This is a genomic window from Pleomorphomonas sp. JP5 (assembly GCF_023721815.1).
Taxonomy (GTDB): domain Bacteria; phylum Pseudomonadota; class Alphaproteobacteria; order Rhizobiales; family Pleomorphomonadaceae; genus Pleomorphomonas.
The window spans coordinates 223,930-334,163 of the sequence record NZ_JAMDLI010000007.1 but is presented as its reverse complement, the minus strand read 5'-3'; the positions used below and the strand labels follow the sequence as shown (position 1 = coordinate 334,163).

Genomic DNA, 110,234 nt, shown 5'->3' with positions numbered 1-110,234 from the left:
GTGAGTCGATCCACGATTACCCCCTTCTGGTGTCGAATGTATGCGCGTTACGCACATTTATCGCCGATTTGCGATCAATTAAAGCTTCACGTGACGGGGCACATGGAGAACCGGAATGAAAATTGGAATTATCGGCGCGGGCTTTGTCGGGCGCGCCATCGGCAAGCTGGCGGTCCAGGCGGGCCACCAGGTGATGCTCAGCAACTCACGGGGGGCAGAGACCCTGTTCAGCTTGCCCCACGCGGTGGGCGGCGAGGTCGGCACAGTGGCCGAGGCCGTGGCGTTCGGCGACATCGTCGTGGTCGCCATTCCGTTTTCGGCCTATCGGTCGGTTCCGGTCGAGCCGCTTGCCGGCAAGATCGTGATCGACACCAACAACTACTATCCCGAGCGGGACGGACGGTTTTCCGAGCTCGACGCGCGGGCGACGACGACCAGCGAACTGCTGGCCGATCACCTGCCTCGGTCGAGGATCGTCAAGGCGTTCAACGCCATCACCATGAAGGATCTCGAAAGCGACGGCCGGCCGGCGGGGGCGCCCGACCGGCGCGCCCTGCCGCTGGTGGGCGATGACATGGAGGCGAAATCGGTCGTCATCGGGCTCTACGAGGCGTTCGGCTTCGATGCGCTGGATGTCGGACAGCTTTCCGAGGGATGGCGGTTCGAGCGGGGAACGCCGGCCTATTGCGTGCCGTTCGGCAAGACGGATCTGGCGAAGACCCTCGCGGCCACCAGGCGCGATGGCTCGATCGCGGCATAAGGCAAGGCCATCAATAGAAAAAGGCCCCGGAAGCCGAAGCTGCCGGGGCCTTTTCATTCGATCCGAAGAGGGATCAGAACTTGTAGCCGATACCGACCTTGACGGCGTTGCCGTCGAGATCGCCCTTGACGCCGCCGTTGTAGTCGCGGCTGTTGGTGCCGGTGTAGAGATACTCGGCGCGGGCCGTGACGTTGGTGGTCAGAGCGGCTTCGATACCGGCGCCGACCTGATAGCCGACGTGGGTCCGGGTCTGGTCGCCGGTGCCGGTCTTCATCTCGCCCTGGCCGACCAGGCCGCCGACGGCGCCGTAGACCAGGATGTTGTCGAAGGCGTAGCCGGCGCGGCCGCGGATGGCGCCCGTCCAGGTGGCCAGCGGATCGGCGCCACCGTAGGCGACTTCACCTTCACCGCCGACGACGATGTTGTTCGGCATCTGGTAGTTATAGCCGGCGAACACGCCACCAACGGCGGCGTCATGGTCCTTGCCGACGCCCGAGGCCTGATTGGCCCAGCTGTAGCCGGCGTTGGCGCCGACATAGGCGCCGGTCCAGTCGAAGGTGCTGCTGGCCACCGGGGCGGCATAGGGGGCCTGGGGGATCGGCTCATTGAGATCGGCGGCGAAAGCCGGAGCCGACAGAAGAAGAGCCGAACCGGCGACGGCGCCAAGAAGCAGCTTGCTCATTACATTCACTCCTTACATCCGGTGCGGTGATACTGGGAGGAAGTCCCGCACGCTTTCCATCTGGCCGTAAGCAATCTCTGCCCGGCTGTTCGATGAGGTGAAGATGATGACCAATTGAGGCGATGTCCATGCGAGATTTTGACAAAATCAGGGCAAGATGACGGCGCATTTTGGCTGATGTATTGGTGCAACAGTATGGTTACTGATCTGAAGCGGCGCATAAATCGAAATTTAATACAAATGAATATTATCACGTTTTCGCGATTGGCGGTCACATTCGATTAACCATAAATGCGGCCGCTCTGAAGGGAGGCGGGCGCGACGGTGAGATTGGACGTTCGGCGATTCGGAGCCTTCATGCCCCTTGCCCGCCCTGCCTTGGCTTTTCTGACGAGCCGATTTGTGGCAGACCGGAAGCAGTTGGGTCGCCGGTCCCGCGCATGAGGTCGGGGCCGGACGGGGAGATCATCATGCCATTTTCGGAAATCGGTTCGCTCGTGCTCGTCGGTGCCGGCAAGATGGGCGGCGCCATGCTGCATGGCTGGCTCAAGAAGGGGATAAACCCCAAGTCGGTGTCGATCGTCGATCCGCACATCGGTTCCGAAGCCTTCTCGATGCTGATCGAGTATTCTGTCACCCATTACAAGGACGCCGCCGACATCTCCGAGCCGGCCGATGTGGTGATGCTCGCGGTCAAGCCGCAGCAGATGGGCGAAGCGCTGCCGGCGCTGAAGCGCGTGGTGGGACCATCGACGCTGGTGGTCTCCATCGCAGCCGGAACGACGCTCGCCAATCTCTCCGCGGCGCTCGGCGACGGACCGATCATCCGCGTCATGCCGAATACGCCGGCCCAGGTGGGGCAGGGCATGTCGGTGGCCGTTGGCAATGGCGCCGTCACCGAGACACACCGGCGCATCGTGACCAGTTTGCTCAACGCCGTCGGCAAGTCGGCCTGGATTACCGACGAGTCGCTGATCGATGCCGTGACCGGCCTGTCGGGCAGCGGGCCCGCCTATGTCTTCCTGCTGGTCGAGGCGATGGCCGCTGCCGGCGAGAAAGCCGGGCTCCCACCCGATCTCGCCATGCAGCTTGCCCGCCAGACCGTCGTCGGCGCTGGCGCACTGCTCGGCGGGGTGCCGACCGACGCCGCGACGCTTCGGAAGAACGTCACCTCGCCCGGCGGCACCACCGCCGCCGGACTGGCCGTGCTGATGGGCGAAGAGGGCTGGCAGCGGCTGGTCGACGCGGCGATCGCCGCCGCCGCCCACCGCTCGCGCGAACTGGCGGGCTGAACGGTGAGCGACACCATCGGCTACGACGACTTCCTGAAAGTCGACATCCGTGTCGGCCGCATCATTGCGGCCGAGGTGTTCAAGGAGGCGCGGCGGCCGGCCTACAAGCTGCGCATCGACTTCGGTCCGGAGATCGGCGAGCGGCGGTCATCGGCGCAGATCACCGAGAACTACAAGGTCGAGGATCTCGTGGGACGGCTGGTGCTGGGCGTCGTCAACTTCCCACCCAAGCAGATCGGCCCGATGCGCTCGGAAGTGCTGACGCTCGGCGTGCCCGACGCCAATGGTCATGTGGTGCTGGTGACGCCGGACAAGGACGCGGTGGTCGGCGGGCGTCTCTACTAAAGAATGTGTGGACATTCCGCTTCGGAGGTCTATCCCGCACGGGTCTTGAATCAATTCAAAATCTTTGCGAGACCCACCATGGATATTCCACGGATATTCAACATCACCGAAAGCGCCCATCGCATCCATAACCCGATGACCCCGGACAAGCTCGCCGCGCTTGGCGCGGCGTTGCGTCTGGAGCCGGGCGCGCGGGTCCTCGACCTTGGCTGCGGCTCGGGCGAGATGCTGTGCACCTGGGCGCGCGATCATGGCGTCGTCGGCACAGGCGTCGATCTGAGTGCTCTTTTCACCGAGCAGGCGAAGCGCCGCGCCGTGGAACTCGGCGTCGCCGACAAGGTCGCGTTCGTCCATGGCGACGCGGCCGGTCATGTCTCCGACGAGAAGGTCGATGTGGCGGCCTGCGTCGGCGCCACCTGGATTGCCGGTGGCGTCGGCGGCTGCATCGACCTGTTGTCGCGGAGCCTGCGTCCCGGTGGGATCATCCTGATTGGCGAGCCCTACTGGCGGACGCTGCCGGCGACGGACGAGGGCGCCAAGGGCTGTCTTGCCCACGCAATCTCCGACTTCCTCTTGCTGCCGGATCTCCTCGCCTCCTTCGGCGCGCTCGGCTGCGACGTCGTCGAAATGGTTCTGGCCGATCAGGACGGTTGGGACCGCTACGAGGCGGCCAAATGGCTGACCATGCGCCGCTGGCTCGAGGCCAACCCGGACGACGAACTGGCGGGCGAGGTGCGCGCCATGCTCACCTCGGAACCCCGGCGCTACGCCGCCTACACGCGCGAGTACGTGGGGTGGGGCGTGTTCGCCCTGATGAAGCGCTGACGGGAGGCTCGCGGCCCCTCGTGATCTCTCAGCCGGCCATGGAGAGGCGCCGCCGGGATGGATCGGGGATCGGAACGGCGGCGATCAGCCGGCGGGTGTAATCCTGTCCGGGATGTTCGAACACGGCGCGGCGCGGGCCGTATTCGACGATCCGGCCGCCGTTCATCACCGCGACGTCGTGCGACATGCGCTCGATGACCGCCATGTCGTGCGAGATGAACAGATAGGCCAGCCCTTCGGTTTCCTGCAGCTCCAGCATCAGATCGAGCACCTTGGCCCGGACCGACACGTCGAGAGCCGCGACGCTCTCGTCGGCGACGATCAGCTTCGGTTTCAGCGACAGCGCACGGGCGATGCAGATGCGCTGGCGCTGGCCGCCGGAGAACTCGTGCGGGTAGCGGCTCGCTACATCCGGGGGCAGACCGACGCGCCGCAACAGCTCAGCGACACGGTCGGCGCGGTCGGACCGGTCGCCGATGCCGTGGATCGCCATGGGCTCGGCGATAGCGGCGCCAACGGTCATGCGGCTGTCGAGCGAGGCGTAGGGGTCCTGAAAGATCATCTGGGCGAGGCGACGGACCGGCCGCATCGCCTTGACTGAGAAATCCATCAACTCTTCGCCGCCAATGGCGACATAGCCTTCGTAAGGGATCAGGCCAAGCACGGCCTTGCCGGTGGTCGACTTGCCCGAGCCGCTCTCGCCGACGAGGCCGAGCGTTCGTCCGGCGCGCAGCTCGAAGGAGACGCCGTCGACCGCGAGCTGGCCCGGCTTGCGACCGAACAGGCTGGCGCGGGCGCCATAGGTGACCTTGAGATTCTGGACGGCAAGGACCGGCTCCAGCGACTTTTCGGGCCGCGGCGCCGCCTTGGCTTCCGCCGTCACAACCGGCGGGCCATCGGTGCCGGTGCGGGCGCCGATGCGCGGGACGGCGGCGATCAGCTCCCGCGTGTAGGTCTGGGCCGGTCGCTCGAAAATGTCCACCGCCGAGCCGACTTCGACGAGGCGCCCGTCCTTCATCACGGCGACGCGGTCGGCCATTTCGGCGACGACGCCCATGTCGTGGGTGATGAGCACGGTGGACGTGCCGAACTCGCCCTTCAGCTCGCGCATCAGCTTCAGGATCTGGGCCTGAACCGTGACGTCGAGGGCGGTGGTCGGTTCGTCGGCAATCAGCACCTTGGGCCGGCAGGACAGCGCCATGGCGATCATCACTCGCTGGCGCATGCCGCCGGAGAGTTCGTGCGGATACTGGCCGAGGCGCCGTGCCGGTTCGGTGATCTGCACCGCTTCCAGCATGCGTAGCGCCTGGGCGCGGGCCGAGGCTTCGTTGCCGCCCTGATGGATCAGGATGGGCTCGACGAGCTGCTTGCCGATGGTCATCACCGGGTTGAGCGATGTCATCGGCTCCTGGAAGATCATGGCGACGTCGCGACCGCGCACCTCCCGCATGGCCCGCTCGTTGAGGCCGGTGAGGTCGCGGTCCTCAAGCTTGATCGAGCCGGAGACGATGCGCAGCGAGGCGCGGGGCAGAAGCCGCATGACGGACAGCGACGTGACCGACTTGCCGGAGCCGCTTTCGCCGGCAAGGCAGAGCGTCTCTCCCGCCGCCAGATCGAAGCTCACGGCGTCGAGCACGCGCTTTGCGCCGCGATCGGTCAGCGCGTCGACGGTCAGCCCGTCGACGCTGAGCACCGGTGCTGCCCTGAAGTCTCCGCTCATATCCGTCACGACAGCACGATCCTCGGGAAATAGAAGCTCACCACCACGTTGGGCATGTCGACGATCTCGGAAATGCGGAGGTCGCCAGCGACCGAGCAGAGCATGTAGGCGTCGGCCGGTTCGTAGCCGTGCTCGGCGGAGAGAAGGTCGATCATCCGGCTGAGCGCTTCGCGCGATGCCGTCATGAGATCGGGACCGATCCCGGTCGTCACCTCGTAGCCGGCAGCGTCGAGGTGGCGCGTGACCGGCCCCGGCGTCGTAAAGCGGGGGCTTTCGAGCTTCTGCCCCTTCAGAACGCTCAGCGTCAGCGTGACGTTCATGGCGCTTTCGATGGCCGTGCCGCAAACCTCGCCGTCACCCTGGGCGGCGTGCGTGTCGCCGACCGAGAACAAGGCGCCTTCGACCTCGACCGGCATGTAGAGCGTCACGCCCGAGGAGAGATCGCGGATGTCGAGATTGCCGCCAACGCGGCGCGGCGGTACGACCGAGTGGACGCCCGGCTCGGCTGGTGCGACGCCGATGGTGCCGGCGAACGGCTTGAGCGGAACGCTGCCGCCGGGACCGAACAACGAAGGTGCCATCGTGCGGGGCTCGTATGTCCAGACGTGCAACGCCGGATCGGTGAACTGGTCGGCGAGCAGGCCGAAGCCGGGAATCACCGCCGTCCAGCCGATGCCCGAGGGCACGAACTCGCGGATCTCGACCTTCAGCACGTCGCCGGGTTCGGCGCCTTCCACGTAGACCGGACCGGTGACTGGGTTGACCTTGGCGAAATCGAGATTGACCACATCGGCTACCGTCGAGCCCGTGCCGAGCTGACCGCCGGAGCTGTCGAGACACTCGAAATGGATGGTCGAGCCGGATTTCGCCACGGCGGCAGGCGCGAAGTCGCGGCTCCAGCCATAATGATGATCGCGGCGATGGATGGTGTAGTCGCAGGCAACGCACATGGCGATTTCTCCCTGTCGCCAGTTGGCGGGGGGAAGGCAAGCCTCCCCCCGCGCTGGCGCGGACTTGCGGTCAAGTCCTTGTTATTGCTTCACATAGATGGCGTCGTAGTTGATGACCCGCGTCGGGTCGATGTAGATGTTGCCCGGTCCGCCCATGCGCTTGGACTTGGCTACGACGCGGCGCTCGTTGAACACCGGGATCCACGGCGCGTCGGCCATCAGGTCGGTGAACACCGTTCCCCAGAGCTTGGCGCGCTCGTCCTTCTTGGCCGGATCGGACATCGAGTCGGCCGCGATGGCGCGGGCGTCGAGATCCTTGTTGCAGTACCAGGACCAGTTCCAGCCGCCCTGAACGGCGCCGGCGCAGCCCAGGATCGGACCGTAGAAGTTCGAGGGATCGGGGAAGTCGGCGATCCAGGCCATGCCGCCCGACCAGATCATCGGCGCCTCGCCCTCGGTTCCACCGGCGGCGATGACGTTGGCGTTGGCCAGCGCCTTGATCTCGGCCTTGACGCCGATGGCGGCGAAGTCCTGCTGCAGCGCCTGGGCGATGCGCGGATTGGGATCGGTCGAGGAGGCGTAAAGCGCCGTGGTGAAGCCGTCCGGATAGCCGGCTTCGGCGAGCAGCGCCTTGGCCTTCTCGATGTCGTAGGCGTAGCCCTTGAAGTCCTTGTCGTAGCCGGGCATCAGCGGCGGCAGCGGCTGGTTGGCCGGCGTGGCGCGGCCGTTGACGATGCGGGTGATGCGCTCCTTGTTGACGGCCATGTTGAGGGCCTGGCGCACCTTGACGTCGTCAAGCGGCTTGACGCGGGTGTTGATGGCGACATAGCCGGTCTGCAGTTGCTCGCCATCGACGATGATGTCGGCGGCATCCGGGCCGTTCTTGATCTCAAGGAACTTGGCCGGCGGGATGCCGTCGCCGGCGATGTCAACTTCGCCCTGCTGCAGGCGCAGAAGAGCCACCAGCGGCTCCTGGCCGACCTCGACGGTGAAGCCGTCGATCTTCGGCGTGTCGGCGACGTAGAAGTTCGGGTTCTTTTCGAACACCAGCCTCTGGCCGATCACCCAGTCCTTCAGGACGAAGGCGCCCGAACCAACTGGCTTCTTGCCGAAATCCTGCCCTTCCGCCTCGACGACTTCCTTCGGCACGATCGAGGAGAAGTTGATGGCGAGAACGTGCAGGAAGGTGGCGTCGGGCCGGCTGAGCTTGAACACCACCGTGTAGTCGTCGGGCGTTTCGATGCCGGATAGACTCTGGGCCTTGCCGCCCGACAGGTCGTCGAAGCCGGAAATGGCGCCAAAGAAGCCGGCGCCAGGCCCCTGCGTCTTGGGATTGACGGCGCGCTCGATGGAGTACTTTACGTCGGAGGCCACCACTTCGCGGCCATTGGAGAACTTCACGCCCTTGCGGAGCTTGAAGGTGTAGGTCTGGCCGTCCGGCGTGATCTCGAAGCTCTCGGCCAGCGACGGCACCAGATCGGCCGTGCCGGGGGTGTATTCCATCAGGCGGGAAAACAGGCTCTTGATCATCGACCAGTTCTGCCAGTCGTAGCCGATGGCCGGGTCGAGCGTGGCGATATCGTCCTTGTAGGTGACGACGATGGTGGCGCCCTTGACGGGCGTCTCGTCGGCCAGCGCGACGAGTGGCGTCAGCGCCATCAGTCCTGCGATCGCGGTTCTATGCAGCCAATGTGTCATGCGGGTTCCCCTTTGTTTCAAGGTCTGTTGTTGTCGTTGGCCGGGTTGGAGGCCCGGCGTCATCGGGGCCCACCGGGCCCGGATTCTTTTCTCGCCGGCCTTACCGGGCCCGAATTCTGGGGTCGATCAGTGGCGCGACGAGGTCGGCGATCAGGTTGCCGGTCACGATGGCCAGCGAGGAAATGAGCGTGACGCCCATGATGATGGGAATGTCGACCTGCTGGATCGCCTGCCAGGCGAGCTGGCCGATGCCGGGCCAGCCGTAGACGGCCTCGACCACCACCACGCCGCCCATGAACTGGCCGATGTCGATGCCGATCATGGCAACGATCGGCAGCAGCGCGTTGGGCACGGCGTGGCGCAGGATCACCGTGCGCTCGGCGACGCCCTTGGCCCGGGCCGTCCGGATGTAGTCCTGCGTGAGGACGTCGATCATCGCCGAGCGAACCATGCGGGCATACCAGCCGGCCCCCAGCACGCCGAGGGTCAGCGCCGGCAGCACGACGTGGCTGAAGGTGCCGAAGCCGGACATCGGGAACCATTGCAGCGTCGCCGCGAAGACGTAGAGCAGCAGCAGGGCAACGACGAACTGCGGGGCCGACACGCCGACGAAGGATACGGTCATCACCAGCCGGTCGACAAAGCCGCCGCGATTGAGAGCCGCTATGGTTCCGAGCGTCAGGCCGATCGCCACCTCGACCAGGATGCCCGTGACCATGAGGATCAACGTCGCCGGCAGACGGGCGAGGATCAGCGTCATCACCTCGGTCTTCTGAGTGTAGGAGCGGCCGAAATCGCCCTGCACGAGGTTGCCGAGATAGTGGACGAACTGCAGGAGAAGCGGTTGGTCGAGGCCGAGCTCGTGACGGATGTTGGCGACGGTCTGGGCGGTGGCCGAGCGGCCGGCAAGCTGCACCGCCGGGTCCGCCGGCAAGGCGTAGAGCAGCACGAAGGTGATGGCGGCGACACCGAACAGGATCATCAGCGCGCCGCCGAGCCGGCGCAGGATCAACTCGATCATCTCACATCCTCCCGCGCTGGGTCGGGTCGAGGATGTCGCGCAAGGCGTCGCCGACCAGATTGAAGGAGAGCGCCGTCAGCAGGATGGCGATGCCCGGGAAGATCACCAGCCAGGGCGCCGCCGTGAAGAAGCTCTGGCTTTCGAAGATGATGTTGCCCCAGGACGGTTCCGGCGGCTGCACGCCGACGCCGAGGAAGGACAGAGTCGCTTCCAGCAGCACCGTGGTGGCGATGCCGAGCGTGCCCCAGACGATGGCGGTCGGCATGAGGTGCGGCAGGATATGCTTGAAGACGATGCGGCCGTGGCCGGCGCCCAGCGATCGTTGGGCGAGGATGAAGTCGCGCTCCACCAGCCCGCGCGTTTCGGTGTAGACGATGCGCGCCACCTGCACCCAGTTGACCATGGCAATCACCATGGCGACGATCCAGAGGCTCGGGTGGAACAGCGCCGCCAGAACGATGGCGAGCAGCAGGGCGGGAAACGCCATCATCAGATCGGTGAAGCGCATCAGCGCATTGCCCGCCGGGCCTCGCAGATAGCCAGCCAGCATGCCGACGCCGAGGCCGATGGTCACGGCGGTGCCGTTGGCGACGACGCCAATGATCAGCGAGGTGCGGGCACCGAACAGCAGGCGGGTCAGGAGATCGCGGCCGAGCGTGTCGGTGCCGAGAAGAAAGACTGCATCGGGTCCGATCGGCGCGCCTTCGAGGGTCAGGCCGTCGAACAGTTGCTCGTCGGGTGCGTAAGGTGAGATCAGCGGCGCTGCCAGGGCGCCGATCACCACCAGGAGCACGACGATCAGGCCGAAGACCGCTGTGGGCCGGCGCAGGAACTCACGGGCGATGCGCATCAGCCGGCCTCCGACAGGGGAATGACGCCGGCCAGCATCTCGGCGGCGGTCTGTTCTATGGTGATGCGACGTTTCATGGCCGCACGGCGGAGAGCCGCGTAGGCCGCTTCTTCATCGCAGTGGACCGCCATCTCGATGGACCTGACGGCGGCATGCACCAGGGGCCGCATGCGCAGCCGCTCCTCGAGCCGTTCCATGCGGGCGGCCGCCTCGACAGCGCGGGCATGGGCGGCGACGGCCAGCACCAGCGCCGGATAGACCGCGGCGGGCACCACCGGCTTTGGCAGGATGGAAAGCGCGCCTTCGGAGATCGCCCAGGCCACGCGGCCCGGCGCTTCCGATTGCAGCAAGGCGACCATCGGGACCGGCGCCGGCTCTCCCGACCAGGGCAACAGCCCCGACCAGCCCTGATCGGCATCCACCAGCACGATGTCGGCCGGCGTCGCCTCGAGGTCCAGCGGCGTCCATTGGACATGCGCCTCGAGACCCAGCAGGCCGAGCTGCCGGACAAGACGCCCGATCCCTTCGTCGAGGCGGTGGAGAATGGCGACCTTGAGGCCGACGAGGTCGGGGATCACCGTCATGAGACCACCCTCAAGCTGGAGCGGCTGCCTTCGCGCGGCGCCGTCATGTAGGGGTCGGCCGCCATGGCGGGGCGGCTGGCGATGATATCGAAGTTGCCATCGTCGCGGATGCGACCGAGGTGGAAGGGCAGGGCCGCGTGGTTGGTTCGCGGATCGATGCGCATCGGGCCGTGCGGCGTTTCGAACAGGCGGGTATGGACCGCCTCGCGCACGGCCGACGGCTCATCGGTTCCGACGGACCGAACCGCGTCCATCAGCATGTGAGCGGCGACATAGGCGCCTTCGACGAAGGACGAGAGCCGGCGCTCCGCGCCGAACGCCGTGGTGGCACGGGCGCGAAAGCGCTCGTTCTCCGGCGTTGCCAGGGTGCCGAAATAGCTGGCGGCCGACAGGTGGCCGGTGGAAAGGCCAAGGCCGATCTCGCCGATCTCGGCCTCGGTGAGATCGCAACTCACCACCGGCCGCACCTCTGGGCGGAAGGCGGGATCGGCATCGCCGAGCGCCTTGTAGGCTCTCAGGAAGGCATGGCTCGAGGGGCCGATCATGTTGTTGAGGATGAAGTCGGGGCGACGGCTCCGGATGTCGGCGATCAACCTGTCGACATCGGTTTCCTCGATGGGAAGATAACGCTCGCCGACCACTTCGCCACCGGCATCCCTGAGCAGGTCGCGGGCGATGCGGTTCATCTCCCAGCCCCAGACATAGTTGGCGCCGATGAGATAGACCCGCCGCCCCTGTCTCGGCAGCAGATGCTCGAACAGCGGCATCAGGTGCTGGTTGGGGCAGGCGCCGGTGTAGATGACGCTCTCGTTGGCCTCGAAGCCCTCGTAGGGGCAGATGTACCAGAGCAGGCCGTCATGCTTTTCGATGAGCGGGATGACTTCCTTGCGGGCGAGCGAGGTGATGGTTCCGATGATGAGACGGCATCCGTCGCGCAGCATGGCGCGCGCCTGCTCCAGATAGGCGCGCGGCTCACCCTCCGGATCGGTGTAGACGGGCTCGAACGATATCCCCTTGCCGGCCATCTCGCTGGCCTCGGCAAAGGCAAGCGCCGCTCCATCGCGACAATCGCGCCCTATGGAGCCGTAGGGTCCGGTGCAGGAGAACAAGATTCCGATCTTGATCGTGCCGTCCATCGCAAACCTCAACGCAACGACCAATGCGAAAAACCCCATGACACGCTCCGGCTCGCTCGAACGAACGCCGAAAGGTCATGGGGCCATGCTGCCCGTTGCTCTGGAAGAGCTCATGTCATGGGGGGCGATACATCGCCGCCCATCAATTAGGCATGAATGCTATCTGAGCTTCTTTGTCGCTGTCAAGGCTGGAAAGAGCGGCAGTGGCGCTCCTCTCTACGCACGCTGCCTCTTTCGGGTGCAGGATGGAGAGTGCCCAGAATCTCAGCCTCCCTCGTTCATTTCCTCCACCTGGGCGTAGAGCCACTCGACGAAGCGGGTTACTTCGGGCTTCGGGCGGATACGGTCGCGGCGGACGAGGTAGAGGTTGTCGACGCCGCCGGTGACGATGTTGAACGGCGCCACCAGGCGGCCGAGGGCGATGTCGTCGCCGATCATCGAGAGGTCGCCGATGGCAAAGCCGCGCCCGGCCTCGGCGGCGCGCAGCGCGGTGTCCATGGTGTCGAAGATTTCGCCATGTTCGACGTCGAGCGCCTCGTCGCCGAAGGCTCGGGCCACCCAGCGCTTCCAGTCGGCAAAGCCCGAACCGTGCAGGATCTGGCCTCGGCGGATCCGCTCGGGCGGGTCGAGATGGGCGACGGTCTGGTAGTAGGCCGGAGAGCACACCGGCGTCAGTCGCTCCATCAGGAAGGGCACCAGTTCCTCGGGCTGCCACTGGCGCGACTCGTAGAGGATGCCGACGTCGTTCTCGACGTCGCTCGGGTCCATGTTCTCCCACAGCACCGACACGCGGACCGAGAGATCGGGGTTGGCGGTCTCGAAACTCCTGAGGCGCGGCAGCAGCCAGCGGGCGCCGAAGGTGGGCGGCGTGCGGACGCGGACGACTCCGGGGCGGGCGCGGATCTGCTCGACGCCGCGCCGTATCGCCTCGAAGGCGGTGCCGAGCGACAGCGCCAGTTGCTCGCCCTCCGGCGACAGGCGCACGCCGCGATGGATGCGGCGGAACAGTTCGACGCGCAAGTCGTCCTCCAATGCGCGGATCTGCCGACTGACGGCGCTCTCGGTGACGTTGAGCTCCTCGGCGGCGCGGTTGAACGCACCGAGGCGGGCGACGCTTTCGAAGGCCTTGAGGGCGTTGAGGCTGGGCAGACGGCTGACGGCCATGTTCGGCACTCCCCGAAGTCGGTTCCGGTTGATTTTCATGCACGTTGAGGCGCCGCCGGAACCTGCGGAGACCTCCTATCGACCAAGGTATCAACGCGGTATCGCCATCCTGCAAATCCCTTAGGGAACACCCGAAAAAGAGCTGATTTGTCAGAAATATGGCGGATATACACGCAGTTATACGTAGCGATCGTCCTTTCGCGCCTACCGGGAACGCGAGCTTGGAAAGAATTTGTTTACGGATGAGTTTTTGGAACGTCAAGCGGGCAAAAAAGGCGTTTGAAGGGGCGATGGGGGATCGGCATATAGAGGCCAGACGAAGCTCACGGAGTTTTATCATGATTTTCTCGATGTCCCTCCGCCAGTGGGCCGGCAACACCTTCAATCCGGGGCAGATCTACCGGCAGTGGCGCAAGCGCAGCCAGCTCAGGCACGACCTGCAGCGGCTTGTCGAGGACCCGTATCTGCTCGACGATGTCGGCTTCTGCCGCGAGACCGCCGAGCGCGAACTCGACCGCGCCGTCTGGGAGCCCGTGGACAACCTGCGCATGCCGCCGCATCGGCGCGCGGCCTGACCGTCCCAACATCGAAAGAGAACGAAAACGCCCCGGTGCCAGCCGCGCCGGGGCGTTTTGCATGAAGGGCGGTGTTGGGGAAGGGAGCTATGCCGGTTCTGCCGGTCTTCCCGCGAAAGAAGCGCCAGCGAAAGCGCGAGCCGGTCTTGCCGGAATTGCTTGAAAGCAAAGAGATAGAGCACGTTGGCGAAGCAGAGTCCGCCGGACGTAGTCTAGATCATTCGCCGACCAAATTGGAACATTTGGTCGTCCAGCGAATGCTGCAGATTCATTTGCTGGAGCAGTCGCTTTTCGATCAGGTTGATTCAACCTGGTCGGCGAAGGCTCTAGAACGCCACCTTCAATCCCAGTCTCCCGGACGCCGCCATCGACTCGTCGCTGTACAGGGATCCGTCGACGCCGCCGTAGATGGCCGTCCGGTCCGAGATCATGGCGTCGAAGCCGATGCCGAGGGTCGCGCCGAGCACGTTCTTGTCACCTGAGCTGGAGACGGAGAACTCGTTGCCCTCCAGGCTGGCGCGAAGCGTTTCCGATCCCAGATACTGGGTGTCGCTGACCGAGGCCGTCGCGGTTATCGACGCCGGCAGGCCGGAAGGCATGGTCGTCTTGTGCTTGAGTTCGACCTGCAGGCGACCGTCGATGGAATGCGATTGGCGTGACCCGTAGCTGAGGTTCTGAGACGAGCCGCTCTCGTCATAGCCCTCGTAGAAGGCGCCGGTGTATCGGGTCTTGAAGCTGGGCGTCATCTCCCAGCCCGGCGCGAGCTGATAGGCGCGGCTCACCGCCACTTCCGGCGAGACATACCACCCCGTGAAGTCGCCGGACGCCGTTTGCAGGCCGTTGTTGACGCTTCGGGCGGCCGTGTTCTCGATGCCGCCGCCTGTGATCGAAGCATTCCACTGGAGGCCGCCAAGCTCGACGGCGCCATAGAGGCCGAAGAAGCCGGTGTTGCCCCTTGTCATCGACGCGCTGTCGCCGGCAACGGTGCGTACGGTGCCGGCGCCAGCGAAGAAGCCCAGGCGATAGTTTTCGAACAGGTGGTCGACGCCGGAGAGCACGCCGAAGTGCGAGGTGTGGCTGGAGAAATCGCCGTCGCTCGACGGCTGGTAGCGCAGGCCGCCGAAGGCGCGCGTCCAGAACAGGTTGCCGTAGTCATCCACGGCGGCGTTGTCGCCGAGCATGCGCACCGCCCGGGCTTCCTGGGTCTCGCGCTTCTCCTCGCCGTATTGCAGGGCGGAGATGGTCGTTCCACCCACGCTGACCTGGTCGGGCCGGGCGACGTCGAGCGACAGGATGCTGCCGATGACGTCCGATACCGACGACGTGTACTGGCTCGCTTCCCGGCTGGCGGCGGGAACGGACACGACGTTGATGTAGCCCGATGCCGAGCTGGCGTTGTCGAGGATGACGGTCTGGCTGGAGTTGTTCAGCACGATGACGTTTTGCGTGTCATCATAACTGGCCGCATGGATGCGATAGCTGCCGGCGCCGAAGCCGGTCGTGTTGCCGATCTTGTTGTTATAGTCGACGATGCTGGTGAAAGTCGCCGTCGGCGAGATGTTGAGCGTGTTGTTGTCGGCATCGAAGAGCACAGAGGCCGTTCCGCCCGAGATGGTGCCGGAGGTGCTGACGACATTGCCTGCGGTCGCCAGCCGGATGCCATAGGTCGCGCCGCTGATGGTGCCGCTGTTGACCAGCCGGCCGCCCGACATCGTGACTTCCGTAGAGGAACCGGACAGGGAGCCGGTGACGTTGAGCGTGCCGCCGTTCACGTCGGTGCCGCCCGTGTAGGTGCTGACGCCCGACAGGGTGAGGTTTCCGGCGTCGAGCTGAACCCTGCCCGCGCCGCTGATGGCGGCCGAGACGGCATAGCTCGGATCGGTGAAGTTGAACTCCAGAAGGCCGGTGCCGGCCCCGAACTCGATGCTGTTGGTGTCGAGCGCGCCGGCGGCGGCGGCTGGATCTCCCGCCGCAGCGCCGACGTTCAGCGTGCCGATCGAACCTGAGAGCGCGGCGATCTTGATGATGCCGGTCTTGATCTTGCCGCCGTTGGAGACGGTTGCGGTGCCCGTGCCTTGGGAGCCGACGACGAACCGATCGGTGGCGGTGAAGGAGGAGCCGGCGCCGGTGACGATGACCGTGCCTTCCGAGCTGCCTTCATTGCCGGCATAGAAGCGGTTGCCGATGACGGTGCCGCCGTTGGACACGGTGATCGTACCCTTGGCCGTTTGCGTCCGTCCGGCGTTGATGTCGCCCGAGTATAGCTGACCGTCAACCACTTTGCTGGTCCAGGTCGAGCCGGCGCCGGTCACGGTCATCTCGCCGACCGAGCTGCCGATATCGCCGACAATGCCCTGGTAGTCGGTGACCGTCGCGCCATCGGAGATCGTCATCGTGCCGGTCGACCCGGTGTTTTGACTGACAAACAGAGCGCCGGCCATGGTCCAGGACGAGCCACTGCCGGTGACGGTGGCCGTGCCATCCGAGCCGTTGCTCGTGCCCACGAAGCCGTCGCCGCTGGTCACGCTGCCGCCGCCTGATACGGTCAGGGTGCCGTCGCCGTCGTTGCCGACGTAGAGCGAACCAGCATCTTTCAGACTGGCGCCGCTGGAAACGGTCACTTCGCCGCTCGAGTTGGCGTTGTGGCCGACGATCATCCAGGCCGTCTCTATCCGGGCGGCGTCGGACACTGTGACGGTGCCGGTCCCGTTCAAGCCGACCGAGAGCGTGCCGTTGATCTTCCATGTCGAGCCGGAGCCGCCGACGGTGGCCGTTCCACTGTCTGTCGAGTTGAGGCCGAGCTGTGCGCTGGAGCTGGTCACCGAACCGCTGGACGAGACGGCGAGCGTACCGTTGCCAGCCGCCCCGACGGGATCGCTGGTGTCGCCGCCGACGGAAAGCGCGCCGGTATTCCAGGACGAGCCGGAGCCGCTGACCGTCGCCTTGCTGGTGGAGTGGCGCCCGATGACGGCCGCCGCGCTGGTCACGGCGCCGCCGGATAGAACCTTCAACTCGGAAGCGCCGGAAATGCCGACGAAGAGCGTGCCGGTGCCGGTCCAGGTGGAACCTACGCCTGTCACGGTCGCCGAACTGCCGGCGGTATTCGTTGTCTGACCGATGATGCCGTCGACGCTCGTCACATCGCCACCAGCCGAAATGGTCAATGTACCGACGCCGCCACTGCCGACGGTCAGCCGCCCGGTGTTTGTCCAGGAGGACGACGCGCCGGTGATCGTCGCGGTTCCCGTCGAGCCTGTGCCGTTGGCGATGGCGCCGTTGACGTTCTGAACTGTGCCGGACGTAACGTTCAAGATGCCTTCGGCGGCGGGTTCGGAGCTGCCGCCGACGCCGGCAAAGCCGACGTAGAGGTCTCCGGTCGAAGTGAAGGTGCCCCCTCCTGCGAGATCGAGACGGCCAAGGCTGCCATAGCCGGAACCGAGATAGGTGGTGCCGGCATGCACCGACGCCTGGTCGGCGATCGAAAGGGTGCCCGTTCCCTCATTGCCGAGGTAGAGGTCGCCGGTGTTCGTCCAGCTCGCGCCGCTCCCGGATAGCGAGGCGGTGCCGGTCGAACCGCTGTTCCAGCCAAAGCTTGCCCCTGTCGTCGTCAGGGTGCTCTGGATGGTCAGACCACCGGTGGCGTGGATGCCAAGCAGCATATTGCCGGCCTCGGCGGCCGATCCACCGACAACGACGCCGCTCCGGTCTATTTGCACTTCCCTGCTTGCCGAGGGGATTGCGCCGAGATCGTTCTGCCAGTTCGCCGAGTTGAACCAGTCGTTGTCGGTGCTGCCCGTCCAGCTCAACATCGCGTCGGCGGCCGCCGTGCCGAGGGCCAGGGAGGACATGGCGGTCGTCAGCAAGGCGAAGGACGTAACCCGCCGCAAGCCGGATACTCTTGGGCTTTGGATCGCGAAAACACCTGCCAAATGCCCAGCCATGACGAACTCGCGCTTCAAACTGACAAAATTTATAAGATTTTAATCAACTATAAGGGGCGCATGCGCTTGGCAATCCACTTTTGGAAGCGGCGGATCGTCTTCCCGTGCTCATGTGTCCGGCTTGCCACCGGCGTTATGCCGGCAGGCGGATCGTTGCCTTGAGGCCGCCGTGCGGGCTCTGGCCGAGCTCGATGTCGCCGCCGTGGCTTCGGGCGACGTCGCGGGCGATGGCAAGACCCAGGCCGGTGCCGGGGACGTCCTGGTTGCGGGCCGCATCGAGCCGGTAGAAGGGGCGGAACACCGCCTCCATCTCGTTCTCGGGGATGCCGGGGCCGTCGTCCTCGATGGAGATCGACAGCCACCCCTCGCGTCGCTCGCCGCTCACCCACACCGCCGTTCGGCCGTAGCGGACGGCGTTGCCGACGAGGTTGGCGATCAGGCGGCGGAAAGCGGTGGGGCGCAGCGTCAGAAGGCCGTCGCCGCTGAAGGCGAAGTGGACCTCTCGCCCGGCCGGTTCGGCCATCTGGCGCAGGCAGTCGGAAATCGTCTCCTCGACGTCGAGCGGCTGCGGCGTTTCGTCGGCGTCGCCCTTGGCGAAATCGACGTAGGCTGCCAGCATCGCTTCCATCTCGGCGACGTCGGAGCGGAGGTCGGCGGTTTCCTCGCCCTCGGGCAGCAAAGCGAGGCCGAGGCGGAAGCGGGTGAGGATTGTCTTGAGGTCGTGCCCGACGCCGGCCAGCATGGTGGTGCGCTGCTCGATCTGGCGTTCGATGCGCCGGCGCATGCCGATGAAGGCGTGGGCGGCCTGCCGCACTTCTCTGGCGCCGGTCGGCGCGAAGCCTTCCACCGGACGGCCGCGCCCGAAGGCCTCGGCGGCGGCGGCCAGTCGCTCGATCGGCTTGATCTGGTTGCGCAGGAAGATCAGCGACACCAGCACCAGGAACAACGCGGTGCTGACCATCCACACCAGGAAGAAGTGCCAGTTGGCCGCATAGGCGAGGCTGCGCGGGAACTCCACGCGCAATACGCCGGCATGCACGATCATCCGCACCTCGATGCGGTTGTCGTCGGACAGGTCCCGGATCGAGAAGGGGGTGGCCATGGGGCGCCTCTGGAGAGCCTCGGCCAGCATGGTGTGGACGATGTCGGCCGAGGCCCGGCGCGTCCGGCCGATCTCGCTGGGCGGGAGAACCTCGGCCGTCAGTCCCATGGCTTTCCCGGTCGTGGCGACGGTGTCGATCCTGACCTCATCGGGGATGGCGGTATTGTCGGCGATGTTGGCAAGGCCGAGGATGGAGGAGGCCACGGCGTCCGACAGGCGCTGGGTGACCAGCATCCAGTGACGGTCCATGAACACGCCGGTCAGCACGGCGAGCAGGATCAGCATGGGCACGACGACGATCAGCAGCGACCGGCCGAGCAAGCCCTTGGGCAACGCCCTGTTGATGGCGTGGCCGACGCCGGTCCAGGCCCGCCGCAGCACCGTGGGGCTGTTGCGGGAGATGAAGTTGCGGACGTGGCGGATGGCGTCGTCCAGCCGGTCTAGGCCGGCGGCGACGCGACCACGGGGCTCGGCCGGTTCTGGCGTTTGCGACATCTCGCTCACTCGAAGCGCAGGCGGTAGCCGACGCCGCGCACGGTCTGCAGGAACACGGGGTTGCCGGGGTCGATCTCGATCTTGCGACGCAGGCGATTGATCTGCACGTCGATGGTCCGTTCGCCCACTTCTCCGGCCTCGCCGCTCAGCGCTTCGCGCGACAGCGTGCCGTCGGGGCTGGCGGCGAACTGGCCGAGCAGCTGGCGCTCGCGGTCGGTGAGACGCACCGGCTTCTCGCCGTCGCAGAGTTCCTCGCGCTTGGCGTTGAAGACGAACCGGCCGAAGCGGATCTCCTCGCGCGTCAAGGGCGCCTCGGGCAACGGCCGGCGTTTCAGGATGTTGTTGAGACGCAACAGGAGCTCGCGCGGCTCGAAGGGTTTGGTGAGATAGTCGTCGGCACCGGCTTCGAGGCCGCGAATGCGGTCGACGCCATCGGATTTCGCGGTGAGCAGCAGGATCGGGACGTCCTGCTCGGCCCTCAGCGACTGGGTGAGGCTGAGCCCATCCTCGCCCGGCATCATCACGTCGACCACCAGGATGTCGAACTCGATGGCCGAGATCTTGCGCCGCGCCTCGGCGGCGTCGGCGGCGGCGGTGACGCGATAACCCTGGCTGCCGAGATACTTGGCGAGCAACTGACGGATGCGGCTGTCGTCATCGACGACGAGAACGTGGCTGGCGCCATCGGCGGGGGCGATGGAGACCATCGGTTAGCCTTCCTGTCCGGCGGGCGCGCCGGGGGCGCGGGCATCGATCATGTTGCTCAGGAAGTCGCGGATGATGGGGCGGGCCTCCTGCGGCAGCGTGGCAAGCGCCCTGACAATGCGGGCGTGCTGGCGGGCGGAGAGGTCGTTGGCCAGCCGCTCGCCCTTGTCGGAGGCATAGAGCAGACGCTCGCGCCGGTCGACGGGGCCGGGGCGCTGCTCGATGTAGCCGTCGTCGACGAGCTGCTTCAGTACGCGGCCAAGGCTCTGTTTGGTGATCTGCAGGATCTCCAGGAGGTCGGAGACGCGCAGGCCGGGGTTGCGCATCACGAAATAGACCACGCGGTGATGGGCGCGGCCATAGCCGATCGATTCCAGGATGTGGTCGGCCTCGCCGACGAAGTCGCGATAGGCAAAGAACAAAAGCTCGATCAGCTCGAGGTCGAGATTCCCGCCGCCGCTGTCGCCTGGGCATTCCGCTTCGGGCTTTTCGGACGGACGAATGGCGTCGGAGGGAAAATTTATGGCAGCCATGTTGACATACTTCGATTCATTTGTTACTAGAATACCCGTCACGACGAAACGATCGTTCGCACGATGCGGTCGCAAGGGACATCCGGCACACAAGGGATCCACTGATCCGCGAGCATAGCCGCTTGTCGACGCCGAGGCAAAACGTGTCCCGTGCAAGAGGTCGCCCGCCTGTCGGGCAAAAGACAAAAGAAAAGGTCTGGGAGTTCAAGATGGCCAGTGTCCCCTTTGACAGCCGCGACGGTGTGATCTGGTACGACGGCAAGTTCGTCGACTGGAAGGACGCCAAGGTGCACATTCTGACCCACGCGCTTCACTATGGCAGCGCCGTCTTCGAGGGCGAGCGCGCCTATGGCGGCGAGGTCTACAAGCTCCGGGAGCACAGCCAGCGCCTGATCGAGTCGGCCGAGATCCTCGGCTTCAAGCTGCCGTACTCCCTTGAGGAGATCGAGGCGGCGACCAATGAGGCGCTTGCCCGTTCGGGTCTCGTCGACGCCTACGTCCGGCCGATCGCCTGGCGCGGCTCGGAAGCCATGGGCGTCGCCGCTCCCAACAATACAATCCACATGGCGATCGCCGTCTGGGAGTGGCCGAGCTACTTCAGCCCGGCCGAGAAGCTGAAGGGCATTCGCCTGACCTGGGCGCCTTATCGCCGTCCGGACCCGATGACCATCCCGTGCAAGTCGAAGGCGGCCGGTCTCTACATGATCTGCACCATCTCCAAGCACGCGGCGGAGGCCGAGGGCTATACCGACGCGCTGATGCTCGACTATCGCGGCTATGTGGCGGAATCGACTGGCGCCAACATCGTCTTCGTCCGCGACGGCGAACTCTACACGCCGGATCCGGACTGCTTCCTCGACAGCATCACCCGCCAGTCGGTGGAGGCGATCGCCGCCCGCCACGGCATCAAGGTCAACCGCAGGCACATCCTGCCGGAAGAGCTGTCGACCTTCACCGAGGCCTTCCTGGTCGGCACGGCCGCCGAGGTGACGCCGATCTCCGAGATCGGCGAGTATCGCTTCAAGCCGGGCAAGATCAGCGAACTGCTGATGCACGCCTATCTCGACGAAGTGCAGCCCAAGAAGGCCGCCGCCGAGTAATCGAGCCGCTTCGGACGACAACGACCCCGCTGCGCCTATGCGCGGCGGGGTTTTTCATGCGCGGTCAGCGATACCAGGTCGGCCCGGTCACGAACCGCTGGATGGTGAAGATGGCGAGCCCCAGCGCAATGGTGGCCGCCAGCCAGAAGGGCGCGCCCATGCCCTGGAAATAGAACAGAAACGGCAGGACGACGGCCAGCGGGATCAGAAGGCCGAGAACAAACAGGAACCCGAAGCCCCGGGATCTCCGGTTGAAATAGAGGTAGCCCTTCTCGGCGCCGCAGGCAGGGCAGACGGCGTCTTTCTTGGAGATGGGGCTCAGGCAGTATGGGCAATGCGCCATGTCATGATCTACCTTAAGTCTAGAGCATGTTTTCACGCAACTCCGGACGCAAAGCTGGTTCCCGCTTTTGCTGGAGTTGCTAGAGAGATACAATAAATAATACTGGGTCGACTTATCTGTACTCGCGATCGCATGACCGATCCCGGTCATGCCCGAGCCGGTCAATGCCGTCTCTCCGATAGGCTGTCTCCGAACTGGCCCGCGGCCCCCGAGACGGAGCGATAAAAACTCCCCGAGCCCGATCGGCTTGCGGGCGACGCTGGCCTTAAACTGCTCCTCGATGACTTTCGCTTCCTGCTCGCCGAGACATATGGAGCCAGCTAGCCGAACCCGATGAACAAGAGAGGACATATGGCCTGGATGTCTCGATCTACCGGGGCAAGCTTTCTGGGCAGTACGCCTCCGCGCCTATCCTTTATTTTCGGGTGCACGACGTCATCAGTATAGTTTCATGAAATAAAGACGATGCAAGCGAATTCTGGATATTGAGCTCACTCGATCGGGTAATGCGCCTGGGCGTCACATTCCGATGGCTCGATTGGCCCTGTATTGCGCCGCCAAGTGGGTGCTCTTTCATGCCGCATGGAGAGGTTTGGCCGATCTGGGGCTAAACTTGACGGTCGAAGTCTGGAATTGCTGAAGGGCATGCTTGGCGACGCCGCCGGGCGCTGGAGTTCGCCATTGGAACGGGCTGGGCGCCCTGCCGTCGCATGAGCGGGGCGACGAACGGCGGGCGAGCTTGCGGCGACCGCTCACCGCTACATCTGGCCGTCGAAGATGGACCCGATGGCGGGGCTGGCCGGCTTTGGGCTGGAAGGGCGGTTGGCGGACTGGCGGGAACGTCGTTCCCCGCCCAGTCCGGCTCGCATGTTTCCGTCTACCGGCTTGCCGCGGTGTGACGTCACGGACGGTCAGGTCCTGGCAGCCGCCCGCCGCTTGAGAACGTCGACGCAGGCGGCCGACAGCTCGCTCATGTGGTCGGCGAAGCACTGGCGCAGTCCGCCGTTACCGGGCGAAACGTCGCCGCACAGGCGTTGGTAGTCGGCGGAGCAAGCCTTGCGCATGTCCGAGCGCGAGGGCGCGTCGCCGGCCGAGGCCACCACCGTGGAGGCGAGCAGGCAGGCAAGGGCCAGGGAAAAGGTGCTAGAATGCATTCCTGCCTCCCTCACCAGCACCGACGGCCGGCGGCGACCACAGTCCGCCGGGGGCCGTCGTAGACCACGCCGCCAACCCTGCAGCGGGGCTCGCGGACCACCGGCACGACCACCGGCGCGACGGGGTAGGGCGCCACGACGACGGGAGGCGGAGCATAATAGTAGGGTGGGGGAGCGATCACGACGGGCGCTGGCGCCACGCGGACGGGCGGGGTGACGATCACCATGCCGCCGGCCGAGGCGGGCAGGATGCCCGAAAGCAGGGCGGGTGCAACGAGGGCGGCGAGGGGCGGACGGAAAGAGAATGGCATGGTCAGCATCTCCGGGGTGGTCAGGCTTGACCTTGCTGCTACGCCGGGACGACCGTTTTCCCTCGTCGCTCGTTGTCTTCCGTTCTGTGGGGGCGGTTCAGCGCTTGCGAAACCGCTCCACCATCTTCTGGCGCTGGGCCTGGGGCAGGGCAGCGATCATCTCCACGAAGGTGTCGACATAGACGTCGCCCATCCGGCTGCGATAGGTGCGGGCCTCGGCGATGGCGGCCTTGACGGCGTCGGTGTCGACGACGTCGGCCTCGATCAGTCCGGCCGCCCGCTCGAGCGCGCTTCGATAACCGGCCCGCTCCGCTTCCAGCTCCGGGCGGTTCGCTTCCAGTCGCTCGCTCAAGAACTGGTCTGCCCCGCCTGGCAGGCGTGAGCTCAGCGCTTCCAGCATCTGCGGCGGTATCGGATCGGACAGGAGCGCCAGCGGCCGGATGCGGTAGAGCGTGTAGCCATAGCCGACGAGGGCGGCATTGAGCGCCACCGACAGCAGGAGGGAGACGGCGAGAATGATGCGCAGGCGCATGGCTCAACCTCCTAGCCCGGGGAGGGCGAGGTCCCCGGCCTCGATCAGGAAGGAAATCGGATCGAGCGTCGGCGGGGCCAGGGGACCATAGAGCGCCAGCACCATGCCGAAGGCGGCGGAGGCGGCGAGCCCGCCCGCACCGGCCGCCACCCAGGCGAGGAGGCGGCCGGGGGAGAGACGCGGCCGGGCCGTGACCCGGTCGAGCGTGCCGGCGATCGCCCGTCCGACCCGGTCGGGCGTCGGGGCGTCGACGTCGGCGGCCGCGAGGTCGGCTTCGAGATCCGCGAGGTCTGCGAGCAGGGCGACGGCCCATGGTTCGGCGGTCAACGACATCGCTTTGGCGCGCAATCCGGCGGGCCAGCGGGCGAGATCGGCACCATAGATCATCGCCGTTGCGCGGAATTCTTCCTTGCCCATCATGGAGTTCTTCCCTTCGTGCTTGCCGAGATCCAGGCCCTTAGCGCTGTTCGCCCCCGTCCGAGCAGCGACTCGAAGCTCTTCTCGCTGACATTCATCGCCGCCGCACCCTCGCGACCGGAGAGGCCTTCGAGGTGAAACAGCGTCAGCGCCGCCCGCTGGCGCTCGGGCAGGGCGGCAAGGCCCGAGCCGAGCAGCGCGACGCGCTGGCGGCGGGCGAGCGCTTCCTCTCCGTCCGGCGCCGTGTCCGCCACCTCAAGGGCGTCCTCGAGCGGCGCATGTCCCGGCCGCCGCGTCCGGTCGAGCGCCAGGTTCACGACGATGCGGTAGAGCCAGGTGGTGAACTGGGCCTTGTCCTCATCGAACCGCGACGCATGCTTCCATACCCTGACGAAGGCCTCCTGCGCCACGTCGTCGGCAGCCGCCGCGTCGCGCAGCACCCGCTCTGCAAGCCGGATGGCGCGCGCCATGTGGCGATCCATCAGAAGGCGCAGCGCCCGCTGATCGCCAGCCGATATCTTCTTGAGGAGGCTTTCGTCGCTGTCGGCGTGCATGGTGCCCGGTGTTGCTCGTTCCGGTGCTGCTACGGGGCGGATGACGATTCCCCTCGCCGAAAACGAGGGAAAGGCAGCGTCCGTTCGTAGCAGGGGGACACACGGCTCAAGGTTTCCAATGATAACAGCCCCCAGACCCGAGAGCACGGCCCGCTCGCTCGTCAGACACATCCGCCCCGTTCCCCTCGTCCTGCTGCTGCTCGCGGCGGCGGTCGTGGTCGCCTATGCCTCCTCCCGCGCCATGCCGTTGAAGCTCTGCGGCGCCATGGTGATCGAGGGCGAGTTCCGCGAAACCGTCGGCGGCGTCGGCACGCTGACGGCGGAAGGGCGGGCCACGCTCGCCGCGCCGGTGCAGGCGGTTCTGATGTCCGTCGAGGTAACGGCGGGCGCCACGGTCCGGCGCGGCGTCACCCTGGCCAGTTTCGACGCACGGGCTGCCGAGGCCGACCTGCGGGCCGCCCAGGCCAGGGCCGACGCGGCGTCGCGGTCGCTGGAGAGCGCCGAGGTCGCCCTTGCCAAGGCACGCGCCACGGCGGAAGAGGCCGCCACCCGTCTTCGGCGGATCGAAGCGCTGGCGCGCTCGGGCCATGCCACCGAGGCCGACCGCGACAGCGCGGCGACGACGGCCGAAACCGCCAGCCTCGACGTCAAGGTGGCCGAGGCCGCCCAGGCAACGGCTACTGCCGATCGGGCGGCGGCGCGCGCCAGTGCCGACGAACTTGCGGCGCGGCTCGCCGACTACACGCTGAAGGCACCCTTTTCGGGCATCGTCACCAACGTGCCGGCCTCTGCCCATGCCTTGATGTCGCCGGGAAGCCCCGTTGTCGAGATGGTCGATCCCGCGACGCTCTCCGCCGACATTCGCCTCGACGAAGCGTCCATGGCGAAGGTGGCGGCCGGGGCGCCGGTCAGCCTTCGCATTGCCGCCACCGGGCAGACGGTGAGCGGATGGGTCGCGGCAGTCGACCGTTCGCTGGATCCGGAGACGCGGGAGGGCCGGGTGAGGGTGCGGCTCGACGCGCCGCCGGCCGGTTGGGCGATCGGTCAGCGGGTGACGGCGTCGATCACCGTCGGAACCGTGCCGGATGCCGTCGTGGCGCCACTGGTGGCGTTGGGCTGGGAGGGACGAGCGCCCTATGTGCTGGCCGCCGAAGCGGGGCGGGCGCGGCGCCTTTCCGTCGACGTGCTCTCCTATGGCGAAGACAGCGTCCGCCTCGACGGCGTCGCGCCGGGAACGCATGTGCTGCCGCCCGGCAGCGTCTGGCCGGGGCGGCGGGTGGAGATCGTCCCGTGAACCTTGCCATCCGCGATATCGGCCGTTCGGCGGTGCGTTTCCTCCTGACTGCTTTCGGCATCGGTCTTCTCACCTCGGGCAGTCTGGTCATGCAGGGCATCTATCGCGGCATCGTCACCGACGCGACCAAGCTGGTGCGGACGGTGGATGCCGACATCTGGGTGGTTGAGGCGGCTACGACCGGTCCCTTCGCCGAAACGTCGCGCGTTCCCCGCTCGCTGGTCGACCGGGTCGCCGCCGTGCCGGGTGTTCGGGCGGCCCGTGCCTTCGCTCTCGCCTCGGAAACGGTGACCGCCGACGGTCGGCGGCAGACCGCTTCGCTTCTGTCGCTCGATCTGACGGATGATGGCGGCTGGCTGCCGCTCATGTCTGGCCGGCTGCTGCGATCGGCCGGCGAGATCGTCGTTGACGCTTCTCTGGGCGTTGCCATCGGCGGCGCCGTCACGGTCGGTGGCGAGACGCTGACCGTCGTCGGGCTGATGGAGGGTATGGTCGAACCGAGCGGCGACCCCATGGTCGCGGTCGCTGCCGCCGACTTCCGGCGCGTCCAGGGCTACCGACCGCCGGAGGCGGTGGAGCTGGCCCGCGCCAGTAGCGATGTGACGCCCGGAGACGGGGCGGCGCTGTCGGCCGTTACCGCGTCTCTCCAGCCGGGGCGGTCGTCGTTCGCGGTGCTCGACCGTATCAGGACGTGGCCGGACGTGGCGGCGCTGACGCGAGACGACCAGCTGGGGTTGGTGATCAACGGCCGGCTGGAGCGGCTTCGCAAGCAGATCCTGCTGTTCACCGGCTTGCTGTCGGTCATCACTGCCGCCGTCGTCACCGTCACCATCTATGCGATGACGGTGGAGAAGCAGCACACCATTGCGCTGCTGAAGCTGATGGGCGCCCGCGACAGAGTCGTTCTCCGACTGATCCTCGACCAGACCGGCCTGCTCGCGGTTTCCGGCATCGCGCTCGGCTTCTGGATCGAGGCGACCGTGGCGCCGCTCTTCCCGCGCCGGATCGTAGTGGATAGCGGCGCGGCCCTGCAGGTGTCGGCTATCGTCGTCGTCACCTGTCTGATCGGCTCGATCGCCGGCATCTGGCGGGCCTCGCGCATCGACGCCCGCGAGGCGCTGTCGTGACCGCCGTGCTGGACATCGACCGCGTCAGCCGCGTCTTCCACAATGGCGGCGAGCGCATTGCCGTGCTCGACGGGGCGTCGCTCGCCGTCGATGCCGGGGAGATGGTGGCGCTGAAGGGACCGAGCGGCTCGGGCAAGAGCACGCTGCTGCTGATCGCCGGGGCGCTCGACCGGCCGGACGATGGCGCCGTCACCGTGGCCGGCACGCGCATCTTTCCCGACCGGCACGCCGAGCCGGCGCTCAGGGCATTGCGCCGCCGGGCCATCGGCTTCGTGTTCCAGAAGGCCAATCTCGTTCCCTTCCTCACCGCCGCCGAGAATGTCGAGCTGGCCCGCTTCATCGACGCCGCGCCGCGTGGCGAGGCGAAGGCACGGGCGCGCGATCTGCTGGCGACACTGGGCCTTGGCGAACGGTTCGACAGCCTGCCGTCGCGCCTGTCGGGGGGCGAGCAGCAGCGGGTGGCGGTGGCGCGGGCGCTTGCCAACCAGCCGGCGCTGATCCTCGCCGACGAACCGACGGCGGCGCTCGACGGCGCGCGCGGCCGGCAGGTGCTCGAACTCCTGAAGGGAGCGACGAAAAGCGGCGTTGGCGTGCTGGTGGTGACCCACGACGACCGGGCGCTGGACCTGTTCGACCGGGTGGTGTCGATCGCCGACGGCAAGATCGTCGCGGGCACCGAGCGATACGGCGGCTGACCGGTCTTGCATCGCGGGAGCGCCTGACCCAAACAGAGCAGAAGGCGGCCTGTGAGGTCGCTCCGCTGAAGCTGTTCGGAGGAGGGGATATGCAGGCGCTTGAAGGGGGACGCACCGGGCAGATTTGGCGCGACGGCGACAGCGTGACACGACCGGCTGGCCCGTGGACGCCGACGGTGCATCGCTTCCTCGCCCACATCCGGGCGGCCGGCTTTGACGGGGCGCCTCGTCCCATCGCCATCACCGAGGCGGGGCAGGAGGTGGTGAGCTTCGTCGAGGGGCGCGTCTCCGAGGACCTTGGCGATCCGATCACCGGCTCCGAGACAATGCTGCGGTCGGCGGGCGAGCTTCTCGCGAGGTTTCATGCGGCCTCGCGCGGCTTTCTGGAAAGCGACCGCCAGCCGCAGGTCTGGATGCTGGAGCCGAGAGCGCCGCGCGACATCGTCTGCCACGGCGATTTCGCGCCCTACAATGTCGCTGGCGAGAACGGCGTCGCCGTCGGTCTCATCGACTTCGACACCATCCATCCGGCGCCGGCCCTCTGGGACCTCGCCTATGCGGTCTATCGCTGGGCGCCGCTGTTCTCGCCCGGCCACCAGGGCGGGGTGTTCGATCAGGAGGCGCAGCTGTCGCGGGCGCGGATCTTCTGCGACGCCTATGGCGCGACGGCGGAGGAAAGGCGGCGTCTGCCGGGCATGATCGCCGAGCGTCTGCGGACGCTGGTCGCCTTCATGCGCGGACGGGCCGAAGCCGGCGACGAGACCTTCGTCGAGGATGTGGAAGCCGGTGAAGCCGCGCTCTACCTCGCCGACATCGACCATGTAGAGCGGCTAGGAGAGCGGCTCACCCAAGCCTTTCTCGGCTGAGGGCGGAATTCTACTTATAGAAAATCTGAAGGCGACTTTCAGAAGTTGCGATTAGGTCAGGGCGGCTGTCGGGCCTATATTGAGGGCGTCAAAGAGAAAAGAGAAAGAGGCCGGAAACCTCCGGTCAGGAAAGAAGGAAAACCCAAATGTTCGCCACCCTCAAGCGTGCTGCCAAGGCCCTCCGCGTTCCCAGCCAGGCCGAGCTCGACCTCGCCTACCTGAACGAAGCCGGCGACCGCTACGACCTCGAAGCCCGCGAGCGCAATCTCAGCCGCCGCGCGCCGAACCGGGGCCTGGGTCTCTGAGGCCAGGACGGCAACAAGCCGACACTGCGATACGACGTCGAGCGCTCGATACCTGACCGGTTCGGGCGCTTTGTCGTATTTGTCTCTTGCTCCGGCCCATGAAAAAGCCGCGCCGTCCCTGGGGGCGACGCGGCCTGTCATTGTCGGCTCGGTCGGATCAGATCGAACGGGCGACCTCGTAGGCGTCCCAGATCGCATACATGATGTTGGACACCTGGCGGGCGTCGCCGAAGCTGTAGACCTCGGGAACGAGGTTGCGGACCTTGTCGTAGAGGCTGCGCTCGGAGCGGTAGCCGATGGCGACGATGGCGCTGTCGGCAGCGACGGTGGTCTCCTTGTCGCCGCTCTTCACCTTGAAGCCGCCCTCGACCGGCTCGGCCACGTAGCTCGACGTCATGATGTCGATCTTCTTGTAGATCAGGAGATCGTGCAGCATGTCGTGGTTGGCGTGGCAGAGCGGGCCGGCCAGCGCCAGGATCTTCGGCGCCAGCTCGACGATGGTCACCTTCTTGCCCTGGTCGTGCAGCCACAGCGCCGTCTCGCAGCCGACGAGGCCGGCGCCGATGACGATGGTGCTGTCGCCGGCCGGCTTGACGCCGTTGAGCACGTCCTCGGCGGTGTAGACGTTGTCGGCATCGCCGATGTTGAGCCGCTTGGGCTGCGAGCCGGTGGCGACGATCAGTACGTCGGGCTTGGCAAGGCGCACCGTCTCCTCGGTCACTTCCTTGTTGAAGATCACGGGGACCTTGAGTTCGCGCAGCTCGCGCTCGTACCAGCGGATCAGGTCGTGATCGTCTTCCTTGAAGTCGGGCACGCCGCCGGGGATGACGACGCCACCGAGACGGTCGGACTTCTCGTAGAGGGTGACGACATGGCCGCGCAGCATGGCGACGCGGGCCGCCTCCATGCCGGCGATGCCGCCGCCGACGATCATCACCGACTTCTTCTCGAGCGCGGCCGTCAGGCCGTATTCCGCTTCTCGGCCGCAGGCCGGATTCACGGCGCAGGAGATCTGCGAGTATTTGGCAAGGCGGCCCATGCAGCCTTCCTGGCAGGAAAGGCAGGGGCGGATGCGATCGATCTTCTCGGCGCGCACCTTGTTGGGCAGTTGCGGGTCGGCGAGCAGCGGGCGGGCGAGGCCGACGAAGTCGGTCTTGCCGGAGACGATGGAGTCCGCGGCGAGGTCCGGGTTGTCCATGCGGCCGGCGGTGATCACCGGCACCTTCAGCACCTCTTTCAGGATCTTGTTGTAGGGCAGGTAAAGGCCCTTTTCCTGGTACATGGGCGGGTGGCTCCAGTACCAGCTGTCATAGGAGCCGACGTCGCCGTTGAAGGCGTCGTATCCGGCCGCTTCCAAGAGCTTGGCCGCCTCGATGCCCTCGGGAATGTCGCGGCCCATCTCGACGAACTCTTCGCCCGGCAGGCCGCCGCTCTTCCAGTCCTTGATGAAGCTCTTGATCGAGTAGCGCAGGGAGACCGGATAGTCCTTGCCGCAGCGTTCCTTGATCGCCTGAACGATCTCGACGGCGAAGCGCAGGCGGTTCTCCAGGCTGCCGCCGTATTCGTCCGTGCGCTGGTTGAACATGGAGATGGCGAACTGGTCGAGGAGGTAGCCCTCGTGGACCGCGTGGATCTCGATGCCGTCGAAGCCGGCGCGCTGGGCGACTTCGGCGCTGTCGGCGAACTTGCGGACGTAGGTCTTGATTTCCTCGATGGTCAGTTCGCGGCAGGTCACGCCGTCGATCCAGCGATGCGGGATCGGCGACGGGGCGACGGCGGTGCGACCGACGATCGACGGCATCGATACGCGGCCGAAGCCGGCGGAGAGCTGCAGGAAGATGCGGGCGTCATAGGCGTGCACCCGCTCGGTCATGATCTTGCCGGTCTTGACGAAGTTGAGCGGGTTCAGCGTCGGGCAGGGCATCGAGGGCAGGGCACACTTCTCGATGTCGTTTTCGACCATGGTGACGCCGGTCATCAGCAAGCCGGCGCCGCCCTTGGCGCGTTCGACGTAATACTCGACGCCGCGATAGTTGTAGGTGCCGTCGGCATCGCACAATCCGCCCGGACCCATCGGCTCCATGACGTAGCGGTTCTTGATTTCGAGGCTGCCGATCTTCATCGGCTCGAACAGGATCTCGTGGTTCTCTTTCATGGGACTGTTCGCGGCTCGCGTCCGCGCCTTCGGTTGCTGGCTCATGCCGCTGCCCGGCCGGGCAGGTTGGCGTCACCCTAGAACCGGCGTTGCCATCCCTACAAAGACTTGATAGGCCTGCGCTCCATACTCAGGAGATATATACGCAATGGAGCTGAGGCACCTTCGCTACTTCGTAGCCGTGGCCGACGAGGGCAGCGTCAGCGCCGCCGCCCGGACGCGGCTGCACACGGCCCAGCCATCGCTCAGCCGCCAACTCAAGGATCTTGAACGGGAATTGGGCGTCGAGCTGTTCGACCGGCGGGTACGGGGCGTGGTCCTGACGCGGCCCGGGCGGTTGTTTCTCGGTCATGTACGGCAGGTTTTGAAGCAGCTCGACGACGCCGTCGACGTCGTTCGCAATGCGCCGATGATGATCCGCGTCGGTATTATTCCGGGGCTCGAAACCTTCGTTCTTCCCCAGTTTCGGCGACTGGCGCGGGAGATCGCCGGCGAGGTCGACATCGAGGTGACGAGCGCTCCGTCGACCGCACTCATTCAGGATCTGAAGGACGGCAACCTCGACCTTGCCTTCGCCCGCCCGTCGGTCGCCGACGTCGATCTGCATTTCGAGCCGATCGATCACCACCGCATCAGCGTCTTTCTTCAGACCGGTCATCCTCTGGCGCAGCGGGAGGCGCTGACCTTTTCCGATCTGGTCGGCCACACCTACATCGCCGTCAATCAGCGCGTCGCACCGTTCCTGCGCGGAGAGATCGACATTTGGGGCCAGTTGCGCGGCCTTGCGCTGTCCCCGACCCATGTTGCAGGCGACATCGCCTCGACCTTCTCGCTGATCATGGCCACAGACGGCTTCTCTCTGATGCCCGATTATGCCGAGCGGCTGATGCCGGCGACCCTGTCGATGCGGCCTCTGGTCGACGGCCCGGAACCCTTGATGCTGGCCATCGCCTACCGGCCGCTGCTGGCCTCGCCGGTGCAGTCGCTGGTCGCCACCGTGGCGAACGCCTGGCCGCGCGATCGAAGCCGGTGAGACGGTGACCATAGAGAATTTGAAAGTAGCTTTCAGAACTTGCGATTAGGCCGCGACGGCTGGCGGGCCTATATTGAGGGCGTCAAAGAGAGAAGAGAAAAGAGGCCGGAAACCTCCGGTCTAGGAAAGGAAAAATCGAAATGTTCGCCACCCTCAAGCGCGCTGCCAAGGCCCTCCACCTTCCCACCCAGATCGAGCGCGACATGGCCTACCTCAACGAGGCCGGCGACCGGTATGACCTGGAGGCCCGCGAGCGGAACCTCAACAACCGCGCCCGCCGCGGTTTCGGCCTCTGAGGACAGGACGGCAGCAAGCCGGCAAGCCCCGATATGACGTCGAGCGCTCGATACCTGACGGTACGGGCGCTTTGTCGTATCCGCTCCTATCTCATCTCACCGCAGCCCCAAATGAAAAACGGCTCCCCTCGCGGGAAGCCGTTTTTGCTGTGTCTCTGGCCGATGGTCAGTTCGCGAAGACCACGGTGCTCTTGAACTGCGGGTTGTTGTCACGGGCGGCCGGGTCGAAGGTCGTCACGACGCTGTAGCCCTGCGAACCATGGGTGCCGACGACGGCGCCGGACTTCAGGCTCTGCTCGGCGGCAGCGTAACGGGCGGCATCGGCCTTGGCAGCGGCGGCGTTGGCCGAGTTGCCGATGACGACGGCGCGCTCGAACTGCGGATCGTTGTCACGGGCGGCCGGGTTGAAGCTGGTGACGACGCCGTAGCCTTCCGAACCGTGGGTGCCGATGACGGCGCCGGACTTCAGGCTCTGCTCGGCGGCGGCATAACGGGCGGCGTCGGCCTTGGCAGCGGCGGCGTTGACGCCATCGGTGTGGACGACGGAGACGAACTGCGGGTCGTTGTCACGGGCGGCCGGGTCGAACTGGACGAGCGAGGCGGCGCTGGCGATCGAGGGAACGAGGACGGCAGCGAGGGCGAGGGAAGCGATCAGGGAGGTCTTCATTTTCAAAACTCCAAATTCTCAAAAGGACATATGCGTCCAAGTCGTTTCATGGTCTGGCAGCGGGGGAGGTCACTGGAGGTCTGTGCTCGCTGCCGATGACCGAGATTTAGGGCGCCTTCGATCACACGGAAACGGGCGGTCGATGACAGTTGCGGGGCGCCGATTTGATAATGGATCGCAAAAGCGTGTAGGCGCGCGTGAACGCCGCCTCCGGACGGGATCCGCCGCCACGGAAAGGGCATCGCGCCGCCTGACGTCATGTTGTGCGTGATCGAAGGGGAGTTCCGCGGACCGGTCTCGCCGGTCCCTCTCATACCCGTTCCGCTTGATCTGGCCTCATCGGGCTCAAGCGGGTTTCGCCTAGAAGGTCGAAACCTGACGGAAGCGGTATCACTGCGCGGGAGGCGATTGGGCCGGAGCCGGTTCCGTGGGTTTGGTCGCGGCGAGCTCGGCGTCGATGCCCGAGATCAGGGCGACGATGTTGGTCATGTTGCGCCCGAGGTCGTAATAGCCGATCTGGCTGCGCGAATAGACGTAGAGGAACGAACCACCGCCACGGGCCGGCGCTACCATAACCGACAGCGTCGAGGGCATGCGCAGCAGCGGAGAGTAGACGATCACGCGGAAGCGGGTGTTGACCGGATTGGCGCCCACGGCGCGTACCTTGCCAGGCAGGCGCCTGACCGCTTTTTCCGCCACCGCGAACAGGGCGGCCGGCGGAAGGTTGTAGCGACGCGTCTCGATGTCGGGGATGCCCTTCTTGCAGTCGTCGGCCGGGCAGGCGAGCGTGTCGTTGAGCTTGCCGGTGCGCGAGGGCACCGAAAAATCATAGGGTCCGAGATCGGCCGCACCGAACACCGCGTCCCAGCTGGCTTCCCGGCCGTAGGTGTAGAAGGCAAGCACCAGGAGCAGGAATGCGCCGAAAAGAGCTGCGAGCACCAAACCGAGGAAACGCAAAGGGGACATTGGATACCGGGTTCACGAGTGCGAGCGATCCCAGCTTTTAACCCGATTGAACAGTGCGCGCCAGAGGTCGGCCGAAACCGCGAGCCAACCGGCGAGAACGGCCATGACGACGATCATGGCAAGGCTGTTCGACCGGTCGGGCGCCGGCGTCGGCGTGATGGCGTAGCTCATGTCGCGCGGCAGCGCCTTGACGAAGGGGACGGGGTTGCCGACCGGATGGATGGCGCCGGTCTTCGCGTCCAGCGTGGCGACGGCGGGCACGGTCTCGGCTGCCCGTACCGGACTGAGGCTGGCGAACAGCAGCGTCACCGCCAGGATGAGGGAGGCGGCGACGGCCACAACGATGGAGGCGCCCGCTCCAACGGAAAGCTCATGGTGTCCGATGTTCGCATTGAACGGGGTGTCGTCGATCCTGTCGGTCATCTCTGTCGTCCTTGCCGCTTTGTCGCTTCGCCACCAGCCGGGCCTTCGGTCGGTGTCTTCCGATGGGCAATAGATGCCTTGCGAATGGGTCGCGCCGATGCCGGGATTGAGGTGGGTGACGGGAGATGTCGTGGCAATTTCGTGGCGGGGTTAACACTTGAACGGTGGAGCATTGGTGGAGAAGGTTGGCGGATTACGAATCCGGCTTTCTTTCAATGGCTTGCATGGTGAATACTCCGCCCTCTGGTTAATGACTCGTAAATGGGAAACGCCGCTTTTTAGGCTTGCTCGCGGGGGCTTGGGACGCTGACGCCGCCTGTTCGAGAGCGTCGGGGACCGGGGGAGAGATTGCATTCTGCGACAGGATAGTTGTATCATGCAACTATATTGCCGGAGGCCTCATGAACGTCGATCCAGCCGTCATCGAAGATATCCGCGCCCTGTCGCGCGCCCTGGTCCGCGACTGGGGATTCATGGGCGGCGCGTTCGCGGGCACCGACCTGTCGCCGTCGGCCGTTCATGCGCTGATCGAGATCGAGACGGGCGGCCTCACCGCGCGCGAGCTTGGCGGCCGCTTGCGCCTGGAGAAGTCCAGCGTCAGCCGCATGCTGTGCAAGCTGGTCGCCTCGGGTGACGTGAGTGAGGCGCCAGATGCGGCCGACGGTCGGGTCAAGGTCCTGTCATTGACTGCCGAAGGGCGCGGGCGGGTGGCGGCCATCCATGCCTTTGCCCGCCGGCAGGTCGCCGGGGCCCTGGAGCGTCTCGGGGCAGGCGAGGATCGCATCGTCCTCGACGGGCTACGGCTCTACAGCAAGGCGCTGGAAGGGCGGAGCGATGCCAGCGGTAATGCGTCCGCGATCGAGATCGTCGCTGGCTATCATCCGGGGCTCGTCGCTCGCGTCACCGACATGCACATGCGCTACTACGCCCGGGAGCACGGGCTGGGGCGGCCATTCGAGGCGCTGGTGGCGGGCGGGCTCGCCGACTTCTGCCCCCGTCTGGACAATCCGCGCAACGGGGTCTGGACGGCGCGGCGGGACGGAACGATCGTCGGCTCGGTGGCGGTCGACGGCGAGGACATGGGCGAGGACGTCGCTCATCTGCGCTGGTTCATCGTCGCCGACGGCCTGCGCGGCGGCGGGGCGGGAAAGCGGCTGCTGGACGCGGCGCTGGCCTTTGTCGACGGGCACGGCTTTGCCGAGACGCACCTGACGACCTTCGCCGGCCTCGATGCCGCCCGCCATCTCTACGAGTCGCGCGGTTTCGTGCTCGCCGAGGAGGCGGTGGGTGTGCAATGGGGAAAGACGCTGCTCGAACAGCGCTTCGTCAGGCGCCGGGCGTAAAGGGACCGGAGCCGAAGATCCGATCCCCATGCTGCCTCCGCGTTTCCCCAAGCTCCTTGGCGATGACGGTCTTGATCAGCGTCGCCGGATCGCGACGATGGCCGGCAGCGCGCCGCCGATCGCGCCGATCGCCAGGCCGAGAAGGGCGGCCGTCATCATCACGTCGCCGGTGACGGCGAGCTGGAACATCATGCGCGTGTTGTTGGCGCCGACGGTGCTCGCCTGCCAACCGTTGAAGAGGGCCCAGGACGCGGCGACGCCGATGGCCGCTCCGGCCAGCGACAGCAGCACCGCCTCGATCCAGGTCGAGGCGAAGGCGGCCAGGCGGCCGAACCCAAGCGTCCGGACGATGGCTATCTCGGCGGTGCGGTCGGCGACCGAGCTCATCATCGTGTTGAGCGCTCCGGCGCCGGCGCCCACCGCCATCAACAGCGCAAGCGGCCAGCCGAACAGGCGGATGAGGTCGGCGGTGCGCCCGGACTGACCGGCATAGAGATCGGCTTCCGACGTGATGACAAGTGGCGTCTCCGTGATGTCGGACAGAGCGTCTCTCAGTGTTGCGATGGCGGCCGGGCTGTCGAGCCTCACCCGCAGCGTCTGTACCTCTCCCTGCCGGTCGAAGCCGGCGCGGACGGCGTCGAGGTCGGCCCAGAGCTCGGATTCGAAGGCGCTGCCGCCAGCGGAGAAGTGTCCGCTCACTGTCCAATCCACCGCGCCAAGACGGATCTTGTCGCCGACGCCGAAGGCGGGAAAGTCGCGCGCCAGACGGTCGCCGACGAGGAGTTCGCGGCTGCCCTTTGCAAACGGCCGACCGGCCGAAAGCGTGACCCCGTCGCGCAGCGAGAGTCCGGCGAGGTCCATGCCACGCAAGGCCATGGTCTGGCCGAGGCTTTCTCCCGGCTGGCGAACGTCGACCGGCACCACGAGTTCCCGCGAGGCGATCAGCTCGCTGGCCGCATCGCGACGGACGCCGAGGTCGCTTCGCCTCGCCAGGATGGAACGGACGACATTCGGTGGCAGGTCGGAGCCGACTTCCTGATACGTGCCGCCGCCGAGAATGACGGTCACGGTGGGGGAGCCCGCGCCCCTCAGTGCCTGCTCGAAGCCCTTGGCCATGGACAGGAAGCCGGCGAGCACCATGACGACGAGCGCGATGGACAGGCTCATCGACAGGGAAATGGCTTGGCGCCGTGGCAGACTGAGCAGGTTGGCGCGGGTCATGACGAGTGTTTGGCGGATGGCGGAGGCCATGGGTTCACCTCGTTCTGAAGGCTGCGGTGACGGGGATGCGCATGGCGTTGGCCGCCGGCAGCGCGCCTGTGGCAAGACCAAGGCCCAGGATCAGGGCAAGCGCCTTGGCGAGCACGACGGCGGAGAGGATCAGGCCGAGCGCCGGACCGGCGATCCCTGCGCCGAGCTTTGCCAGCGCCAGACCGAGGACGCCGCCGGCAAGGAAGATCAGCAGCGTTTCGCCGAGAACGAGCGAGAGGATGCGCCAGCGCGAGAAGCCGAGCGTCTTCAACAAGCCAATCTCGAAGGTGCGCTCGCGGATGGCGAAGACCATGGTGTTGACGACGATCAGCAACAGCGTCGTGAAACTGGCGCCGACCACCAGATCGATGATCAGGCCGACATCGGCATACTGGCGGAGAAAGGCTTCAAGAAACTGCTTTTCCGACTGCGTACGCGTCGGCGAGGCGGAGTTGGCGAAGGCAGCGTCGATGCGGGCGGCCAGCGCTCCGGTCGAGACGCCGTCGCCGGGGCGCAGGATGAAGGCGTCCACCGTGTCCTTGTCCCGCGCCCTCGCGGCGTTGAGGTAATCGTAGCGGCCGATCATGAAGTAGGTATCGGTGCTGGCGTTTTCGCCCTCGAAGATGCCTGCGATCTCGAAACGCCAGTTTCGGTCGCCGTCCTGTCGGGCAGTCTGGAAGGCGGTGAGGGCGACCTGCTGGCCCACGGTCCAGCCTTGCGCGTCGGCCAACGCCCGGCCGACCAGGATGCGATCGCGCGCCGCGCCGAGCGCGCCGACGAGATCGGCCGACAGGCCAAGCTCCCGGCCGTTGATGGCGAGAAGGGCGTCCGGGTCGGTGGCGGTCAGGTTGACCACGTTCTTCTCGGTGCCGACGAAGCCGCGCAGGCGCGCCGTGTAGGTGACCGCCGCGACGCCGGGCGTGCTCGTGATGCGGGGCAGCAGCGCCAGCGGCAGCGGGTGGCTTCGGCCGGCGCTGCTCATGACGCCGAGGATGTCGTCGCTGCTTCCGGCCGAGCCTTGCGCGCCGGCAAGAAAGCTCGCCGTCAGTCCGTAGATCAGGAAAGCCACACTGACGCAGACCGTCAGCAGCAGGGTTCGAAGCGGCTTGCGCCAGATGTTTTTCCAGGTGAAGCGAAAGAAGGTCATCAGGCGGCGCTCCGTTCCTCGGCGAACTCACCCTTGTCGAGATGCAGGACGCGATTGGCGTGGCGGGCGGCCTGCGGGTCGTGCGTCACCATGACGATGGTCTTGCAGAGCTCCCGGTTGAGGAAGCCGAGCATGGCGAGGATGTCGTCGGCCGACTTGCGATCGAGGTCGCCGGTGGGCTCGTCGCAGAGCAGCAGGCCGGGGTCGGCGACGATGGCGCGGGCGATGCCGACCCGCTGCTGCTGGCCGCCGGACATCCTGGTCGGGTACTGCTTTTCGCGCCCCGCCAGCCCGACGAGGTCGAGCACCTTTTCCGTCCGCAGGCGGCGCTCTTTGCCAGATAGCGGCTTGAGCAGCAGTGGCAGCTCGACGTTTTCCGCCGCGGTCAGCATCGGCAGCAGGTTATAGAACTGGAAGACCATGCCCATGTTGTGGGCGCGCCATGCGGTTCGCGACGCTTCCCCCATCCGGTCCAGCCGGTTGCCGCCGATCATCAGCTGTCCGGCATCGGGGCTTTCGATGCCGGCGAGCATGTTGAGCAGGGTCGACTTGCCGGATCCGGACGGGCCCATGATGGCGACGAACGCACCGCCGGCTATGGCGAGATCGAGATCGGCGAAGATCGACACCGTCTCGGTGCCGATCCGGTAGCCCTTCCGGATGCCCTTCAGGTCGATGTAGGGGGCAGGGTCGTGTCTGTCGGTCATCGGTCGTTTGCTCCTCGTTGCGGGTCGGTGGTGGCGAGGCGGATGCGCGCGGCCATGCCGGGGCGCATGTCCTTGGGCGGCGCCTTGGGCCGGAGGCGCAAGCCGACCGTGCCCTTTTCGGTGGAGACGGTTGGAAAGACGCGCGTGACCTCGACGGCGAAGGGGCGGTCGGGAAAGCCGTCGAGCACCGCTTCGCCCTGGAGGCCGGGGCGAAGGAGCGCCATGCTCGCTTCGGCGACGTCGGCCTCGATCACCATGCTGTCGGTGTCGACGATGGTCGCAAGGCTCAACCTCTCCAGCGTGCTGTCGGTGCGGGCCAGCACGGTGTTGCCGATGTGGGCGGCGAGCCGGGTGACGACGCCGGCAATGGGCGCCCGCACCGTCAGGGCGTCGATCCGCTCCCGGGCGATGGCGACGGCGAGCGTCGCCTTGTCGACATCCCGCTCGGCTCGCGCCACGTCGTTGTCGGCCCGCGCCGAGGTGGTTCGGGCGTCCTCGACATCCTGGCGGGAGAGGACGCTGGCCAGCGCTTCCTTCCGCGCCAGCGTGGCGCGCGCCTGATCGGCGGTGATGCGCCTTGCCTCGAGCGCCAGCCGGGCCGACGCCTGATCGATCTTGGCCTCATCGAGGGAAAACCGGGCGCCGGCGTCTTCGAGGACCACCAGCGGCTGGCCGGCCGCGACGCGGTCGCCGATCTCGACGGCCACCTGGGTGATCCGTCCTTCGTATTTGGCGAAGACGGTCGTGGAGCGTGGGGCGATCAGGTAGCCGGAACCGGTCACCTCGCGGATGGGCGCGGACAAGGCGCTGGTCGTCTCCACCTTGTCGGCCGGGTCGGCTTGCGTTGCCGGAGCCTGTTGCTGCGCCCCGGCGCGGGCAAGCGCGTCGCTGTCGCGGCCCCAATGGGACGAGGCCTGCGGCCAGAGGAGAAGGGCGAGGCTGGCGACGACGACGAGGGCCCCGCCAGCCATCAGGACAGGTCGCAACTGGTGGCGGGCGGGCGCTGCGGGCGTCTCAAGGGAGAGCGACCTCAGCGTTTCCGCGAGTTTGCGGTCGTGTTCGGTGAGCGTGTTCATGCCGCCAGCATGAACGGCCGGACCGCGTTTTCGACCTAGAACGCCTTTCAGGACGGACTGAAACGCGTTTTAGTCCCTCGCGCCGATCGGTGGGAAAGCTGGTCTCTGGGGATCAGGCCGACTTTGCCGTCTTGGCCCGCCAGGCCTGCGGCGTCGTGTCGGTGACGCGGCGGAACTCCCGGTTGAAGTTGGACTTCGTCAGGAAGCCCACGTCGAGCATGATCGCCGTCACCGGCTTGTCGGTGTCGCTCAGCAGGGCGCAGGCCTCGGCGATCCGGTAGTCGTTGACATACTGCGACACGTTCTTGCCCGTCGCCCGGTTGATCGCATTGGAAATCTGGCGAACCGGAATGCCGGCCTTGCGCGCCAGCCGGTCGAGGTTGAGGTCGGGGTCGCGGTAGACGCGCTTGTCCTCCATCAGCTCCCTGATGCGGGCGATGGTCTCGGTGTCCGGTTCGGCCGGTGGCGGCGTCGGGGTTGGCTCGGCGGTATCGGTCGGGGTTCGGCTGCGGCTCGCCGCCGCTCCGGCGATGGCGATGATGATCAGCGCCACGACGTTGCCGACGCTGACCAGTTGCGGCGTATGCCGCCCGCCGCCTACCGCCAGATCGACGATGACGATGATGTCGATGGTCGACGACAGCAGCAGGGCCGCCGCTGCGAAGACGATGGCGCGATAGGCGGGAACAGCGCCTTCGAAGGGGGCGATGCGCAGGGCGTCGGTTCCCGGCCGCATCAGAAGCAGGATGGTGGTGGCATAGCCGATGAAGATCAGGATCAGCGCCCCGTCGATGGCGTCCCTCCGGACGACCAGCAGGGCCGCGATCGCCACGGCGGGCAGGGCGTGAAGGCCGATGCGTTGCCAGGGGCGAAAGCGGCTGCGGCGGACCAGTTGCGCCACGCCACAGTAGGCCAGCGGCGGAACGCAGGCGGCGATGATCGGGGTGCCGTACATCACCTCCTGCACGCCATAGCCCCAACGCAGGCCGAGCAGCGTCGATTGCACGGCGCTCGCCAGGACGAGGATCAGAAAAGGCAGGTTGGCAGGTTCGCCGTCGTTGCGTCGCACCACGGTGACCAGCAGGACCACGAGCAGAATGGCGACGACGAATGGGAGCGGGATGAAGACCATGCCTGCGTCAAAGACCAGAGAGAAATCTTGCGGCGGACGGCGACCGTAACAGAGATCGTCGTCGGGTGCGACGGGCGCGTCTCCACCCCGCCGGCACTGTCCGGATGCGAAAACGGCCCGGCGATGCCGGGCCGCTCATTGAGGTCTCAGACCACCGTCCGAGGCTTACGACAGCGAGGCGGCGAAGCGCTGGATGCGGGCGCAGGCTTCCTCGAGGTCCTTGGTGGACGTGGCGTAGGAGATGCGGAAGTTGGGGCCGAGGCCGAAGGCCGAACCCTGCACCACGGCGACGCCTTCCTGCTCCAGCAGCTCGGTGACGAAGTCGTCGTCGGAGGCGATCGCCTTGCCGGCCGCCGTCTTCTTGCCGATCAGGCCGGCGCAGGACGGGTAGACGTAGAAGGCGCCTTCCGGCGTCGGGCAGTGGATGCCCTTGGCCTGGTTCAGCATGGACACCACGAGGTCGCGGCGCTCCTTGAACACCTTGTTGTTCTCGGCGATGAAGTGCTGCGGGCCGGTGAGGGCCTCGAGCGCCGCATACTGCGAGATCGACGAGGGGTTGGAGGTCGACTGCGACTGGATCTTGGCGATGGCCTTGATCAGCTCGGCCGGGCCGCCGGCATAGCCGATACGCCAGCCGGTCATGCAATAGGCCTTGGAGACGCCGTTGACGGTGAGCGTGCGCTCCATCAGCGCCGGCTCGATCTGGGCCGGCGTCGTGAACACGAAGTCGTCGTAGACGAGGTGCTCGTACATGTCGTCGGTCATGATCCAGACCTGCGGATGACGGACGAGCACGTCGGTCAGCGCCTTCAGCTCCTCGCGGGTGTAGGCGGCGCCCGACGGGTTGGACGGCGAGTTGAAGATGAACCACTTCGTCTTCGGGGTGATCGCCTTCTCAAGCGCCTCGGCGGTCAGCTTGAAGTTGGTCTCGATGGTCGCCTCGACGAAGGTCGGGGTGCCGCCGGCGAGCAGCACCATGTCCGGATAGCTCACCCAGTAGGGGGCGGGGATCAGCACTTCGTCGCCGGGGTTCAGCGTCGCCATCAGCGCGTTGTAGAGCACCTGCTTGCCGCCGGTGCCGACGGTGATCTCGGCCGGCTTGTAGATCAGGCCGTTCTCGCGCTTGAACTTGTCGACGATGGCCGTCTTCAGCTCTGGAATGCCGTCGACCGCCGTGTATTTCGTCTTGCCGTCGCGGATCGCCTTGATGGCAGCTTCCTTGATGTTGTCCGGGGTGTCGAAGTCCGGCTCACCGGCACCGAGACCGATGACGTCACGGCCGGCAGCCTTGAGCTCACGCGCCTTGTTGGTCACGGCGATGGTGGCGGAGGGCTTCACGCGGGCAAGCGACTGGGCAAGGAAAGACATTTAAAGGCGTCTCCGAACGTTGAGGAGGTCAATCGTATCGGTTTAAATACGACCCCCTTGATCTATTGCGGTGCGCGCGGTTGCGCAAGGTCAAACCGTGCGAACGCGGGCATTTCCGGTTCTCTGAGCGGAGCCAATGGGCTTTGGCGGGAGGGGGACGGGCGGCGCAAAAAAAAAGCCGGGCGTGAGCCCGGCTATTAAGTTTTGGAATGCGGATCGCAGGGACGATGCCGCACCTTCCAGAGGGGAACAGCTGAAGATTCGCTTTCGCCGGGAGGATGGCGAGGGAACCAACACATCAGCTGAGGTCTATATGCACCCGCCACCGGTGCAAAACAAGGAGGCAAACTGCAAATCTGCTATGCAATATCCCGGTTATTTTGCCCAAACCGTAACATCCTCGTGAAGTCTTTACGGTTTGTTGGTGTTTTCCATTAAGGGGAAACGCGAGTCCTGTTCGGAGCGCACAACGATACGTTGGATCTGTTGGCGGCTAATACCGAGGTATTAGGCCATCGTGCCGGAAAAGAGGGGCCGGCCTCGGAAAATCCGATTGCCAGAGTCGGGAAGGATGGCGGGCTGGAGTATGCAGCAAGCCAGGGCTCGCCGGACGGGCTCTAGTAGGACCAGCGCTGGGCCTTCGACACCAGGAAGTCGCGGAAGGCGTGGACGCGCGCGGAGTTCCTGAGTTCGTCGGGATAGACGAAGTAGGTGTCGTAGGAGAGGAGATCGACCTCGGGGATCAGCTGCTGAAGACCCGAATCCTCCTCGACCAGATAGTCGGGAAGAAGCGCGATGCCGACGCCGCGCTGCACCGAATGCTTGATGGCGACGAGATTGTTGACCCTGAGGGCCGGCAGACGCGGATTGTCGTAGGGCCGGCCAACGCTTTCGAGCCAGTTCATGTCGCGCAAGTAATTGGGCGCGGCGACCCCGAAGGTGATGATCCGGTGCTCGTCGATGTCCTCGATCGTCTTCGGGCTGCCGAAGCGCTTGATGTAGGCGGGCGATGCGAACAGGTGGAAGTGCACCGTGAACAGCTTGCGCTGGATGAGATCGGGCTGCGTCGGCTGGCGCAGACGAATGGCGACGTCGGCCTGCCGCATGGCGAGATCGAGTTCGTCGTCGTTGAGGATGAGCTGCAGCTGGACGTCGGGGTAGAGGTCGACGAACTCGTCGACGCGCGAGGTTAGCCAGGTTGAGCCGATGCCGACGGTGGTGGTGACGCGCAGCGAGCCGGAGGGGCGCTCCCGGCTGTCGGTCAGCCGGCCCTGCACGTCTTCCAGCTTCAGGAGCACGTCATGGGCGGCGCGATAGAGCAGTTCGCCCTGTTCGGTGAGGATGAGGCCGCGCGCGTGGCGGTGGAACAGCGGTACGGCGAGATCCTGCTCGAGGGCGCTGACCTGACGGCTGACGGCGGACTGGCTCATGTTCAGCGTGTCGCCGGCGTGGGTGAAGCTCCCGGCATGGGCGGCGGCATGGAATATTCTGAGCTTGTCCCAATCCATCGCTACCCCCTTTACCGCCCCCTTGATGGCGCTGGCCGCCCTCGGCCATCGCTTGCTCGTGTCGGGCAGGGGCCGGTCTAGCGGGCCGGCCTTGCCGCGTCCTTGTTCTAGAGCAACGCGCGTTCTGGCGAGCGCAAATCGTTGCTCCAGTTCCTACTTCTCGCATTGCTCTTGCGGAAAACCGGTTCCCACTTTTCCGCACAATGCTCTGGAGCATGTCCGGCGAACCCTGGTTCGCCCACATGCTCTATCTTTTTGTTTTCGCGCAACTCCGGACGCAAAACCGGTTCCCACTTTTGCTGGAGTTGCTCTAGCACATCCGCCTGCCCGAAAAGTTTGGCGACTTTTCGAACGGGCTCGTCATTTTTCCTATGGCACCCATTTATCCGAAAAGTATGAAAACTTTTCGAGCTTGGTTTCTACCTTGGCGCATCCGCGTTCTGGCGCAAGCCCTGAATTGCGTCGCCCTGCCAGTTGGTTACGCAACCTTGGTATCAGTTTCGAGGGCGCCGACATAGCGTTCGGCCTCCAATGCCGCCATGCAGCCCATGCCGGCCGCCGTCACCGCCTGGCGGAAATGCTCGTCGGTGACGTCGCCGGCCGCGAAGACGCCGGGCACCGAGGTGGCCGTCGAATCGGGCGCCGTCCAGATATAGCCCGACGACTTCATCCGAACCTGACCGGTGAACAGCGAGGTGGCCGGCGCGTGGCCGATGGCGACGAACACGCCGTCGGCGGCGATGTCGCGCGTGTCGCCCGTCGCCACGTTCTTCAGGCGGACGCCGGTGACGGATGGCGGAAAGCCCTCCTTGCCCAGCACCTCGTCGACGACGCTGTTCCAGATCACTTCGATCTTCGGGTGGTTGAACAGGCGGTTCTGCATCACCCGCTCGGCGCGGAAGGCGTCGCGGCGATGCACCACCGTGACCTTCTCGGCGTGGTGTGTGAGATAGAGCGCTTCCTCGACTGCGGTGTTGCCGCCGCCGATCACCACCACCTGCTTGCCGCGATAGAAGAAGCCGTCGCAGGTGGCGCAGGCCGACACGCCGAAGCCCTGGTACTTCTGCTCCGACGGCAGGCCGAGCCAGCGCGCCTGGGCGCCGGTGGCGATGATCAGCGCGTCGGCCGAGTAGGTGTCGCCGGAATCGCAGGTGAGGGTGAACGGACGCTTGGAAAGGTCGACCGTGGTGACGATGTCGGAGACGAGGCGGGTGCCCATGTGCTCGGCCTGGGCGCGCATCTGCTCCATCAGCCACGGGCCCTGGATCGCCTCGGCGAAGCCCGGATAGTTCTCGACGTCGGTGGTGATGGTGAGCTGGCCGCCCTGCTGCAGGCCGGCGATCAGGATCGGCTCGAGCATGGCGCGGGCGGCGTAGATGGCGGCGGTGTAGCCGGCCGGGCCGGAGCCGATGATCAGGACCTTGGTATGGGTGTGCGTCATGCTCGTCTCGTTTCGTTCGCCATCCCCGCGAGGGCGCTGGCAGGGCGCCACTGGCGGCGTCCGGAGTGGACCGAATGTTAGGTGTCCGGCCCCCGCGTTTCAAGGCGGCGGGACGTCGGCGGGCTCCGGCGCTGCGCGTCGTCCCCTGCCGAATGGCCGGTGGATGCAGGCATCGCCCTTATAATATGTGTTCGTGCCGCCGAAAGATGCTTTCGTCGCGGTGATCGGAACGGTATGTTCCGCGCCGAAGCGAGAGGCATGGCCGGAGGGACTCACCGGCCGGCAAACGCCCGTTTCTGGCGGCTCTCCGGAGGATGCGACATGAAGGCCCGTCTCGACGCCATCGACTGGAAAATCCTGCGCGAGTTGCAGGCCGACGGGCGCATGACCAACGTCGAGCTGGCGAGCCGCGTCGGCATTTCGGCGCCGCCGTGCCTGCGTCGCGTGCGGGCGCTCGAAGAGGCGGGTGTCATCCAGGGTTACCGCGCGTTGATCGACGAGAAGACGCTGGGCTTCGACGTGACGCTGTTCGCCTTCATCTCGCTCACCTCGCAGTCGGAAGCGGAGATCCTCGGCTTCGAAGCGCGGGTGAAGAACTGGCCGCTGGTGCGCGAGAGCTGGATGCAGTCGGGCGAGATCGACTTCATCCTGAAATGCGTCGCCCCCGACCTCAAGACCTGTCAGAACTTCGTGATCGAGCAACTGACGGCGACGCCCAACGTCGGCCAGGTGCGCACCAGCCTGACGCTGAGGCAAATCAAGAACGAGCCGGTGGTGGTGTGATATCGGCGGCGTGAAGCAAGGTTTTCGGCCAAGCGGATCGGGGTGGGCGCTGTTGACAGCTGCCGACGGGCGTAGCATGTCCCTGTCGTCTTTCATCGGGCAGGCGCTTGATCGCTAGCGCTGCCATTGGCCGCCGACCGGTCGGATGTGGAGTGCACGCGTGAGTTTCCTCAAGGACAGGTTTGCCGGTTTCATCGGGCCGGAGCAAAAGCTCGGGCCGCTGGTGCGCCTGTTCCGCGCCAACTTCCGGCCCTATGCGCGGCGCTATGCCTTCGCGCTCTCGATGATGGTGATCGCGGCGCTGGCCACGGCGGGCAGCGCCTATATCATCAAGGACATCATCAACAAGATCTTCATCGACAAGGATGGTGCGCTGGTGTTCGTCATCGCCGGCGCCATCGTCTTCATCTATCTGGTCAAGGGCTTTGCCACCTACTTCTCGTCGGTGACGCTGACCAAGATCGGCAACAGCATGGTGGCCCGGCTGCAGCGGCAGCTTTACGATGCGGTGCTGCGGCAGGACATCGTCTTCTTTCAGCGGCATGCGCTCGGCGACATCATGGTGCGCATTTCCCAGAACGCGTCGGCGGCGCGCGCGGCGATCGACCTGATCGTGCTCAGCCTTGGCCGCGACCTGTTCACGCTGGTTTCGCTCGTCGCCGTCATGGTGGTGCAGAACCCGATCATGTCGGGGCTGTCGCTGCTGATCGCCCCGCCCGCCATTTACGGCATCACCCATCTGCTCAAGAAGGTCCGTACGGCGGCGCGCAAGGAAGTGGTGACGTCGGCCCAGATCGTCACCATCGTGCAGGAGAGCGTGCAGGGCATCCGCGTCGTCAAGTCCTTCGGCCTGGAAGACCGGTTGCGCGCGGCCTTCAACGTGGCGACGGGCAACGTCGAGACGCTCTCCAACCGCATCGCCACGCTGGGCGCCCGCTCCAGCCCGCTGATGGAGACGCTGGGCGGTCTTGCCATTGCCTTCGTGGTGATGTTCGGTGGCTATCAGATCGTCCACTACAATGCCGACCCCGGCGCCTTCTTCTCCTTCATCACGGCGCTGCTGATGGCCTATGAGCCCGCCAAACGGCTGGCCCGCTTCAACCTCGACCTTGAAAAGGCGCTGGTCGGCGTGCGCATGATGTACGAAGTGCTCGACGAGGTGCCGGAGCTGCAATCGGCGCCGGATGCCGTGGAGGCGAAGTTCGACAGCGCCGCCGTCACCTTCGATCGCGTCGACTTCGCCTATGGCGAGGCGCCGGTGCTCAAGGGCCTCAGCCTGACAGCGCCGGAAAACTCGGTGGTGGCGCTGGTCGGTCCGTCGGGCGCCGGCAAGTCGACGGTGTTTTCGCTGGTCGAGCGCTTCTACGACCCGACGGGCGGCGCCGTGCTGGTCAACGGCACCGACATTCGCCGCTTCACCGTGGAGTCGCTGCGCCGCCATGTGGCGCTGGTGACGCAGGACACTTTCCTGTTCGACGGTTCGGTAGCGGCCAACATCGCCGACGGTCGCCCCGATGCGAGCCGGGCCGAGATCGAGGCGGCGGCGCGCGACGCCAACGCCTACGACTTCATCATGGCCATGCCCGACGGTTTTGACTCGCGCGTCGGCGAGGGCGGCGGCAACCTTTCCGGCGGCCAGCGCCAGCGCATCGCCATCGCCCGCGCCATCCTGAGGCAGGCGCCGATCCTGCTGCTCGACGAGGCCACCTCGGCGCTCGACGCCCAGGCCGAACGCGACATTCAGGAAGCGCTGGGGCGTTTGATGAAAGGCCGCACCACCTTCGTCATCGCCCACCGCCTCGCCACGGTGCGAGACGCCGACATCATCTACGTGATGGACAAGGGCGAGGTGGTGCAGAAGGGCAACCACGAGCAACTGATGGCCGAAGGCGGGCTCTACGCTCACCTGCGGGCGTTGCAGTTCAAGGACGAGAAGCCCGACGCTGTCGCCGCCGGCTGAGCCTCCGCCGCGTCAGTCCTTGCGAATGCCTCGCCAGGCCGCCAGCACGGCGGCGGCGATTTCGGCCGTCGCGTTGATCGGCGGGTAGTTGCCGGCGGCAGGAGCGTCCGGAAAGCGGCCGATGCTCGCCTCCTGGCTCAAGAGGGCGATGAAACGCTCGATCTTCGGGTGACCGCCCGACGGGTGGAAGATCTGGATCGGCCGGCCGGTCGTCGCGGCCTCGCCGATCATGTTGGTGGAATCGGCCGTGACGATCAGCTCGTCGGCAAGCGCCATGTAGGCGAGGAAGGGATTGGCGCCCTCGCCATTCCAGAAGACGACGCGCGCTTTCTCCTCCGCAAGCGTCGCGAGGGCGGCGGCAAGTGCCGGTGGGGTGCGCCGCGAGGCGGTGATCATCAGCGAGGCGCCTGTGGCGACGCGCTCCCCGAGCCCGGCCATCAATCGGTCGATATCCCCGGCGCTGAAGTGATGATGGCGGCTGTCGCCGCCGATCAGCACGGCAAGGCGCGGGGGCGGCAACGCGGCGAGATCGGCCGGTGGTTCGGCGCGGATGGCGTCGAGCCGTTGCGCGGAAAGGCGGTTGGGCGCCGTCGTCACCACCATGACGCCGGGGCCGCGCAGCCTGTCGTGCGCCTGAACGATGACGAGGTCGGCGCCGTGGCGGCGCGTTCGCGGATCCTTGAACAGCACCGTGCAGGTGCCGGGAGACAGGTGCTTGAGGTGTCTGAGATAGGCGACGGCGCGTCGCCCGGTGGCAAGGCAGATGTCGGGAAAGGGCGGAGCCAGCGGCGAACCGGGCTGACTTGGCCGTTCGCGCCAGTCGATCGACCCCCAGGGCATCAGCAGGGCGAAGGCCTTGCGCGTATGGACGTGGCGGAGTTCGGGCGTGACGCCCAACGCCTCGGCGATGCCGGTGAGCGGCAGTTCGTCGCCGGCCTTGCCGTCGGTGAGGATCCACACCGAGGGACGGTCGGTCATGGCGCCATCTCCATCAGGCGACAATAGGCGGAGAACTCCTGCTCCAGCATGCGGGTGGTGGTGTAGTTCTCTAGCACGAAGGCGCGGCCGGCCCGCCCCATGTCCCTCAGCCGTTCGGGGGAAACCAGCGCTTGCCCGATGGCGGCGGCCATGGCCTCGGCATCGCCCGGGGTGACCAGCCAGCCGGTAAGGCCGGGCAGCACGGTTTCGCGGCTGCCGCCATGGTCGGTGGCGATGACAGGGGTTTCCATCGCCTCGGCCTCGATGGCGGCGCGGCCGAAGGCTTCCGGTCTGGTCGAGGCGGAAAAGGCGAGATCGGCGGCGGCGAGTAGCACCGGCACATCGCGGCGGCTGCCGGCCAGGATGACGCGGCCGGCGAGATCATGGCCGGCGATGCGCGCCTTCAGGTCGGCGATGACGCCGTCGCTGCCGCTGCCGGCCAGCACGAGGCGCCAGGGGCGGTCGGCGCAACGGGCGAGCGCGTCGATCAGAACCGCGTGGCCCTTCCAGCCGGTGACGCGGCCGACCATGATCAGCAGCGGCTCGCCGTCGCTGACGCCGAACTCCTTGCGAACAGCGGCTTTCTGCGCCTCGGACACGGTGGCGGGATCGAACAGCGCCGGCTCGATGCCGCGTGCCGCCACCACGATGCGGTCGGCCGGGTAGCCGTAGACGGTTTCGATATGGTGGCGGATGAACTGGGAGTTGGCGACCACCAGCGGGCCGCGCAGCATGACGCGATTGTAGAGACGCTTCAGCGCGTTGCCATGGCCATAAACGCCGTGGAACGTCGTGAGGAAGCGGCACCGGCGGCGCGCAAGGCGAACGGCCAGCCAGCCGGCCCAGGCCGGCGCCCGGCTGCGGGCATGCACAATGTCGATCGCCTCGGCATCGATCACCTTCGCGACGGCGAAGGCATTGCGAACCATAGCCCAGGGCGATTTGCGGCCGACCGGAATGGCAAAATGCCGCGCGCCGCCGGCCTCGACCGCCGCCACCAGATCGCCGCCGCCGCTCGCCACGAAGTTGACGATGCCCCGCTCGCGGAGATAGCCGACCATCTCCACCGTGGAGCGCTCGACCCCGCCATCGCCGAGCGCGGGGAGAAGCTGCAGGATGCGGGGGGAGGGGGATATGGTTGCCAGCTTGTGGGAGCCTTCTGGCGTTCCGGAAGAGCCTGTCACCGTCATTCCCTTGTCCGCCCGGCTGTCTTGGTTCACGCGATCGCCTCTTGCTTAGACGCGCGCGCGGCGTTGTTCAACGTGATACGCGGATTTCGGCTGCTTGTGCTGGTTGGGCGCTGTCGGTAATGCTTCGATCATACGCGGTGCCGTTTCAAGGTTGGCATTTGGCGAGCCGGCTGCGGACGGCAGGAAAGGTTTCGGGAAGTCGGATGCTGGGCCTCGGATTACTGTCTTGGAAAGGCTACGATAGCCTGGAGGCCTCGTTGGCCACCTACAACCGGATCGGCATGCTCGACCTGTTCGAAGAGGTTGTCGCCTATCTGCCGGAAGCGGCCGAGCCTGGGCCGTCGATCTGCCGGGCCGCTGGGGTGCGGCCGGTCGAAGCGGCGACGAACCAGGGCATTCTTGCCGGATTCGAAGGGTTGGCCAGGGCGATGACGGCCGATGTCGTGCTTCTGGTCGAGAACGATTGCCCGGTGATCGTCGACCATGCCGAGGCCAGGCGGCAGATCCAGCATGCAAGGCAACTGATCGAGAGTGGCGCCGTGCGGATCGTTCGCCTTCGCTCGCTGGCCGAGCCGGGCGAAGCGTTCACCACGCGCGCGAAGTTTCATCGCTACTTCCCGGCGGAAGGCGCCAGTGGAACGGAGCGGCTGAACGCTTGGCTGAGGCGTCTTCTCAGGCCCGAGCGGACCAGGAGGGCGCTGGGAGAGGCGGTGCTTCACGATCAGCGGCTGGCGGTGGAAAGCGGTGTCGCGCGCCTGGATGCCGAGGGCTTCGCCCTGACGACGTCGCGGCACATTCCCTGGACCAATCAGTCGGTGATGATACGGCGCGAGGATTTCCTCGCCAGCGTGATCGAGGTCGCCAAGGCCGCCGATACGCGCCGCCGCGTCAACGGCGCCAAGAACATCGAAATCGAAATGAACGCCCCGCATTGGCGCAACGCCGAGATCCCCATCGCCGTCGCCCCAGGCATCTTCACCCATCGCCGGGTCGGTAGCCGGGGGTATTGAGGCTAGAGAGCATCCGGCGAACCCCGGTTCGCCAACATGCTCTATCTCTTTGTTTTCACGCAATTCCGGACGCAAAACCGGTGCCCGCTTTTGCTGGGATCGCTCAGTTGATGCCCGTCGGCCAGTGAACGTCGGGCGGTGTTTCTCCAAGGCTCAGTCGCAGCACATAGTCGGCCACGCGGGACGCACCGGTTCTGTCGTGGGCGATGCGATGGCCGAGGGCGCCGATCCGTCGGCGTTTGTCGTCGTCGGCATAAAGGTCGATCATGTGCGACACGAGGTCTTCGCGAGAGCGGTACTCGACGATGCCATCCTCGTAGAGGTCTGACAGGCGGCTCTCCGCCGTGGTCAACGTCGTGACGCCCTGACCGAGCGTCTGGGCCAGCCGATCGGACGAATAGAGATAGGCGAGCTGGTCGGTGGCCTTGTCGTCGAGCGGCAGGTTGGGGCAGACCGCGCCATCGGCCAGTCGCTGCATGAACTCGGTGCTGTCGATGCGCTGCGTGCCGAACGCCTTGCCGCCGGCCGCGAACCGGTAGCCATCGGGCAGCCCCTGCCGGATGCTGTCGATCTGCTCCTCCCGCTTGTCGATTCCGGTGCCGAGGAACTGGCCATCGAACGTCAGGTCCTGGCGGGCGATGTCGAACACCCGGGCGGTTTCCATACCGGAATCCACCGGGTTGGGCATGAAGAACAGGCGCCCCGGCGCAATGCCGAGCCTGCTGGCCTTCTCTCTGTCGGCGGAGGTGATGAAAGCGGCGTCGACATGCCGTGCCCTGTTGGCAAAGCGTTCCATGGCTTCCCGACGGAACAAGGCGTCGACGCAGAACGTCGCCAGCTTGAGGCTCGGCTCGGCGGCGCGCAAACGCTCGTAGAAGGCGTCGTCGATGAGGTCGCAATGGCCGAACAGGACGAGATGCGGGCGGTAGTGGCCGATCAGCTCCAATAGTTGGGCCATCATGCGTTTTCGGCCCAGCTTCTGAGTGCGGAATATCGTCGCCTCGCGGGCGTGATCCCGGTCCGAAAAGCAGAGAACCTGATGGCCGGCGCGGATGAAGCCGTTGGCCAGCTTGCTCTCGGTGTTGAAATAGCGCCGGAAGAGATCGCGGCGACCAAAGTTGGCGACGATGAGGATGCGCTTCGGGGTCATGGAGCAGCTCCAGGCCGGCGGATGCCATGCAATGACCGTAACTCCGCGGCGCGAGCGGCAAGGTAGCGCGGCGACGGTTCGAACCCGGTGAGACGGTTGAGAGCATAGGCCAGAGCCGCCTGCGACAGGGCTGGCAGTCGCTCGCCCGAATCGCGTCGGGCTTTCCATGCCGCCGAGACGAGCTGGCTGACGAGGGCGCGACGGGCGCCGGGCGTTAGGCCGGGCCGCTCAAGAAACGGCAGCAAGGCAAAAAAGCGGTCGTGATGCTGCTGCATATGGTTCCGCGACAGGTTGCTCTCTCCGGTCGGCCTCAGAAAGTAGATGTGGCTTTCCACATAGGCGAGGCGCTCGGCAGCGGCTGACAGCCGGAGCGGCAGCGACTGATCCTGGATGAACACCTGCTCGTCGGCGCCGCCGGCCGCCGCCCAGAGCTGGCGCTCGCAGAGAAAGCCCATGCGAACGATCTTTCGGCTGGCACAAAAGGCCAGCGGGCTGTCCGACACCGTCACCGCTGCATCTTGGGGAATGTCCGGACAGGCATCGCTGCGGCGGGATTGGCCGAATACCACGGGGGAGGCGGTCTTCTTGGCCGTGTCGATCAGGAAGCGCGGAGCGTTGGCAGGCACCATGTCGTCGGCGTCGAGCGCCAGAAGGTACTTGCCTGTCGCCGCGGCGGCGGCCTGGTTGAAACGGATGGCCGGTCCCCGGTTCTCCTCGTTGGCGATCACCTTGATGCGCGGGTCGGTCTCGGCTGCCTGCCGCAGGGCTTGCAACGATCCGTCGGTTGACGCGTCGTCGGCGAAGACGAACTCGACGGCATCCTCGGGGATGCCCCGCTGACGCTGCAGCAGCGCCAGCGTTTCGAGAACGACGTCCGCCTTGTTGTAGACGGCCGAAATGAAGCTGAGGAGCGGGGCGGACATTGCTTACTCGTGCCAGTAGTCGGCGATCCAGGTGGCCGGCAAAAGCCGCTTGTACCACCTGCCCGGCCAGCGGCCGGCCAGCGCATCGTCCGGGTTGGGGCGGCCGTGGAAGACGCAGACGCTGGCCCCTGGCGGCAGCCGGGACGGCAGGAACCAGTTGAGCAGGATGCGAGGGAACTTCCAGCCACCGGGCAGGCAATGAACCTTGAACGACACGCACCAGCCGTCCGGCCAGTAGGTGAGACGGCCCTCCTTGTTCAGCTCTTGCGACAGGAAGGTCTGCTCGATGCGCCAGGTGTCGACCCAGTGCTGCGTCGGCTGGCTGTGAAACAGGTCGAGAAGGTTGGTATGAGCGCCGATCCTGAAGCGGAAGACCGAGGTATTGCCGTTGATGGTCTTGGGCTGGGTCCAGTTGCGAATGACGCAATAGTCGCCCGGATGATCGAAAAACTTGTCGAGCGGGCCGGTGATCAGAACGTCGAGATCGAGAAACAGCGCCAGCCCCTCGAGATCGCCGAGCGTGGCGTTGTAAAGGGCCAGCTTCTTCCAGGGGGTTTTCTCATAGGGCGGATCGATGTCGATCGGCGGCAACGGCATGGCCTCGATCTCGCTGCTGAGACCAGAGGCGTCGTCGGTGAAGCAGACGAAGCGAAACGGGCGTACAAGATTACGCGCCACCATCGCATAGAGGCGATTGGCGTATTCCGGGCCGTAGAGCGTGCCCCACTTCATGCAGACGACGTTGACGATGGGCTCTGTGGTCTGCATCTCGTTCGATTCTCCCTTCGCCACTGCCGTGGCACCGGCAACGCCGACCGTCGTCTTGTATGCCAGCGGCGGGCTGGCCGGCAATGGCGAGCAACTTTATCAAGCGCGAGCCGCTCAGGAAGCCACAGAAGGTCGTAGCCGGCGATAGGTCCGGAGAATCAACTCTTCCGCGTCCCTTTTGCGCTCGAGGCTTGGCTTTTCGACCAGAACCCGGCTGAGCCAGGCGAGGAGATAGCTGATGGCCAAAGCGAGAACCGTCAGAGACACCATGCCGAGCCGATCGCGGAACAGGGCGGACAGCGCCTGCTGAACCGGGAAGCCGTAGATATAGATGCCGTAGGAAATGTCGTCGCGCCCACGCGTGACCTTCAGAAGACGGATATCGGAGAAGGCGGCGCAGAACACCAGATAGGGCAGGGTGAGGCGAGTCAGCGGATCCCAGAGCGCAGTGCCTACCGTCGCCTGGGCCAGTGCGAACAGGACGAGGGCCAGGGCAAGGTTGCGCGGAATCCGGCTCTCCCAGCAGAGCATTGCGGCGCCGACAGCGAAATAGTAGCCGAAGATCCAGTCTGTCTTGGGGCGGAGACCGATATCGGGCATCCAGACAGGTAGCATGGCGCGAACGAAGGCGAAGATGGCGACGGCGACGAAAATGTACTTGAGGCAGAGAGTCCAGTTTGGCTTGATGCGGGCCAGGAAGACGATCAGCCCGAAAGCGAGATACATGCGGATCTCGACCTTCAGCGACCAGAGCGATCCATTCACGGCGCGAGGATAGATGTTGTCCTCGAACACCCCCGGCAGGTCGTAGCGGATCGACATCAGCAGGGTGTTGTGGCCGATGAACGACCAGACGCGGCCATGAAGGTAATAGTCGATAAGGCCGAGAGTGGTGAAAGCGGCGCCCAGGATGAGCGCCATCCACAGGGCGCAGACAAGGGCGCCGGGTACAAGGCGGAACACGCGGGCCAGCGCATAGGACAGAACGGATCGCGATCGGATCGCCGAGCGGGTGACGAGCAGACCGCTGATGACGAAGAAGGCCATGACGCACATCTGGCCGATGTTGTAGCCGGCGCCCAATGCCTGCCAAGGATCCATCGTGCCGCCGAACAGCGGGAAGGCATGGCTGACGATGACCAGCGAAGCGAGCACGAAGCGCAGGAAGTCGAAGTTATTCCCCTCTTGCGACCAGTCACAATTCAGAGCAAACAGTGGCATCGAAACAGGTACTCGCAGGGCATCGGGGGCAAACGAATATGGCACGGGTGACGGTGGGAGTTCCAGTCTATAACGGCGCGCCAATGCTGCGCGAATGCCTGGATTGCCTTCTTTCGCAGACCTACCGCGATTTCGTGATCGTCATAGCTGACAATGCCTCAACAGATGAGACGCCCGAAATCTGTGAGGAGTACGCGGCGAAAGACAGCCGGGTGCGGGTCGTTTGCCATGCGCAAAACAGAGGACCGCTTGCCAACTTCGGTTACCTGCTTGATCAGGCGGATACAGAGTTTTTCATGTGGCGGGCCGACGACGACTTGTCTGATGAGAATTTCATCTCGGAGCTGGTGTCCGTTCTCGATGCCCACCCGGAAGCTCGCCTGGCCATTCCGCGGATCGTGACCGAGCACGGCGATCAAGTCAGAACGGTTGAAAGCTCGTTCACAACGGTCGATGGAAGTGACTTTGCAGACCGGCTTGTGAAGCGTTTGCACAATTACCACGTCAGCGGTTACTATGGTCTGTGGAAGACTGAGTATCTTCAGAAGACCGTGGAGAGAGTCTGGGCGGCCTATCCCGAGCCGTATGCGGGCGATCACCTGACCATGTTGTCCGCTTTTCTGGATGACGTGGCCATTGGAAGCAATGACACGCTCTACATACAAAGAACCTATTCTCCTCCTAAAGGTGATGGCTTGCGAGGCAAGAGGTCTCTTCGTGATCGTATCGCCTTGTATGAAAGGCTTCTGCCTATATTCTACGATTGCTACGAGGAGGAAGTTAAACTGAGAGGGCTTCCCGAGGATCAAGAGCGGCGTATTCTTTCGGAGAAGGTCAGATACACCCGTGAAAAGCTACGGGCGTCGCGCGCGAGGATCTTGCGTTTAAAACTCAAGCTGTTGTTGAAGAGCATGAATCCTGTCGGGGGGCGTTAGGAACAGGTATGCTGTGTACTTGCAGGTGCCTGAAGCGACCCCAAGAAAGGAACGCATTCGAAGGTGTCAGCGAGAGGTGCCTCATGAACCTCTTCGCTTGATGGAAATGCGCACTTCGTATGTCGATCCATTGTCAACGAAGCTCGTGGCCGGGTGGGGCGCAAAGGTGCGGGCACGAATCAGATTGAGCAAATCGCGCGCGCGATACTGGGCGTTGATGTCGAAACGAGAGGCCGGTTCGAGCTGCTTGCTGAGGTGAAAGCTGCCTACGCCCGCTTCTTGCTCTATCAGCTGATGTTCCCCAGCGACAATTGACTGGTAAACATTGGGGAACAGTTCAATCATTGCCCCTAAGCCGCGTTGGTAAAGCGTTTCACCGGTGTCTTCCCAAGTCACGGGCAGTTCGCGCTGACCCACCACGGCGCCGTCATCGATGCCTGGCGTGACCTGATGGATGCTGACGCCGAACGGGGTTTCTTCGACAATTGCCCAGAAATTCGGATGTTTGCCGCGGCCGTGCGGCAACAGGCTGGGGTGAGTGTTGAAGAAGCCCGATTTTGCGGTCGCCAATACGCTCTCCTTGACGATGGAGGGCCACCAGATGAGAAAGCCGAAATCGAACTCGCCAGCCACTTTCAGGCCGTTCTCCGTCTGAGCAGTCCATTCGCTCATCGTCGTGACCGGCAAGCGCTCGGCGAGGCAAAAAGCGTGAATGTCATTCTGTGCGGTACAAACCACAAGCCCTACGTGATCCGCGTGGTTGCTGGCGATCCATCGCAAGACCTCTAGACCGACCGCGGCATCAACGAAGAAAATGTTTCTCACGATTGCATCCCCTTAAGGACTGCACAAACCCGTTCGATCTCTCCTTCCGTCAGGTCATGGTAGCTCGGAAGGTTGATCGCACGGCCGGGCAAATCATAGGCAACAGTGTTTTCCGGCTTGGCTGTGAAGGGTGGAAGCGAGCTCAGCGGCCAGAAGAAGACGCGCGCGTCGATATTTTCAGCGGCAAATGCCTCCTGCAGGCGCTCACGTGTCACACCAGTGTTCGACGCAAACACGGCCGTCGGCATCCAATAGCCGTTGATCGTGCCTTCCGGCTCCGGGTTCAGGGTGAGGCCATTCATGCCACCGAGCAGCTGGCGGTAAGCAGCAAAAATGGTGCGCTTGCGGGCGATCAGGTCATCGATGCGCTCCATCTGGGCGCAGCCGATAGCGGCCTGGATGTTCGACATCTTGTACTTGAAGCCCACTTTGTCCGGCCAGAACTGCTTGGTCTGTCCACGGGCACGCCCGTGATTGGACAGGGTGAGCACCTTCTCATAGAGGTCGTCGTCGTTGGTGACAAACATGCCGCCTTCGCCGGTCGTCACGGTCTTGGTGCCATGGAAGGAGAAGGTTCCAAACGCCCCGATGGACCCGGCACGAGCGCCATGCCACTCGGACCCTATGGCTTCCGCAGCGTCTTCAATGACGGGGATCCCATACTCCCGGCCGAGATCCATAAGATCGTCGAGATTGCACAGGTTGCCGTAGATGTGCACGGCAATGATGGCCTTGGTGCGGGGCGTGATCGCTGCCCGAGCGTTGGCCGGATTTATGCACCAGCTGACCGGATCGACATCGACGAAAACAGGCGTGGCGCCCAGGTACGTGATGGGAGCGGTGGAGGCGATCCAGTTCGTGTCGGCCAAGATGACCTCGTCTCCGGGGCCGACGCCCAGCGCCGCCAAACCCATATGCAGGGCGCCCGTGCAGCTCGATGTTGCTATCGCGTGTTTGACGCCGAGATGGGAACGGAAGGCAGCTTCGAACCGGTTGATATAGTCGTAGCAATGAGCTCCCCAGCCGTTCGCTGCGGCATCGGTGGCATATTCAACTTCGCGCTCTGTGATTGATGGCTTCGTATAGAGAATTCTCGATTTGGTCGACATTCTATCGGTCCCGGAAAAGTGCTGCATCGAATAAGACATATCCGGCGTCTCGCTCGCCGATGACTGCTGGTTCCGCCGGCCAGTCAATGGCGATCATCGGATCGCTCCAGCGAAGTCCGGCGCCGTGTCCTGCCTCAAAGGGGCGGTCGATTTCGTAGACGATGTCGGTGTCGGGCTCCAGCGTCAAGAAGCCGTGGGCGAATCCACGTGGGATGAAAAAGGCGGCCATGCTTTCAGCCGACAGGCGGGTCGCGCACCAGCCTAGGTAGGTCGGGCTTTCGGGGCGGAGGTCCACGGCGACGTCGAAAGCGGCGCCGCGTGTCGCCCTGATGATCTTGCCCTCGGCCCATTCGCCGGGCTGGTAGTGCATGCCACGCAGCGTATGCCGCGCCGGATTGCGGGACAGACTGGTCTGAGCGGCCGAGAAGGCGATGCCGAGCTCGGCGAATTCCTGTGGGCAGGAGAGGCGGGCAAACAGGCCGCGTTCGTCCCGGTGAGGGGTTGGCAACAAGACGACCGGCCCTTCGATCGACAAGCCGAACTCCGGCGCGCGTCGTTCCATCGCTGCCTCTCAGAAGATCCTGATCGAGGGAATGGCCGTCACGAACTGGCCGCCCCAGTCACGGATAAAGCCAAGCTGCTGTTCTATTTCGCTGGAGAGGTTCCAAGGCAGGATCAGCACATAGTCCGGCTTGGTCTGACCGATCAGGTCGGGATCGGCGATGGGCGCATGAACGCCTGGAAGAAGGCGGCCCTGCTTGTGCGGGTTGCGATCGGCGACGAAGGCAATGTCGCTCTCCGACAGGCGGCAGTAGTTCATGAAGGTGTTGCCCTTGGCGGCAGCGCCGTAGCCGGCCACCGTCTTGCCTTCGGTCTTTGTCTTGGCGAGAAAGCGGAGGAAATCGTCCCGCACCTTTTCCACCTTGGCCGTGAAGCCGCGATAGCCTGTTGGGTCGCCTAGATGCGCCTCTGCCTCCGCAGCCCGCACCGTCAGCAGGCCCGGCTCTTCGCCCCACCCGGCCTCGGCGTGACCGGCGAACACACGCAGCGATCCGCCATGGGTCGGCAACTGCTCCACGTCGAACACCACGAGGCCGTGCCGGGCGAGGATGCGCTCCACCGACGTCAGCGACAGGTAGGAATAGTGCTCGTGGTAGATCGTGTCGAATTGGGTGAGGGCGATCAGATTAAGGAGATGGGGGAATTCGAAGGTGACGACGCCCTTCGGTTTCAAGAGCGCCTTGAAGCCGGCGATGAAGTCGGAAATGTCTGGCACATGAGCGAGAACGTTGTTGGCGGCCGCAAGGTCGGCCTGGCCCTTTCCCTTCGCCACCCGCACGGCGGTTGCTTTACCGAAGAAGTCGATCAGCGTAGGAACGCCGCGTTCCTCAGCCTCGCGGGCACAGTTGCCCGCCGGCTCGATGCCGAGGACGGGAATGCCGGCGCCGACGAAATGCTGAAGCAGATAGCCGTCGTTGGATGCTACCTCGACCACGAGCGAATCTTTGCCGAGAGAGAAGCGCCCGATCATGGCTTCTGCGTAGCGGCGGGCATGCTCGACCCAGCTCGGCGAGAAGCTGCTGAAGTAGGCGTAGTCGTCGTGGAAGATGGCGTCGGCCGGCACGTTTTCCGTCGTTTGGGCGAGAAAGCAGCTTTCACAGACCATGACGGCCAACGGAAACGAACGCTCGCCAGTAATGTCGTCTCTCGACCGAAGATTGGAGTTGGCCAGCGGTGTTGTTCCGAGGTCGACCAATGGCAGCGACAGCGGGGCGGAACAAAAACGACAGTGGTGGCTCATAAGTTCACTCCAAGCCCTGGTAGGCTTTGATTTCTTGTCGGGTCAGCTTGTTCATGTCCTCGCCAGCATGCCAGGCTTGGTACCAGCGCGCGGTGGCGTCGATGGCGGCGGTGCCTACCAGCCGGTCGCGCCAGCCGAGCGTCTCTCGTGCCTGACTGGGGTCGAGGGCGAGCTTGGCTGCCTCGATCGAACTCGTTTCTTCCCTGATGCTAAGAAGCTCCGGGCGCCCCATCTCGGCCAGAAGCTGTTCCGCGAAGGCGAGCACGGGGAGGTCGTGGGCGCTTTCCGGTCCAATGTTCATCGTCCTCGGCGTCCCGTGCCTTGTCGCCAGCGCTTCGGCATAGAGCAGATAGCCGCACAGGCAGTCGAGCACGTGTTGCCACGGCCTTGTCGACTTCGGTTGCCGAAGCACGATCGGGGTGCCTGAGACGACGGCTCGCACGCAGTCCGGCACCAGCCGGTCTTCCGAGAAATCGCCACCGCCGATCACGTTGCCGCCGCGCACGGTGGCCACCGGCGTGGACGGGAAATAGCTTTGGGCCATCGAGTGGACCAGGATATCGCAGGCGGCCTTGCTGGCCGAGTAGGGGTCCTTGCCACCCAGCGGGTCAGCTTCGCGGAAGGAACGGCCGCGGCCATCGTTGGCGTAGACCTTGTCGGAGGTCACCACCAACACGGCTTCGAGGCCGGGCAGGTCGCGCAGCGCGTTGAGGAGATTGAGTGTTCCCATGACGTTCGTTCGCCATGTGGTCTCCGGGGCGCGCATCGATCTCCGGACCAAGGCTTGCGCCGCCATGTGCAGCACAATCTGCGGCTGGCTTTGCCTGACAATCTCGGTCACGGACGCAGCGTCACCCAAATCCGCAAAATGGCTGTCGCAGACAAGATCGACGCCTGCCTCGCGATAAAGGCAAGGCCCCTCTTCCGGGGGGAGCGCCAGGGCCGTAACCTCGGCGCCGAGTTCGGCTAGCCACAGGGCGCACCAAGCGCCCTTGAAGCCCGTCTGCCCAGTCAGCAAAACCCGTTTTCCGCTCCAGAATGATGAGCTCGGCACAGATCCGGGAGGCAGTTCCTTCACGGTGCGTCTTTCCATTTCTTCCAAGGCGCAGCGCCGCTTTTCCAAAGGCTCTCCAGATGGTTCTTGTCGCGCAGCGTGTCCATCGGTTGCCAGAAGCCGGTGTGGCGGAAAGCGCGAAGCTGACCTGTGGCCGCCAGCGTCTCCAGTGGCGCGCCTTCCCAGATCGTGTCATCGCCTTTGATCAGGTCAAGACAGTCATGCTGAAGTACGAAGAAGCCGCCGTTGATCAGCCCTTGATCTCCGGGCGGCTTTTCCTCGAAGCGCTCGATGACATCTCCGGCAAGTTTGACGGCTCCGAAGCGACCTGGGGGCACCACGGCGGTCATCGTCGCCCGTGCGCCATGCTGCTTGTGGAAGGCGATGCTGGCGGTGATATCGACGTCGGAAACACCGTCGCCGTAGGTGAAGCAGAAGTTCTCCTCACCTTCCAGGTAGGCGCGAACCCGCCCGAGGCGGCCGCCGGTCATGCTGTTCTCGCCCGTCTCAACCAGGGTGACCTTCCAGGGTTCGGAGACGTTCTGATGGTATTGGATGTCGCCGTTGGCCGTGTCGACAGTCAGGTCGGCGCCATGCCTGAAGTAATTGATGAAGTATTCCTTGATCATATAGCCTTTGTAACCAAGGCATATGACGAACTCCCGAATGCCATGGACCGAGTACATCTTCATGATGTGCCACAGAACGGGCCGGCCACCGATCTCGATCATCGGCTTTGGTCGTATGGTCGTTTCCTCGGAAATACGCGTTCCGAGGCCTCCCGCCAGAATGACTGCCTTCATTTTCGAACCTGTCTACAACCGCTCGCGAGTGCGTGCCCCTGAAGCCGCACAGCGACCTCTTCCCTTTTGGGTCTTTTCCCATGTTTGAGAAGCGTTTTCCATCCTTTCGCGGCGGTACTCAACGCGTTTTCGGTTTAACCAGGTCATGCCCCGCTCTATGGAGACGGGGCTAGGAGGCGCCGTTCAAGCTCACTGAGCGCGCGCACGTTCACAGGGCCAGCTCAGCCAATCTCTTCTTTGTGCTTGAAACAAAACGGTTTATTCTCACGTGCCAGCGGTCGGTCCAGCTGTTGTCGGCGGCGTATTTGGCTGTTCTGACGCCGATATCGGTAAACAGGGGGCTGGCCGGGTCGGAGCACTCGAGTGACTGCACTGGGTAAGGCTGTACTGCGAACACGGGTACACCGTGGTCATAAGATCGATCCATCAGGACATCAATTGCGCCGTGTAGGGTGACGCAATATGCGAGCAAGTCCTTTGCGCCTCGCTTGGTCAGGAGGTAGGCGGAGGCATCCAGCGGACCGTAGGCCAGCTTGAACAGGGCGCGACCTTCTTTCAAGTTTTTTACAAGTTTCTTCGGGCGGGCGTGCTGTCCGGAAAATTTCACGAAATCGACGTTCGGCGCCAGAATTTCCGAAATGATTTCCGGAAGATCTGCCTGGATCTCTACATCATCTTCGAAAATCACATAGGCGTCACATGCGTCATCCGCCAACAGCCGCCGCCAAAGGGAAAGATGGCTCAGGCCGCAAGCTCGCTCGGTCGGCATGAGCGGACGCCCCCAATGACGCCGGGTCCGCGCTTCAGAATAGTCGCTGTCAACCTCACTGATGGTTGCCGGGGTGATGGCTTTGAAAATCTCAAGCGGAATGCCGAAACGACGACATTGAGACGTAATTCTCTCTCGTCGAAAGGTGTTCTTTTCAACGTTGATCGCAAAGTATCGAATCGATGTCGAAGCCATTCTCGATCCCGCCAACCCAGACTCTGGCCGCGTATGCAGGGCGTTGATAGCGATCCCCTTTCGAACCGCCATCCCCCCACAAAAAGCGATGGGGCGTTTACACCGACGGAAAAGGTAATTTCCCTATGCCTTGGCGATAAGGCCGAAGTCGTCACCTCGGCCTCTTCTCGCTTACCTGAACACCACGTCCAGAATCTCATATCCCCTCGCGCCGCCGGGCGCGGCGACTTCGATCTGGTCGCCGACCGATTTGCCGATCAGGGCGCGGGCGATGGGGGAGGAGATGGAGATGCGGCCGCCCTTTACGTCGGCTTCGGCGTCGCCGACGATCTGGTAGGTCTTTTCTTCCTCGGTGTCTTCGTCGACGAGCTTTACGGTTGCGCCGAACTTCACCGTCTTGCCGGTGAGCTTGGCGACGTCGATGATCTCGGCGCGCGACAGCATGTCTTCCAGCTCGGAGATGCGGCCCTCGTTGTGGCTCTGCTGCTCCTTGGCGGCGTGGTATTCGGCGTTTTCGGAGAGGTCGCCATGGGCGCGCGCTTCGGCGATCGCCGCGATGATGCGAGGCCGCTCTTCGGATTTGCGCCGCTGAAGCTCGGTCTCCAGTGCGGCGTGTCCGCCGGCGGTCATCGGGACTTTGTCCATCGGTCTCAAGGCCTTTCAAAAAATCACAGCGCCCGGCGCCAAGGGCACCGGGCCGCGATGTTTCCTGTGTCACCGTGGTAAAGCTCCTCCCGGAACCCTCGGCAACTCTGTGATACGGGCACGTCGCCCTACACAACCGCTTTTACGAGGAGTTTGCAACTCCCCGGCGGGTGGCATGACGACACGCCAATTCCGTCCTACCCGGCTTTGCCGAAGTAGGATTGCAGCGGACGAACCTCGCGAACACCCGAGGACCAAGCCCCGATTCCGCGCGCCGCCGCGATCGACCCCGCCAAGGTGGTATAATACGGGACTTTCTGCAAGAGGGCAGCACGGCGCAATGAACGACTATCGGCAAGCGCCTGGGCGCCGTCGGTGGTGTTGAACACCAGCTGCACCTCGCCATTGTTGATGGCGTCGACGCAGTGCGGCCGTCCCTCGCGCACTTTCTTGGTGAGAATGGCGGGGATGCCGTGCTCGACGAGATACTCGTGCGTGCCGGCGGTGGCGATCACCTTGAAGCCGATTTCGACGAGGCCGCGCACCGAATCGAGGATGCGCGGCTTATCGCCATCGCGCATGGAGACGAACAGCGTGCCGGCGGTCGGCACCTTGGTGCCCGAGCCGAGCTGCGCCTTGGCAAAGGCCACCGAGAAGTTCCGGTCGAGGCCCATCACCTCGCCGGTCGAGCGCATCTCCGGGCCGAGCACGGTGTCGACGCCGGGGAAGCGGGCGAAGGGGAACACCGCTTCCTTCACCGCCACGTGGCCGAGCTTCTCCTCGCTGAGCGAGAAGCCGTCCAGCGTCTCGCCGGCCATGACGCGGGCGGCGATCTTGGCCACCGGCTTGCCGATGGTCTTGGCGACGAAGGGCACCGTGCGCGAGGCGCGCGGGTTCACTTCGAGGATGTAGATGGCGCCGTCTTTCACCGCATACTGCACGTTCATCAGGCCGACGACGTCGAGCGCCAGCGCCATCTGGCGGGTCTGGCGCTTCAGTTCCTCGACGGTGGCGGCCGGCAGCGAGTAGGTCGGCAGCGAACAGGCCGAGTCGCCCGAATGGATGCCGGCTTCCTCGATGTGCTCCATCACGCCGGCGACGAACACCTCCTTGCCGTCGGAAAGGGCGTCGACGTCCACCTCGATGGCGTCCGAGAGATAGCGGTCGAACAGCAGCGGGCTCTTGCCGAGCACCATGTTGATCTGGCCGGTCTTGTCGTTGGGATACTGCGCCTTGACGTCGGCCGGCACCAGCGCCGGCAGCGTGCCGGAGAGGTAGGCGTCAAAGCCCGCCTCGTCGCGGATGATCTCCATGGCGCGTCCGCCCAGCACGTAGGACGGGCGAACCACCAGCGGGAACTTCAGCTCGTTCGCCACCAGTCGCGCCTGCTCGATGGAGTAGGCGATGCCGTTCTTGGGCTGCTTGAGGCCGAGCTTGTCCAGGAGGCGCTTGAAGCGGTCGCGGTCCTCGGCGAGGTCGATGGCGTCGGGCGAGGTGCCGAGGATCGGGATGCCGGCGCGCTCCAGCGTGTCGGCCAGCTTCAGCGGCGTCTGGCCGCCGAACTGGACGATGACGCCGGCGAGCGTTCCGTTCTGCTGCTCGACGCGCAGGATCTCCAGCACGTCCTCGCCGGTCAGCGGCTCGAAGTAGAGGCGGTCGGAGGTGTCGTAGTCGGTCGACACGGTCTCCGGGTTGCAGTTGACCATGATGGTCTCGTAACCGGCGTCGCTGAGCGCGAAGCAGGCGTGGCAGCAGCAATAGTCGAACTCGATGCCCTGGCCGATGCGGTTGGGGCCGCCGCCGAGGATGACCACCTTCTTGCGGTCGGAGGGCTGCGCCTCATCGGCCAGCTTGCCGGCGAAGGGCATCTCGTAGGTCGAGTACATGTAGGCGGTCGGCGAGGCGAACTCGGCGGCGCAGGTGTCGATGCGCTTGTAGACCGGGTGGACGCCGAGCGTCTCGCGCAGCGCCTTCACGTCTTCCACCGGCTTGTGGGCGAGTTCGGCGAGGCGGGCGTCGGAGAAGCCCATGGCCTTGAGGCGCGTCAGCCAGGGCGCCGTCTCGGGCAGGCCGTTCTCGCGGATCTTGGCCTCGGTTTCGACGATGCCATGGATCTCGCGCAGGAACCACGGGTCGATGTGGGAGATGTCGTAGATCTCGTCGAGCGTGAAGCCGCGGCGCATCGCCTCGGCCACGTGGCGCAGCCGGTCGGGCGTCGGGGTGCCGAGGGCGGCGCGGATGGCGTTGCGCTCGTCCTCGGGTGCGCCGGGGATCTCGATCTCGTTGAGGCCGGAGAGGCCGGTCTCGAGGCCGCGCAAGGCCTTCTGCAGCGACTCCTGGAAGGTGCGGCCGATGGCCATCACCTCGCCGACCGACTTCATGGCGGTGGTGAGATTCGGTTCGGCGCCGGGAAACTTCTCGAAGGCGAAGCGCGGGATCTTGGTGACGACGTAGTCGATGGTCGGCTCGAAGGCGGCCGGCGTGGCGCCGCCGGTGATGTCGTTGGCCAGCTCGTCCAGCGTGTAGCCGACGGCGAGGCGGGCGGCGACCTTGGCGATCGGGAAGCCGGTGGCCTTGGAGGCCAGCGCCGAGGAGCGCGACACGCGCGGGTTCATCTCGATGACGATCATCCGGCCGTCGGCCGGGTTGATGGCGAACTGGACGTTGGAGCCGCCGGTCTCGACGCCGATCTCACGCAGCACCGCGCAGGCGGCGTTGCGCATGATCTGGTATTCCTTGTCGGTCAGCGTCAGCGCCGGCGCCACGGTGATCGAATCACCGGTGTGGACGCCCATCGGGTCGACGTTCTCGATGGAGCAGATGATGATGCAGTTGTCGTCCTTGTCGCGGACGACCTCCATCTCGAACTCCTTCCAGCCGAGCACCGATTCTTCCACCAGCACCTCGTTGGTGGGCGATGCCTCGACGCCGGACATGACGAGGTCGTAGAGCTCCTCGATGGTGTAGGCGATGCCGCCGCCGGTGCCGCCCATGGTGAAGGACGGGCGGATGATGGCCGGCAGGCCGGTCACCTTGTAGGCCTTCAGCGCCTGCAGGCGGGCGGTGAGGTTGTATTCCTCGCGCCGGGCCTTCTCGTCGGTGGCCCATTCGCCCTCGAAGGCGGCCAGCGCCTTGGCGCGGGCGTCGTCCTCGGGGTGGGCGGCGATGGCGGCCGACCGGCGCGCTTCGTATTCGGCGCGGAACTGCTGCTTGAGGGCCGAGGTGTTGACGAAGGCGGCCTTCGGCGTGTCGAGGCCGATGCGCGTCATGGCCTCGCGGAACAGCTCGCGGTCCTCGGCCTTGTCGATGGCCTCGGCGGTGGCGCCGATCATCTCGACGCCGTGCTTTTCGAGAACGCCCATCTTTTTCAGCGACAGCGCGGTGTTGAGCGCCGTCTGGCCGCCCATGGTGGGCAGCAGGGCGAGGCGGTCGTTCGGCCGCTCGGCCCGCTCGCGCTCGATGATCCGCGCCACCATTTCCGGGGTGATCGGCTCGATGTAGGTGGCGTCCGCCATCTCCGGATCGGTCATGATGGTGGCCGGATTGGAGTTGACGAGGACGATGCGGTAGCCTTCCGCTCGCAAGGCCTTGCAGGCCTGGGTACCCGAGTAGTCGAACTCGCAGGCCTGACCGATGACGATCGGGCCGGCGCCGATGATGAGGATGGTGTCGATATCGGTGCGTCTGGGCATCTTCACTCGCGTGTAAACGCGGCCGGTGCGCGGGGCACCGACCGGGGCGGGCAGCAAGAAGGGTGATCGTCGTTCGGACCGTTGCCGGGCTTATAGATGAAAAGCGCGCGGCCGCAAACCCCGCTTGGCTTGAATTGGCGGGTTTGTTAGGCAGGTTTGCGATCGGCGCCCGTGTGGCCGGGCGGGCAACGGGGGAGAGGGCGGTGGACACGGGCATCTCGACGATCCGGCGCATCGGCACCGACAATGTGGAGGCGTTCCGACGCATCCGCCTGGAAGCATTGCGCGAAGAGCCCCTGGCCTATGCCAGCAGCTACGAGGATTGGGCAGTCCTCGGCGATGACGAGTGGCGGGACCGAATGCGCGAGCCAGTTTTCGTGGCCTTCCTAGCCGGCGAGCCCGTGGGGCTGGCGGGGCTTTCGCGGCAGCGGCCGAGCAGAATGGCCCACCGCGCCAGCATCGTCATGGTCTATGTGCGCAAGAGCCTGCGCGGGACCGGTGTGGCCGATGGTCTCATCGATGCGGTCATCGCGGAAGCGCGTGGCATGGGCATCGTGCAATTGGAGCTCGCCGTCACCGCCGAGAACCGCGCGGCGGTTCGCTTCTATGAGCGCAAGGGTTTCGTCGAGATCGGCCGCGTTCCCGGCGCGCTGATCCACGAAGGGCGGGAGTTCGACGACCTCATGATGGCGCTGCGCATCGGGTAACTGGCGGGGTATAGTTCCGAAAAGATGGCGCCTTGGAACCTGATATCCGCGCCGTGCCTCTTTCTGCCCGAGGTCCTGCGCCTTACGCGAAGGATGACGATTTTATATAATGAAAACAAATATATTGATTGTCATCCTGCGCGTAAGGCGCAGGACCTCAGGCAAGATGAGGCGAACGAGTCATGTCAGTTGCGACCGCACTCGGGCGGTAGGCTGAATATGCGCAGCACTGACGCGAGGCGTTGGATCATCCAGCCGCCTTCGACTCGCCCGACTCCCGGCCGTCGAAATCGCGGATGCCCTGGCTGATAGCCCAGCAGGCGAGGCGGACGTGCTTGGGGATCGGCACCCGCCGTCCGCCGCGCTCGCCCCGCTCGTAGTACTGGATCATTCTTCGCTTGAGGCCGAGGTGTTGCGCCGCCTCGTCCTGCGTCAGGCCCTGGCTCTGTCGCCAGGCGCGAAACGTCTCTGCGTTCATGCCGCTTTCATATCCTCACAACCCGAAGGAGAAAGTGCATCAAGCCGGGCGATTTGTCCACCGCGCCAAAAGCCCAGCCGGCAACGGAAGGCCGCGTCCACCCCTGCTGCCATGAAACGACAGTGGGTGGCCTTAGGGTCGATGCAGGCAAACCGGAGGCCCCATATGGACGCCCTCGAAGACTTCATCATCCGCGCCAAGGCGGCCACCTATGCCGGCGATGGCGCACCGGCCCTCAGTTGTCGGCCCGGCTCGCACGATCTCTCCTTTGCCGACGGCGACTTCCGCTATCTCGACAGCTATTTCGGCGGCACCGACTTTTCCGGCCAGGAGGTCGTCTGGCAGGGCGATCGCCCCGTCTGGGCCATGGCCTATCACGGTCGGGTGTTGCGCGACGACCTGATCACCGGCGCGGAGGCCGGCGCCACCATCAAGGCGGCGCTCACCACGCTCTACGGAGAACGTCGCTTCCTCGGCGGCTTTCGCTTTCGCCTCGACGGTCACGACTACATCGACATCGTCGACGGCGACTATCGCGCCTTCTTCGGCTTCGAGGAGATCAGGGTGCGCGACGTTCGCGCCTACGGGTTGCGCTATTTCGGCGGGTTGGTGCGCGAATGACCGGCGGCCCCGCCGTTGTCGGCGAGGCCGTGGGGCGTTCTCAGCGCTCGGCGATCACCGTCACCTTACGAATCCCGCCGCCTGGGGCAGCGCCAGCGACAACGCGGGAATGAAGGTCACCACGAATAGCATGGCGACCAGAACGAGGAAGTAGAGCAGCAGCGGCTTGAACACTTCCTCGATCCTGAGCTTGGCGATGCGACAGCCGACGAACAGGATGGGTCCCACCGGTGGCGTGATGGTGCCGATGCACAGGTTGAAGACCATGATGACGCCGAAATGCACCGGGTCGATCCCGAGCGAGATGGCGATCGGCAGGAAGATCGGCGCGAAGATCAGGATGGCCGGCGTCGGGTCCATGACGCAGCCCAGAAGCAGCATGATGGCGTTCATCATCACCATGATGAGGATGGGGTCGTCGGTGAAGCCCAGCAGCGACGTGGCGATGATGTTGGGGATCTTGGCATAGGCCATGATCCAGCCCATGACGGCGGAGATGCCGATCATGAAGATGATCATGCCGGTGGTCTTGGCGGTGTCGAGCAGGAAGCCCGGGATCATCTGAACGGTGATGGTCCGGTAGGCGAAGGACAGCACCAGAACGTAGATGACGGCGATGCAGCTGGCCTCCGTCGGCGTGAAGATGCCGGAGATGATGCCGCCGACGATCAGCACGATCAGGAACAGCGCCGGCAGGGCCTCCATGGTCACCCGGAAGTTTTCCTTGAACCGCCCCATGCCCTGCGCCCGGTGCCCGGCGCGGCGCGCGTAGAGCAGCGCCGGGATGATGCAGGCGAGACCCCAGAGGATGCCGGGAATGTAGCCGGCGAGGAACAGGGCGGCGACCGAGGTGCCGCCGCTGGCCAGCGAGTAGATGATGAAGGTGTTGCTGGGCGGGATGAGCATGCCGGAGGGGGCGGAGGCGATGTTGGCCGCCGCGGCCGCAGCCGGGTCGTAGCCGTCCGCCGTCTGCTGCGGGCCGATGGCGCCGCCGATGGCCGCCGCCGCGGCGACGCCGGAGCCGCTGATCGAGCCGAACAGCATGTTGGCGACGATGTTGGTCTGCATCAGCGCGCCGGGGATGAAGCCGATCAGGGCCTTGGCGAAGTTGATCAATCGTCGGGCGATGCCGCCGTTGGTCATGATGATGCCGGCGAGCACGAAGAAGGGGATCGCCAGGAGCGAGAAGCTGTTGACGCCGGTGAAGATGCGCTGGGCCGCCGTGATCGCCATCCGGTCGAAGGTGAAGATGGTGGCCATGGCGAGGACCGACCCGATGCCCATGCTGATGCTGATCGGCACCCCGATGGCGAGAAGGATCGGAATGCTGATGAGCATGATCAGCCCGATGTCTGCGGCATTCGGCATCGGTCAGTCCTCCGTCTCGGGGCGATGGGTGGAAATGACGGCGGCGAGGCGCTGCCAATCGCAGATGATGTTGTAGATGCAGTAGAAACTGGAGAAGACGCCGCAGATCGGCAGCGCCAGATAGATCTGACCGGTGGAGAGGTAGGGAATGGCGGCGTTGGTCTGGCGCATGGTGCGGCCGACCGCGTCCCATCCGCCCACCACCAGGATGGCGACGCAGAAGGCGAGGATCAGGACGCTGGTCAGGATCTGGAGCGACAGCCTCCACCGGATGGACAGCGAGTCGCAAAGGAGCCCGATGTTCATGTGGCCCTTTTCGCCGAACAGCAGCGCGGCCGAGAACAGCGTCAGCCAGACGAACATGATCTTGGCCAGTTCTTCCGACTGGGCGCCGGGGCTGCTGAGGAGATAGCGGCTGGCCACCTGCCAGGTCACGACGACGGTGAGAAGTCCGCACAAGAGAATGCAGCAGAAGGCAAGGATCAGGTCGACCCTTCGCTTGATCGTTTCCATTGGTTCCACCCCCGTCCCGGGACCGGCGGCAGCCCGGGGTTCCGGGGCGCCTGGAGTTTGCGGGCAGTCCCCCGGCCGCCGTCCGCCGCTGGGGCGGGACGGTCGGGGGACTTCACAGGATCAGCGCAGCGCTTCGATCTTCTGGTAGATCGTCTTGGTGACGTCGGAGGTCAGCTTGCTGTCGACCAGCGGCTTCACCGCGGCGCGGAAGGCATCCATGTCGACGTCCTCGCTGAACTTGCCGCCGGCCTTCTCGGCATCGGCCCGGGCCTGGGCGGCATCGGCCGCGAAGGCGTCGAACTCATAGTCGAAGGCCTTGGCCAGCTCTTCGGTGACGATCGTCTTGATGTCGTCCGGCAGGCCGTTGAAGAGATCGACGTTCATCACGAGGTAGTCGGGGATCATCAGGTGGCGCGTGTAGGAGTAGTACGGGGCCACTTCCACATGCTTGAGCGAGGAGTAGACGATCTCGTTGTTCTCGCCGCCGTCGAGAACGCCGGTCTGGATGGCGGTGTAGACCTCGCCCTGTCCCATGGCGATGCCGGCGCCGCCCATGTACTTCAGCATCTGGACGTTGGTGTCCGACTGCATGACGCGGATCTTCTCGCCGGCGAGGTCGGCGGGCGTCTTGACGAAGCGGTCCTTGAGATAGACCGACCGCGCGCCGGCGGTGAAGGAGCCGAGAACGATCACGCCCTGGTCGGACACCGACTTGTAGAGGTCGCCGACGATCTCGGGGTTGTTGAGGACCTTCTTCTGCTCGTCGATGCTGTTGAAGAGATAGGGCAGGTTGAACACCGAGAAGTCGGGGTTCCAGCTCTCGAGCAGGCTGGCGGCGGCCACCGACATGGCGAGCGTGCCGGTCTGCACCATCTCGACGGTTTCCTTCTGGGCGCCGAGCAGTTCGTTGGGGAACACTTCCGCCGTGTACTCGCCGTTGGTGCGGGCCTTCAGGCCCTCGGCGAACATCTGCAGCGCCTTGAACTGAGGATGCGTCTCGGTCTGGTTGAAGGCGATCTCGAAGTTCACGGGGGCGGCCGACGCCGCGCCGATCCCGAAGGGAAGGGCCGTGGACAGCGCGATGGCTCCGGCGACGACTGAGAGATAGGAAGCGTATTTCATCGGTTTCCTCCGTCTTGTTAAGTCGGTTTTCAAGATCGTCCGCCGGCTCGGCGAGCCGGCTTGACGTCGTTCAAGCGCCCTCTCGGCTCTTGATTTCCATGTGCCCCGCGCGTGGGGCGATATCCGATGCGCCGGCGCGGTTGCCCACGGGGCTCGCCGGAGCGACTGATGGCGCGGGCGACCGTCTCGCCCAGCGAACGTGAGCGTCTTCCAGGTTTCCCGAGAAGTAGTCCGGGCCGATCTCGCGGATCTTGGGCAGGCTGGCGCCGAGCCAGTCGAGGTGATCGCCGATGACCGTCGCCGCTTTCTCCGACAGACCGGCGCCGATGGCGTCGACCAGTTCGACATGTTCGGCCAGCGCCCGCTCCATGCGGTGCGCCTGCGGCAGCGTCAGCCGGCGGAACCGGTCGAGCTGCACCTTGATGCCCTCGACGAAGCGCCAGATGCCCGGCAGGCCGGCGGCGGCCATGATGGACCGGTGCAGCGCCTCGTCCTCGTCGTGAAAGCCGTCGATGTCGTTCGACCGCAGCGCTTCCTTCTGCCGCTCGACGATGGCGCGCAGCTTGAGGACGTCGCTCTTGGCGGCCAGCTCGGCGGCCATGCGCGCCGTCATCTGCTCGATGGCCTTGCGGGCCAGGATCGCCTCGGGCAGTTCGTCGGCCGGGATGCGCGAGACGATGGTGCCCGACTTGGCGATGATGTCGATCAGACCCTCCTCGGAGAGACGCAGCAGCGCCTCCCGAACGGGGGTGCGGCTGACGCCATAGGCCTGGGTGATGTCCTTCTCGTTGATCGGTTCGCCGGGGCGCCGACGCATCGAGATGATGTCGTCGCGCAGATGGAAGTGAATGAGCTGCGCGGAGTTCATCACACGGGTCGGGCTGGCCGGCCTGCCAACGCCCCACACGCTTGTGATCAGCTCTTCCGACATCCCGCCTCACCTCTCCGCCTTCGATCGCCTGCCTCGTCGTTCTTGCATATCTAATATATCAGATATGCTTGCCTTCACATCCGGTAGACTCCGATCGCGACTTAAGTCGAGGTTCCGCAGGCGTTCGGGCTGGAAAATGGGGCATTTCGGGGAGTTTCGGCATGTGAGCCGGGCGGTAGCCACGGCCGCGCCAACACCTTTGCCGGCGATGCTTGCGTCCGGTGCTTGTGTCGCTCCAGCGGGTCGATCGGAGATTGAGAGCGCTTTCACTTTGTCGCGGGAGGACGGTCAGACTTCATGGAACCGCCGTTCAACCGTCATCGAAACGACAGCCGCGCTCGCTAGCGTCCACTCCCGAACCGTTCATCCCAGCAAGAACGGACCGCTTGCACACCTGCTCATCGGGAGACTGTCATGAACCGTCGTGAATTCCTTATGGCCGGCGCGGCCGCCGGCCTCGTTGCGTCCACGCGCTTTGCCGCCGCTGCGACGCGTCTCGACATGTATACGGCGTCCGACGCCAACATCTCGGACTTCTTCAACAACGTGGTCAAGCCGGCCTTCGAGGCGGCGAACCCCGGCACCGAGCTGAACGTCGTCATCGCCCGCCCGTCGGCGGCGCTCGATGCGGTGGCGCAGCGCGCGCTAGCCGCGCTGTCGGCCAAGGCCGATCCGCAGCTGGACTTCATCGAGCAGTACGAGCCGATGCTGCCGGCCGGCGGCATCGAGGCGGGCCTGTGGACCGACTTCCAGAAGGCCGACCTTGCCAACTACGGCGCGGTCAACAAGCTGGCGATCCAGACCGCCTACGGCCTGCCCTATCGCGGCTCGCAGGTGCTGCTCGCCTACGACGCCACCAAGCTGCCAAGGGAAAAGGCGCCGAAGACCTTCGCGGACCTCGCCGCCTGGATCAAGGCCAACCCCGGTCAGTTCATCTACAATCGTCCCGACAAGGGCGGTTCGGGCTTCAACTTCGTCAACCGCGTGGTGCATGAAGTGTCCGGGCGCGATCCGCTGAAGTTCAAGGTCGACAACTTCGACCAGGCGACCGCCGACGACGTTCTCGGCAAGGCCTGGGCGGTACTCAACGATCTCGCCCCGTCGCTTTACGAAAAGGGCGCCTACACCGCCGGCAACACCGCGTCGCTGCAGCTGCTCGCGCAGGGCGCCGTGACCATGATCCCGGCCTGGTCCGACCAGGTGCTGCAGGCGATCGCCAAGGGCGTGCTGCCGGAGAACACCGGCCTCGTGCAGCTCGGCGATCTCGCGCTGTGCGGCGGCTTCTCGCAGGCGGTCGTCCCCACCAACGCCGCCCATCGCGACGCGGCGCTGAAGCTTGCCGACTTCATGCTGACCCAGGAAATGCAGACCGCCGTCATCGAGAAGCTCGGCGGCTTCCCCGGCGTCGACTGGTCGAACCTGCCGAAGGCGCTGCACGACAAGTATGCCGACGTCATCCCGTCCTCCATCCCGACCTTCCCGTCGGGCGAGTGGACCAAGGCGGTGCAGGACGGCTGGTACCGCAACGTCGCCCCGAACATCTCGCGCACCTGATCGGTTCGCGATGATCGCCGCGCTTCGCTCCGGCGCAATGGGGGGGAGGCTTTCGGGCCTCCTCCTCGTCGCCCTTCCGGTCGCCTTGCTGATCTGGCTGGTGCTGTGGCCGGTGCTGCAGGCCATGGTCGGCACCGTCTATTTCCCCGGCACCGGCTTCAGCATCGCCTCCTACACCTATTTCTTCACCGACGCCTACAGCCTGCGCAATCTCTGGCTGACCCTCTGGGTCACCGCGCTTACCTCGGTGCTCAGGGTGGTCGTGGCCATGCCGATCGCGCTCTATCTGCGTTTCCGCACCGGCTCCATCGCCGCGCTGGTGCAGGCGCTGGCGCTGTTTCCGATGTTCGTGCCGTCGGTGCTGGTGGCCTATGCCTTCATCCGCGTGCTCGGGCCCAACGGCATCGTCGACACCGTCCTCGTGGCGCTGCATCTGCCCAAGCTCATGAGCCCCTATCTCACGCCGGCCGGCCCGATCATCGGCCTCGTCTGGGACGGGCTGCCGCTGACGCTCCTGTTGCTTCTCTCAGGCCTCGGCCGCGTCTCCATCGCCTCGGTGGACGCCGCCCGCGACCTCGGCGCCGGCAGCTGGACGCTGTTCACCCGCATCATCCTGCCGCGCATCCAGAGCTCGATCATCGTGACGCTGGCCTTCAACGTGCTGGGCCTGTTCTCGGCCTTCACGCTGCCCTTCCTGCTCGGCCCCGCTTCGCCGGAAATGATGGGTCCCTACATGCAGCGTACCTTCTCCGACAACGCCGATCCGCTCAACGCCACCACGCAGGCGGTGATCACCTTCGCCTTCTGCGCCGCCTTCGGCCTCATCTACGTGCGCGCCATCGCCAAGGGCAGAAAGGGGACGGCATGACCGATCTCGCTCCCATCTCTCCCTTCGATGCCTCGCCGTCGGCGGTCGCGCGGATCGCCCGGCGCGCGCCGGTCGACTGGACCGGCATCGCCTTCCTCACCGGCCTCGCGGTGGTCATCCTGCTGCCGCTCGTCGTCACCGCCGTCTGGGCCTTCGCCGAAGTCTGGCGCTTCCCGGCCATCGTGCCGCAGCGCATGGGCCTCGGCTACTGGCAGGAGACGCTGTCGCGCCACGACGTCTGGCAGGCGCTGTGGCTGTCGCTCAGCATCACCACGACGGTGACGGTGATTTCGGCGGCCATCTGCTTTCCGGCAGCCTATGCCTTCGCCCGGCTGGATTTTCCCGGCCGCAACATGTTGTTCCTGGCCTTCCTCTCGGTGCAGGCCTTCCCCAAGTTCGGCCTGATCATCGCCACGGCGACGATCTTCCTGACGCTCCACCTCATCGGTACCTTCTGGGGCGTGGTGCTGATCCAGCTTGTCGGCACGCTGCTCTACATGATCTGGATCCCCGTCTCCGCCTTCCAGGGCGTCGACCGGCGGCTGGAGGAGGCGGCGCGCGACGTCGGCGCCTCGCCTATGCGGGTGTTCTGGTCCATCACGTTGCCGCAAGCCCTGCCGACGCTGTTCGCCGCCATCCTGATCACCTTCGTCAACACGTTCTACGAGACCGACGCCGCCTGGCTGATCGGCCTGCCCAACGTGCGCACCATGCCGATGGTGATGATCTCCTTCATCAACAACGCCCTCGAAGTCCAGTATGGCGCGGTGTTGTTCGTCTTCCTCTGGGTGCCGTCCTTCCTGTTGATGCTGGCGGCCCGCCGGGTGATGGGAGCCGATGCATTCGCCAAGGGCTTCGGAGGCTGAGCCTGACCCGAAGCTCTACTGGGGCGGGCATCTACGGGCATCCGCTTAGCCCGAAGAGTCTGCAACTTTTCGGGCGGATGCCTGAGCTTCATCTTCTGCGCTTCCGGTGCTCACGAACCTCAAGTTCGCTCCGCTCCGGTTCTCGAAACCATCGCCATCTGCCTCGCCCCAGCGAGTTTCGGATCAGGCTCTCATATTTTAAGGACAAGCCCCATGGCACAGGTTCGTTTGACCGGCATCGCCAAGGCATTCGGCAAGGTCACGGCGCTCGACGCCATGGACCTCGTGATCGACGACGGCGAACTCGTCTGTCTGCTCGGCCCCTCGGGGTCGGGCAAATCGACGCTGTTGCGCGTCATCGGCGGTTTCGAGACGCCAAGCGAAGGCACCATCGCCATCGACGGCGTCGACGTCACCCATTTGCCGCCGGAGCGGCGACCGACCGCCATGGTGTTCCAGAGCCACGCGCTCTGGAGCCACATGACGGTCCACGGCAACATCGCCTTCGGGCTGAAGCTGCGCCGCCTGCCCAGGACCGAGATCCGCGAGCGCGTCGAGAAGGTGCTCGATCTGGTCGGCCTCGCCGGCTACGGCGCGCGCCTGCCGAGCCAGCTGTCCGGTGGCCAGCAGCAGCGCGTGGCGCTCGCCCGCTCGTTGGTGATCGAGCCGAAGATCCTGTTGCTGGACGAACCTTTCGCCAGCCTCGACCAGCACCTGCGCGAGCGCCTGCGCGACGAGGTGCGCGACATTCAGCAGCGGCTCGGCATCACCGCCGTGTTCGTCACCCACGGCCAGGACGAGGCGCTGGCCATTTCCGACCGGATCGTGGTGCTGGCCGACGGCCGCATGCAGCAGGTCGGCCGGCCCGGCGAGATCTACGCCGAGCCGAAGACCGCCTTCGTCGCCGGTTTCATCGGCGCCATGAACATGCTGGACGGCACGCTTGCCGAGGGCGAAGTCGTGGCCGGCGGCCTGCGTCTTGCCGCCGAGGGCGCCGGCCCGGCCCGCCTTGCCATCCGCCCCGAGGACATCGCGCTGACCGAGCCCGAGGACGGCCGTACGGTGACGGTGCGCCGGATGATCGACTTCGGCTCCCATGTGGTGATCGACAGCGCGCTGGCCGACGGTACGCACCTGCGCATCCAGACCGACAAGACCATCCGCGTCGAGGCTGGCGAGCGCGTCGGCATCCACGTCGAACAGTGGACGGTGTTCAGGGACGGCGAGGCGCCGAGCCGCTATCGTTCCGACACGGTGCGGCCCTTTCGCGAGGTGCGGCGCTATGCTTGACCTCGATCCGCCGGGCCTCGACCTTTATCGCGTCGGCCATCGCACCCGCCTCAAGTGGCACATGGGGCGGCGCGTCCGTTCCGACGTGCCGTTCACGCCCAGCCGGACGGCCGAGGCGATGGCGCTCGGCGCCAGTTTCGAGGTCGATCTCAACCGGCACGCCGGCGCCGGTTTCGCGGTGCTGCACGACGAGACGCTCGACCGGGAGACCGACGGCCATGGGCCGGTGATCGCGGCGGAGCCGGACGCGCTGCGGCGGCTGAAGCTGCGTCGTCCTTCCGGCGAAATCACCGACGAGAAGGTGCAGTTGCTCGACGATCTCGCCGCGCTGGTGCGGGCCGGCTCGGCCCACCCGGAAACGCTGATCCAGCTCGATCTCAAGGTGGGCGCCGAGGCGATCGACGACGCATGCGTCGCAGCCTTCGCGGCCACGCTCTCAGGCATCGCGCCGCGCTTCATCCTCTCTGGCGGCGACCGCGTGGCGGTGGGCCGGCTCGGTCGGGCGACGGCCGGCCTCAACCTCGGCTTCGATCCCTGCAATCAGGGAACGGTGGGCGAGATCGAGGCTGGCGCCGATCTCCAGGCTTTCGTGGCCGATGCGCTCGACGCCTTGCCGGAGGCGAGCCTCATCTATCTCGACTATCGCGCCGTGTTTCTTGCCGACCGGCGCGGCGTCGACCTGATCGCCGCCTTCCACGCAGCGGGCAAGCGCGTCGACGCCTACACGCTCGACCTCCACCACCCCGGCGCCGACGACAGCCTGAAGCGGCTGATCGAGCTCAAGGCCGACCAGATCACCACCAACGAGCCCGACGCCGTGGCGCGGCGGGCGGTGGAGCTGGGGGTGGCGGCGTTGGACCCGGTGTCAAAGTGAAAGAGCGCTTTGAACCGGCGATCACCTATGTAGGCCGATCGCTCTACCTTTCTGAGGTCTTGCGCCTTCGCGCAGGGCCTCAGGCAGAACGGTGCACAGCGCCGACAGAGGTCTCCGTCACCCCCTGAATCGCTCAACCAGCCACGGATGAACCGCCGGCGTCGCGGCAAGCACGGCGCCGGTTTTCGGGATCGCGCCGCCGTCGAAGCCACCGACCAATCCACCGGCTTCCTCGACGATCAGCACCGATGCCGCATAGTCGTGCGGCGACAGGCCGTCCTCGAAGAAGGCGTCGTGGCGACTGGCCGCCACATAGGCGATGGACAGCGCCGCCGAGCCCATCCGCCGCATGGTGGCGGCGTGGTCCATCACCTCCATCAGGATCTCGCGGTAGCGGGCGACGTTCATCGACTTGACCTGGCCGGGAATGGGCAGGCTGGCGCCGATCACCGCGTGGTCGATGTCGCGGTCGTCGCGAACCCTGAGGCGCACGCCGTCGAGGAAGGCGCCGTGGCCGCGCTCGGCGTGGAACAGTTCGTCGCGCATCGGGTCGTAGACCACGCCGGCGTCGATGCGGTCGCCGCGCAGGAGCGCGATGACCACGCCGAAGAAGGGGATGCCCCAGGCGAAGTTGGTGGTGCCGTCGATCGGGTCGATCAGGAAGCGCGGCGCATCGGGGCCGTGGTCGCGGTCGCCGGCCTTCTCCTCGCCGTTGATCGACCAGTCCGGATAGGCCTCGGCGAGAGCGGCGGCGATGGCGGCTTCCACCGCCACGTCGGCGGCCGTCACATAGTCGCGCGCCGCCTTCTCGTCGACCTTCGCCTGACCGCAGGCGGAGAAATGCCGGCGGGCGATGTCGCCGCCCAGGCGAGCGGCGGCGACCATGGTGGCGATGAGCGGGGAGGGGGCGACGGTTTGGGGCATGGTCGGAACTCGACTCGGACTGGGAAAAGAACGCCCTACATGCGCCGAAGAGACGACAGTTCCATGTCGGCCGGGGACTGGAACTGACGGCCCGCTCTGCTGTTATACTGCCTGACCAACGGAGGGCCGAGCATGCTGTGGAAAGGGCGCCGCCAGAGCGGCAACATCGAGGACATGCGCGGCAGCGGCGGCGGCTTTTCCGGTGGCGGCATGCGCTTTCCGGGCGGCGGTTTCCCCGGCGGCGGACGGCGCGGCGGCGGACTTTCCCTCGGCGGGCTGATCGTCGTCGGCCTCGTCCTGTGGTTCCTCGGCATCAACCCGCTGGTGCTGCTCGACGGCAACATGGGCGAGGCGTCCTATGGTGGCGGCTCGACGGCCATCGAGCGGCCGCGTGGCGGTGAGCCCGACGAGATGCGCGACTTCGTCGCCACGGTGCTCGGCGACACCGAGGACACCTGGGCGGAGATCTTCAAGGCGGATGGCAAGCGCTACAAGGCGACGCCGCTGGTGCTGTTTTCCGGCCAGATCCGTTCGGCCTGCGGTTTCGCCAGCGCGGCCAGCGGGCCGTTCTACTGCCCCGGCGACGGCAAGATCTACATCGACCTCGCCTTCTACGACGAACTGCGCCAGACCTTCGGCGCCCCCGGCGACTTCGCCCAGGCCTATGTGATCGCCCACGAGGTCGGTCACCACGTGCAGGACCTCCTCGGTGTGCTGCCCGCCTTCAACGAGCGGCGCCAGAGCCTGGGCAAGGCCCAGGCCAACGCGCTGTCGGTGCGGGTGGAACTTCAGGCCGACTGCTACGCCGGCGTCTGGGGCCACTACGCCGAGCAGAAGGGGCTGCTCGAACGCGGCGACCTTGAAGAGGCGCTCAACGCCGCCACCCAGATCGGCGACGACGCCATCCAGAAGCGGACGCAGGGCTACGTGGTGCCGGAGAGCTTCAACCACGGCTCGTCGGCCGCCAGAAAGCGCTGGTTCAAGATCGGCTTCGACACCGGCGACACGGAATCCTGCGACACGTTCTCGTCGGCGCGGCTGTAGCGCTCCGGTCCGACCTCGGCGACAGGTCCGCCAAGACGGGACTTCATGCGAGCCAACGAGGCGCGCAATCTCGATTGATTTTCGCCGTCAAGGTTGGTACATGAGTACATGTGTACCAAATGGAGGTGGCGATGGCTGGCATGGTCGTGGAACGGGTGCAGACGGGCATTCGGATCGAGAAGCGCATTCTGAAGGTGCTGAAGGCGCTGGCCGAGCATGGCGACATCACGCTGGGCGATCTCGTCGAGGGCATCGTGCTGCATGCCTTCGAGGGGAAGACGCCGTTTTCTCCGGCGACGCTGGAGGTGATCGCCCAGCTCAAGGCCATCTACGGCCTCGATCTCGACGCAGGCGCCAGCCACAAGCTGACTGAGCGCGGCGAGGGGGAGGGCGGCCGTGACTGACGCAACGCTCCATCTTCGGCGGGGCGGCTTTCCCTTCGTGCTCGCCACCGCCTTTCTCGACGCGGCCGGCTTCGGTATGGTGCTGCCGGTCCTGCCGGCGCTGATCGCCTCGCTCACCGGCGACGGCATGGGCGCGGCGGCTGTCGAGGGTGGCCGGCTGACCTTCGTCTACGCCGCCATGCTGTTCCTGGTCTCGCCGCTGATCGGCGGCCTCTCCGACCGCTTCGGCCGGCGGCCGCTGCTGATCCTCGCCGTCGCCAGCTTCGCGCTCGACAACCTGATCTGCGCGCTGGCGCCGTCGCTCGCCTGGCTCTATCTCGGCCGCGTCATGTCGGGCATCTCCGGTAGCACCGGGCCGGTGATCGGCGCCTATGTCGCCGACACCACCGCGCCCGACGATCGCGCCGCCCGATTTGGCCGGGTCGGCATGGCCTTCGGCGCCGGCTTCATGCTGGGGCCGGCGCTGGGCGGCCTTGTCGGCGAATGGTCGCCGCGCGCGCCCTTCCTGGTCGCCGCGCTGCTGGCGCTCGTCAATGCGGGTCTCGGCTGGGTCTTCCTGAAAGAAAGCCTGCCGGTCGAACGGCGGCGTCCGCTGGATTTCGCCAAGGCCAACCCGTTCGGTGCGCTGCGGTTCGTTACCGGCGCCACCGGTATCGGCCTGTTGATCGTCGTGCTGGTGCTGATGCAGGTGGCCCACGACTCGCTGCCGGCCGTCTGGACCTTCTCGCTGAAGGAACGCTTCGGTTGGGGCGAGCGGGAGATCGGCTTGACGCTGACGCTGGTCGGCGTGGTGATGACGGCGGTGACCGGCTTCGTCGTCGGCCCCACGGTGAAGCGCTTCGGCGAGCATGGCGCGGCGATGGTCGGGCTGGCCGTGGCCGGCGTCGGCTTCCTGGGTTTCGCCTTCGCGACCTCGGGTGCGACGATCACGCCGTTCATCGCCGGCTTCGCCTTCATCGGCCTCGTCGGCCCGTCGCTCACGGCGATGATGAGCCGGCGCGTTTCCGCCGACCGACAGGGCGAGCTGCAAGGGGCGATCGGAGCGATCAAGGGCATCACCATGGCGCTGGCGCCGATCCCGATGACCGAGCTGTTCGGCTACTTCACCTCCGACGCTGCGCCCGTCCGCTTCGCCGGTGCGCCGTTCCTGCTGTCGGCGGTACTGATGGGGATCGCGCTGGTGGTGGTCGGGATGGATCGAGGTGCGGTGCAGCGGTGATTATATCATAAAAACAAATACATAAATCTGTCATCCCCGCGAAGGCGGGGACCTCAGGCAGGATAAGGCTCTTGGTCAACATAGCGCTCCCGGAACCGAAAGGTGCTCTATACCAACCTCTCACCCTTTCGGCCTGAGGTCTCCGCCTTCGCTGGGATGACAGAACTACATTAGGCCGTAGACTCACAAACGCGCAGCCACAGTCGCATTGAAGCCAGTTGGACCATGGCGAGGAAGTTTTCAGCCAGCTTGTCATAACGGGTGGCGACGCGGCGGAAGTGCTTCAGCTTGGAGAAGAAGCGCTCGATCAGGTTCCGCTCACGATAGAGCCAGGTGCTGAAGTACGGTTTCGACCTCCGGTTGGCCTTGGGCGGGATATTGCGAACGATCTCTTCTCACGAAGAGCCGCTCGGATGCGATCAGCATCATAGGCCTTGTCTGCCAGCGCGATCGTTCCAGCGCCGACATGAGCGAGCAACTTGTCAGCGGTCTGGCCGTCATGGGTTTGTCCTGCGGTCAGGCTCAGCCGGATTGGGAGTCCTTGCGCAGCGACGACCGCGTGGATTTTGGTCGTAAGGCCGCCTCGGGAGCGACCGAGACAATGATCTCGATCCCCCTTTTGTCGTCGCGGCCTGTTGGTGAGCGCGAACGGAGGTGCTGTCGATCATCTGGATGTCGCCATCGTAGGCGACAGTGATGGCATCCGTCATCCGGTCCCAGATACCGGCTCTCCGCCGCCGGACGAAGCGGTAGTCGCAGGTAGTGTGCGGGCCGTAGCGTTCAGGTAGATCACGCCACGGCGCACCAGAACGCAGCCCCCAGAAAATTCCATTGAGAACGCGCCGATCATCGACGAGCGGAACGCCTCGCGGCTTGTTGGGTAGGAGCGGCTCGATCATGCGCCACTCGAAGTCGGTCAGGTCGTATTGGCTCATGCAAAGTCTGAATCAGCAAACGGCCGAAATGGAAAGTGCAGATGGCAGAGAACTGCACTTTTCTGCTATGCTTGGAGCATGACCCTTTACCCAAAGATACAACTCTCCCGCCTACGTGAAATCGGGTGGAAGCTCTGGGATCCTATCGGACTGGCGCATAACGGGAGTTCGCCCGATGAGGGGTGCGCGGACGAATACGATCGTTACCTGCTCCACGCTGTCAGCATGATCTCCCGCGGCGGCTCAAAGGATGAAGCTGCCGTCTACCTCACCGGCATAGCGTCCGAGCACATGGGGCTGTCTGTTGTGGATGCCAACGCGGCAACGGCAACGGCCCAAGCGATAGCCAACTATCTTATATCTTTGCCGGATGGACCCAAGACCGTCCGCTGAACACGTTTATGAGTTCACGGCCTAGATGAAACAAAGATATAGGCCGTGTTGGCCAGTCGATACGCGCCCAAACAAAAACCGGCCCTTTCGGGCCGGCTCGTTGTCAGCTTGTCGCTCGCCTCACGCCCGCTCGGGCACCGGAGCCTCGCCCTTCTTCTCGCGGATCAGGTTGACGAAGCGCTTGAAGAGATAGTGGCTGTCCTGCGGGCCGGGCGAGGCTTCGGGGTGGTACTGGACCGAGAAGGCCGGCTTGTCCTTCACGCGCAGACCGCAGTTGGAGCCGTCGAACAGCGACACGTGGGTTTGCTCGACATTGTCCGGCAGGCTGTCGGGATCGACGGCGAAGCCATGGTTCATCGAGGTGATCTCGACTTTGCCGGTGGTGTAGTCCTTCACCGGATGGTTGGCGCCGTGGTGGCCCTGGTGCATCTTCATCGTCTTGCCGCCGAGGGCGAGGCCCATCATCTGGTGGCCGAGGCAGATGCCGAAGGTGGGGACGCCCGACTCGATCACCGCCTTGATGGTGGGGACCGCATAGTCGCCGGTGGCGGCCGGGTCGCCGGGGCCGTTCGACAGGAACACGCCGTCCGGCTGGTGGGCGAACACTTCATCGGCCGTGGCGGTGGCCGGCAGCACGACGACCTCGCAGCCCTCGTCGACGAGGAGGCGCAGGATGTTGCGCTTGATGCCGAAGTCGAGGGCGACGACCTTGTACTTCTTGTCGGTCTGCTTGCCGTAGCCCTTGTTCCAGGCCCAGCTCGCCTCGGTCCAGTCGTAGCTCTGCGGGTTGGTCACCTCGATGGCAAGGTCGAGGCCTTCGAGGCCGGTCCAGGCCTTGGCCTTGGCCTTCAGCGCGTCGAGGTCGAACTTGCCGTCGGGCGCGTGGGCGATCACGGCGTTGGGCATGCCCTTGTCGCGGATCAGGGCGGTGAGGGCGCGGGTGTCGACGCCGGTGATGCCGATGATGCCGCGGGCCGTCAGCCAAGCGTCGAAGCCCTTGAGAGAGCGGTAGTTGGAGGGGTCGGTCACCTCGTCGCGCAGCACGACGCCGCGCACGCCGCTTTCGGCGGCCATGTTGACGGTCTCGATGTCCTCGTCGTTGACGCCGACATTGCCGATGTGCGGGAAAGTGAAGGTGACGATCTGCCCGGCGTAGGAGGGGTCGGTGAGGATCTCCTCGTAGCCGGTCATCGCCGTGTTGAAGCAGACCTCGGCCACCGCTTCGCCTCGTGCGCCGATGCCGAAGCCCTCGATGACGGTGCCGTCGGCGAGCACCAGAACGGCGGTGGGCGTGGGTTCCTGCCAGGCGGCGGTGGTCATGGCGGACGCTCCTTTGGGCTGAAAAGGCATCACGAATGGCGCGATGGCGCACCAAAAGGCCGGCGCGGCGGACCGCCCGGCAGATCTGAGGCTACATAGGCGAGCCCGCCGATGGCGTCAATGACGACGACTGTCATTCGCCGGTGGCGATCACCGGTTTTCGGATGAGGCGGTGTAGGACGAGGCCGGCGATCATCACGGCGAAGATGGCGATCGGGTAGAGGCAGGCCGCTCGTCCGGCAGAGGTGAAGGCCTCGCCTGCCGTGGCGCCGTCGGCCAGGGCGACGAGGCGGGCGTTCTGGAAGACAAGGTCGACCATAGCGAAGCCGAGGGCGGCGCCCACCTGCTGGAAGGCCTGCTGCGCGCCGGCCGCGGCGCCGTGGTCGGCCGGCGGAGAGGCCGCCATCACTGCCCGGAACAGCGCGTTGACCAGAGTGCCCATGCCGAGGCCACTGAGGTAATGCGCCGCCGCGAAGGGGAGCGGCGTCGGCTCGGCGGCGGCGAACAGGGCGCGGATCGCCAGCATGCCCGAGGCGAACAGCAGGGCGCCCAGAGCAAGCTGGCGGTCGATCGGCTGGCCCTTGAGGCGGCCGATGACGAGCGAGGCGGTGAGCACCCCGGCCGGGAATGCGGCGAGGACGAGGCCGGTCCGGTCGGGAGCAAGACCGACGCCGGCCTGCAGGGCGGTGGACATGGCCGCGAAGATGCCGGGGCTGGTGGTGAAGACGACGGCCGTGAGCGCCACCGCCCCGACAACCAGCGGCTGACTGATCAGCGAGGCCGGCAGGATCTGTGGCTTGCCAAGGGTGGCGGCGCGGCCGAGATGGCGGCGGAGCGTGACGGCGACCGGTAGGGCGGCGGCGATCGGCAGGGCGATCCAGACCGGCCAGCCGGCGAGGCGGCCGACGGCGAGCGGCACCACCACCAGCAAGATGGCGAGCGAGAACAGGAAAGTGCCCAGGCCGTCGAAGCCGGCGCGGCTTCTTTCGGTGTTGGGCAGGGCGAGGAAGCCGCCTGCGACAATCAGGAGTCCGGCCACGCCCTCGTAGAGGAAGATCAGCCGCCAACCGAACCCGCCGGGATCGAGCGCCAGCACCGCACCGCCGAGAAGCGGACTGAGGATGGAGCCGCAGGCGGTGGTGGCAATGAACAGGCCGATGCCGCTCACTCGCCCCTCGGACGGTCCGAGCCGGGCGGCCAGCGCCATGGCCTGCGGCAACAGGGCGGCGGCGGCGAGCCCGGCCATGAGGCGGCTTGCCAGCAGGACGGCTATCGACGGCGCCAGCGCCATCGTCAGGCTGGCGACGACCCAGGCCGCAGAGCCGGAGATCAAAACTTTCCGGCGCCCCACGAGGTCGCCGAGCCGGCCGAAGGGCAAGAGCCCCAGGGCGAAGGCCAGCGAGAAGGCGAGCGGCACCAGCGCCAGCGTTGCGGCATCCGGCAGAAGATCTCGGCCGATGGCCGGCAGCGAGATGATCAGGAGCGAGATGTCCATGATGGTGGTGGCGGCGGCAAACAGCACGAGGGCGAGCGCCAGACGCGGGTGGCGGAGCCTGGACGACGGGGCAATGGACATGTGGGCCTCCATGCAGCGGTTATTTGAAACTTGATAAGTTACGAAACGGGGACGAGTCAATGTCTCATGTAACTTCCGACGTTTCGTGATAGCGTGGCGCCGATCTGACAGGAGACGAGGATGAGACACGACGGCCGTCTGTCGCGCATGCTGCACGTGCTGCTCCACATGGAGGAGCAGAAGCGTCCGATGACCTCGGATGAGATCGCCGGCATGCTCGGCACCAACCCGGCGCTGGTGCGGCGCACGCTGGCCGGGCTGCGCGAGGGCGGCTATGTCGTCTCCGAACGCGGGCATGGCGGCGGCTGGATGCTGGGCAAGCCGCTCTCAGAGATGACCTTGCGCGACGTCTACGACGCGGTGGGGGCGCCGGAAATCTTCGCGCTGGGCCTTGCCGACGACCAGCCGCAATGCCTCGTCGAGCAGGCTGTCAACATGGCGCTGCGCCAGAGCCTGGACGAGGCGAAGGCGCTGCTGCTCCGGCGCTTCGCCGAGATCCGCGTGTCCGACCTGCGCGACGATTTCGCCGCCCGCGCCGCCGCGCTGGGGATCATCCCGGGGATGAGCTGCGCCGACGCCTGACGCGGGCGCCTGTGAGGCCCCGATCGTTTCCGCCGTTTTGTCATCGGCAGCCGAGTTGACGAACCATCGCGTCCGCTGCCGGCTGGTTGAGGCAGCCGCCCAGTTGGACTAGTTTCGTCGACACGAGCTCTTCCAGCCCGCCATGCGCCGCAGCCCCCGTTGCTGTGCCTCCGGAGCGATGTGAGGCGTTAGAACAATGAGATATCGGGGGCTGGACCTCAATCTTCTGGTGGCGCTCGACGCGATGCTGAGGACGCAAAGCGTCTCGCGCGCTGCCAGCGCCGTCAACATCACCCAACCGGCGATGAGTTCGGCGCTTGCGCGGCTCAGGCAGTATTTCGACGATCCCCTGCTGATCAGCAGGAATGGCAGTTCGGTTCTGTCGCCGCTCGCCCAGACGCTGGCTGCGCCGGTCTCGGACATGCTCCGGACCATCGATCGCACCATCATCACCCAGCCGGCCTTCGATCCTGCCTTGGCCGACCGGGCCTTCACTCTTCTGGCGGCCGATACGGTGGTCGCGGGGCTTCTGGCCAAACCGCTCCAGCATGTTTCGCAACTGGCCCCGCGTCTCCGACTGGAAATCACCACGCTGCGCGGCGAGATTTCGGAACGGCTGGACGCCGGACAGGTCGATCTGATCGTCGCCCCCGACGCCCACTGCGCGCCGAACCATCCGAAAGAGCTGCTCGCCGAGGAGGACCACTGCGTCGTCGCCTGCGGCAAGAGCTTCGAAGCGGATACGCTGACGCTGGAACAATACGCCCAGGCCGACCACGTGGAAGTCTTCGTCGGGCCGGCCCAGAAGCCCTATCTGCCGGACCACCTGTTTGCCGCCCACGGCATCCAGCGCCGGATAACGGTCAGGCTGGACAACTTTTCCCTCGTTCCGTTCTTCCTGACCGGAACGAAACGCCTGGCGACCTTTCCCGGCATGACCGCCGAGCTCTATCAATCCATCGCCGATCTTAAGCTGTTCGATCCGCCCTTCGAAATCCCCAGGGTGCAACTGATGATGCAATGGCATTCGCGGGCGAACAACGACCCCGGCCTTTCCTGGCTGCGCGACAGCATCAAGCAGGGGCTGAGCGCGTCGCACCGGCAGTATAAATCCCGCTTATACCGGCTCGCGCTGGAAACGATTTGAGCGGCTGTCTCTCGGGCTGCTAGCTCTCGCCGACATGTGAGAGCAACTGCCGGGAACCCCAAGAGACATGTGTAAGCTGCACGCCCCGAACCTGACGCGCCGCCGCGCCCTGACCGCGATGGGCGCCACCCTGTTCACCCCCTTCATCGCCAGCAGCCTGTCGGGATCGGCCTTTGCCGCCGACAACGGCTCGGCGGCAGAGCCGGGCGGCGAAATCCTCATCCGTGGCGGCTATGTGCTTCCGGTCGAGCCGGGCATGAAGGACCTGGTCAAGGGCGACGTTCACATCAGGAACGGCGTCATCTTGGATGTTGCCGAGCGGCTCGACGCCCCGAACGCCGAGGTCATCGATGCCTCGAACATGATCGTGATGCCGGGCTTCGTCGATACCCACTGGCACATGTGGAACAGCCTCTGGCGGGGTATCGCGGACGACGCGACCGACTATTTCCATCGCCACGAGCTGTTGCCGTTTTACAGCGTCGACGACCATCGCACGGCGGTCCAGTATGCCGCGCTCGAAGGCATCAACGCCGGCATCACCACCTGCCACAACTGGGCGCATGGGCTGCGGGACTACGACGATGCGCAGGCTGAGCTGGAGGCGCTGGCCGAGACGGGCATTCGTGCCAAGTTCAGCTACGCGGGCGTTATCGGAGGCGCTCCGACCCCGGCCGCCGATCTCCGGCGTACGCAGGACTGGATCGCCGCCAACGGCCATGGACGGCTCGGTCTGGGTATGGAGCTGGAAGGGGCCGGCGAGCATTTCGCCGCGCAGGTGAAGGTGGCGCGCGAGCTGGGCTTGCGGCCGATCACCGACCACGGCAGCTTCCTGGCCTTCCCCGATCTCATCGGCCCGGAGTTCATCTTCACCCACGGAGCCGGCATCGCGCCCGAGGCCGTTGCGCTGATTGCCCAGAAGAAGATCGGCGTCGCCCTGTGCCCCAGCACCGATCCGATGATCGGCAATGGCCTGCCGCCGGTTCATGCCCTGCTCTCGGGCGGTGTCGCGCTCGACAACATCAGCTTCAGCGTCGACGTGACCTCCCAGGCGCCCGCCGATCCGTTCGCCAGCCTGCGCACGCTGGTCAACTCCGGCCGCATCCAGCAGGCCGAAGCGAACAAGCTGACCGGCAACATGATGGGGATCGTGGGCGCCGGTCTCAAATGGATCTTCGGCTATCGGGACGCGATCCGCGCCGGAACCCTGAGCGGGGCGCATGTGCTCGGCCTCGACGATCAGGTGGGATCTCTCAAGCCTGGCAAGCGTGCCGACGTCATCCTCGTCCGCACCGACGCGCCGAACATGCTACCGGCGGCCAACACCAACCCGGCCTATCAGCTCGTCCAGCACGGCGAACCGGCGAATGTGGATACCGTCATCATCGACGGCATCATCCGCAAGCGTGCGGGCAAGCTGACGGGCTTCGACGTGGCGGCGGTCATCGAGAGAGCCGCTCAGGCCCAGACGGATATCCGCAAGCGCGCCAATATGCCGATGCTCGACACCGCCCTGTGAAAGGCTCTCCGTCCGGACCGTTCTTGCCGCGCGGCGCCGAACTCGGCGCCGCCGGTCAGCGGGGTGGGGCGGGTCTCTCGTTTTCCGGCCGACAAGCTGGCAGACTGCGGCGACCGATGCGATTCCGCGTCGGACGAACAGGAGTTTATCGCGATGCCCGCAATCACTTCCGGCTCCTGTCAGTGTGGCGCCGTCCAGTTTCAGGTCTCGGGTGAGTTCGAGGCCTTCTTTCTTTGCCACTGCCAACGCTGCCGGAAGGACACGGGGTCCGCGCATGCGGCCAACCTGTTCTCGGCGACGGCGAAGCTGAACTGGGTTTCCGGCCGCGAGAGCATCCGGAGCTACCGGGTTCCGGAGAGCCGCCACGAGAAGAGCTTTTGCGTGACCTGCGGTTCGGCCGTTCCCACCGTTTCGGCGGAGGGGAGCTTGCTGGTGGTGCCTGCCGGGAGTCTCGATAGCACCATCGACATCCGCCCCAATGCCCATATCTGCTGCTCAAGCCGGGCGGAATGGGACGAGGGGCTGGAAACCATCCCGAAGCTGGATGGTCTTCCGGGGTAGTTCGCCGAGATCCGAAGGACCCCGGCGGGTTTCACCTTGGCGCCTAAAAGCTCAGTTGCCCTTCAGGAGCGGCCCGACGGTCTCGACCTTGTTGGTCCAGACGTAGCCGTCGAAGCCCCAGGGGACGGCGGCGGCCAGTTCCGGCGTGTCGATGCCGGTCGAGAAACCGCCGCCATCATAGGGGCCGAGCAGGATCACCGTGGTGCCGGCGTCGCGCATGCGCTTCAGGAAGCGGTGTGGCCAGCCCCAGACGTACGGGGCGTAGTCGATCGGCAGGGCGACCATGGTGTCGCGGCAGCCTTTCGGCACGATGCCGGTCCAGCCATAGGCCTCGTAGGGCAGGAGACAGGACTTGAGCATCGTCCGGTCGAAGCCCTTGAGGCCGGGCATGGCCTTGAGCGCGGCCTGCGTCGGCTCGGTGCCGCCATAGACGCCGAAGGTGGCGGCGCGGGCCGTCGGGTCGGCCTTGAGCAGGGCGGCCAGCGTTTCGCCTTCCTCGACGCGCCGGCTCTTGAAGTTGACGAGGAAGGACCCGTCCGGGAAGGCGCTGTAGACGTCCTCGAGGCGGGGCATCAGGCCGACGCCCTTGCCGCGCAAGGGGAAGGTCTTGCCGCCGTCGGCGGTATAGCCATAGCCGACGTCCAGCGTCTTGAGCGTCGTCCAGGGCGTTTCCTCCGTGACGCCGTGGCCTTCGGTGCGGCAGTCGATCGTCCAGTCGTGCAGTACGGCGAATACCTTGTCCGGCGTCAGGTGGACGTCGAGCTCCACCACGTCGGCGCCGGCCGCGAAGGCAGCACGCATGGAGGGGATGGTGTTCTCCATGAACGCGTGGCTGGGCGGGTCGATGCGGGCCGCCGTGCAGGTTTCCGCGTCGAGGCCGACGCGCGAATAGGTCTGGTGGACGCCACGATGGGCGATGATGCGCGGCGTGTCGGAGCGTGACGGCGCGGCCAGCCAGGAGGCGTTGAGGAGGTAGACGGCGCCGGCGACGAGGACGACGCCAGCCAGGATTTTCTTTCCGCGCATGTAGCTCTCCCTTCCTGCCCCGACGGATGGATAGAGGCCAAATGCGGCGTTATCCGGCCGGCAAAGGGGCAGGAATGGCGCTTTCTACTCCGATTCCCGCTCTATCCAGACCGGCCGTATCTCGATGGTCGCAGCCTTCGCCATCGGGTGCCGGCGCGCAAGCTCCAGGGCTTCGTCCCTGTCGTGGCATTCGACCAGCTCGAAGGCGCACATCTGCTCGACCGCGTCTGAAAACGGGCCGTTGACGATTTGCTCCTTGCCGCCGCGGATCCGGATGGTCTGCGCCGTGTCGGCCGGTTGCAGGGGCTTGCCGGCGATGCGCTTGCCGCGCGCCGTGGTGTCCTCGATCCAGCCGAAGATGTCGCCGACGAGGCGCTCGGTGGGCTGGAAATCGGCGTCGTGGCTGATGATGAGAAGATACTGCAAGGTCATCTCCAATCTTGAAAAAGATGGGGTTGCAAGCGTTCCAGGACTTGAGGGTTCGCAGCGCTCAGGGGGTATCGTCGGCGTCCAGCCATCTCAGCGAGCCGGGCGTCGTCAGGATGGCGCCGGTCTCAAGCAGGGTCTTGAGGCCGGAGAGAACCATCGGCCATCCGCCGTAGAGCTGGGGGCTTGCTCCATGCGGGAGGTCGTCGTGCGTCAACACCAGACGGCACGTGTCTTCGATCTTCTCGATGTCGATGACGACGCGAGAAGGGCCGTATTTCTCGACCTCCTCGCTCCAGTGGGCGGAGTAGGTCGTCACGAGGCGCCAGGGCGGATCGGCCTCGACGATGGTTCCGGAGAAGACGAGCCGCCCCTGTCCGGTCGCGGTATACCGGGAGCCGGGGCGATAGTCCGAAACCACCTTGAGGCCGAACTGGTATTTCCGTCTCATTTCCGGGTCGGTCAGGGCTTGCCAAAGGTCCTGGGGCGACGCGTGGATGTAGCTTTCGTAGACGACGCTCATCATCTTGCCCTCGGTGTAGTCCCGAAGGCCAAGGGTCTCGCCCGCTTGCTCGACGATGTATTTCTGCATCCATCGCGCATACATCTCGCGAACGGGCGCAGCGTTGAGGAAGTGGAGCTTCTCGCGCCCCACTTTGCGAACGACGATGATGCCGGCGTCTTCAAGCAGCTTGAGGTGTTTGGCCACCCCGAACCGCGACATGCAGAATTTCGACTCCAGTGAACTGAGGCTTTGCCCGTCCTCGACGTTGAGGGCGTCGAGCAAGGCGCGGCGCGTGGGGTCGGAGAGTGCCCTGAACAGCTCGTCCATGGCCCGACAATATGAGACCATATGGTCTCATGTCAAGAGCTGTCAGCGCAGGATGCCGTCGAGCAGCGGCAGACCGATGACCACGGCGAGCGCGATCAGGCTGAGGCAGATACGGCGGAAGACGATCTCGGAGGCGACGCCGAACAGGCGCGTGCCGGTCCACAGGCCGATGGCGTAGGCCGGCGCCGTCATCAGGCAGAGCGGTACCAGCGCCGAGACGAACAGGCCGCCGATCAGGAAGTTGATCATGGTCAGTGCCGTCGATACCTCGAAGTAGAGGACGATGTTGGCTCGGACCATGTGGGGCGGAATGGCGCCGCCGAGCCAGTAGGCGATCACCGGCGGTCCGCCCACCTGGCTCGCGCCGGAAAACAGGCCGGACAGCAGGCCGACGCCAACGGTGAGCGGTGGTTTCGGCCGGCCATGGTAGCGCCAGCCCGACAGCAACAGCGCCAGAAGCGCGGCGCAGACGGCGATGATCGCCCAGCGGATCGTCAGCGGCTCGAGGTGGGTGAGGAGATAGACGCCGGTGGGCACGCCGACCAGCGCGCCGATCGCCATGGTCGCCACCTCGCGCCGGTCGGCGCGGCGGAAGGCGCCGGGCACCAGGCCGAGGGTGGTGATGGCGTCGATGATCAGGATCACCGGCGCGGCAAGGCGCGGCCCGATCAGGGCGCTGGCCACCGGCATGAAGATCAGCGCGGCGCCAAACCCGGAAAAACCGCGGGCGAGGCCGGCGATGAAGACGGTGGCGATAAGCAGTGTCAGCGAGGTGGGAGTGAGATCGGCGGGAAGCGACATGGACGGCGACTCGGCATAACGGCGGCGCCGGGCCGGCGTCACCTTTCTCCTAGCGCGTCAGATGCCGCCCGTAAACAGGGAGTCTATCTTGATGGGGAATAATGTGCTGCGAAGATGTTGCCGATATTTTGCCTTCTTTTGCCACCACGGGCGAATTTGTGCTGGAAGACGTCGGCGTGTATGGCTCGCCGCTTATTGGCCGGGAATGGCCTTGGCCAGGAAGTCGATGATGCCGGCGGCCACCTCGTCGTGAATGGCCTCGCGGCTTCGGCTGTCGCCATCCTTGCAGACGATGCCTTCCCCCGGCATTTCCGCTTCCAACAGGTCGACGGCGCCCGGCTTGCAGAGCTGCATGAAGCTGAAATGCAGCGCGTCGGGGATCTCGATCTCGGTGGTGGTCGCCTTCGGCAGGTTCTCGGCGAGATAGCCCGACTCTAGCTTTGCCGGCAGGTCGCCGATGTCGATGCCGGCGCCATAGATCAGGGCCGGAACGCGGACGGCGGCGAGACTGTCCGGGGTGAAGCCACGGGCCAGCCCGAGATCGAGCGAGACGATGGCGCCAATCCGGGGGTCGCTCATGCCGGTCTCGAAGGCGGCGGCGTTGGCCGGGGTTATGCCGAGCTCGGCGGCGAGGCCGCAGGTGCGCGGGTTGGGGTGGAGCTTGCAGTCCTCGGCGAAGCGGCTGGGGCTGAAGCGCCCGCCGGCGAGGGCGGCTACCGTCCATCCGCCAAGGGAATGGCCGATGGCGGCGATGCGGTGGGGCGCGATGGCGCCGGCCAGTTCGGGATCGCCGATCACGGCGTCGATCACCCGGCTGAGGTCGCGGGGGCGTTCCCAAAGCTTGGCAGCCTCCGCCGGGGACTTGTCGAAGGTGGTCGTGCCCGGATGATCGGGCGCCGCGACGACATAGCCTTCATGGGCAAGTTTGTCCGCCAGCCAGTTGAGGTTCCGCCAGCTGCCGCCGTAGCCATGCGACAGCACGACGAGCGGGAGCGTCTCGCCGTCGGGCTTGGCGTCCTTGATGGCGGCGATGCCGTGGAAGACCACGTTCGCACCCACCTCGACGGTCGGGGCGCTGTCGTCGGTCGGGTACCAGAGGCTGACGTGGAGCGTCCGCGCGCCGCTTGTGTCGGGCACGGTCGTTTCCCGGAAGCCGACGGTTTCAGTGGCTTCTGCGCCGGTGAGCGAAAGGGCGGTCAGCAGCAGCGCGGCGGCAATGAGCTTCGGCATGGTGGTCTCCGGCAAGCGTTGAGAACCGTTCTTACCGGAGGCCGATGTCAAAACCGACTCCAAATGTCGCCGCCTACTCTCCCGCCGTTTCCGGAAAGGGCTCGGCGGCGATTGCGGCCGGCTTCGCTGCCGGGCCGGGAATGGTGATGAAGATCAGGCAGGCGACGACCAGGGCCACGCCAATCCAGCCCATGGCCGGAAGTCGTTCTCCGACGACGATCACGGCCAGTGCGGCGGCGACGACGGGTTCGAGCAGGGTGATGGTCGTCGCCATGCTGGCCTGAACGCGCGCAAGGCCGTAGCCAAAGCAGACGTAGCCGAGGAACATCGGCACCGCGGCCATGTAGATGCCGACCAGGGCGTTGTTCCACGACCACAGGAAGGGCGCGCCGGTGGCCGCGAGAACCGGCATCAGCAGCAGGCCGCCGCCGCCGAAGATCGCGCCCATGGCGGCGAGCGAGGGCACGCCCCTTTGCATCAGCTTGCGGGCCGACCAGGAGTAGGTGGCGTAGGTCAGCCCGGCGAAAAGACCGAGCGCGACGCCGAGCGTCGGCGCGGCGGCGCCGGGCATGGCGTGGCCGGAGGTTCTGGCGGCGCCGATCAGGGCCATGCCGACGAGCCCCAGCCCGGCGCCGGCCAGCCAGCGGCGAGACAGGCTCGATCCGTCGACCCGCCGCTCGATGAGCGCGGCGAACAGCGGCGCCGACCCGATCGAGATCACGGTGCCGATGGTGACGCCGGCCATGCGCATGGAGGCGTAGAAGGTCAGCGGGTAGACCGCCACCGTCGCCGCGCCGAGGGCGAGGAACCGCCACTGCGACCGAAGGCGCGACCGGTTGCCGAAGACGCTGGGCGCGGCGATCAATGCTTGCAGAAGGCCGCCGATGCCCATGGCGGCGGCGCCGATCGCCATGGCGCCGACCTCGGGGGCGAAGGTGGCGGCCGTGCCGGTTGTGCCCCACAGGATGGACGAGACGACGATGGCGAGGGCGCCGAGAAGGTGGGATCGGCCGGCGGTCACAGGGCGGTCACCAGGCTCTCGGCCATCATCCGCGCGTCCTTCAGGCAGCGACTGTTGCCTTCAAGGCCGGCCCGGGCCATGGCGCCCTCCAGCAGGTAGGAGAGCTGGGCGGCGGTCCGCTCGATCCTGTCGTTGTCGCCCGTGACGATCTCTCGGAGGTGGCCGGCCAGGATCGCCTCCACCTCTTCCTTGTGGCGGCGCACGGCGGCCCGCCCGGCGTGTCCGGCCGGCAGCTCGGAAGCGGCGTTGAGAAGGCCGCAGCCGCGAAAGCCGTTCTCGTAGGCGAATTCGGCGTGGTCCTCGTAGGCCTCGAACACCGCCAGGATCCTGGCGACGGGCGTTTCGGCCGCCGTGAGCCGGCGGGCGTAAAGGCCGAGCCACTCGTCGTGGCGGGCCGACAGGTAGGCGGCGATCAGGTCGGCCTTGGAGGCGAAGTTGTTGTAGAGGCTCTGCTTGGCGACGCCGGCCCGGTCGGTGATGGCGTCGATGCCGGTGGCCGATACGCCATCGCGATAGAAGAGCGAGGCCGCCGCCTGCATCAGGCGATCCCTCGCGGTCAGCTTCCCGGCAGTAGCCATGTCCCGAACCTCGCTGGCGCTTCCCGCAACCCGGACGGAAGGCGACAGCCGACCGCTTCGAGTTTTGCTAGGTAGGACGGTCTACCTATTTTGGAACGAGCCGTCAATCGGAAGGGCTTGGTTGGGGACGGCGTGGCGGGGGGGGAGCAGGGCGGCGTTGAAGCGCCGGCCCCGCCCCATTTCGGTCACAGCGCCTTTTCGATCGCCTCGACGATGATGTCGGCGTCGGGGCTGGTGTCGGGCGAGAAACGGTCGATCACCTTGCCGTCGCGGCCGATCAGGAACTTCTCGAAGTTCCAGAGGACTTCCGGCGCTTCGGTGGGCGTGATGCCGTAGCCGACGAGCTGGCTGCGGAAATCGGCGCCGGGAAGCGAGCGAGCCACGGGCTTCTCGGCGATCAGCGTCTTGTAGAGCGGGTGCTTGTTCGGGCCGGTGACGGCGATCTTGGAAAACATCGGGAAGTCGACGCCGAAGGTGGTCGAGCAAAAGGTGGCGATTTCCTCGTTGGTTCCCGGCTCCTGTTCCTTGAAGTCGTTGGCCGGGAAGCCCAGCACCTCGAAGCCGCGATCCTTGTAGCGCTGGTAGAGCTTGACCAGCACTTCATACTGCGGCGTCAGACCGCATTTGGAGGCGGTGTTGACGACGAGCAGCACCTTGCCGAGCCAGGGCTTCAGCGTGGTGGGCTCGCCATTGAGCGTTTCGAGCGGCGTGTCGAACAGGGTGGTGGTCATTTGCACTATCCTTGGCGGTTCAGAAGGGCCTTGGCGGTTCAGAAGGGTTTGACGGTCATCAGGCCGTAGATGGCGATCAGCGTGACGATCTGGACGATCAGCGCGGTGGCGAGCTTGCCGCTGGCGGCGACGGCCAGCGCCTTGCGGCCCTGTACACCGGCAACGCCGTGCAGCGCGACGGCGACGAGGCCGAGCCAGGGAAAGACGAAGGTCAGCCAGCCGCCCATCCAGACGATGACGAGACCGGTGACGCCGGAGAGGCCCGTGGTGGCCATGGCGGCAATATAGGTCGGCTTCCAGAGGCGCGGCGCGGCCTGCCCGCGCAGCGTCGGAATGAGGGCGAGAAGCGCCCAGATGACGGTGGCAAGGCAGCCGAGCATGGCAAAGCCGCGATGGGCTTCGTAAAATGCAGTGTACATCGGTGCTCCCGAACGATGCTTGCGAGCGAACCCTTCGGATTCGCCGCGCTCCGATAGTGGTATTATCTGTTCAGGATGACGCCGTCTGCGCAAGATGCCGTGAAAAGGCTGGAATCGGATATGCTCGGCGGCGGGGTTACTTCTGCCGCACCAGAAGGACCGACAGCTGGAAGCCCTGGCTGTGCATGTCCGCGTAACCGGTGGTGAAGTCGAAGAAGTAGAACATGCCGGGAATGGCCTCCGTCGAGGTCCAGACGGTCGCCCCTTCGCCGAAGTCGGATGCGGCGATATCGGGAAAGGCGCCGTCGATCTTGGGGCCGTCGCAGGTGTCCCGCAACAGCGTCTCCAGTTCGGGTCCGGTCGGAACGCGCCAGCCGTTTCCCTGTTGCTTGGCATGATCATGGGCTTCGCCGAGGGACATGGCGTAGGGCTCCCCGGCGCAGCGGTTGGCGCCGGCATCCCATTGCATGCCCACGGCGCATCGCTTCCAGACGAGGCCGCGCCCGGTATCGGTCGCCAGCTCGCCGTCGAGCACGAGATCGGAGCGGCTTGCCTCGACGCAGGCTGCTTGCGCCTGTGGCGGCAGGAGGGCGCAGAGGGCGAGGAGTGCTTGTGTTGCCCGCATGTCGGTACTCTTTTCGACTGTGACCCGGAGGGATGGGGACCATAGGCAAGTTTGTGCTGAAAATGCGGCCCGCCCCGTCGCGGCTGTGCGTCGGCCCTCGTCGCGCTTTCCATTGCTCGCTTGCTCGGACTATATGTCGGCCATGCGCTTTGAACCCTCCCTTCTCGACCAGATCCGGGCCCGGCTGCCGATCAGCCAGGTGGTGGGGCGGCGCGTCACCTATGACAAGCGCAAGAGCCAGCCGGCGCGCGGCGATTTCTGGGCCTGCTGCCCGTTTCACAAGGAAAAGACGTCGTCCTTCCACTGCGACGACCGGCGCGGCATCTACCACTGCTTTGGCTGCGGGGCGACGGGCGATCACTTCAAGTTCCTGACCGAGACCGAGGGGCTGACCTTCCCCGAAGCCGTCGAACGGCTGGCCGAGGAAGCCGGCGTGCCGCTGCCGAAGGCCGATCCGCGCGACCGCGAGCGCGAGGCGGTGCGCGTCGACCTTGCCGGCGCCTGCGAGATCGCCGCCAAGTTCTTCGAGCAGAAGCTGCGCTCGCCCGAGGGAAAGCCGGCCCGCGACTACATGCTGAGGCGCGGCATTCTGGAGAAGACCTCCATCGAGTTCCGTTTCGGCTATGCGCCCGACGAGCGCGACGGCCTGAAGCGCCACCTGATCCAGAACGGCGTCAAGGAGGAGACGGGGGTAACCGCCGGCCTTCTCATCAAGCCCGAGGACGGCCGACCCTCCTACGACCGCTTCCGTGGCCGGCTGATGATCCCCATCCATGACGAACGCGGCCGCGTCGTCGCCTTCGGCGGCCGCACGCTCGATCCGGAGGGACAGCCCAAGTATCTCAACTCGCCGGAGACGCCGCTCTTCCACAAGGGGACGATGCTGTTCAACGTCCACCGGGCGCGCGAGGCGGCGCACAAGTCGGGGACGATCATCGTCACCGAAGGCTACATGGACGCGATCTCGGTCTATCAGGCCGGCATCCGCAACGTCACCGCCGCCCTGGGCACCGCCTTCACCGAGGACCACATCGCCCGTCTGTGGCGGTTCGCCGCCGAGCCGGTGATCTGCTTTGATGGCGACAAGGCCGGCGTGTCGGCCGCTCACCGAGCCATCGACCGCATCCTGCCGGCGCTCCGCAGCGGCTACTCCTTCAACTTCTGCTTCCTGCCCGGCGGCCAGGATCCCGACGACATCGTGCGCTCCGGCGGCGCCGACGCCTTCCTTGCCGAAGTGGCCAAGGCGCGGCCCTTGTCGGAAGTGCTGTGGGACCGCGAGGCGGCCGACGCCCGTGTCGACACGCCCGAGCGCAAGGCGGCCCTCGAAGCGCGCATCGACGAACTGGTCCGGCAGATCAAGGACGAGCGGGTGGCGCGCCGCTATCGCCTGGCCCTGCGCGTCAACATGTCCGAACTGTTCTGGACCCACGACCGGAAGGGGCGTGGCGAGGGACGCGGAGAGTACAGGGGCGAAGGGCGCGGCGAGGGCAGGGGCGAGTTCCGGGGTGGCGAGCGGCGCGAAAAGCAGGGTCTTGCCGTCGAAGCCGAGCTCAAGCAACCGAACGAGCCGGATCTCGCCAACATCGAGCGGGTGCTGCTCGGCCTCGCCGTCGAGTATCCCGATCTTTATGAAGCCAACATGGAGCGGCTGGCGCGGCTGGACTTCCACGTCGCGGCGCTGGAGGACTTCAAGCGGGCGCTCTACCGCATCGCCGTCGATTTCGACGCCGACTCCGTCAGCGACTTCTATGAGGGGCTCGATGCCCGCTTCTATTTCGTGCTCAACGAGGTCCATGGCGACGAGATGAAACGCGAGGATGGCGTCAGCATCGGCCGAGGCCACAAGCTGCGCGAGCGCCTGCCGATCCTGCGCTTCCATCCGCCGGAGAGCTTCGTCGAAACCTGCCTGGACCTTCTGGTCGAGCGCCTGTCGCTCCGGACGCTGGCCGCCGACATCGAACGCGACATGAAGCAGGTGACGGCCGACACCGACGAGAGTTTCGCCGCCTACATCTACGAGCTGACGCGCGACCTCAACCGCCGCCGCGAGGAACTGTTCCGCCGCGAGCAGGAGTTGGCCGAGGAAGCCAAGGCCATCCGCGACGCCACCACCGGCGGCGGCTCGTCGCAATCGGCCCTTTGGAAGTGACCGAAACTGTACTGGGGCGGGCATCACTGGCTTTCGTCTGATCCGAAAAGTCTGCAACTTTTCGGGCGAATGCCCTGGCTTAGAGCTCTGCGCTTCCGGTGCTCACGAACCTTAGAGCGCTGTTCGATCTGACTGAATCAGATCGGCGCTCTAAGCCTTTGTTTCTGAAGCATCATCTTATCGATCCTCGTTTCACTCCGGTCGGATGATGCTCTAAGTTCGCTCCGCTCCGGTTCTCGAACTCGTCGCCATCTGCCGCGCCCCAGCGAATTTCGGCGATGGCGCCCTTTGATTTTGGCGATCTATATCGGCCGATCGCTCTATCCTGCCTGAGGTCCTCGCTTTCGCAAGGATGACAACTTGATAGAAAGGGGCAGATAGCTGGAGTGCGCGCCATACAGGTTGATGTCGCAAGAGAGGCAAGCGTTGCGGATGACAGCGCGATCAAAGGTGTCCTCCACCTAACCGATTGTCCTCCATATATATAGTGCTGTCATCCTTGCGAAAGCGAGGACCTCAGGCAGAAAAGGGTACGGGGCGGATATAGGGCGTCAGCGCAACTATTTCATAGCGGTGGCTTTGGTGCTCTTGGAGTCCATGTGCGCCTGAAGCTGGCGCCACGTCTCGGCGGCGCTTTCCGTCGTTCCCTCGGGGCCGGCCTTCATTACATCATACGTTGCCACCACTTCCTCGCGCAGCCATCTTTCCAAGGCGGCATCCCTGGCGGCGAGGAAGCGCAGCCCATCGCGAATGACTTCGCTTTCCGTGGCGTATTCGCCGGAGCTGACCTTGGCGCGGACCATCTCGGCCATGTCGTGCGGCAGGGTGATACTGAGGGATTTGGTCCTGCGCATGGGATTGATCCTCTTCTGCTCATCCTTCTACCATGCGACGCAGCTAAATCCTGACATGCCGGTACCGCCGTTCAAGGGTGATGACTCGCCCACTTGGCATGGCGCCCCGCCACCGAATCACCTCTGCGACACGCGAATCATCGCCGAATCAAAGATTCTCTTTCGAATCACCCTTGCGGAATCCGTTTGCGCCGCTAAATACACCTTTCCGGGGTTTTTCGGCGGGTCGGCAACGGCCCGCCTGTTCGTCTATGGCCACACCGAACCCGCGCGTTCCCCCAGAACGCCAGGGTTAAGTTGGGCTTAAGGCCTCGCCCCTATTGGTAGCGCACACGATGCGACGGGACCTTTTGGCCTCGTGGCGAGTTGAGCGGGAAGCAGACGCGTGGCGTGACGGCGCCCCGGCGGACGGCGGAGATGACTATGGCAACCAAGGCCACCGAAAACGACGAAGTCCAGGAAACCGGAAACGAAGGTCCGGACGGACCGCTTCTCGACCTCAGCGATGCCGCCGTCAAGCGGATGATCAAGCTCGCCAAGAAGCGCGGCTATGTGACCTATGACGAACTGAACGAAGTGCTGCCGTCGGACCAGAACTCGTCCGACCAGATCGAAGACATCTACGCGATGCTCTCGGACATGGGCATCAACGTCGTCGATTCCGAGGAGGCCGAGGAGTCTCCGGCCGAGGAAGCCGCCAGCGAGGAAGAGGGCGAAGTGGGCGAGGCCACCGGCACCGCCGTCGCCAAGACCACGACGACGCGCGAGCCGACCGACCGCACCGACGACCCGGTGCGCATGTATCTGCGCGAGATGGGTTCGGTGGAGCTTCTGTCGCGCGAGGGCGAAATCGCCATCGCCAAGCGCATCGAGGCCGGCCGCGAGGCGATGATCGCCGGTCTCTGCGAGAGCCCGCTGACCTTCCAGGCCATCATCTTCTGGCGCGACGAGCTCAACGAGGGCAAGATCCTCCTGCGCGACATCATCGACCTTGAAGCCACCTATGCCGGACCGGACGGCAAGGCCGGCGCGCTGCCCTTCGAGGGCGGCGAGGAAGGTGGCGAAGAGGGCGCCGAGGGCGCCGCTGAGGGCGGCGAGCAACCGGCCCGCCCGCGTGGCGAGGATGGCGAGGAACGGCCCGAGGGCGATCTGCCCGAAGGCGAGATGTCCGACGAAGACGACATGGAAAACAACGTGTCGCTGTCGGCCATGGAAGCCGAGCTGAAGCCGAAGGTGCTCGAAACCTTCGACCGCATCGCCGAGAACTTCAAGAAGCTGCGCCGGCTGCAGGAGCAGCACGTCGAGAACCGGCTCAAGAACACCACGCTCAGCCCGTCGCAGGAGCGCCGCTACAAGAAGCTCGAGGAAGAGATCCAGGAAGACGTCAAGTCGCTCTCCCTCAACGCGGCCCGCATCGAGGCGCTGGTCGAGCAGCTCTACGACATCAACAAGAAGCTGATGGGCTACGAGGGCAAGCTCCTCCGCCTCGCCGAAAGCTATGGCGTTGGACGCGAGGACTTCCTGCGCCAGTACCAGGCCTCCGAGCTCGATCCCAACTGGATCCGCCGCGTCGCCTCGCTGTCCTCCAAGGGTTGGAAGGAATTCGTCGCCCGCGAGAAGGAAGACATCCGCGAGCTGCGCCAGACCATCCAGACGCTGTCGTCGGAGACCGGCCTCGAGCCCGGCGAGTTCCGCCGCATCGTCCATCTCGTCCAGAAGGGCGAGAAGGAAGCACGCATCGCCAAGAAGGAAATGGTGGAGGCCAACCTGCGCCTCGTCATTTCCATTGCCAAGAAATACACCAACCGTGGCCTGCAGTTCCTCGACCTGATCCAGGAAGGCAACATCGGCCTGATGAAGGCGGTCGACAAGTTCGAGTACCGGCGGGGTTATAAGTTTTCCACGTACGCTACATGGTGGATCCGGCAGGCGATCACCCGCTCGATCGCCGACCAGGCCCGCACCATCCGCATTCCGGTGCACATGATCGAGACGATCAACAAGATCGTCCGCACCTCGCGCCAGATGCTGCACGAGATCGGCCGCGAGCCGACGCCGGAAGAGCTGGCCGAGAAGCTGGCGATGCCGCTCGAAAAGGTGCGCAAGGTCCTGAAGATCGCCAAGGAGCCGATCTCGCTCGAAACGCCGATCGGCGACGAGGAAGACAGCCACCTCGGCGACTTCATCGAGGACAAGAACGCCATCCTGCCGATCGACGCGGCCATCCAGTCGAACCTGCGCGAGACCACCACGCGCGTGCTCGCCTCGCTGACGCCGCGCGAAGAGCGCGTCTTGCGCATGCGCTTCGGCATCGGCATGAACACCGACCATACGCTGGAAGAAGTCGGCCAGCAGTTCTCGGTGACGCGCGAACGTATCCGCCAGATCGAAGCCAAGGCGCTGCGCAAGCTCAAGCACCCGAGCCGCAGCCGCAAGCTCAGAAGCTTCCTCGACAACTGAGGCAGCCGGCAGGCGAAAGACATTGAGACGGCGGGTCGAAAGGCCCGCCGTTTTCGTATTCAGGGCGTGGTGGTGACGGCCGGGCGCTTCTGGCCGTCGAGCGCCGACGACAGCACGGCGGCGAGGAGGACGAAGCCGAGCACCACCAGCATGGCGCTCCGCAGGCCGAGGGTGTCGCCCAGAAAGCCCAGCATCGGCGGGCCTACGAGGAAGGCCACGTAGCCGACGATGGCGACGATCTTGACGCGGGCGTCGGAGTTCTCGCCGGAATCGCCAGCCGCCGACAGGGCGACGGGGAAGCCGAGCGAGGCACCGATGCCCCAGAGAACCACGGCAAGGCCGGCCACCCACGCGTTGTCGACGAAGATCACCAGGGCAAGGCCGATGGCGCCGGCGATGGCGCTGCCGCGCATCACCGCCTTGCGGCCCCACTTGCGCAGGGGCATGCCGCCGCCGAACCGGCCGGCCGTCATGGCCAGCGCGAAGCCGAGGTAGACCAGCGTGCCCTGGGCCGGATCGAGGCCGTGCTCGTCGACCATCAAGAGCGGCAACCAGTCGCTGGCGGCGCCTTCGGCGAAGGCCATGCCGAGCACGATCAGGCCGATGAACAGCAGCGTCTTGTCGCGGTAGAGCGCGGCGCCGGCCGTCTTTCCCTCGCCCTGCGCGCCGGTCGACGGGGCATGGCGGCCGAGATCGGGCGACAGCTTGGTGATGAAGTAGAACACCGGCGGGAAGCAGATCAGCGACACCAGGGCCATGTGCCAGGCAACGGGAAAGTCGATCGCCGTCATGACGATGCCGATGGAGGCGCCGACGACGGTGCCGAGGCTGAAGCAGCCATGCAGGGCGTGGAGGACCGGTTGCCGCATGACGGCTTCGACATCGGCGCCCTCCATGTTGATGGCAATCTCCGACAGGCCGCCGCCGATGCCGAACACGAACAGGCCGAAGGAGACGAGCGCGGCCAGCGAGGACAGGACGCCGATGGCGACGAAAAACAGCGACGACGAGATCAGCATCATGCCGATCAAGCCCATGGTCCTGGTGCCGAAACGGCTGACGGCGCTACCGGCCAGGAGAATGCCGACCATCGAGCCCAGCGACAGGCCGAAGATGATCAGCCCCATCTCGGCTATCGAGGCGCCGAGGCCGTCGCGGATGGCCGGGGTTCGCGTGACCCACGAAGACAGCGCCAGGCCGGTCAGGAAGAAAAAGACGAAGAGAGCCAGCCGGCGTTGCCCAACCTGGGAAGCCATCTTAGTGTCCTGGGAGGTGAGGGCCCCCATCGGGGGGAGACGATGTGTACATTCTTACATATCGCCTTAGGGACTGTAAACATCGAGCTGGGAACGGCCATGAAACAACCGTCACGGCGGAGATATGATCCCGATCGCCGGAACCGGATCGTCGAGGCTGCGCTCGACGTGATCGAGGTTCACGGCATCGCCGGCGCCACCCACCGCCGGATCGCCGAGGCGGCGGACGTGCCGCTCGGTTCGATGTCCTATCACTTCAACGGGCTGGACGAGGTGTTCGTCGCCGCCTTCAGCCTGCTCGCCGAGACCGTGTCGGCCAAGTTCGTCGAGTTGCTCGACGCCGCCAAGACCAGGGACGAGGCGAGGGAAGCGGTGGTCGAGCTGATCTGCGGCAACGTCTGGGCCACGGAGCGAACCATGCGGCTGAGCTACGAGCTCTACGCCTATTCGATGCGCAACGAGGCGATACGGGCGGTGTTCATCGACTGGATGGCGCGCAGTCGGCGAGCGCTCGAACGCCATTTCAGCCGCCGCACCGCCGATGCGCTCGACACCATCATCGAGGGCGCGACCATCCACAACACCGCCCAGCCCGACACCGTGTCGCGGGAGGTGGTGCGCTGGATGGTGCTGAACCTGACGCGCGAGGACGACCTCGGCTAGGGCAACCCCGGCAAGCGTGGGAGCCGGCCCCGGTGCAGCGAGCATCGTCCGTGCTTCTCCGCCATCGTCGGCCCCGGTCAGGGTCTGCCGACCTCGAACGCGTCGGTGCTCGGCATGGGCGCGGCTTCCTTCAGCATGATCAGCTCGATGCGGCGATTGCCTGAGAGGAAGGGGTCGTCGGGGAACATGGGGTCCTTGTCGGCGACGCCGGTGACCTCGGCGAGGCTGCCCGGCCCGAGGCCGAAGCTGCCAAGGATGCCGGCGGCCGAGATCGCCCGGTCGGCCGAGAGCTGCCAGGCGCCGCCGCCGGCGGTCGCCATGTGGCCGACGGATTCGGTGTGCCCGACGATCCTGAGCCGGCCCGGCATCTGCTGGATGACCGGCGCGATGCGCGACAGGACGATCTTCAGCCGCTCGGTCGGCTCGCGCGATTGCGAGGCGAACATCGGCCGGCCGTCCTGATCGATGATGGAGATATGCAGGCCATCGTCGGCGACCTTGAGGATGATCTGCTTGGAAAGCTCTGCGTAGTCGGGCAGGTCCTGCAGCGCCTGCCGCAGCGACTCCGAAGCGGTGAGATATTCGCGCGGCTTGCTCTCGGCGGCCTTCTCGAACCGGTTGGTGTTCACCTCCGGTCCCTGCTTCTCATACTGATCGTTGAAGTCGTTGGCGAACTCAACCGCATCCGACAGCGACATGGGCTGAACGTTGCGCAGGTACTTGCGCTCCGGCAGGCCGTTCTGCTCGATCATGCCGGCGGGGCGCTGCACCGATTGATAGCCGAAGGCGTCGCGCATCGAGCCTGCCGCCTCGTTGAGCTTCTGTTCGTCCTGGCTGGAGAAGGACACGATCATCACGAACAGCGCCATGAGCAGGCTCATCAGGTCGGCGAAGGTGATGACCCATGGCGCTCCGCCATGGCCGCCTCCTTCGCCGCCGCCGCCACGCTTCTTCTGGGCCATTGGCCACCTACTCCTCAGCCGATGCGCCGTCCCGGAGGCGCCTCCGGGCAGTGCTTTTGGAGAGAAGCTAAACTTGGTCCATTAATAAACCGTACCGTACGGTATGGTTCCTTTTTGCATACCTTGAATCATTTCAACGGCAGGAACAGTTCGGCCACCATCTTGTGTTCCGGAACCTCGGGGAACAGGCCCAACCGCCGGCAGTAGAGCGGGAAGTCGCGGGCTTCCTCGCCGCTCTGCGGCAACCAGTCGCGATAGAGGAACAGCGCGGCGGGTTCGAGGTTGTGGGTGGCGCCGACGACGCGCAACACGGCGCAGCGGCCGCCCGGAATCTCGCCGGCCTTGACGTCCATGCCGTGAGCCTCGATCGGCTGGTCGGTGCCGACGCAGAGGTCGATGCTGTAGTCGGCGGGGTCGGCCGGGCGCCGTTCGGAGCGCCAGACGTTGAAGGTCGGGTTGGTGGCGGGGCTGAGGCCGGCGGCCTTGCGCCAGGCGATGAAGCGCTGGATGGTGGCGCCGAGCATCGCCGGGTCGCCCCGGTGTTCCACGATCGCCACCCTGGTGGTGGGCACGTCGCGGATGGTCACGTCGTCGGGCGTAAAGGTGGTCATGAGCTTGCTCCTTGCGTCGTCGAGTGGCCCGAAGGCCGCAAGCCACGGTTCCCAGTCGGGGGATTTCTGGAAGGACGACGGCGACTGTCCCAGCCGTTGCCGGAAGGCGCGGGCGAAGGCGTCGGGCGCCTCGTAGCCGGCGTCCATGGCGACTTCCGTGACGCTCAGGTTGTCGCCATGGGCCAGCCGGGCGGATGCGCGCCGCATGCGCGCCAGCTGGACGTAGCGATGAACCGAGAGGCCGAATGTGGCCGTGAACTGCCGGTGGAAGTGATATTTCGAGTAGGCGGCGACGGCGCTCAGCGTGTCGAGGTCCAGATCGTCGTCGAGATGCCGGTCTATGTGGTCCAGCACCCGCTGCATCCGGGCATGGTAGGCTTGAAGCGCCGCCTTCATCGTCCTGTCCTCCGTGGCGAGGCCAGCTAGCCTTGCTCGGGCGCGATGCGCTCGACCGATCTTGCGGTTCTCGCCCCTGCCGCCCCCCTGACCAGCGCGGTCAGCCCGGCGACCAGCGCGTCGAACACGGCGCGGCAGCGGGTGTTGGCGCCGAGATCCTCGTGCATTGCCACCCAGGTTTCCATATCCTCGTGGAAGGCGTCGGGCAGCACGCGGACGAGGTCGGGCTCGGCCTCGGCGATGATGGTCTGGCAGATGCCGATGCCGAAGCCGGCGCGGATGGCGGCGAGGTGGGCGATGTTGCTGTCGACCCGCAGGGCGAAGGTCGCCCGTGTGAGCCCCGGATGGCGCTGGGCGAAGGCCCGGATGGCCGGCGTCTCCATGTCATAGCCGATGATGTCGTGGTGCCCGAGATCCTCGGTCGTGGCCGGTGTGCCGCGCCGGGCCAGATAGTCCTTGTGGGCGTGCAGCCCCACCGGAAAGACGCCGACGCGCCGTGCCAGCAGCGCCTGCTGTTCGGGTCGGACCATCCGGATGGCGATGTCGGCCTGCCGCTTGAGGAGATCGTCGACGGCGTTCGACAGCGACAGTTCGATGGTGAGCCGCGGGTAGCGCCGGCGCAGCCGCGTCAGGATGGCCGGCAGGTGGACGATGCCGACCACCTCGCTGGCGGCGATCCGCACCGTGCCGTCCACCTCGCCGCTGCGACCTTCGGCGGTGCGCATGAAGGCGGCGGAGGTGGAGGCCATCAGCTCGGCGAAGGGCCTCAGCTCCAGCGCCGCGTCGGTCGGTGACAGGCCACGCGCGGTGCGCAGGAAGAGCGGGGCGCCCACCGCCTCTTCCAGGGCATCGATGTGGCGGGCGATGCTCGGCTGCGTCAGGCCGAGCGACCGCGCCGCGCCGGACAGCGAGCCCTCGGCGAGTACGGCGTTGAAGGTGCGGTAGAGATCCCAGCTCGGTTCACGGCTCATATATTTCCGTATAGCATATGCATGAGTTTCGACAATTTCGTTTATATGCCCGAGGCGCCATCTTCATCTCATCAGCAGATGGAGATGGAAGATGAACACCAGGATAGCACTCGTTCTCGGCGCCACCGGCGGTATCGGCGGCGAGGTGGCTTCTAGGCTGGCAGCCGGTGGATGGCGGGTCAGGGCGCTCAACCGCAATCCTGACAGGACCGGCAAGGATGCCCCCTTCCAGTGGATCAGGGGCGACGCCATGGTCGCCGCCGATGTGATGAAAGCGGCCGAGGGCGCGGCACTGATCGTCCACGCCGTGAACCCGCCCGGTTATCGCGACTGGGACAAGCTGGTGCTGCCGATGCTCGACAACACCATCGCCGCCGCCGAGGCGAACGGCGCCCGCATCCTCCTGCCCGGCACCGTCTACAACTACGGCCCGGACGCTTTTCCAGTCGTCACCGACGACGCGCCGCAGAACGCCCTGACGCGCAAGGGCCGGATCCGCGTGGAGATGGAGCGACGGCTGAAGGCGGCGGCTTCGCGCGGCAAGGCGACGGTGCTGATCGTACGGGCTGGCGACTTCTTCGGGCCGAGGGCGGCCAACAACTGGTTCAGCCAAGGGCTGGTGAAGGCCGGCAACCGGCCCAAGGCGATCACCTATCCCGGCAAGCGTGGCGTCGGCCACCAGTGGGCCTACCTGCCCGACATGGCGGAGGCCATGGCGCGGCTCGTCGAGCATGCCGGTCTCGACGACTTCGCGAGCTTCAACTTCGGCGGCCATTGGGATGGCGACGGCACGGCGATGACCGAGGCGATCCGCCACGCCCTCGACGATCCGTTCCTGCCGGTGAAGGGCATGCCCTGGTGGCTGATGCGGCTCGCCGCGCCCTTCGTGCCGTTCCTCAGGGAGGTGATGGAGATGCGCTATCTCTGGACGGTGCTGGTGCGGCTCGACAACGCCAAGCTGATGGCCATTCTGGGGGGCGAGCCACATACGCCGCTTGACGAGGCGGTGCGAGCGACACTCATCGGGGTGGGGTGCCTCGGAAGCGAGGAGACCCCTTCGGGCATCAGCCGGGCTAGAGCCTTTCTGGCAAGTCCTGGTTCGCCGGAAAGGCTCTAACTATCTGTTTCTCCGCAACTTCGTCGCAAAACCTGTTCCCGCTTCCGCTGGGGTTGCCCAAGGTTGTCTCGGGTCTGAGCCGGATGAACTTCGAGGCGGGAGGGCGGCACGGGGCGGGGGGAGAGGACCCCGTGCCGTCACGTCCGCCAGCGGGCCGAGGGGAGATCTGCCCACCGCGCGGCCGGGCGTGCGGGCCGTTTACTTCTCCCGCAGGCCGTAGTGCTCGATCTTCTCGAGAACCTTGTGGATTTCCGCGTCGCTGAGGCAGGGCGGATTGTCCGTCACCTGGAGGAGGCCGACATACATCTTGGCAAGCGTCTCGACCTCCACGGCCAGCCACATGGCCTTGGCCAGACTCGCGCCGGTGGCGATCATGCCGTGGTGGCGCAGCAGGATCGCCTTGCGCGTCCTGAGGCCCGCCTCGACATAGTCCGAAAGCTCCTGGGTGCCGTAAGTCGCGTATTCGACCACCGGGATGTCGGTGCCCCCGGCGGTGGCGATCATGTAGTGGATGGCCGGAATCGGCTTGTTGAGAATGGAGATGATGGCCGAGTTGAGCGCGTGATTGTGGACGACCGCGTTGGCGTCCGGGCGGGCCCGGTAGGAAGCCAGGTGGAAGCGCCACTCGCTCGACGGCACCTTGTCGTCGTCATACTTGCCGTCGTTGCTGACGAAGACCAGCTCGTCGGGTTGCATCTGGTCGTAGTCGATGCCCGACGGGGTGATCAGCATGCCGCCATCGATGCGCACGCTGATGTTGCCGGAGGTGCCCTGATTGAGCCCCTTGGCGTTCATCTCCTGACAGGCCCGTATCACGCTTTTTCGCAATGCGACGTTGGCGTCCATTTTCGTCTTCTCCAGTCCAGTTCGTTGTCTGCTGGCTCACTCGT

The 110,234-nt window shown here is 65.6% G+C and carries 107 protein-coding genes and 1 pseudogene (1 of these 108 running past the window's edge); 36 read left to right on the top strand and 72 right to left on the bottom strand.

What is annotated here, in order from left to right; genetic code table 11:
• On the bottom strand, positions 1 to 14 hold the 5' end (the start) of the coding sequence (locus tag M4J40_RS08595; RefSeq protein WP_251753682.1) for a LysR family transcriptional regulator. The gene continues 925 nt to the left of window position 1, outside the view; only the first 14 of its 939 coding nucleotides appear in the window; it begins with the start codon at positions 12 to 14; its stop codon lies off the left edge, out of view.
• Between the two features lie 101 nt (positions 15 to 115).
• On the opposite strand from M4J40_RS08595, the gene M4J40_RS08590 reads away from it, so the two are divergent.
• Positions 116 to 760 (top strand): NADPH-dependent F420 reductase, encoded by a 645-nt coding sequence (locus M4J40_RS08590; RefSeq protein WP_251753681.1) that lies wholly within the window; start codon positions 116 to 118, stop codon positions 758 to 760.
• A gap of 73 nt (positions 761 to 833) precedes the next feature.
• On the opposite strand, the gene M4J40_RS08585 is transcribed toward M4J40_RS08590, so the two are convergent.
• Complete coding sequence (locus tag M4J40_RS08585; protein ID WP_251753680.1) at positions 834 to 1,442, bottom strand: outer membrane protein; 609 nt, start codon at positions 1,440 to 1,442, stop codon at positions 834 to 836.
• Between the two features lie 470 nt (positions 1,443 to 1,912).
• Here M4J40_RS08585 and proC point away from each other — a divergent pair, with 470 nt between their 5' ends.
• The 3 genes from proC to M4J40_RS08570 all read left to right on the top strand — a co-directional run bounded on the left by proC (position 1,913) and on the right by M4J40_RS08570 (position 3,904).
• Entirely contained in the window at positions 1,913 to 2,734 is an 822-nt protein-coding gene (proC, locus tag M4J40_RS08580) for a pyrroline-5-carboxylate reductase (RefSeq protein WP_251753679.1), read from the top strand.
• Positions 2,735 to 2,737: 3 nt separating this feature from the next.
• Positions 2,738 to 3,079, top strand: coding sequence for a tRNA-binding protein (locus M4J40_RS08575; protein WP_251753678.1), 342 nt, complete (start codon positions 2,738 to 2,740; stop codon positions 3,077 to 3,079).
• Between the two features lie 78 nt (positions 3,080 to 3,157).
• Positions 3,158 to 3,904, top strand: coding sequence for a cyclopropane-fatty-acyl-phospholipid synthase family protein (locus tag M4J40_RS08570; protein ID WP_251753677.1), 747 nt, complete (start codon positions 3,158 to 3,160; stop codon positions 3,902 to 3,904).
• Between the two features lie 28 nt (positions 3,905 to 3,932).
• Here the strand turns inward: M4J40_RS08570 and M4J40_RS08565 are convergent, their stop codons facing one another.
• The 8 genes from M4J40_RS08565 to M4J40_RS08530 all read right to left on the bottom strand — a co-directional run bounded on the left by M4J40_RS08565 (position 3,933) and on the right by M4J40_RS08530 (position 13,027).
• Entirely contained in the window at positions 3,933 to 5,624 is a 1,692-nt protein-coding gene (locus M4J40_RS08565; RefSeq protein WP_251754246.1) for an ABC transporter ATP-binding protein, read from the bottom strand.
• Between the two features lie 5 nt (positions 5,625 to 5,629).
• Complete coding sequence (locus tag M4J40_RS08560) at positions 5,630 to 6,574, bottom strand: acetamidase/formamidase family protein (RefSeq protein ID WP_251753676.1); 945 nt, start codon at positions 6,572 to 6,574, stop codon at positions 5,630 to 5,632.
• 81 nt (positions 6,575 to 6,655) lie between these two features.
• Positions 6,656 to 8,272: an ABC transporter substrate-binding protein gene (locus M4J40_RS08555; protein ID WP_405030730.1), complete on the bottom strand. Its 1,617-nt coding sequence runs from the start codon at positions 8,270 to 8,272 to the stop codon at positions 6,656 to 6,658.
• 100 nt (positions 8,273 to 8,372) lie between these two features.
• Positions 8,373 to 9,293, bottom strand: coding sequence for an ABC transporter permease (locus M4J40_RS08550; protein WP_251753675.1), 921 nt, complete (start codon positions 9,291 to 9,293; stop codon positions 8,373 to 8,375).
• Position 9,294: 1 nt separating this feature from the next.
• On the bottom strand, positions 9,295 to 10,143 hold the full coding sequence (locus M4J40_RS08545) for an ABC transporter permease (protein WP_251753674.1): 849 nt from the start codon (positions 10,141 to 10,143) through the stop codon (positions 9,295 to 9,297).
• Positions 10,143 to 10,727: an ANTAR domain-containing protein gene (locus M4J40_RS08540; RefSeq protein ID WP_251753673.1), complete on the bottom strand. Its 585-nt coding sequence runs from the start codon at positions 10,725 to 10,727 to the stop codon at positions 10,143 to 10,145. The genes M4J40_RS08545 and M4J40_RS08540 overlap by 1 nt, the downstream gene beginning before the upstream one ends.
• The gene (locus M4J40_RS08535; protein ID WP_311134108.1) at positions 10,724 to 11,863 is read right to left on the bottom strand and encodes a transporter substrate-binding domain-containing protein; all 1,140 of its coding nucleotides are present in this window, start codon (positions 11,861 to 11,863) and stop codon (positions 10,724 to 10,726) included. The genes M4J40_RS08540 and M4J40_RS08535 overlap by 4 nt, the downstream gene beginning before the upstream one ends.
• A gap of 264 nt (positions 11,864 to 12,127) precedes the next feature.
• The gene (locus M4J40_RS08530; RefSeq protein WP_251753671.1) at positions 12,128 to 13,027 is read right to left on the bottom strand and encodes a LysR substrate-binding domain-containing protein; all 900 of its coding nucleotides are present in this window, start codon (positions 13,025 to 13,027) and stop codon (positions 12,128 to 12,130) included.
• 338 nt (positions 13,028 to 13,365) lie between these two features.
• Here M4J40_RS08530 and M4J40_RS08525 point away from each other — a divergent pair, with 338 nt between their 5' ends.
• On the top strand, positions 13,366 to 13,602 hold the full coding sequence (locus M4J40_RS08525) for a hypothetical protein (protein WP_251753670.1): 237 nt from the start codon (positions 13,366 to 13,368) through the stop codon (positions 13,600 to 13,602).
• A 326-nt stretch (positions 13,603 to 13,928) separates the two neighbouring features.
• On the opposite strand, the gene M4J40_RS08520 is transcribed toward M4J40_RS08525, so the two are convergent.
• From M4J40_RS08520 to M4J40_RS08505, 4 genes are all read right to left on the bottom strand, one after another.
• Entirely contained in the window at positions 13,929 to 17,450 is a 3,522-nt protein-coding gene (locus M4J40_RS08520; protein WP_251753669.1) for an autotransporter domain-containing protein, read from the bottom strand.
• Between the two features lie 226 nt (positions 17,451 to 17,676).
• A complete protein-coding gene (locus tag M4J40_RS08515; protein ID WP_251753668.1) occupies positions 17,677 to 19,140 on the bottom strand; it encodes an ATP-binding protein in 1,464 nt (487 codons plus the stop codon).
• A 5-nt stretch (positions 19,141 to 19,145) separates the two neighbouring features.
• Complete coding sequence (locus tag M4J40_RS08510; protein ID WP_251753667.1) at positions 19,146 to 19,847, bottom strand: response regulator; 702 nt, start codon at positions 19,845 to 19,847, stop codon at positions 19,146 to 19,148.
• Positions 19,848 to 19,850: 3 nt separating this feature from the next.
• Positions 19,851 to 20,378, bottom strand: a complete 528-nt coding sequence (locus M4J40_RS08505; protein WP_251753666.1) for a MarR family winged helix-turn-helix transcriptional regulator — start codon at positions 20,376 to 20,378, stop codon at positions 19,851 to 19,853.
• 209 nt (positions 20,379 to 20,587) lie between these two features.
• Here M4J40_RS08505 and M4J40_RS08500 point away from each other — a divergent pair, with 209 nt between their 5' ends.
• Positions 20,588 to 21,478 carry a branched-chain amino acid aminotransferase gene (locus M4J40_RS08500; RefSeq protein ID WP_251753665.1) on the top strand — a complete coding sequence of 297 codons (891 nt, stop codon included), beginning with the start codon at positions 20,588 to 20,590 and terminating at the stop codon, positions 21,476 to 21,478.
• 64 nt (positions 21,479 to 21,542) lie between these two features.
• Here the strand turns inward: M4J40_RS08500 and M4J40_RS08495 are convergent, their stop codons facing one another.
• From M4J40_RS08495 to M4J40_RS08470, 6 genes are all read right to left on the bottom strand, one after another.
• A complete protein-coding gene (locus tag M4J40_RS08495; RefSeq protein WP_251753664.1) occupies positions 21,543 to 21,821 on the bottom strand; it encodes a zinc ribbon domain-containing protein in 279 nt (92 codons plus the stop codon).
• A gap of 911 nt (positions 21,822 to 22,732) precedes the next feature.
• A complete protein-coding gene (locus M4J40_RS08490; protein ID WP_251753663.1) occupies positions 22,733 to 22,975 on the bottom strand; it encodes a hypothetical protein in 243 nt (80 codons plus the stop codon).
• Between the two features lie 11 nt (positions 22,976 to 22,986).
• Complete coding sequence (locus M4J40_RS08485) at positions 22,987 to 23,286, bottom strand: hypothetical protein (RefSeq protein ID WP_251753661.1); 300 nt, start codon at positions 23,284 to 23,286, stop codon at positions 22,987 to 22,989.
• A 97-nt stretch (positions 23,287 to 23,383) separates the two neighbouring features.
• Positions 23,384 to 23,818 (bottom strand): periplasmic heavy metal sensor, encoded by a 435-nt coding sequence (locus M4J40_RS08480; RefSeq protein WP_251753659.1) that lies wholly within the window; start codon positions 23,816 to 23,818, stop codon positions 23,384 to 23,386.
• A 3-nt stretch (positions 23,819 to 23,821) separates the two neighbouring features.
• Positions 23,822 to 24,238: a hypothetical protein gene (locus tag M4J40_RS08475; RefSeq protein WP_251753657.1), complete on the bottom strand. Its 417-nt coding sequence runs from the start codon at positions 24,236 to 24,238 to the stop codon at positions 23,822 to 23,824.
• Positions 24,235 to 24,960: an RNA polymerase sigma factor gene (locus M4J40_RS08470; protein WP_257235150.1), complete on the bottom strand. Its 726-nt coding sequence runs from the start codon at positions 24,958 to 24,960 to the stop codon at positions 24,235 to 24,237. The genes M4J40_RS08475 and M4J40_RS08470 overlap by 4 nt, the downstream gene beginning before the upstream one ends.
• On the opposite strand from M4J40_RS08470, the gene M4J40_RS08465 reads away from it, so the two are divergent.
• The 5 genes from M4J40_RS08465 (at position 24,908) to M4J40_RS08445 (ending at position 29,076) form a co-directional block, all read left to right on the top strand.
• Positions 24,908 to 26,083 carry an efflux RND transporter periplasmic adaptor subunit gene (locus M4J40_RS08465; protein ID WP_251753654.1) on the top strand — a complete coding sequence of 392 codons (1,176 nt, stop codon included), beginning with the start codon at positions 24,908 to 24,910 and terminating at the stop codon, positions 26,081 to 26,083. The two genes, M4J40_RS08470 and M4J40_RS08465, sit on opposite strands and share 53 nt — an antisense overlap.
• Positions 26,080 to 27,210 (top strand): ABC transporter permease, encoded by a 1,131-nt coding sequence (locus M4J40_RS08460; RefSeq protein ID WP_251753652.1) that lies wholly within the window; start codon positions 26,080 to 26,082, stop codon positions 27,208 to 27,210. Before M4J40_RS08465 ends, M4J40_RS08460 begins: the two co-directional genes overlap by 4 nt.
• Positions 27,207 to 27,905, top strand: a complete 699-nt coding sequence (locus M4J40_RS08455) for an ABC transporter ATP-binding protein (RefSeq protein ID WP_251753650.1) — start codon at positions 27,207 to 27,209, stop codon at positions 27,903 to 27,905. The genes M4J40_RS08460 and M4J40_RS08455 overlap by 4 nt, the downstream gene beginning before the upstream one ends.
• Before the next feature lie 89 nt (positions 27,906 to 27,994).
• Positions 27,995 to 28,771 (top strand): phosphotransferase enzyme family protein, encoded by a 777-nt coding sequence (locus M4J40_RS08450; RefSeq protein ID WP_251753648.1) that lies wholly within the window; start codon positions 27,995 to 27,997, stop codon positions 28,769 to 28,771.
• 146 nt (positions 28,772 to 28,917) lie between these two features.
• A complete protein-coding gene (locus M4J40_RS08445; RefSeq protein ID WP_251729853.1) occupies positions 28,918 to 29,076 on the top strand; it encodes a DUF3563 domain-containing protein in 159 nt (52 codons plus the stop codon).
• A gap of 157 nt (positions 29,077 to 29,233) precedes the next feature.
• On the opposite strand, the gene M4J40_RS08440 is transcribed toward M4J40_RS08445, so the two are convergent.
• The gene (locus tag M4J40_RS08440; protein ID WP_251753647.1) at positions 29,234 to 31,231 is read right to left on the bottom strand and encodes an FAD-dependent oxidoreductase; all 1,998 of its coding nucleotides are present in this window, start codon (positions 31,229 to 31,231) and stop codon (positions 29,234 to 29,236) included.
• Positions 31,232 to 31,379: 148 nt separating this feature from the next.
• Here M4J40_RS08440 and M4J40_RS08435 point away from each other — a divergent pair, with 148 nt between their 5' ends.
• Entirely contained in the window at positions 31,380 to 32,264 is an 885-nt protein-coding gene (locus M4J40_RS08435; RefSeq protein WP_251753645.1) for a LysR family transcriptional regulator, read from the top strand.
• Positions 32,265 to 32,404: 140 nt separating this feature from the next.
• Positions 32,405 to 32,560 carry a DUF3563 domain-containing protein gene (locus tag M4J40_RS08430; protein WP_251753643.1) on the top strand — a complete coding sequence of 52 codons (156 nt, stop codon included), beginning with the start codon at positions 32,405 to 32,407 and terminating at the stop codon, positions 32,558 to 32,560.
• A gap of 166 nt (positions 32,561 to 32,726) precedes the next feature.
• Here M4J40_RS08430 and M4J40_RS08425 read toward each other — a convergent pair whose 3' ends face one another.
• From M4J40_RS08425 to M4J40_RS08415, 3 genes are all read right to left on the bottom strand, one after another.
• Positions 32,727 to 33,227, bottom strand: coding sequence for a hypothetical protein (locus M4J40_RS08425; RefSeq protein ID WP_251753641.1), 501 nt, complete (start codon positions 33,225 to 33,227; stop codon positions 32,727 to 32,729).
• 390 nt (positions 33,228 to 33,617) lie between these two features.
• Entirely contained in the window at positions 33,618 to 34,193 is a 576-nt protein-coding gene (locus M4J40_RS08420) for a DUF1499 domain-containing protein (RefSeq protein WP_251753639.1), read from the bottom strand.
• 12 nt (positions 34,194 to 34,205) lie between these two features.
• Entirely contained in the window at positions 34,206 to 34,616 is a 411-nt protein-coding gene (locus tag M4J40_RS08415) for a hypothetical protein (RefSeq protein WP_251753637.1), read from the bottom strand.
• A gap of 401 nt (positions 34,617 to 35,017) precedes the next feature.
• Here M4J40_RS08415 and M4J40_RS08410 point away from each other — a divergent pair, with 401 nt between their 5' ends.
• Positions 35,018 to 35,959 (top strand): helix-turn-helix domain-containing GNAT family N-acetyltransferase, encoded by a 942-nt coding sequence (locus tag M4J40_RS08410; protein WP_251753635.1) that lies wholly within the window; start codon positions 35,018 to 35,020, stop codon positions 35,957 to 35,959.
• A 75-nt stretch (positions 35,960 to 36,034) separates the two neighbouring features.
• Here the strand turns inward: M4J40_RS08410 and M4J40_RS08405 are convergent, their stop codons facing one another.
• From M4J40_RS08405 to trxB, 8 genes are all read right to left on the bottom strand, one after another.
• On the bottom strand, positions 36,035 to 37,210 hold the full coding sequence (locus M4J40_RS08405; RefSeq protein ID WP_251753633.1) for an ABC transporter permease: 1,176 nt from the start codon (positions 37,208 to 37,210) through the stop codon (positions 36,035 to 36,037).
• A 4-nt stretch (positions 37,211 to 37,214) separates the two neighbouring features.
• The gene (locus tag M4J40_RS08400) at positions 37,215 to 38,357 is read right to left on the bottom strand and encodes an ABC transporter permease (protein WP_251753631.1); all 1,143 of its coding nucleotides are present in this window, start codon (positions 38,355 to 38,357) and stop codon (positions 37,215 to 37,217) included.
• A complete protein-coding gene (locus tag M4J40_RS08395) occupies positions 38,357 to 39,064 on the bottom strand; it encodes an ABC transporter ATP-binding protein (RefSeq protein WP_251753629.1) in 708 nt (235 codons plus the stop codon). The genes M4J40_RS08400 and M4J40_RS08395 overlap by 1 nt, the downstream gene beginning before the upstream one ends.
• The gene (locus M4J40_RS08390; protein ID WP_251753627.1) at positions 39,061 to 40,140 is read right to left on the bottom strand and encodes an efflux RND transporter periplasmic adaptor subunit; all 1,080 of its coding nucleotides are present in this window, start codon (positions 40,138 to 40,140) and stop codon (positions 39,061 to 39,063) included. Before M4J40_RS08390 ends, M4J40_RS08395 begins: the two co-directional genes overlap by 4 nt.
• 112 nt (positions 40,141 to 40,252) lie before the next feature.
• On the bottom strand, positions 40,253 to 41,272 hold the full coding sequence (locus tag M4J40_RS08385; protein ID WP_251753625.1) for an AraC family transcriptional regulator: 1,020 nt from the start codon (positions 41,270 to 41,272) through the stop codon (positions 40,253 to 40,255).
• A 165-nt stretch (positions 41,273 to 41,437) separates the two neighbouring features.
• The gene (locus M4J40_RS08380) at positions 41,438 to 42,640 is read right to left on the bottom strand and encodes a pyridoxal phosphate-dependent aminotransferase (protein ID WP_251753624.1); all 1,203 of its coding nucleotides are present in this window, start codon (positions 42,638 to 42,640) and stop codon (positions 41,438 to 41,440) included.
• A gap of 617 nt (positions 42,641 to 43,257) precedes the next feature.
• Positions 43,258 to 44,148, bottom strand: coding sequence for a LysR family transcriptional regulator (locus M4J40_RS08375; protein WP_251753622.1), 891 nt, complete (start codon positions 44,146 to 44,148; stop codon positions 43,258 to 43,260).
• Between the two features lie 478 nt (positions 44,149 to 44,626).
• The gene (gene trxB / locus M4J40_RS08370) at positions 44,627 to 45,589 is read right to left on the bottom strand and encodes a thioredoxin-disulfide reductase (protein WP_251753620.1); all 963 of its coding nucleotides are present in this window, start codon (positions 45,587 to 45,589) and stop codon (positions 44,627 to 44,629) included.
• A gap of 321 nt (positions 45,590 to 45,910) precedes the next feature.
• On the opposite strand from trxB, the gene M4J40_RS08365 reads away from it, so the two are divergent.
• The gene (locus M4J40_RS08365; protein ID WP_251729894.1) at positions 45,911 to 46,372 is read left to right on the top strand and encodes an Lrp/AsnC family transcriptional regulator; all 462 of its coding nucleotides are present in this window, start codon (positions 45,911 to 45,913) and stop codon (positions 46,370 to 46,372) included.
• A gap of 160 nt (positions 46,373 to 46,532) precedes the next feature.
• A complete protein-coding gene (locus M4J40_RS08360; RefSeq protein WP_251753617.1) occupies positions 46,533 to 48,332 on the top strand; it encodes an ABC transporter transmembrane domain-containing protein in 1,800 nt (599 codons plus the stop codon).
• Between the two features lie 12 nt (positions 48,333 to 48,344).
• Here the strand turns inward: M4J40_RS08360 and M4J40_RS08355 are convergent, their stop codons facing one another.
• Both M4J40_RS08355 and M4J40_RS08350 read right to left on the bottom strand, forming a co-directional pair.
• Complete coding sequence (locus M4J40_RS08355) at positions 48,345 to 49,310, bottom strand: mitochondrial fission ELM1 family protein (RefSeq protein ID WP_251753616.1); 966 nt, start codon at positions 49,308 to 49,310, stop codon at positions 48,345 to 48,347.
• Complete coding sequence (locus tag M4J40_RS08350; RefSeq protein WP_251753613.1) at positions 49,307 to 50,530, bottom strand: glycosyltransferase family 4 protein; 1,224 nt, start codon at positions 50,528 to 50,530, stop codon at positions 49,307 to 49,309. The genes M4J40_RS08355 and M4J40_RS08350 overlap by 4 nt, the downstream gene beginning before the upstream one ends.
• A gap of 227 nt (positions 50,531 to 50,757) precedes the next feature.
• On the opposite strand from M4J40_RS08350, the gene M4J40_RS08345 reads away from it, so the two are divergent.
• A complete protein-coding gene (locus tag M4J40_RS08345) occupies positions 50,758 to 51,510 on the top strand; it encodes a hypothetical protein (RefSeq protein ID WP_251753612.1) in 753 nt (250 codons plus the stop codon).
• A gap of 103 nt (positions 51,511 to 51,613) precedes the next feature.
• Here M4J40_RS08345 and M4J40_RS08340 read toward each other — a convergent pair whose 3' ends face one another.
• The 4 genes from M4J40_RS08340 to M4J40_RS08325 form a co-directional block, all read right to left on the bottom strand.
• Complete coding sequence (locus tag M4J40_RS08340) at positions 51,614 to 52,660, bottom strand: glycosyltransferase (RefSeq protein ID WP_251753610.1); 1,047 nt, start codon at positions 52,658 to 52,660, stop codon at positions 51,614 to 51,616.
• On the bottom strand, positions 52,657 to 53,583 hold the full coding sequence (locus M4J40_RS08335) for a glycosyltransferase family 2 protein (RefSeq protein WP_251753608.1): 927 nt from the start codon (positions 53,581 to 53,583) through the stop codon (positions 52,657 to 52,659). The genes M4J40_RS08340 and M4J40_RS08335 overlap by 4 nt, the downstream gene beginning before the upstream one ends.
• 3 nt (positions 53,584 to 53,586) lie before the next feature.
• Positions 53,587 to 54,351: a hypothetical protein gene (locus tag M4J40_RS08330; RefSeq protein WP_251753605.1), complete on the bottom strand. Its 765-nt coding sequence runs from the start codon at positions 54,349 to 54,351 to the stop codon at positions 53,587 to 53,589.
• A 114-nt stretch (positions 54,352 to 54,465) separates the two neighbouring features.
• Positions 54,466 to 55,572, bottom strand: coding sequence for an acyltransferase (locus M4J40_RS08325; protein ID WP_251753603.1), 1,107 nt, complete (start codon positions 55,570 to 55,572; stop codon positions 54,466 to 54,468).
• Between the two features lie 38 nt (positions 55,573 to 55,610).
• Here M4J40_RS08325 and M4J40_RS08320 point away from each other — a divergent pair, with 38 nt between their 5' ends.
• The gene (locus tag M4J40_RS08320) at positions 55,611 to 56,507 is read left to right on the top strand and encodes a glycosyltransferase family 2 protein (RefSeq protein WP_251753601.1); all 897 of its coding nucleotides are present in this window, start codon (positions 55,611 to 55,613) and stop codon (positions 56,505 to 56,507) included.
• Between the two features lie 81 nt (positions 56,508 to 56,588).
• Here the strand turns inward: M4J40_RS08320 and M4J40_RS08315 are convergent, their stop codons facing one another.
• From M4J40_RS08315 to carB, 9 genes are all read right to left on the bottom strand, one after another.
• Complete coding sequence (locus M4J40_RS08315) at positions 56,589 to 57,332, bottom strand: formyltransferase family protein (RefSeq protein WP_251753599.1); 744 nt, start codon at positions 57,330 to 57,332, stop codon at positions 56,589 to 56,591.
• A complete protein-coding gene (locus M4J40_RS08310) occupies positions 57,329 to 58,441 on the bottom strand; it encodes a DegT/DnrJ/EryC1/StrS aminotransferase family protein (protein ID WP_251753597.1) in 1,113 nt (370 codons plus the stop codon). The genes M4J40_RS08315 and M4J40_RS08310 overlap by 4 nt, the downstream gene beginning before the upstream one ends.
• 1 nt (position 58,442) lies before the next feature.
• Positions 58,443 to 59,003, bottom strand: coding sequence for a dTDP-4-dehydrorhamnose 3,5-epimerase family protein (locus tag M4J40_RS08305; protein WP_251753596.1), 561 nt, complete (start codon positions 59,001 to 59,003; stop codon positions 58,443 to 58,445).
• 9 nt (positions 59,004 to 59,012) lie between these two features.
• Entirely contained in the window at positions 59,013 to 60,242 is a 1,230-nt protein-coding gene (locus M4J40_RS08300) for a class I SAM-dependent methyltransferase (protein WP_251753594.1), read from the bottom strand.
• A 4-nt stretch (positions 60,243 to 60,246) separates the two neighbouring features.
• A complete protein-coding gene (gene rfbG / locus M4J40_RS08295; protein WP_405030729.1) occupies positions 60,247 to 61,260 on the bottom strand; it encodes a CDP-glucose 4,6-dehydratase in 1,014 nt (337 codons plus the stop codon).
• Positions 61,261 to 61,316: 56 nt separating this feature from the next.
• Positions 61,317 to 62,099, bottom strand: coding sequence for a glucose-1-phosphate cytidylyltransferase (rfbF, locus tag M4J40_RS08290; protein ID WP_251753589.1), 783 nt, complete (start codon positions 62,097 to 62,099; stop codon positions 61,317 to 61,319).
• Between the two features lie 208 nt (positions 62,100 to 62,307).
• Positions 62,308 to 63,063: a glycosyltransferase family 25 protein gene (locus tag M4J40_RS08285; RefSeq protein WP_251753588.1), complete on the bottom strand. Its 756-nt coding sequence runs from the start codon at positions 63,061 to 63,063 to the stop codon at positions 62,308 to 62,310.
• A 171-nt stretch (positions 63,064 to 63,234) separates the two neighbouring features.
• Entirely contained in the window at positions 63,235 to 63,708 is a 474-nt protein-coding gene (greA, locus tag M4J40_RS08280) for a transcription elongation factor GreA (RefSeq protein WP_251753586.1), read from the bottom strand.
• Between the two features lie 197 nt (positions 63,709 to 63,905).
• Complete coding sequence (gene carB, locus M4J40_RS08275; RefSeq protein ID WP_251753585.1) at positions 63,906 to 67,400, bottom strand: carbamoyl-phosphate synthase large subunit; 3,495 nt, start codon at positions 67,398 to 67,400, stop codon at positions 63,906 to 63,908.
• Positions 67,401 to 67,603: 203 nt separating this feature from the next.
• Between carB and M4J40_RS08270 the strand changes: the two genes are divergently transcribed.
• On the top strand, positions 67,604 to 68,107 hold the full coding sequence (locus M4J40_RS08270; protein WP_251753583.1) for a GNAT family N-acetyltransferase: 504 nt from the start codon (positions 67,604 to 67,606) through the stop codon (positions 68,105 to 68,107).
• Positions 68,108 to 68,354: 247 nt separating this feature from the next.
• On the opposite strand, the gene M4J40_RS08265 is transcribed toward M4J40_RS08270, so the two are convergent.
• Positions 68,355 to 68,585 (bottom strand): helix-turn-helix domain-containing protein, encoded by a 231-nt coding sequence (locus tag M4J40_RS08265; RefSeq protein WP_251729923.1) that lies wholly within the window; start codon positions 68,583 to 68,585, stop codon positions 68,355 to 68,357.
• A gap of 165 nt (positions 68,586 to 68,750) precedes the next feature.
• Here M4J40_RS08265 and M4J40_RS08260 point away from each other — a divergent pair, with 165 nt between their 5' ends.
• The gene (locus tag M4J40_RS08260) at positions 68,751 to 69,206 is read left to right on the top strand and encodes a DUF5680 domain-containing protein (protein ID WP_251753581.1); all 456 of its coding nucleotides are present in this window, start codon (positions 68,751 to 68,753) and stop codon (positions 69,204 to 69,206) included.
• A 60-nt stretch (positions 69,207 to 69,266) separates the two neighbouring features.
• On the opposite strand, the gene M4J40_RS08255 is transcribed toward M4J40_RS08260, so the two are convergent.
• The 4 genes from M4J40_RS08255 to M4J40_RS08240 form a co-directional block, all read right to left on the bottom strand.
• A complete protein-coding gene (locus M4J40_RS08255; protein WP_251753579.1) occupies positions 69,267 to 70,574 on the bottom strand; it encodes a TRAP transporter large permease in 1,308 nt (435 codons plus the stop codon).
• 3 nt (positions 70,575 to 70,577) lie between these two features.
• The gene (locus M4J40_RS08250) at positions 70,578 to 71,087 is read right to left on the bottom strand and encodes a TRAP transporter small permease (RefSeq protein WP_251753577.1); all 510 of its coding nucleotides are present in this window, start codon (positions 71,085 to 71,087) and stop codon (positions 70,578 to 70,580) included.
• A 120-nt stretch (positions 71,088 to 71,207) separates the two neighbouring features.
• The gene (locus M4J40_RS08245; protein WP_251753575.1) at positions 71,208 to 72,209 is read right to left on the bottom strand and encodes a TRAP transporter substrate-binding protein; all 1,002 of its coding nucleotides are present in this window, start codon (positions 72,207 to 72,209) and stop codon (positions 71,208 to 71,210) included.
• A gap of 70 nt (positions 72,210 to 72,279) precedes the next feature.
• Positions 72,280 to 73,140, bottom strand: a complete 861-nt coding sequence (locus tag M4J40_RS08240; RefSeq protein ID WP_251753573.1) for a GntR family transcriptional regulator — start codon at positions 73,138 to 73,140, stop codon at positions 72,280 to 72,282.
• Positions 73,141 to 73,554: 414 nt separating this feature from the next.
• Between M4J40_RS08240 and M4J40_RS08235 the strand changes: the two genes are divergently transcribed.
• From M4J40_RS08235 to M4J40_RS08215, 5 genes are all read left to right on the top strand, one after another.
• On the top strand, positions 73,555 to 74,694 hold the full coding sequence (locus M4J40_RS08235) for an extracellular solute-binding protein (protein WP_251753572.1): 1,140 nt from the start codon (positions 73,555 to 73,557) through the stop codon (positions 74,692 to 74,694).
• Between the two features lie 10 nt (positions 74,695 to 74,704).
• Complete coding sequence (locus tag M4J40_RS08230; RefSeq protein ID WP_251753570.1) at positions 74,705 to 75,562, top strand: ABC transporter permease; 858 nt, start codon at positions 74,705 to 74,707, stop codon at positions 75,560 to 75,562.
• Positions 75,559 to 76,428, top strand: coding sequence for an ABC transporter permease (locus M4J40_RS08225; RefSeq protein ID WP_251753568.1), 870 nt, complete (start codon positions 75,559 to 75,561; stop codon positions 76,426 to 76,428). The genes M4J40_RS08230 and M4J40_RS08225 overlap by 4 nt, the downstream gene beginning before the upstream one ends.
• 213 nt (positions 76,429 to 76,641) lie before the next feature.
• Positions 76,642 to 77,718, top strand: a complete 1,077-nt coding sequence (locus M4J40_RS08220; RefSeq protein WP_251753567.1) for an ABC transporter ATP-binding protein — start codon at positions 76,642 to 76,644, stop codon at positions 77,716 to 77,718.
• A complete protein-coding gene (locus tag M4J40_RS08215) occupies positions 77,711 to 78,592 on the top strand; it encodes a glycerophosphodiester phosphodiesterase (RefSeq protein ID WP_251753565.1) in 882 nt (293 codons plus the stop codon). Before M4J40_RS08220 ends, M4J40_RS08215 begins: the two co-directional genes overlap by 8 nt.
• 117 nt (positions 78,593 to 78,709) lie before the next feature.
• On the opposite strand, the gene M4J40_RS08210 is transcribed toward M4J40_RS08215, so the two are convergent.
• A complete protein-coding gene (locus tag M4J40_RS08210; protein ID WP_251753564.1) occupies positions 78,710 to 79,516 on the bottom strand; it encodes an inositol monophosphatase family protein in 807 nt (268 codons plus the stop codon).
• A 132-nt stretch (positions 79,517 to 79,648) separates the two neighbouring features.
• Here M4J40_RS08210 and M4J40_RS08205 point away from each other — a divergent pair, with 132 nt between their 5' ends.
• From M4J40_RS08205 to M4J40_RS08195, 3 genes are all read left to right on the top strand, one after another.
• Positions 79,649 to 80,560, top strand: coding sequence for a neutral zinc metallopeptidase (locus M4J40_RS08205; RefSeq protein WP_251753563.1), 912 nt, complete (start codon positions 79,649 to 79,651; stop codon positions 80,558 to 80,560).
• A gap of 131 nt (positions 80,561 to 80,691) precedes the next feature.
• Positions 80,692 to 80,964 (top strand): hypothetical protein, encoded by a 273-nt coding sequence (locus M4J40_RS08200; RefSeq protein WP_251753562.1) that lies wholly within the window; start codon positions 80,692 to 80,694, stop codon positions 80,962 to 80,964.
• A complete protein-coding gene (locus M4J40_RS08195) occupies positions 80,957 to 82,183 on the top strand; it encodes a TCR/Tet family MFS transporter (RefSeq protein ID WP_251753561.1) in 1,227 nt (408 codons plus the stop codon). Before M4J40_RS08200 ends, M4J40_RS08195 begins: the two co-directional genes overlap by 8 nt.
• Positions 82,184 to 82,353: 170 nt before the next feature.
• Here the strand turns inward: M4J40_RS08195 and M4J40_RS08190 are convergent.
• The 3 genes and pseudogenes from M4J40_RS08190 to M4J40_RS08180 form a co-directional block, all read right to left on the bottom strand.
• Positions 82,354 to 83,118, bottom strand: a pseudogene (locus M4J40_RS08190) (IS5 family transposase).
• 513 nt (positions 83,119 to 83,631) lie between these two features.
• Complete coding sequence (gene carA, locus M4J40_RS08185; RefSeq protein ID WP_251753560.1) at positions 83,632 to 84,831, bottom strand: glutamine-hydrolyzing carbamoyl-phosphate synthase small subunit; 1,200 nt, start codon at positions 84,829 to 84,831, stop codon at positions 83,632 to 83,634.
• A gap of 133 nt (positions 84,832 to 84,964) precedes the next feature.
• Positions 84,965 to 86,407 carry an MFS transporter gene (locus M4J40_RS08180; protein ID WP_251753558.1) on the bottom strand — a complete coding sequence of 481 codons (1,443 nt, stop codon included), beginning with the start codon at positions 86,405 to 86,407 and terminating at the stop codon, positions 84,965 to 84,967.
• Positions 86,408 to 86,527: 120 nt separating this feature from the next.
• Between M4J40_RS08180 and M4J40_RS08175 the strand changes: the two genes are divergently transcribed.
• From M4J40_RS08175 to M4J40_RS08160, 4 genes are all read left to right on the top strand, one after another.
• Positions 86,528 to 86,989, top strand: a complete 462-nt coding sequence (locus M4J40_RS08175) for an Rrf2 family transcriptional regulator (RefSeq protein WP_251753556.1) — start codon at positions 86,528 to 86,530, stop codon at positions 86,987 to 86,989.
• Between the two features lie 196 nt (positions 86,990 to 87,185).
• The gene (locus tag M4J40_RS08170) at positions 87,186 to 88,136 is read left to right on the top strand and encodes a LysR family transcriptional regulator (RefSeq protein ID WP_251753554.1); all 951 of its coding nucleotides are present in this window, start codon (positions 87,186 to 87,188) and stop codon (positions 88,134 to 88,136) included.
• Between the two features lie 67 nt (positions 88,137 to 88,203).
• Complete coding sequence (locus tag M4J40_RS08165) at positions 88,204 to 89,655, top strand: amidohydrolase family protein (RefSeq protein WP_251753552.1); 1,452 nt, start codon at positions 88,204 to 88,206, stop codon at positions 89,653 to 89,655.
• Between the two features lie 153 nt (positions 89,656 to 89,808).
• Positions 89,809 to 90,216 (top strand): GFA family protein, encoded by a 408-nt coding sequence (locus tag M4J40_RS08160; RefSeq protein ID WP_251753550.1) that lies wholly within the window; start codon positions 89,809 to 89,811, stop codon positions 90,214 to 90,216.
• Positions 90,217 to 90,267: 51 nt separating this feature from the next.
• Here the strand turns inward: M4J40_RS08160 and M4J40_RS08155 are convergent, their stop codons facing one another.
• The 10 genes from M4J40_RS08155 to M4J40_RS08110 form a co-directional block, all read right to left on the bottom strand.
• Positions 90,268 to 91,242: a glycerophosphodiester phosphodiesterase family protein gene (locus M4J40_RS08155; RefSeq protein WP_251753548.1), complete on the bottom strand. Its 975-nt coding sequence runs from the start codon at positions 91,240 to 91,242 to the stop codon at positions 90,268 to 90,270.
• Positions 91,243 to 91,326: 84 nt separating this feature from the next.
• Positions 91,327 to 91,668, bottom strand: coding sequence for a YciI family protein (locus M4J40_RS08150; RefSeq protein ID WP_251753546.1), 342 nt, complete (start codon positions 91,666 to 91,668; stop codon positions 91,327 to 91,329).
• 64 nt (positions 91,669 to 91,732) lie between these two features.
• Positions 91,733 to 92,521 carry an SRPBCC domain-containing protein gene (locus M4J40_RS08145; protein WP_251753544.1) on the bottom strand — a complete coding sequence of 263 codons (789 nt, stop codon included), beginning with the start codon at positions 92,519 to 92,521 and terminating at the stop codon, positions 91,733 to 91,735.
• A gap of 21 nt (positions 92,522 to 92,542) precedes the next feature.
• Positions 92,543 to 93,301, bottom strand: coding sequence for a sulfite exporter TauE/SafE family protein (locus M4J40_RS08140; RefSeq protein ID WP_251753542.1), 759 nt, complete (start codon positions 93,299 to 93,301; stop codon positions 92,543 to 92,545).
• Between the two features lie 192 nt (positions 93,302 to 93,493).
• The gene (locus tag M4J40_RS08135; RefSeq protein WP_251753541.1) at positions 93,494 to 94,531 is read right to left on the bottom strand and encodes an alpha/beta fold hydrolase; all 1,038 of its coding nucleotides are present in this window, start codon (positions 94,529 to 94,531) and stop codon (positions 93,494 to 93,496) included.
• 73 nt (positions 94,532 to 94,604) lie between these two features.
• Positions 94,605 to 95,552 carry a DMT family transporter gene (locus M4J40_RS08130; RefSeq protein ID WP_251753539.1) on the bottom strand — a complete coding sequence of 316 codons (948 nt, stop codon included), beginning with the start codon at positions 95,550 to 95,552 and terminating at the stop codon, positions 94,605 to 94,607.
• Positions 95,549 to 96,130 carry a TetR/AcrR family transcriptional regulator gene (locus M4J40_RS08125; protein WP_251753538.1) on the bottom strand — a complete coding sequence of 194 codons (582 nt, stop codon included), beginning with the start codon at positions 96,128 to 96,130 and terminating at the stop codon, positions 95,549 to 95,551. The genes M4J40_RS08130 and M4J40_RS08125 overlap by 4 nt, the downstream gene beginning before the upstream one ends.
• Before the next feature lie 185 nt (positions 96,131 to 96,315).
• Entirely contained in the window at positions 96,316 to 96,861 is a 546-nt protein-coding gene (locus M4J40_RS08120; RefSeq protein WP_251753536.1) for a glutathione peroxidase, read from the bottom strand.
• A gap of 38 nt (positions 96,862 to 96,899) precedes the next feature.
• Positions 96,900 to 97,280 (bottom strand): hypothetical protein, encoded by a 381-nt coding sequence (locus M4J40_RS08115; protein ID WP_251753534.1) that lies wholly within the window; start codon positions 97,278 to 97,280, stop codon positions 96,900 to 96,902.
• A gap of 136 nt (positions 97,281 to 97,416) precedes the next feature.
• The gene (locus tag M4J40_RS08110) at positions 97,417 to 97,905 is read right to left on the bottom strand and encodes a DUF1566 domain-containing protein (protein WP_251753532.1); all 489 of its coding nucleotides are present in this window, start codon (positions 97,903 to 97,905) and stop codon (positions 97,417 to 97,419) included.
• A gap of 142 nt (positions 97,906 to 98,047) precedes the next feature.
• On the opposite strand from M4J40_RS08110, the gene dnaG reads away from it, so the two are divergent.
• Entirely contained in the window at positions 98,048 to 100,054 is a 2,007-nt protein-coding gene (dnaG, locus tag M4J40_RS08105) for a DNA primase (RefSeq protein ID WP_251753531.1), read from the top strand.
• 560 nt (positions 100,055 to 100,614) lie between these two features.
• On the opposite strand, the gene M4J40_RS08100 is transcribed toward dnaG, so the two are convergent.
• Positions 100,615 to 100,908, bottom strand: a complete 294-nt coding sequence (locus M4J40_RS08100; protein WP_251753529.1) for a type II toxin-antitoxin system ParD family antitoxin — start codon at positions 100,906 to 100,908, stop codon at positions 100,615 to 100,617.
• Between the two features lie 423 nt (positions 100,909 to 101,331).
• Between M4J40_RS08100 and rpoD the strand changes: the two genes are divergently transcribed.
• Positions 101,332 to 103,368, top strand: a complete 2,037-nt coding sequence (rpoD, locus tag M4J40_RS08095; protein WP_251753528.1) for an RNA polymerase sigma factor RpoD — start codon at positions 101,332 to 101,334, stop codon at positions 103,366 to 103,368.
• Positions 103,369 to 103,427: 59 nt separating this feature from the next.
• On the opposite strand, the gene M4J40_RS08090 is transcribed toward rpoD, so the two are convergent.
• Positions 103,428 to 104,624, bottom strand: coding sequence for an MFS transporter (locus tag M4J40_RS08090; protein WP_251753526.1), 1,197 nt, complete (start codon positions 104,622 to 104,624; stop codon positions 103,428 to 103,430).
• Positions 104,625 to 104,723: 99 nt separating this feature from the next.
• Here M4J40_RS08090 and M4J40_RS08085 point away from each other — a divergent pair, with 99 nt between their 5' ends.
• Positions 104,724 to 105,287, top strand: a complete 564-nt coding sequence (locus tag M4J40_RS08085; RefSeq protein ID WP_251753524.1) for a TetR/AcrR family transcriptional regulator — start codon at positions 104,724 to 104,726, stop codon at positions 105,285 to 105,287.
• 77 nt (positions 105,288 to 105,364) lie between these two features.
• Here M4J40_RS08085 and M4J40_RS08080 read toward each other — a convergent pair whose 3' ends face one another.
• From M4J40_RS08080 to M4J40_RS08070, 3 genes are all read right to left on the bottom strand, one after another.
• The gene (locus M4J40_RS08080; protein ID WP_251753523.1) at positions 105,365 to 106,249 is read right to left on the bottom strand and encodes a flagellar motor protein MotB; all 885 of its coding nucleotides are present in this window, start codon (positions 106,247 to 106,249) and stop codon (positions 105,365 to 105,367) included.
• Positions 106,250 to 106,377: 128 nt separating this feature from the next.
• Positions 106,378 to 107,256: a GyrI-like domain-containing protein gene (locus M4J40_RS08075; RefSeq protein WP_251753521.1), complete on the bottom strand. Its 879-nt coding sequence runs from the start codon at positions 107,254 to 107,256 to the stop codon at positions 106,378 to 106,380.
• 26 nt (positions 107,257 to 107,282) lie between these two features.
• Entirely contained in the window at positions 107,283 to 108,227 is a 945-nt protein-coding gene (locus M4J40_RS08070) for a LysR family transcriptional regulator (RefSeq protein WP_251753519.1), read from the bottom strand.
• A 91-nt stretch (positions 108,228 to 108,318) separates the two neighbouring features.
• Here M4J40_RS08070 and M4J40_RS08065 point away from each other — a divergent pair, with 91 nt between their 5' ends.
• A complete protein-coding gene (locus M4J40_RS08065) occupies positions 108,319 to 109,344 on the top strand; it encodes an NAD-dependent epimerase/dehydratase family protein (protein ID WP_251753517.1) in 1,026 nt (341 codons plus the stop codon).
• 198 nt (positions 109,345 to 109,542) lie between these two features.
• Here the strand turns inward: M4J40_RS08065 and M4J40_RS08060 are convergent, their stop codons facing one another.
• Entirely contained in the window at positions 109,543 to 110,190 is a 648-nt protein-coding gene (locus tag M4J40_RS08060) for an L-fuculose-phosphate aldolase (protein WP_251753515.1), read from the bottom strand.
• Positions 110,191 to 110,234 lie beyond the last annotated feature (44 nt).

What these genes read in the sequence shown, in the direction of transcription:
- M4J40_RS08515 (WP_251753668.1), bottom strand. Translation starts at nt 19,140, where the DNA reads ATGTCGCAAACGCCAGAACCGGCCGAGCCCCGTGGTCGCGTCGCCGCC.
- M4J40_RS08250 (WP_251753577.1), bottom strand. Translation starts at nt 71,087, where the DNA reads ATGGAAACGATCAAGCGAAGGGTCGACCTGATCCTTGCCTTCTGCTGC.
- M4J40_RS08555 (WP_405030730.1), bottom strand. Translation starts at nt 8,272, where the DNA reads ATGACACATTGGCTGCATAGAACCGCGATCGCAGGACTGATGGCGCTG.
- M4J40_RS08390 (WP_251753627.1), bottom strand. Translation starts at nt 40,140, where the DNA reads ATGAACACGCTCACCGAACACGACCGCAAACTCGCGGAAACGCTGAGG.
- M4J40_RS08325 (WP_251753603.1), bottom strand. Translation starts at nt 55,572, where the DNA reads ATGCCACTGTTTGCTCTGAATTGTGACTGGTCGCAAGAGGGGAATAAC.
- M4J40_RS08535 (WP_311134108.1), bottom strand. Translation starts at nt 11,863, where the DNA reads ATGGACGGCACGATCAAGATCGGAATCTTGTTCTCCTGCACCGGACCC.
- M4J40_RS08070 (WP_251753519.1), bottom strand. Translation starts at nt 108,227, where the DNA reads ATGAGCCGTGAACCGAGCTGGGATCTCTACCGCACCTTCAACGCCGTA.
- M4J40_RS08470 (WP_257235150.1), bottom strand. Translation starts at nt 24,960, where the DNA reads ATGTGTCTGACGAGCGAGCGGGCCGTGCTCTCGGGTCTGGGGGCTGTT.
- M4J40_RS08180 (WP_251753558.1), bottom strand. Translation starts at nt 86,407, where the DNA reads ATGTCCATTGCCCCGTCGTCCAGGCTCCGCCACCCGCGTCTGGCGCTC.
- M4J40_RS08465 (WP_251753654.1), top strand. Translation starts at nt 24,908, where the DNA reads ATGATAACAGCCCCCAGACCCGAGAGCACGGCCCGCTCGCTCGTCAGA.
- M4J40_RS08415 (WP_251753637.1), bottom strand. Translation starts at nt 34,616, where the DNA reads ATGACCGACAGGATCGACGACACCCCGTTCAATGCGAACATCGGACAC.
- M4J40_RS08380 (WP_251753624.1), bottom strand. Translation starts at nt 42,640, where the DNA reads ATGTCTTTCCTTGCCCAGTCGCTTGCCCGCGTGAAGCCCTCCGCCACC.
- M4J40_RS08365 (WP_251729894.1), top strand. Translation starts at nt 45,911, where the DNA reads ATGAAGGCCCGTCTCGACGCCATCGACTGGAAAATCCTGCGCGAGTTG.
- M4J40_RS08160 (WP_251753550.1), top strand. Translation starts at nt 89,809, where the DNA reads ATGCCCGCAATCACTTCCGGCTCCTGTCAGTGTGGCGCCGTCCAGTTT.
- M4J40_RS08475 (WP_251753657.1), bottom strand. Translation starts at nt 24,238, where the DNA reads ATGATGGGCAAGGAAGAATTCCGCGCAACGGCGATGATCTATGGTGCC.
- M4J40_RS08235 (WP_251753572.1), top strand. Translation starts at nt 73,555, where the DNA reads ATGAACCGTCGTGAATTCCTTATGGCCGGCGCGGCCGCCGGCCTCGTT.
- M4J40_RS08355 (WP_251753616.1), bottom strand. Translation starts at nt 49,310, where the DNA reads ATGACCGACCGTCCCTCGGTGTGGATCCTCACCGACGGCAAGGCCGGC.
- trxB (WP_251753620.1), bottom strand. Translation starts at nt 45,589, where the DNA reads ATGACGCACACCCATACCAAGGTCCTGATCATCGGCTCCGGCCCGGCC.
- M4J40_RS08090 (WP_251753526.1), bottom strand. Translation starts at nt 104,624, where the DNA reads ATGGCTTCCCAGGTTGGGCAACGCCGGCTGGCTCTCTTCGTCTTTTTC.
- M4J40_RS08125 (WP_251753538.1), bottom strand. Translation starts at nt 96,130, where the DNA reads ATGGCTACTGCCGGGAAGCTGACCGCGAGGGATCGCCTGATGCAGGCG.
- M4J40_RS08445 (WP_251729853.1), top strand. Translation starts at nt 28,918, where the DNA reads ATGTTCGCCACCCTCAAGCGTGCTGCCAAGGCCCTCCGCGTTCCCAGC.
- M4J40_RS08175 (WP_251753556.1), top strand. Translation starts at nt 86,528, where the DNA reads ATGAGACACGACGGCCGTCTGTCGCGCATGCTGCACGTGCTGCTCCAC.
- M4J40_RS08525 (WP_251753670.1), top strand. Translation starts at nt 13,366, where the DNA reads ATGATTTTCTCGATGTCCCTCCGCCAGTGGGCCGGCAACACCTTCAAT.
- M4J40_RS08135 (WP_251753541.1), bottom strand. Translation starts at nt 94,531, where the DNA reads ATGCCGAAGCTCATTGCCGCCGCGCTGCTGCTGACCGCCCTTTCGCTC.
- M4J40_RS08425 (WP_251753641.1), bottom strand. Translation starts at nt 33,227, where the DNA reads ATGAAGACCTCCCTGATCGCTTCCCTCGCCCTCGCTGCCGTCCTCGTT.
- M4J40_RS08375 (WP_251753622.1), bottom strand. Translation starts at nt 44,148, where the DNA reads ATGGATTGGGACAAGCTCAGAATATTCCATGCCGCCGCCCATGCCGGG.
- M4J40_RS08285 (WP_251753588.1), bottom strand. Translation starts at nt 63,063, where the DNA reads ATGGCTTCGACATCGATTCGATACTTTGCGATCAACGTTGAAAAGAAC.
- M4J40_RS08435 (WP_251753645.1), top strand. Translation starts at nt 31,380, where the DNA reads ATGGAGCTGAGGCACCTTCGCTACTTCGTAGCCGTGGCCGACGAGGGC.
- rpoD (WP_251753528.1), top strand. Translation starts at nt 101,332, where the DNA reads ATGGCAACCAAGGCCACCGAAAACGACGAAGTCCAGGAAACCGGAAAC.
- M4J40_RS08205 (WP_251753563.1), top strand. Translation starts at nt 79,649, where the DNA reads ATGCTGTGGAAAGGGCGCCGCCAGAGCGGCAACATCGAGGACATGCGC.
- M4J40_RS08065 (WP_251753517.1), top strand. Translation starts at nt 108,319, where the DNA reads ATGAACACCAGGATAGCACTCGTTCTCGGCGCCACCGGCGGTATCGGC.
- M4J40_RS08260 (WP_251753581.1), top strand. Translation starts at nt 68,751, where the DNA reads ATGGACGCCCTCGAAGACTTCATCATCCGCGCCAAGGCGGCCACCTAT.
- M4J40_RS08545 (WP_251753674.1), bottom strand. Translation starts at nt 10,143, where the DNA reads ATGCGCATCGCCCGTGAGTTCCTGCGCCGGCCCACAGCGGTCTTCGGC.
- M4J40_RS08230 (WP_251753570.1), top strand. Translation starts at nt 74,705, where the DNA reads ATGATCGCCGCGCTTCGCTCCGGCGCAATGGGGGGGAGGCTTTCGGGC.
- M4J40_RS08300 (WP_251753594.1), bottom strand. Translation starts at nt 60,242, where the DNA reads ATGAGCCACCACTGTCGTTTTTGTTCCGCCCCGCTGTCGCTGCCATTG.
- M4J40_RS08420 (WP_251753639.1), bottom strand. Translation starts at nt 34,193, where the DNA reads ATGTCCCCTTTGCGTTTCCTCGGTTTGGTGCTCGCAGCTCTTTTCGGC.
- M4J40_RS08110 (WP_251753532.1), bottom strand. Translation starts at nt 97,905, where the DNA reads ATGCGGGCAACACAAGCACTCCTCGCCCTCTGCGCCCTCCTGCCGCCA.
- M4J40_RS08335 (WP_251753608.1), bottom strand. Translation starts at nt 53,583, where the DNA reads ATGTCCGCCCCGCTCCTCAGCTTCATTTCGGCCGTCTACAACAAGGCG.
- M4J40_RS08405 (WP_251753633.1), bottom strand. Translation starts at nt 37,210, where the DNA reads ATGGCCTCCGCCATCCGCCAAACACTCGTCATGACCCGCGCCAACCTG.
- M4J40_RS08495 (WP_251753664.1), bottom strand. Translation starts at nt 21,821, where the DNA reads ATGGCGCATTGCCCATACTGCCTGAGCCCCATCTCCAAGAAAGACGCC.
- M4J40_RS08385 (WP_251753625.1), bottom strand. Translation starts at nt 41,272, where the DNA reads ATGGTCTTCATCCCGCTCCCATTCGTCGTCGCCATTCTGCTCGTGGTC.
- M4J40_RS08145 (WP_251753544.1), bottom strand. Translation starts at nt 92,521, where the DNA reads ATGGTCTCATATTGTCGGGCCATGGACGAGCTGTTCAGGGCACTCTCC.
- dnaG (WP_251753531.1), top strand. Translation starts at nt 98,048, where the DNA reads ATGCGCTTTGAACCCTCCCTTCTCGACCAGATCCGGGCCCGGCTGCCG.
- M4J40_RS08200 (WP_251753562.1), top strand. Translation starts at nt 80,692, where the DNA reads ATGGCTGGCATGGTCGTGGAACGGGTGCAGACGGGCATTCGGATCGAG.
- M4J40_RS08560 (WP_251753676.1), bottom strand. Translation starts at nt 6,574, where the DNA reads ATGTGCGTTGCCTGCGACTACACCATCCATCGCCGCGATCATCATTAT.
- M4J40_RS08480 (WP_251753659.1), bottom strand. Translation starts at nt 23,818, where the DNA reads ATGCGCCTGCGCATCATTCTCGCCGTCTCCCTCCTGCTGTCGGTGGCG.
- proC (WP_251753679.1), top strand. Translation starts at nt 1,913, where the DNA reads ATGCCATTTTCGGAAATCGGTTCGCTCGTGCTCGTCGGTGCCGGCAAG.
- M4J40_RS08400 (WP_251753631.1), bottom strand. Translation starts at nt 38,357, where the DNA reads ATGACCTTCTTTCGCTTCACCTGGAAAAACATCTGGCGCAAGCCGCTT.
- M4J40_RS08220 (WP_251753567.1), top strand. Translation starts at nt 76,642, where the DNA reads ATGGCACAGGTTCGTTTGACCGGCATCGCCAAGGCATTCGGCAAGGTC.
- M4J40_RS08310 (WP_251753597.1), bottom strand. Translation starts at nt 58,441, where the DNA reads ATGTCGACCAAATCGAGAATTCTCTATACGAAGCCATCAATCACAGAG.
- M4J40_RS08320 (WP_251753601.1), top strand. Translation starts at nt 55,611, where the DNA reads ATGGCACGGGTGACGGTGGGAGTTCCAGTCTATAACGGCGCGCCAATG.
- M4J40_RS08505 (WP_251753666.1), bottom strand. Translation starts at nt 20,378, where the DNA reads ATGGCTGCCATAAATTTTCCCTCCGACGCCATTCGTCCGTCCGAAAAG.
- M4J40_RS08225 (WP_251753568.1), top strand. Translation starts at nt 75,559, where the DNA reads ATGACCGATCTCGCTCCCATCTCTCCCTTCGATGCCTCGCCGTCGGCG.
- M4J40_RS08450 (WP_251753648.1), top strand. Translation starts at nt 27,995, where the DNA reads ATGCAGGCGCTTGAAGGGGGACGCACCGGGCAGATTTGGCGCGACGGC.
- M4J40_RS08215 (WP_251753565.1), top strand. Translation starts at nt 77,711, where the DNA reads ATGCTTGACCTCGATCCGCCGGGCCTCGACCTTTATCGCGTCGGCCAT.
- M4J40_RS08410 (WP_251753635.1), top strand. Translation starts at nt 35,018, where the DNA reads ATGAACGTCGATCCAGCCGTCATCGAAGATATCCGCGCCCTGTCGCGC.
- M4J40_RS08530 (WP_251753671.1), bottom strand. Translation starts at nt 13,027, where the DNA reads ATGGCCGTCAGCCGTCTGCCCAGCCTCAACGCCCTCAAGGCCTTCGAA.
- M4J40_RS08330 (WP_251753605.1), bottom strand. Translation starts at nt 54,351, where the DNA reads ATGCAGACCACAGAGCCCATCGTCAACGTCGTCTGCATGAAGTGGGGC.
- M4J40_RS08340 (WP_251753610.1), bottom strand. Translation starts at nt 52,660, where the DNA reads ATGACCCCGAAGCGCATCCTCATCGTCGCCAACTTTGGTCGCCGCGAT.
- M4J40_RS08565 (WP_251754246.1), bottom strand. Translation starts at nt 5,624, where the DNA reads ATGAGCGGAGACTTCAGGGCAGCACCGGTGCTCAGCGTCGACGGGCTG.
- M4J40_RS08485 (WP_251753661.1), bottom strand. Translation starts at nt 23,286, where the DNA reads ATGCCATTCTCTTTCCGTCCGCCCCTCGCCGCCCTCGTTGCACCCGCC.
- M4J40_RS08140 (WP_251753542.1), bottom strand. Translation starts at nt 93,301, where the DNA reads ATGTCGCTTCCCGCCGATCTCACTCCCACCTCGCTGACACTGCTTATC.
- M4J40_RS08585 (WP_251753680.1), bottom strand. Translation starts at nt 1,442, where the DNA reads ATGAGCAAGCTGCTTCTTGGCGCCGTCGCCGGTTCGGCTCTTCTTCTG.
- M4J40_RS08245 (WP_251753575.1), bottom strand. Translation starts at nt 72,209, where the DNA reads ATGAAATACGCTTCCTATCTCTCAGTCGTCGCCGGAGCCATCGCGCTG.
- M4J40_RS08265 (WP_251729923.1), bottom strand. Translation starts at nt 68,585, where the DNA reads ATGAACGCAGAGACGTTTCGCGCCTGGCGACAGAGCCAGGGCCTGACG.
- rfbF (WP_251753589.1), bottom strand. Translation starts at nt 62,099, where the DNA reads ATGAAGGCAGTCATTCTGGCGGGAGGCCTCGGAACGCGTATTTCCGAG.
- M4J40_RS08240 (WP_251753573.1), bottom strand. Translation starts at nt 73,140, where the DNA reads ATGTCGGAAGAGCTGATCACAAGCGTGTGGGGCGTTGGCAGGCCGGCC.
- M4J40_RS08395 (WP_251753629.1), bottom strand. Translation starts at nt 39,064, where the DNA reads ATGACCGACAGACACGACCCTGCCCCCTACATCGACCTGAAGGGCATC.
- M4J40_RS08305 (WP_251753596.1), bottom strand. Translation starts at nt 59,003, where the DNA reads ATGGAACGACGCGCGCCGGAGTTCGGCTTGTCGATCGAAGGGCCGGTC.
- M4J40_RS08060 (WP_251753515.1), bottom strand. Translation starts at nt 110,190, where the DNA reads ATGGACGCCAACGTCGCATTGCGAAAAAGCGTGATACGGGCCTGTCAG.
- M4J40_RS08520 (WP_251753669.1), bottom strand. Translation starts at nt 17,450, where the DNA reads ATGTCCTCCCTGGCCCTCGGCACGGCGGCCGCCGACGCGATGTTGAGC.
- greA (WP_251753586.1), bottom strand. Translation starts at nt 63,708, where the DNA reads ATGGACAAAGTCCCGATGACCGCCGGCGGACACGCCGCACTGGAGACC.
- M4J40_RS08165 (WP_251753552.1), top strand. Translation starts at nt 88,204, where the DNA reads ATGTGTAAGCTGCACGCCCCGAACCTGACGCGCCGCCGCGCCCTGACC.
- M4J40_RS08500 (WP_251753665.1), top strand. Translation starts at nt 20,588, where the DNA reads ATGGCCAGTGTCCCCTTTGACAGCCGCGACGGTGTGATCTGGTACGAC.
- M4J40_RS08540 (WP_251753673.1), bottom strand. Translation starts at nt 10,727, where the DNA reads ATGACGGTGATCCCCGACCTCGTCGGCCTCAAGGTCGCCATTCTCCAC.
- M4J40_RS08255 (WP_251753579.1), bottom strand. Translation starts at nt 70,574, where the DNA reads ATGCCGAATGCCGCAGACATCGGGCTGATCATGCTCATCAGCATTCCG.
- M4J40_RS08115 (WP_251753534.1), bottom strand. Translation starts at nt 97,280, where the DNA reads ATGTACACTGCATTTTACGAAGCCCATCGCGGCTTTGCCATGCTCGGC.
- M4J40_RS08155 (WP_251753548.1), bottom strand. Translation starts at nt 91,242, where the DNA reads ATGCGCGGAAAGAAAATCCTGGCTGGCGTCGTCCTCGTCGCCGGCGCC.
- M4J40_RS08080 (WP_251753523.1), bottom strand. Translation starts at nt 106,249, where the DNA reads ATGGCCCAGAAGAAGCGTGGCGGCGGCGGCGAAGGAGGCGGCCATGGC.
- M4J40_RS08085 (WP_251753524.1), top strand. Translation starts at nt 104,724, where the DNA reads ATGAAACAACCGTCACGGCGGAGATATGATCCCGATCGCCGGAACCGG.
- M4J40_RS08430 (WP_251753643.1), top strand. Translation starts at nt 32,405, where the DNA reads ATGTTCGCCACCCTCAAGCGCGCTGCCAAGGCCCTCCACCTTCCCACC.
- M4J40_RS08490 (WP_251753663.1), bottom strand. Translation starts at nt 22,975, where the DNA reads ATGCATTCTAGCACCTTTTCCCTGGCCCTTGCCTGCCTGCTCGCCTCC.
- carB (WP_251753585.1), bottom strand. Translation starts at nt 67,400, where the DNA reads ATGCCCAGACGCACCGATATCGACACCATCCTCATCATCGGCGCCGGC.
- M4J40_RS08170 (WP_251753554.1), top strand. Translation starts at nt 87,186, where the DNA reads ATGAGATATCGGGGGCTGGACCTCAATCTTCTGGTGGCGCTCGACGCG.
- M4J40_RS08590 (WP_251753681.1), top strand. Translation starts at nt 116, where the DNA reads ATGAAAATTGGAATTATCGGCGCGGGCTTTGTCGGGCGCGCCATCGGC.
- M4J40_RS08570 (WP_251753677.1), top strand. Translation starts at nt 3,158, where the DNA reads ATGGATATTCCACGGATATTCAACATCACCGAAAGCGCCCATCGCATC.
- M4J40_RS08100 (WP_251753529.1), bottom strand. Translation starts at nt 100,908, where the DNA reads ATGCGCAGGACCAAATCCCTCAGTATCACCCTGCCGCACGACATGGCC.
- carA (WP_251753560.1), bottom strand. Translation starts at nt 84,831, where the DNA reads ATGACCACCGCCGCCTGGCAGGAACCCACGCCCACCGCCGTTCTGGTG.
- M4J40_RS08510 (WP_251753667.1), bottom strand. Translation starts at nt 19,847, where the DNA reads ATGGTCTCCATCGCCCCCGCCGATGGCGCCAGCCACGTTCTCGTCGTC.
- M4J40_RS08120 (WP_251753536.1), bottom strand. Translation starts at nt 96,861, where the DNA reads ATGACCACCACCCTGTTCGACACGCCGCTCGAAACGCTCAATGGCGAG.
- M4J40_RS08210 (WP_251753564.1), bottom strand. Translation starts at nt 79,516, where the DNA reads ATGCCCCAAACCGTCGCCCCCTCCCCGCTCATCGCCACCATGGTCGCC.
- M4J40_RS08075 (WP_251753521.1), bottom strand. Translation starts at nt 107,256, where the DNA reads ATGAAGGCGGCGCTTCAAGCCTACCATGCCCGGATGCAGCGGGTGCTG.
- M4J40_RS08440 (WP_251753647.1), bottom strand. Translation starts at nt 31,231, where the DNA reads ATGAAAGAGAACCACGAGATCCTGTTCGAGCCGATGAAGATCGGCAGC.
- M4J40_RS08550 (WP_251753675.1), bottom strand. Translation starts at nt 9,293, where the DNA reads ATGATCGAGTTGATCCTGCGCCGGCTCGGCGGCGCGCTGATGATCCTG.